This window comes from Flavobacterium sp. AED, assembly GCF_000812945.1.
GTDB lineage: Bacteria > Bacteroidota > Bacteroidia > Flavobacteriales > Flavobacteriaceae > Flavobacterium.
This window is the reverse complement of sequence record NZ_JSYM01000002.1, coordinates 173,015-288,357: the sequence shown is the minus strand read 5'-3', so window position 1 is coordinate 288,357 and position 115,343 is coordinate 173,015. Positions and strand designations below refer to the sequence as shown.

Annotated in this window: 95 protein-coding genes (2 of these 95 running past the window's edge); 59 read left to right on the top strand and 36 right to left on the bottom strand. The window is 33.2% G+C overall.

The features are described from left to right. The 10 genes from OA85_RS10455 to OA85_RS10410 all read right to left on the bottom strand — a co-directional run. Positions 1-2,900, bottom strand: the 5' portion of a protein-coding gene (locus tag OA85_RS10455; protein ID WP_197056073.1) for a TonB-dependent receptor. It extends 166 nt beyond the left edge of the window; 2,900 of the gene's 3,066 nt are visible here — the first part of the coding sequence; it begins with the start codon at positions 2,898-2,900; the stop codon falls past the left edge of the window. 207 nt (positions 2,901-3,107) lie between these two features. Then, on the bottom strand, positions 3,108-7,316 hold the full coding sequence (locus OA85_RS10450; protein WP_039109933.1) for a two-component regulator propeller domain-containing protein: 4,209 nt from the start codon (positions 7,314-7,316) through the stop codon (positions 3,108-3,110). Between the two features lie 745 nt (positions 7,317-8,061). Continuing rightward, a complete protein-coding gene (locus OA85_RS10445; RefSeq protein WP_039109700.1) occupies positions 8,062-8,517 on the bottom strand; it encodes a tellurite resistance TerB family protein in 456 nt (151 codons plus the stop codon). Positions 8,518-8,754: 237 nt separating this feature from the next. After that, entirely contained in the window at positions 8,755-9,903 is a 1,149-nt protein-coding gene (locus tag OA85_RS17040; protein ID WP_197056072.1) for a hypothetical protein, read from the bottom strand. A 562-nt stretch (positions 9,904-10,465) separates the two neighbouring features. Further along, positions 10,466-11,185, bottom strand: a complete 720-nt coding sequence (locus OA85_RS17035; protein ID WP_052257211.1) for a hypothetical protein — start codon at positions 11,183-11,185, stop codon at positions 10,466-10,468. Between the two features lie 495 nt (positions 11,186-11,680). After that, complete coding sequence (locus tag OA85_RS10430; RefSeq protein WP_039109699.1) at positions 11,681-13,564, bottom strand: M1 family metallopeptidase; 1,884 nt, start codon at positions 13,562-13,564, stop codon at positions 11,681-11,683. Positions 13,565-13,666: 102 nt separating this feature from the next. Further along, positions 13,667-14,662: a PorP/SprF family type IX secretion system membrane protein gene (locus OA85_RS10425; RefSeq protein ID WP_039109698.1), complete on the bottom strand. Its 996-nt coding sequence runs from the start codon at positions 14,660-14,662 to the stop codon at positions 13,667-13,669. Positions 14,663-14,672: 10 nt separating this feature from the next. Then, entirely contained in the window at positions 14,673-20,789 is a 6,117-nt protein-coding gene (locus tag OA85_RS17030; RefSeq protein WP_052257210.1) for a PKD domain-containing protein, read from the bottom strand. A 238-nt stretch (positions 20,790-21,027) separates the two neighbouring features. Then, positions 21,028-22,608 (bottom strand): NADP-dependent glyceraldehyde-3-phosphate dehydrogenase, encoded by a 1,581-nt coding sequence (locus OA85_RS10415; protein ID WP_039109697.1) that lies wholly within the window; start codon positions 22,606-22,608, stop codon positions 21,028-21,030. Between the two features lie 59 nt (positions 22,609-22,667). After that, entirely contained in the window at positions 22,668-22,973 is a 306-nt protein-coding gene (locus tag OA85_RS10410) for a rhodanese-like domain-containing protein (RefSeq protein ID WP_039109696.1), read from the bottom strand. A gap of 296 nt (positions 22,974-23,269) precedes the next feature. On the opposite strand from OA85_RS10410, the gene OA85_RS10405 reads away from it, so the two are divergent. Both OA85_RS10405 and OA85_RS10400 read left to right on the top strand, forming a co-directional pair. Further along, positions 23,270-23,896 carry a Crp/Fnr family transcriptional regulator gene (locus OA85_RS10405; RefSeq protein WP_029286502.1) on the top strand — a complete coding sequence of 209 codons (627 nt, stop codon included), beginning with the start codon at positions 23,270-23,272 and terminating at the stop codon, positions 23,894-23,896. Positions 23,897-23,968: 72 nt separating this feature from the next. Next, positions 23,969-24,757, top strand: coding sequence for a sulfite exporter TauE/SafE family protein (locus OA85_RS10400; RefSeq protein ID WP_039109695.1), 789 nt, complete (start codon positions 23,969-23,971; stop codon positions 24,755-24,757). 55 nt (positions 24,758-24,812) lie between these two features. Here OA85_RS10400 and cydB read toward each other — a convergent pair whose 3' ends face one another. Then, positions 24,813-25,889, bottom strand: a complete 1,077-nt coding sequence (cydB, locus tag OA85_RS10395) for a cytochrome d ubiquinol oxidase subunit II (RefSeq protein ID WP_039109694.1) — start codon at positions 25,887-25,889, stop codon at positions 24,813-24,815. Positions 25,890-25,892: 3 nt separating this feature from the next. Beyond that, the gene (locus OA85_RS10390; protein ID WP_039109693.1) at positions 25,893-27,224 is read right to left on the bottom strand and encodes a cytochrome ubiquinol oxidase subunit I; all 1,332 of its coding nucleotides are present in this window, start codon (positions 27,222-27,224) and stop codon (positions 25,893-25,895) included. Between the two features lie 225 nt (positions 27,225-27,449). On the opposite strand from OA85_RS10390, the gene OA85_RS10385 reads away from it, so the two are divergent. The 6 genes from OA85_RS10385 to OA85_RS10360 all read left to right on the top strand — a co-directional run bounded on the left by OA85_RS10385 (position 27,450) and on the right by OA85_RS10360 (position 31,213). Beyond that, complete coding sequence (locus OA85_RS10385; protein WP_039109692.1) at positions 27,450-28,865, top strand: rhodanese-like domain-containing protein; 1,416 nt, start codon at positions 27,450-27,452, stop codon at positions 28,863-28,865. A gap of 25 nt (positions 28,866-28,890) precedes the next feature. Next, positions 28,891-29,724, top strand: coding sequence for a methyltransferase domain-containing protein (locus OA85_RS10380; protein ID WP_039109691.1), 834 nt, complete (start codon positions 28,891-28,893; stop codon positions 29,722-29,724). Positions 29,725-29,751: 27 nt separating this feature from the next. After that, complete coding sequence (locus tag OA85_RS10375; protein ID WP_039109690.1) at positions 29,752-29,958, top strand: hypothetical protein; 207 nt, start codon at positions 29,752-29,754, stop codon at positions 29,956-29,958. Further along, positions 29,951-30,253: a thioredoxin gene (trxA, locus tag OA85_RS10370; RefSeq protein WP_039109689.1), complete on the top strand. Its 303-nt coding sequence runs from the start codon at positions 29,951-29,953 to the stop codon at positions 30,251-30,253. Before OA85_RS10375 ends, trxA begins: the two co-directional genes overlap by 8 nt. Further along, positions 30,250-30,438 carry a DUF6132 family protein gene (locus OA85_RS10365; protein ID WP_039109688.1) on the top strand — a complete coding sequence of 63 codons (189 nt, stop codon included), beginning with the start codon at positions 30,250-30,252 and terminating at the stop codon, positions 30,436-30,438. The genes trxA and OA85_RS10365 overlap by 4 nt, the downstream gene beginning before the upstream one ends. 160 nt (positions 30,439-30,598) lie before the next feature. Beyond that, positions 30,599-31,213 carry a TIGR00730 family Rossman fold protein gene (locus tag OA85_RS10360; protein ID WP_231557097.1) on the top strand — a complete coding sequence of 205 codons (615 nt, stop codon included), beginning with the start codon at positions 30,599-30,601 and terminating at the stop codon, positions 31,211-31,213. 61 nt (positions 31,214-31,274) lie between these two features. Here OA85_RS10360 and OA85_RS17025 read toward each other — a convergent pair whose 3' ends face one another. The 3 genes from OA85_RS17025 to OA85_RS17020 all read right to left on the bottom strand — a co-directional run bounded on the left by OA85_RS17025 (position 31,275) and on the right by OA85_RS17020 (position 43,304). Beyond that, positions 31,275-33,419, bottom strand: a complete 2,145-nt coding sequence (locus tag OA85_RS17025; protein ID WP_197056071.1) for a PAS domain-containing hybrid sensor histidine kinase/response regulator — start codon at positions 33,417-33,419, stop codon at positions 31,275-31,277. 83 nt (positions 33,420-33,502) lie between these two features. After that, a complete protein-coding gene (locus tag OA85_RS10350) occupies positions 33,503-36,823 on the bottom strand; it encodes a chemotaxis protein CheB (protein ID WP_052257208.1) in 3,321 nt (1,106 codons plus the stop codon). 439 nt (positions 36,824-37,262) lie between these two features. Beyond that, positions 37,263-43,304 carry a PAS domain S-box protein gene (locus OA85_RS17020; RefSeq protein WP_052257207.1) on the bottom strand — a complete coding sequence of 2,014 codons (6,042 nt, stop codon included), beginning with the start codon at positions 43,302-43,304 and terminating at the stop codon, positions 37,263-37,265. A gap of 505 nt (positions 43,305-43,809) precedes the next feature. Between OA85_RS17020 and OA85_RS10340 the strand changes: the two genes are divergently transcribed. The 16 genes from OA85_RS10340 (at position 43,810) to OA85_RS10265 (ending at position 57,101) form a co-directional block, all read left to right on the top strand. Beyond that, positions 43,810-44,262, top strand: coding sequence for a MarR family winged helix-turn-helix transcriptional regulator (locus OA85_RS10340; protein WP_039109686.1), 453 nt, complete (start codon positions 43,810-43,812; stop codon positions 44,260-44,262). Between the two features lie 13 nt (positions 44,263-44,275). Further along, positions 44,276-44,908, top strand: coding sequence for an NAD(P)H-dependent oxidoreductase (locus tag OA85_RS10335; RefSeq protein WP_039109685.1), 633 nt, complete (start codon positions 44,276-44,278; stop codon positions 44,906-44,908). A 45-nt stretch (positions 44,909-44,953) separates the two neighbouring features. Then, entirely contained in the window at positions 44,954-45,520 is a 567-nt protein-coding gene (locus OA85_RS10330; protein ID WP_039109683.1) for a YceI family protein, read from the top strand. 283 nt (positions 45,521-45,803) lie between these two features. Further along, the gene (locus OA85_RS10325; protein WP_039109682.1) at positions 45,804-46,370 is read left to right on the top strand and encodes a YceI family protein; all 567 of its coding nucleotides are present in this window, start codon (positions 45,804-45,806) and stop codon (positions 46,368-46,370) included. Between the two features lie 274 nt (positions 46,371-46,644). Then, the gene (locus OA85_RS10320) at positions 46,645-48,045 is read left to right on the top strand and encodes an anthranilate synthase component I family protein (protein ID WP_039109681.1); all 1,401 of its coding nucleotides are present in this window, start codon (positions 46,645-46,647) and stop codon (positions 48,043-48,045) included. A 144-nt stretch (positions 48,046-48,189) separates the two neighbouring features. Continuing rightward, complete coding sequence (locus OA85_RS10315) at positions 48,190-48,756, top strand: aminodeoxychorismate/anthranilate synthase component II (RefSeq protein ID WP_039109680.1); 567 nt, start codon at positions 48,190-48,192, stop codon at positions 48,754-48,756. 73 nt (positions 48,757-48,829) lie between these two features. Beyond that, positions 48,830-49,237, top strand: coding sequence for a GNAT family N-acetyltransferase (locus tag OA85_RS10310; protein WP_029286542.1), 408 nt, complete (start codon positions 48,830-48,832; stop codon positions 49,235-49,237). A gap of 66 nt (positions 49,238-49,303) precedes the next feature. After that, positions 49,304-50,296, top strand: coding sequence for an anthranilate phosphoribosyltransferase (gene trpD, locus OA85_RS10305; protein WP_039109678.1), 993 nt, complete (start codon positions 49,304-49,306; stop codon positions 50,294-50,296). A 56-nt stretch (positions 50,297-50,352) separates the two neighbouring features. After that, complete coding sequence (gene trpC / locus OA85_RS10300) at positions 50,353-51,132, top strand: indole-3-glycerol phosphate synthase TrpC (protein WP_039109677.1); 780 nt, start codon at positions 50,353-50,355, stop codon at positions 51,130-51,132. Positions 51,133-51,182: 50 nt separating this feature from the next. Next, entirely contained in the window at positions 51,183-51,815 is a 633-nt protein-coding gene (locus OA85_RS10295; protein ID WP_039109675.1) for a phosphoribosylanthranilate isomerase, read from the top strand. 13 nt (positions 51,816-51,828) lie between these two features. Next, positions 51,829-53,010 (top strand): tryptophan synthase subunit beta, encoded by a 1,182-nt coding sequence (gene trpB, locus OA85_RS10290; RefSeq protein WP_039109925.1) that lies wholly within the window; start codon positions 51,829-51,831, stop codon positions 53,008-53,010. A 141-nt stretch (positions 53,011-53,151) separates the two neighbouring features. Continuing rightward, positions 53,152-53,469 carry a gamma-glutamylcyclotransferase family protein gene (locus OA85_RS10285; RefSeq protein ID WP_039109674.1) on the top strand — a complete coding sequence of 106 codons (318 nt, stop codon included), beginning with the start codon at positions 53,152-53,154 and terminating at the stop codon, positions 53,467-53,469. 66 nt (positions 53,470-53,535) lie between these two features. Beyond that, positions 53,536-54,297, top strand: a complete 762-nt coding sequence (gene trpA / locus OA85_RS10280; protein WP_039109673.1) for a tryptophan synthase subunit alpha — start codon at positions 53,536-53,538, stop codon at positions 54,295-54,297. Between the two features lie 228 nt (positions 54,298-54,525). Continuing rightward, the gene (locus OA85_RS10275; RefSeq protein ID WP_039109672.1) at positions 54,526-55,413 is read left to right on the top strand and encodes a DUF4145 domain-containing protein; all 888 of its coding nucleotides are present in this window, start codon (positions 54,526-54,528) and stop codon (positions 55,411-55,413) included. Between the two features lie 302 nt (positions 55,414-55,715). Next, positions 55,716-56,315, top strand: coding sequence for a transposase (locus OA85_RS10270; RefSeq protein WP_039109671.1), 600 nt, complete (start codon positions 55,716-55,718; stop codon positions 56,313-56,315). 270 nt (positions 56,316-56,585) lie between these two features. After that, positions 56,586-57,101 carry a GNAT family N-acetyltransferase gene (locus OA85_RS10265; protein WP_039109670.1) on the top strand — a complete coding sequence of 172 codons (516 nt, stop codon included), beginning with the start codon at positions 56,586-56,588 and terminating at the stop codon, positions 57,099-57,101. Positions 57,102-57,221: 120 nt separating this feature from the next. Here the strand turns inward: OA85_RS10265 and OA85_RS10260 are convergent, their stop codons facing one another. Further along, positions 57,222-57,779 (bottom strand): DUF4494 domain-containing protein, encoded by a 558-nt coding sequence (locus OA85_RS10260; RefSeq protein ID WP_039109669.1) that lies wholly within the window; start codon positions 57,777-57,779, stop codon positions 57,222-57,224. A 263-nt stretch (positions 57,780-58,042) separates the two neighbouring features. Here OA85_RS10260 and OA85_RS10255 point away from each other — a divergent pair, with 263 nt between their 5' ends. Genes OA85_RS10255 through OA85_RS10240 form a run of 4 tightly spaced genes read left to right on the top strand, consistent with a single transcriptional unit; the run spans position 58,043 to position 62,669 of the window. After that, positions 58,043-58,675, top strand: coding sequence for a TetR/AcrR family transcriptional regulator (locus tag OA85_RS10255; protein ID WP_039109668.1), 633 nt, complete (start codon positions 58,043-58,045; stop codon positions 58,673-58,675). After that, complete coding sequence (locus tag OA85_RS10250) at positions 58,665-59,990, top strand: TolC family protein (RefSeq protein WP_039109667.1); 1,326 nt, start codon at positions 58,665-58,667, stop codon at positions 59,988-59,990. Before OA85_RS10255 ends, OA85_RS10250 begins: the two co-directional genes overlap by 11 nt. Before the next feature lie 11 nt (positions 59,991-60,001). Then, positions 60,002-61,081, top strand: coding sequence for an HlyD family secretion protein (locus OA85_RS10245; protein ID WP_039109666.1), 1,080 nt, complete (start codon positions 60,002-60,004; stop codon positions 61,079-61,081). 1 nt (position 61,082) lies between these two features. Beyond that, positions 61,083-62,669 carry a DHA2 family efflux MFS transporter permease subunit gene (locus OA85_RS10240; RefSeq protein WP_039109665.1) on the top strand — a complete coding sequence of 529 codons (1,587 nt, stop codon included), beginning with the start codon at positions 61,083-61,085 and terminating at the stop codon, positions 62,667-62,669. Positions 62,670-62,734: 65 nt separating this feature from the next. Here OA85_RS10240 and yaaA read toward each other — a convergent pair whose 3' ends face one another. After that, positions 62,735-63,493: a peroxide stress protein YaaA gene (gene yaaA / locus OA85_RS10235; protein ID WP_039109664.1), complete on the bottom strand. Its 759-nt coding sequence runs from the start codon at positions 63,491-63,493 to the stop codon at positions 62,735-62,737. A 173-nt stretch (positions 63,494-63,666) separates the two neighbouring features. Between yaaA and OA85_RS10230 the strand changes: the two genes are divergently transcribed. From OA85_RS10230 to OA85_RS10220, 3 genes are all read left to right on the top strand, one after another. Continuing rightward, on the top strand, positions 63,667-64,188 hold the full coding sequence (locus tag OA85_RS10230; RefSeq protein ID WP_039109662.1) for a GNAT family N-acetyltransferase: 522 nt from the start codon (positions 63,667-63,669) through the stop codon (positions 64,186-64,188). A gap of 176 nt (positions 64,189-64,364) precedes the next feature. After that, positions 64,365-65,615 carry an ATP-binding cassette domain-containing protein gene (locus tag OA85_RS10225; protein WP_039109661.1) on the top strand — a complete coding sequence of 417 codons (1,251 nt, stop codon included), beginning with the start codon at positions 64,365-64,367 and terminating at the stop codon, positions 65,613-65,615. Positions 65,616-65,676: 61 nt separating this feature from the next. Next, a complete protein-coding gene (locus OA85_RS10220; protein ID WP_039109660.1) occupies positions 65,677-66,057 on the top strand; it encodes an iron chaperone in 381 nt (126 codons plus the stop codon). Here OA85_RS10220 and OA85_RS10215 read toward each other — a convergent pair. Next, on the bottom strand, positions 66,054-67,586 hold the full coding sequence (locus OA85_RS10215; protein WP_039109659.1) for a SulP family inorganic anion transporter: 1,533 nt from the start codon (positions 67,584-67,586) through the stop codon (positions 66,054-66,056). The two genes, OA85_RS10220 and OA85_RS10215, sit on opposite strands and share 4 nt — an antisense overlap. 251 nt (positions 67,587-67,837) lie before the next feature. On the opposite strand from OA85_RS10215, the gene OA85_RS10210 reads away from it, so the two are divergent. The 4 genes from OA85_RS10210 (at position 67,838) to OA85_RS10195 (ending at position 72,828) form a co-directional block, all read left to right on the top strand. Next, a complete protein-coding gene (locus OA85_RS10210; protein ID WP_052257206.1) occupies positions 67,838-69,259 on the top strand; it encodes an adenosine deaminase in 1,422 nt (473 codons plus the stop codon). A 314-nt stretch (positions 69,260-69,573) separates the two neighbouring features. Next, positions 69,574-70,281: a transglutaminase-like domain-containing protein gene (locus OA85_RS10205; protein WP_052257205.1), complete on the top strand. Its 708-nt coding sequence runs from the start codon at positions 69,574-69,576 to the stop codon at positions 70,279-70,281. 156 nt (positions 70,282-70,437) lie between these two features. Then, the gene (locus tag OA85_RS10200) at positions 70,438-71,895 is read left to right on the top strand and encodes an MBOAT family protein (protein ID WP_039109658.1); all 1,458 of its coding nucleotides are present in this window, start codon (positions 70,438-70,440) and stop codon (positions 71,893-71,895) included. A 3-nt stretch (positions 71,896-71,898) separates the two neighbouring features. Beyond that, positions 71,899-72,828: a hypothetical protein gene (locus OA85_RS10195; protein ID WP_039109657.1), complete on the top strand. Its 930-nt coding sequence runs from the start codon at positions 71,899-71,901 to the stop codon at positions 72,826-72,828. A gap of 123 nt (positions 72,829-72,951) precedes the next feature. Here OA85_RS10195 and OA85_RS10190 read toward each other — a convergent pair whose 3' ends face one another. After that, positions 72,952-73,995 carry an RluA family pseudouridine synthase gene (locus tag OA85_RS10190; RefSeq protein WP_039109656.1) on the bottom strand — a complete coding sequence of 348 codons (1,044 nt, stop codon included), beginning with the start codon at positions 73,993-73,995 and terminating at the stop codon, positions 72,952-72,954. Beyond that, the gene (locus OA85_RS10185) at positions 73,985-74,608 is read right to left on the bottom strand and encodes a PASTA domain-containing protein (protein ID WP_039109655.1); all 624 of its coding nucleotides are present in this window, start codon (positions 74,606-74,608) and stop codon (positions 73,985-73,987) included. Before OA85_RS10185 ends, OA85_RS10190 begins: the two co-directional genes overlap by 11 nt. A 237-nt stretch (positions 74,609-74,845) precedes the next feature. Here OA85_RS10185 and OA85_RS10180 point away from each other — a divergent pair, with 237 nt between their 5' ends. From OA85_RS10180 to OA85_RS10165, 4 genes are all read left to right on the top strand, one after another. After that, positions 74,846-75,826, top strand: coding sequence for a D-alanine--D-alanine ligase (locus OA85_RS10180; RefSeq protein ID WP_039109654.1), 981 nt, complete (start codon positions 74,846-74,848; stop codon positions 75,824-75,826). A 3-nt stretch (positions 75,827-75,829) separates the two neighbouring features. Further along, the gene (locus OA85_RS10175; RefSeq protein ID WP_039109653.1) at positions 75,830-76,432 is read left to right on the top strand and encodes a zinc-ribbon domain-containing protein; all 603 of its coding nucleotides are present in this window, start codon (positions 75,830-75,832) and stop codon (positions 76,430-76,432) included. Beyond that, on the top strand, positions 76,433-76,888 hold the full coding sequence (gene coaD, locus OA85_RS10170) for a pantetheine-phosphate adenylyltransferase (protein WP_039109652.1): 456 nt from the start codon (positions 76,433-76,435) through the stop codon (positions 76,886-76,888). A gap of 80 nt (positions 76,889-76,968) precedes the next feature. After that, positions 76,969-77,547 carry an alkylphosphonate utilization protein gene (locus OA85_RS10165; protein WP_039109651.1) on the top strand — a complete coding sequence of 193 codons (579 nt, stop codon included), beginning with the start codon at positions 76,969-76,971 and terminating at the stop codon, positions 77,545-77,547. Between the two features lie 93 nt (positions 77,548-77,640). On the opposite strand, the gene OA85_RS10160 is transcribed toward OA85_RS10165, so the two are convergent. After that, complete coding sequence (locus OA85_RS10160; protein ID WP_039109650.1) at positions 77,641-78,987, bottom strand: DEAD/DEAH box helicase; 1,347 nt, start codon at positions 78,985-78,987, stop codon at positions 77,641-77,643. Between the two features lie 390 nt (positions 78,988-79,377). Beyond that, positions 79,378-79,983, bottom strand: a complete 606-nt coding sequence (locus OA85_RS10155) for an NUDIX hydrolase (protein WP_039109649.1) — start codon at positions 79,981-79,983, stop codon at positions 79,378-79,380. A 7-nt stretch (positions 79,984-79,990) separates the two neighbouring features. Between OA85_RS10155 and pyrE the strand changes: the two genes are divergently transcribed. Both pyrE and OA85_RS10145 read left to right on the top strand, forming a co-directional pair. Then, the gene (pyrE, locus tag OA85_RS10150) at positions 79,991-80,638 is read left to right on the top strand and encodes an orotate phosphoribosyltransferase (RefSeq protein WP_039109648.1); all 648 of its coding nucleotides are present in this window, start codon (positions 79,991-79,993) and stop codon (positions 80,636-80,638) included. A gap of 29 nt (positions 80,639-80,667) precedes the next feature. Beyond that, positions 80,668-81,060, top strand: a complete 393-nt coding sequence (locus tag OA85_RS10145; RefSeq protein ID WP_039109647.1) for an SRPBCC family protein — start codon at positions 80,668-80,670, stop codon at positions 81,058-81,060. A 97-nt stretch (positions 81,061-81,157) separates the two neighbouring features. Here the strand turns inward: OA85_RS10145 and OA85_RS10140 are convergent, their stop codons facing one another. After that, positions 81,158-81,886 carry a biotin--[acetyl-CoA-carboxylase] ligase gene (locus OA85_RS10140; protein ID WP_039109646.1) on the bottom strand — a complete coding sequence of 243 codons (729 nt, stop codon included), beginning with the start codon at positions 81,884-81,886 and terminating at the stop codon, positions 81,158-81,160. 97 nt (positions 81,887-81,983) lie between these two features. Here OA85_RS10140 and rsfS point away from each other — a divergent pair, with 97 nt between their 5' ends. From rsfS to OA85_RS10100, 8 genes are all read left to right on the top strand, one after another. Next, on the top strand, positions 81,984-82,355 hold the full coding sequence (gene rsfS / locus OA85_RS10135) for a ribosome silencing factor (RefSeq protein WP_039109645.1): 372 nt from the start codon (positions 81,984-81,986) through the stop codon (positions 82,353-82,355). 15 nt (positions 82,356-82,370) lie between these two features. Beyond that, on the top strand, positions 82,371-84,296 hold the full coding sequence (ftsH, locus tag OA85_RS10130) for an ATP-dependent zinc metalloprotease FtsH (protein WP_039109644.1): 1,926 nt from the start codon (positions 82,371-82,373) through the stop codon (positions 84,294-84,296). Between the two features lie 114 nt (positions 84,297-84,410). Then, complete coding sequence (locus tag OA85_RS10125; protein ID WP_039109643.1) at positions 84,411-85,013, top strand: lactate utilization protein B/C; 603 nt, start codon at positions 84,411-84,413, stop codon at positions 85,011-85,013. Position 85,014: 1 nt separating this feature from the next. After that, positions 85,015-85,905: a phosphatidate cytidylyltransferase gene (locus OA85_RS10120; RefSeq protein WP_039109642.1), complete on the top strand. Its 891-nt coding sequence runs from the start codon at positions 85,015-85,017 to the stop codon at positions 85,903-85,905. After that, complete coding sequence (locus OA85_RS10115) at positions 85,895-86,548, top strand: phosphatidylserine decarboxylase family protein (protein WP_039109641.1); 654 nt, start codon at positions 85,895-85,897, stop codon at positions 86,546-86,548. The genes OA85_RS10120 and OA85_RS10115 overlap by 11 nt, the downstream gene beginning before the upstream one ends. Then, the gene (locus OA85_RS10110) at positions 86,548-86,817 is read left to right on the top strand and encodes an acyl-CoA-binding protein (protein WP_039109640.1); all 270 of its coding nucleotides are present in this window, start codon (positions 86,548-86,550) and stop codon (positions 86,815-86,817) included. Before OA85_RS10115 ends, OA85_RS10110 begins: the two co-directional genes overlap by 1 nt. A gap of 8 nt (positions 86,818-86,825) precedes the next feature. Continuing rightward, entirely contained in the window at positions 86,826-87,599 is a 774-nt protein-coding gene (locus OA85_RS10105; RefSeq protein WP_039109639.1) for a superoxide dismutase, read from the top strand. Between the two features lie 210 nt (positions 87,600-87,809). Continuing rightward, positions 87,810-88,253 (top strand): hypothetical protein, encoded by a 444-nt coding sequence (locus tag OA85_RS10100; protein ID WP_039109638.1) that lies wholly within the window; start codon positions 87,810-87,812, stop codon positions 88,251-88,253. A 59-nt stretch (positions 88,254-88,312) separates the two neighbouring features. On the opposite strand, the gene OA85_RS10095 is transcribed toward OA85_RS10100, so the two are convergent. Beyond that, on the bottom strand, positions 88,313-90,181 hold the full coding sequence (locus OA85_RS10095) for an alpha-amylase family protein (RefSeq protein ID WP_039109637.1): 1,869 nt from the start codon (positions 90,179-90,181) through the stop codon (positions 88,313-88,315). 273 nt (positions 90,182-90,454) lie between these two features. On the opposite strand from OA85_RS10095, the gene OA85_RS10090 reads away from it, so the two are divergent. The 8 genes from OA85_RS10090 to hemN all read left to right on the top strand — a co-directional run bounded on the left by OA85_RS10090 (position 90,455) and on the right by hemN (position 100,655). Beyond that, positions 90,455-92,089 carry an OstA-like protein gene (locus OA85_RS10090; protein WP_039109635.1) on the top strand — a complete coding sequence of 545 codons (1,635 nt, stop codon included), beginning with the start codon at positions 90,455-90,457 and terminating at the stop codon, positions 92,087-92,089. Positions 92,090-92,153: 64 nt separating this feature from the next. Then, complete coding sequence (locus tag OA85_RS10085) at positions 92,154-93,341, top strand: aspartate aminotransferase family protein (RefSeq protein ID WP_039109634.1); 1,188 nt, start codon at positions 92,154-92,156, stop codon at positions 93,339-93,341. Positions 93,342-93,588: 247 nt separating this feature from the next. Continuing rightward, a complete protein-coding gene (locus OA85_RS10080; protein ID WP_039109633.1) occupies positions 93,589-94,983 on the top strand; it encodes a tetratricopeptide repeat protein in 1,395 nt (464 codons plus the stop codon). Continuing rightward, complete coding sequence (locus OA85_RS10075) at positions 94,983-95,732, top strand: shikimate dehydrogenase (protein ID WP_039109631.1); 750 nt, start codon at positions 94,983-94,985, stop codon at positions 95,730-95,732. The genes OA85_RS10080 and OA85_RS10075 overlap by 1 nt, the downstream gene beginning before the upstream one ends. A 325-nt stretch (positions 95,733-96,057) precedes the next feature. Further along, positions 96,058-98,079 carry a DUF349 domain-containing protein gene (locus OA85_RS10070; protein WP_039109630.1) on the top strand — a complete coding sequence of 674 codons (2,022 nt, stop codon included), beginning with the start codon at positions 96,058-96,060 and terminating at the stop codon, positions 98,077-98,079. A 143-nt stretch (positions 98,080-98,222) separates the two neighbouring features. Further along, entirely contained in the window at positions 98,223-98,570 is a 348-nt protein-coding gene (locus OA85_RS10065; RefSeq protein ID WP_039109629.1) for a hypothetical protein, read from the top strand. 113 nt (positions 98,571-98,683) lie between these two features. Beyond that, positions 98,684-99,157 (top strand): hypothetical protein, encoded by a 474-nt coding sequence (locus OA85_RS10060; protein ID WP_039109628.1) that lies wholly within the window; start codon positions 98,684-98,686, stop codon positions 99,155-99,157. Positions 99,158-99,290: 133 nt separating this feature from the next. Then, positions 99,291-100,655, top strand: coding sequence for an oxygen-independent coproporphyrinogen III oxidase (hemN, locus tag OA85_RS10055; RefSeq protein ID WP_039109922.1), 1,365 nt, complete (start codon positions 99,291-99,293; stop codon positions 100,653-100,655). Positions 100,656-100,727: 72 nt separating this feature from the next. Here hemN and OA85_RS10050 read toward each other — a convergent pair whose 3' ends face one another. The 8 genes from OA85_RS10050 to OA85_RS10020 form a co-directional block, all read right to left on the bottom strand. Further along, the gene (locus OA85_RS10050; protein WP_039109627.1) at positions 100,728-101,429 is read right to left on the bottom strand and encodes a sulfite exporter TauE/SafE family protein; all 702 of its coding nucleotides are present in this window, start codon (positions 101,427-101,429) and stop codon (positions 100,728-100,730) included. A 9-nt stretch (positions 101,430-101,438) separates the two neighbouring features. Further along, positions 101,439-101,888, bottom strand: coding sequence for a FixH family protein (locus tag OA85_RS10045; protein ID WP_039109626.1), 450 nt, complete (start codon positions 101,886-101,888; stop codon positions 101,439-101,441). A 38-nt stretch (positions 101,889-101,926) separates the two neighbouring features. After that, complete coding sequence (gene ccoG / locus OA85_RS10040; protein WP_039109625.1) at positions 101,927-103,345, bottom strand: cytochrome c oxidase accessory protein CcoG; 1,419 nt, start codon at positions 103,343-103,345, stop codon at positions 101,927-101,929. Between the two features lie 4 nt (positions 103,346-103,349). Beyond that, a complete protein-coding gene (locus tag OA85_RS10035; protein WP_039109624.1) occupies positions 103,350-104,288 on the bottom strand; it encodes a cbb3-type cytochrome c oxidase N-terminal domain-containing protein in 939 nt (312 codons plus the stop codon). A 27-nt stretch (positions 104,289-104,315) separates the two neighbouring features. Continuing rightward, positions 104,316-104,486 (bottom strand): CcoQ/FixQ family Cbb3-type cytochrome c oxidase assembly chaperone, encoded by a 171-nt coding sequence (locus tag OA85_RS17215; RefSeq protein ID WP_082014155.1) that lies wholly within the window; start codon positions 104,484-104,486, stop codon positions 104,316-104,318. 5 nt (positions 104,487-104,491) lie between these two features. Then, positions 104,492-106,681 (bottom strand): cytochrome-c oxidase, cbb3-type subunit I, encoded by a 2,190-nt coding sequence (ccoN, locus tag OA85_RS10030; RefSeq protein WP_039109623.1) that lies wholly within the window; start codon positions 106,679-106,681, stop codon positions 104,492-104,494. 67 nt (positions 106,682-106,748) lie between these two features. Beyond that, the gene (gene ccoS / locus OA85_RS10025) at positions 106,749-106,940 is read right to left on the bottom strand and encodes a cbb3-type cytochrome oxidase assembly protein CcoS (protein WP_039109622.1); all 192 of its coding nucleotides are present in this window, start codon (positions 106,938-106,940) and stop codon (positions 106,749-106,751) included. A gap of 117 nt (positions 106,941-107,057) precedes the next feature. Beyond that, on the bottom strand, positions 107,058-109,493 hold the full coding sequence (locus tag OA85_RS10020) for a heavy metal translocating P-type ATPase metal-binding domain-containing protein (RefSeq protein ID WP_039109921.1): 2,436 nt from the start codon (positions 109,491-109,493) through the stop codon (positions 107,058-107,060). Between the two features lie 110 nt (positions 109,494-109,603). Between OA85_RS10020 and OA85_RS10015 the strand changes: the two genes are divergently transcribed. Next, positions 109,604-110,284, top strand: a complete 681-nt coding sequence (locus OA85_RS10015) for a Crp/Fnr family transcriptional regulator (RefSeq protein WP_039109920.1) — start codon at positions 109,604-109,606, stop codon at positions 110,282-110,284. A 1-nt stretch (position 110,285) separates the two neighbouring features. Here OA85_RS10015 and OA85_RS10010 read toward each other — a convergent pair whose 3' ends face one another. The 4 genes from OA85_RS10010 to def all read right to left on the bottom strand — a co-directional run bounded on the left by OA85_RS10010 (position 110,286) and on the right by def (position 113,984). Beyond that, positions 110,286-111,734 carry an APC family permease gene (locus OA85_RS10010; protein ID WP_039109621.1) on the bottom strand — a complete coding sequence of 483 codons (1,449 nt, stop codon included), beginning with the start codon at positions 111,732-111,734 and terminating at the stop codon, positions 110,286-110,288. A 228-nt stretch (positions 111,735-111,962) separates the two neighbouring features. Further along, positions 111,963-112,745, bottom strand: coding sequence for a nucleoside triphosphate pyrophosphohydrolase (mazG, locus tag OA85_RS10005; protein ID WP_039109620.1), 783 nt, complete (start codon positions 112,743-112,745; stop codon positions 111,963-111,965). A gap of 81 nt (positions 112,746-112,826) precedes the next feature. Further along, positions 112,827-113,306 carry a DUF5606 domain-containing protein gene (locus OA85_RS10000; protein WP_039109619.1) on the bottom strand — a complete coding sequence of 160 codons (480 nt, stop codon included), beginning with the start codon at positions 113,304-113,306 and terminating at the stop codon, positions 112,827-112,829. Between the two features lie 90 nt (positions 113,307-113,396). Then, positions 113,397-113,984, bottom strand: a complete 588-nt coding sequence (gene def, locus OA85_RS09995) for a peptide deformylase (RefSeq protein WP_039109618.1) — start codon at positions 113,982-113,984, stop codon at positions 113,397-113,399. A gap of 196 nt (positions 113,985-114,180) precedes the next feature. Here def and OA85_RS09990 point away from each other — a divergent pair, with 196 nt between their 5' ends. Further along, a protein-coding gene (locus tag OA85_RS09990; protein ID WP_039109617.1) for an FUSC family membrane protein crosses the window boundary here: on the top strand, positions 114,181-115,343 show its 5' portion. Its footprint extends 1,048 nt past the window's final position; the window shows 1,163 of its 2,211 coding nt (coding positions 1-1,163); the start codon lies at positions 114,181-114,183; its stop codon lies off the right edge, out of view.

Here is a 115,343-nt window from a genome sequence, read left to right as displayed (position 1 = left end):
TTAAAAGTGTATCCAATTTCAAGATTTTTTAATCTCAGGTAAGAAGCATCTTCAACAAAAACACTTGATACATTTCCACCACCATTATTGTTAAAAGTTAGTCTAGGCGTTGTGTTACTTGTTCCTTCTCCATGCCAGCTATTCAATACCGCCGTTGTTGAATTGAAAGGACGGCTATCGTAGTCCAAGATTTGTTTCAAATCATTATAGCGATCCACTCCTTGTACCCCTTGTAATAAAAAGGAGAAATCAAAGTTTTTATACGAACTGGAAAAAGCAAAACCATAGGTTACTTTTGGAATTGGGTTACCAATAAAAGTTCTGTCATCAGCATTAATCTGACCATCGCCATTTAAATCTTTAAACTTGATGTCTCCAGGTTGCGTTCCATTAGCATTTGCAAATAAAGTACTGCTTACTTCCGCAGCATTTTGATAAATACCATCAAATTGGAAACCATAATAAGAACTTATTGGCTGCCCTACTTCCGTTTTTGTATGTGTAGCATCATCAGTAATGTTTTTTACAAATGTTTGAAGTTTATTTACTCTATTGGTCAAAGTAGCAATGTTCGCATTTACATTGTATTTAAATGCATGGTCATTGTTTTGAAGATTCAACCCAAATTCAAATCCTTTGTTGCTTACTTCTCCTGCATTTACAAAAGTTCTGTCTATAACCCCTACTGCTACTGCCGGTAAACCTACAGTCAATAATATATCTGAAGTTTTTTTGGTAAAATAATCGGCAGTAAAGGATAATTTATTTTTCAAAATTCCTAAATCTACCCCAAAGTTAGTTTGCGTAGTCGTTTCCCATTTTATATCTTCATTTCCGTATCTTTTTACACCAGGTGGGTCAGAAGTTACATCAACAATTGTTTGATACGCATTATTAGGTATTTCTTGATTTCCATTTTGTCCCCAACTTGCTCTCAATTTTAAATTGGATATCCAGTCCACTTTTTCCATAAAGCTCTCTTTAGAAACTACCCAACCTCCGGAAACAGATGGAAAATAACCCCATTTATTATTCGCTCCAAATCTGGAAGAAGCATCAGCTCTCATGGTGCTTGTAACAAAATATTTATTGGCATAACCATAAGTACCCGAAGCAAAGAAGGATAATAAACTCCAGTTGCTGGCAGATCCTGAACTATAAATGTTCGTTGTACTTCCATAATCAAGGTATCTGAAAGGATCTGTAGTATTATCAAAACTTTGTCTACTACCTCCAATTGCTGAAGATTTACTAGTAATATTCTCTGTTCCTAACAATAAATTAATAGTGTGTTTTTCATTAATCGTTTTTAAGTAATTCAACGTATTACTGAAAGTGAAAGTCATTGCTTCACCTCTATTTTCGTTCAGACTGTTGGGTCTGTTATTTCTTCCCATACCGTAATATGGATTTGAAGTATCGCTAATATTAGCGTCTCCAAAATTTTCCCCAAAATTCTTGTTATGCGAAAATTGAATATCAACACCTAAATTACTTCTGAATTTTAACGATTTATCACCCAAGAATGCATACTCGCCATATAAATTTCCAAAAGTTTGAAATGTATTTCTTTTGTCATCTGTAAAGTGGACAATTGCAATTGGGTTTGAACTATACTCGTAATTTTTACTCCAACCATCATTAGGTCCTGTGTAAAAAGGCAAATCAGTATAAGGATTACTTGCAGAATAGGTTGGATCATTTACATCTTTGTAAACGCCCAAAACCGGAGGACGAATTAATGCATGACGAATGATACCCGGCGCATCACCACTGGAAGATAATTTATCTTGTTTAGCATAGCTAAGTTGTAAATTAGTCCCCACTTTAAAACGATCAGAAAGATTTGCGTTTACATTTGTTCTAAAGTTAAAGCGTTGGTATTTATCATTATTCTCCACAACAATACCATCTTGTCCAAAATAACCTCCTGAAATTAAATATTGTACTTTGTCAGAACCACCACTTGCTGAAGCTTGGAAGTTTTTAGATATTCCTGTAGTAAATAATTCATCTTGCCAATTGGTGTTTGCCAAATCAGTTCTGCTTCTGTCAGCTGCATAAGGACTAATTGCCGATGCTGCATTTCCCGCTGTATTATGCCAAGCTTGATCTTTTACCGTTAAATATTGATCTGTATTCAACATTTTAGGAAGATTAGTGGCAAAGTGAATTCCAGAGTAATAATCAACATCAAAACTTGATTTCCCCGATACACCACCTTTGGTTGTAATTAAAACGACACCACCTGCTGCTCTTGAACCATAAATAGCTCCAGCCGCAGCATCCTTTAATACGGACATTGATTTCACATCCGATTGATTAAGAAAAGAGATATCACGCGTAGGAACTCCATCAACCACATACAATACGTCATTATTTCCAAGTGTACCTTCTCCACGAATACGAATTTTGATTCCATCACCAGGAGCTCCTGTATTGGCTGAAACAAAAACACCTGCTACTTGTCCTTGCAAAGCTTGACCAACATCCGCAACTCTGGTTTTTGATAAATCATCCATATTAACCGAGCTTACTGCACCTGTTATAGAAGCTTTCTTTTGACTGGTGTACCCTACAACAACAACCTCATCTAGTTTTTGTGAATCACTAGTTAATATTGCATTGATAATACTGTTTCCTTTTACCGGAATTTCTTTGGTTAAATATCCTATATAACTAAAAATTAAAACGGCATTAGAATCTACTTTATTAATGGTGAAATTTCCATCAAAATCAGAAACAGTATTTATAGCTGTTCCTTTTACTGTAATATTTACTTGTGGCAAAGGACCACTGTTATCCGAAACAACACCTTTAACGGTTTGAGCACATAGTGCGCTCCCTGACAATATTGCCCACAATAGAACTATATTATAAATGATATTTTTTCTCATCATAGGGATGTGTTAAATTGATTAATAATTCGAGTTAATTTTTTCATGTTCATAAAAATTAGGTTAATTAAATGCATTAATGGTTTTTTTTAGCTGATTTAAAAATCATTTGATAAAAGTAATTGGAGCGCACAAAAAAAGGTGTACACTATTTCTTCAAAAGTGTACACCTCTATTAAAGATGCTGATTAGTAGCTATTTAAAAAATAACTATCCCTTAGTTTTATATTTAAGCTGATAATTTTTTGGAGTGGTATTATACATTTTTTTAAACTCACGGTAGAAATAAGAACGGTTATTAAACCCCGATTGGTAACACACCTCAGAAACCGTCAATACATTCTTACGTAAAAGTTCTGCGGCAAATTTCAATCGTATGGTTCTAATTAAATCCCCCGGAGTAAAGCCAAAAATTTGTTTGACTTTTCGATACAATTGCGAATTACTGATACCTAATTCTTTCTCAATAAATAAGCTTTGAAGATTTTCATCATCAATATTTTTACGAATCAGTTCTATCACTCTTTTTACAAAATCTTTTTCCTCATTATTTATGGGAAGCGTAGAAAGATTTTCGACTAGTGTATCTTGTGTAAAGTGTTTTAATAGCAGCTCTTTTTCTTCCAGCAATTTTTGAATCCTTACTAATAAGTGATCGGGATAAAAAGGTTTCGGAATATAAGAATTCGCACCACTCTCTAAACCTTCAATTCTATGGATAACCGAATCTTTTGCGGTAAGCATAATAAACGGAATATGACAAGTTTTAATATCAGTCTTGATTTTTTTACAAAGTTCCACTCCATCCATCAAAGGCATCATGACATCGCTGATAATAATATCCGGAATTACATTTTCAAGAACTTCTATGGCTTCTACACCATTATAAGTAGCTATGATTTTATATTTCTCGCCTAATAAATCATTTAGGAACAGGTGAATCTCTTTCTCATCCTCGACTATTAATACCGTTTTACGATGGTCTTCCAGCACTTCAAGTGATGAAATTTTATTGGGAGTATCATCAGACTTGCTCGGAATTTCTTCCAAAATATTTTTAAGATGATGCGAAATCAAAACTGGACTCATTTCAATATCCAATTCTTTTTCGCTAAATCCTTCTTTACTGCAAGGCACCAGAATAGTAAAAGTTGTTTCTTCATCAGCAATACTGGAAACCAAGATTTCACCTCTTAATACAGTAACTAGTTTTTTAATGTAAGCCAGCCCGATACCCGTTCTAAACATATCGTTTTCCGTTATTGCATTGGTATCCGAAAGAAAAAAGCGATCAAACAAGGAATCTAATTTCTCTTTTGGAATTCCTTTTCCTGTGTTTACAATTGTAATGTTTAATGTTTTTGAATCCTGAATCTGAAATTTAAGCTCAATTTTCCCATTTACAGGAGTATATTTGAAAGCATTAGACATCAGGTTAAATACTATTTTCTCGATTTTATCTTTATCAAACCATCCTGGCAATGTTGATGGAATGTCAAGATTATAATCGATGTTTTTATCTAACGCCCATTCGTCAAACAATTCGGCGATTTGCTCCACCAAGTTAACCAGATCAAATTCCCTTGCCGTTACTTCTAAATAATCATATTCTGCTTTTCTGAATTCGAGTAATTGCTGTGTTAGAAATAATAGCCTTGACGAATTCCTTTGAATCATGTGTATGAACTTTTGGTTTCTTTCACTGAGATTAGTTGTTTCCGAAAGCTTTTGAATAGGTCCAACAATCAACGTCAAAGGAGTTTGAAATTCGTGGGCAACATTCGTAAAAAAGGTAAGTCGATTTTCGTGAAGTTCTTCTTCTCTTTTTCGAAAAAGTATATTTTGGCTTAACGATTGACGTTTTTTGTAATAACTGAGCACAAACAATATAAAAAGTAGAAATAGTACGGAATAGATGATAATGGCAAGATTAGACTGCCAAAATATGGGTTTAATCCGGATGTCAATAGCATGAACCGGTTTGCTCCAAACGCCATCACTATTAGACCATTTTATCCACAAAGAGTAATTCCCTTTGGGTACGTTAGTAAAGGAAATAGTTCTTCGATTACTGATGAAATTCCAATTTTTATCAAAATTCATCAATTGGTACGCATACTTGCATTTTTCACTATTGACATAGGTCAAAGCCGCTAATTCAATATCAAAAAAGTTTTGATTGTAATTTAAAACTATAGAAGGATGCGTAGTCGCATTTGGCGCTATTACTAACCCTTGATAATACGGGATCGCTTGATTTTGTCCACTAATTTTATCAATAAGAATATCTGGAACAACGGATGATTCTTTTATTTTTTGAGGTAAAAAATAATTAAATCCTTTTATCCCGCCCATAAAAATAAAATCCGATTTCAAATCTTGATAGAAAGCCCCATCCGCAAATTCATTATTTTGAAGACCTTCATTTTTGGTGTAATTGATAAATTTGGATTTATTAAGATTGAAATTTGATAAACCAAAATTCGTGCTAATCCATAAATTGGATTTTTTATCCGAAACAATTCCATGTATGGTATTATTAGGAAGTCCGTCTTTGACTGTAAAACTCTTAAATACAGCGCTTCCGTCATTTTTAATATTTTCCAGTAAATTCAAACCAAAGCTTGTCCCTATCCAAAGTCGATTTAGGTCATCCGTCTGCAAACACAATATATCATTATTGGATAGACTTTTAGGGTCATTCTTTATATTTTTATAAGTACGAAATTGTCCCGATTCTTTGTCAAATAAACTCAGCCCCCCCAAACGAGTTCCAATCCAAAGCTGATTTTCATTCTTTGGAAGTATTGAAAAAATAATATTACTGCTTAACGCATTCTTTTCGTTATCGGCAGCCAAATATTTCTTGAATTCCGTTACTTTTAATTTTTCTCCGGAACGGGTTATTTTGCAACGAATCATCCCATAACCATTAGTTCCAAGCCAAATAAATCCTTTTTTATCTTGATAAATAGTATATATTGACTTAAAATAATCCCATTTTTCACTCCCTTCAATTGCTGACCAATTGATTAATTTTGCTTTTTTTAAATCAAAAACAGTAATGCCATCGCCATCAGTTCCTATAAAAACCAAATCATCCTGTCCTTTGCTTAAAGCAAATACGGCGTTATTGATAAGGCTGTTACTTTCATTAAAAGTTGTGTATTGCAACGGTTTCTCTGGGTTTAAATAAAAATTAGAAGGAAAACGGAATAATCCTTTTCCTTTTGTACCAACCCAAAACGAATTCCCCTCCACTTCCAAAAATGCCCGAACAATACCGCCATCCAATTCTGGAATTTGTGCTTTAGAAATTAAATTAAACGACCTTTTTAGCGGGTACATTTTAAACAATCCATCACCATCAGTACCGGTCCAAAGTACGTTCTCACTTCCTTGTATTAATGTTGTTATTTTTTGGTTGTTCAAGTATTTCAACCAAGGTTTAGTGGCACTATTTCCAGCATTATCAATAATAAAATAGCCTGATTTTCCTGAAATTACAAGCCCTTCAGGAGTGTGTCCTATGATATTTTTAATTTTATCCTCAGCAAGCAGTTGATTTTTTTTATCTGCCAAAGAGTGTAAAACAGCATTTCCTGTTGTCGAAATCAAACACACTTTTTGATTTGATACGATTCCAAATGTTCGAATATTATTCGAAATCAAGGCTACTTTTGAAATTATTTTTTTGCCATTATTTGTAGTTTTAAGTGACAAAGCATAAAGATCATTGTTCTCAAACAAGACCAATAATTCTCCGGTTGGTGAGAATTCCATTTTTTTAACTGCTTTTGTCAAAAGATTTTTAGTTTCCAACACTTGAAATTCAGTTCCATCAAAGTAACCAATTCCCCAATCTTTAACCGCACAAAATACTTTTTTTGAAGCATCCAGCGCCATATTAAACTCTGATTCTGATAATGGTGGCTTGTTTTTTCTGGAAAAATAATACTGCTGAAATATACCGGTTTTCTTATCATACCGATTAATTCCATGTATAGTCAATATCCAAATTCGTCCTGTATTATCCTCATCTATTTTAAGGATTACCTGATTGCTCAGGCTATTTTCATTGTCTAATTCAGGTCGGAAAATTTTGAAATTATTTCCATCATATCGATTTAGACCATCCCAAGTGCCTATCCACAGCAAATTTTCGGAATCCTGAAAAATAGTATTTACGGAACTATTAGATAATCCTTTCGTGTTATCTAATTGCTCCAATGAATATTTTAAATCAACAGTTTTGGATGAATCTAAAAGTGGTTTATCATTATCCATATGGACACCACCTTTCGCAGTTGCTTGGAAACTTCGCGTTTCCAGTGTATCTAAAGCCCCTGTCTTTTCTTTATTGTTACAAGCGACAAGTCCCATAAAAATAAAACCAATAAATAAAATTTTAATTTTCAATTGAATAAATGTTTTTGGAGTTTTTGGATATACTGAAATCAATACTACCGTGCTGATACTATTGAATCGATTGTTTTCGTTTTTTAAGATTCTCCTAATTATTTGGAAGTTCTTGTCTTTGATACAGAAAAAGGAATAAAACGAAATCGATGTAATTATAATGTGCTCAAATATATATAAAAGTTCTCAAAATAAAATTATCAACTGTCTATTTTGCATAAAAGAGAGCGAAAACACTCTTTGCGTCGCAATCCATAGGAAGCTTCTTATAATTGATGATTTAAAGACTTTTAGAAAAAAGAAAATCGAGAAACTTTATCAATCTAAATGGTAAAACTTTTTAATCAAATAATTCAAAACGAAATAAAGCAAAGTAGCCACTATGGCAAAGGATAAAATAAAACTAACCAGATTTACAATAATATTAGGAATGAACTTCAATCTGGGATGCGTAAAGTAAGGTTCCCTATGGAGTCTTTCATGAACATGATTCTTTACTATTTTGATTTTCTTTTTGATAATACAGTGATTTTAAAGATAACAATAGATTAAACCGCTAGAATTGCTCGTTGATTCCTACTTAGAACACTCTAAATTAAGCAATTAATTTAATATAAAGATCTTATAAATTAAAAAAGAGAATGACCTCGCGGAAATCCTCTTTTGGGCTGTGATTGATTAAAAAAAATAGTGATTTTGGATTTCATCTATTTTTAAGCAAAGACTTAATCTTGTTAGCAGTTATTTATAGTTCTTTACTATTCCCTTTATTTTTCAAGAAGATAACTTCTATAATTTTGCTGGTCATTCCAGAATCTATTTTAAGTTCTTTGGATAGCACTTCAATTACGTTTTTTTCTTCTTCACCAAGTAAACCGTCCGAAAGCAATATTTCCAAAGCAATTGCAAATACCGTTTCTTTATCTTCTTCTTTAATTAGTTCGCAACAAGCCGCAATGTATTTTATTTGTCCAAAATCCATTTTTAAATGATATGATTTTGCATAAAGAGGTGCAATATCGACTCCTTCAAATTTCTCTTTCGAATATAACAATTTGGATAATGATGCGGTTTCAGAATCCTTAATTTGATTGTCCGCAGAAATGCAAGAATATAAAATTCCAACCCAAGCTTCAAGCTCTGAAGTTACGGGATTTAAGGCAGTGTTATTTTTTTCTTCAACTTTATCAGATAGACTCATATTTATTTTTTTGGCTAAAGTTACTGCGAACCTTATAACACATTGCTCCGCTTTGGGAATAAATTATCATTTGATGGGTAGTGAAACTGTGATTTAGAAGAACAATTTTAAATTAAAAATAGTGCCTAAGTCTAGTAAAATTTGTATTGAAAGTGTAATTGGTTCCGTTCAACACAGGTTTCATTGTTTATGCTGCGCACGCAACGAAACCTTAGCTGTTAGTAGCTGTTTTTCTTTTTATTTACAATATTTGGTTTCTGCATCCATTATCATTTCCACTTTGTCTCCTAAAAAAATTGCTTGTTTTAGATCATTACAAATTTTTTCTTTTTCGGTTGCAGAAATTTCTCCTTTCTTTTTTGAAGCCAATACTGTAATTTCACTATTCTTTAACAATTCCCTGTCGCCTCCAAATTCATATTTTCTTATTCTTGCAAATGCTCTGTTAGCAATCGCAAAAGTCATAAATGGTTCGATTGTTAATGCTTTATCAAAGTCGGCAATCGCTTCGTCAAATTGCATTTCATTAAGTTTTAAAGTTCCTCTCGAAAAATATGCTTCAGCATATTCGCTATCCAATTCAATCACTTTGTTACAATATTTAATTGCTGATTTTCTATCGTCATTTTGGTTGCTTTCATTACTCTTTTTCATTAATTGAGTAATTTTTTCAAGTCTTTTGTCAGGAATTATTTTACCATTTTGTCCTAATTCAACTGATGAAATTTTTCCTGTTGAATAGTAAATTGTGCTTTCTCCGTCAACTATTCCATTTTTTAAATTGGTTTTTTGTTTAACTTGTCCATTTGGGAAATAAGTTTCCCAAATTCCATCTTCTTTGCCATTAATTAATATGCCTTTTTGTTTTAAAGTTCCATCTTCATAATATTCTTTTTCAAGTCCATCTGAAATGGAATTTGTATAATATCTTTCAACAGATAAATTACCATTTTGATAATACATTTTGCGTAAACCATCAAGTTTTCCATTTTTCAGAATTCCTTCTCCTTGAATTCTTCCGCTGTAATAATAATCAATAAATTTTCCGTTATAAATTTCATTGTTATAGTACCAAATTCCGGTTTTTCTTTCCATTTGTTTTGAAGAAGGGATTTGTTTTATTTCTTCGGGTCTTTTTCTATATTCCTTTGTGTAAATATAAATTGCACCGTCAAATTTTTCAAAACCAAGAGTTTTTAAACTGTCTTTGTTTTTGATTACGTTCATATCCGCAATTTCACTTTCAACAACTTCGTTTCCTTTTTCGGGATCTTCAAGTATTGTTATTTTGTCCACAATATAAACTATGTTTTCAGACTTATTTTGTCCAAAAAATTTCATTGTTAAAAGTAAAATTCCAATTGTAAAAATTATGTTTCTTTTCATATTTCGGTGTTCTAAAATATCCCCTAACTTATTTATACCAACCATAAAATGGCTAAAATCCATCCTATTTAGGTTAGCTTTATGCCATAAATCACTCTAGTATTTATTAGCTAATATATAAACTATTTATTACAAACCATTTTATTCCTACAAATCTAAACCTTAACGTATTCATTGCTTTACGGTTTCTCGTAAACCAACTGTTTTTATTAAAATAAAATCTAATTAACAAACTAGTATCTAATAAATAGTATAGTCCCTACGGGACATTTCTATGTGTAGATTATAATTATTTTCTACCAACATATAACCCCTATGGGGTATGCTCCGTTAGGAGCTAAATATTGGTAGACGACAATTACAAAACCAAAAATTGCCCCGTAGGGACTATACAAATTTTATATCTAACAACAATTATTTTACATTCCGACATTATACAACGACCCGCAGGGACTATACAAATTTTATATCTAACAATAATAAATCAAAACCTCAACCCCATAAAAAAACCGTCTTATTCCAATGAACAAGACGGTTTCTTTATATGTTTTAAACGTATAGGCTACTCCACTATTTTATAAAAAAACATTTCCGGAGCGCCTACCACGCCGGCATCCTTCATTAGTTTTTTCTTTGCTTCGGAGTTTATGTTTTCTTTCGCTTTTTTCATATCAGTAATAGCAAATACGATAGCAACCATATTTGGATCATCTATGCTTCGAGCCAAACCCCTGTCAATGAATCCTTCTTCCATTCTTTTGGCGGTTCCCTCGGCATCATACACTTTGAGCCAGGCATCAAAATCTTTTACTTTATGGGTAATCATTAATCTATCTTTCTGCTCAATTGGTGTATCATCATTTCGTATCACCTCATAATACGAAAATTCAGGTTTACCAATCACCCCTGCTTTTTTCATTGCTTCTTTTAGGTATGGAAGTTGGCTGAAATCTTTTGCTTTTTGCAAATCGAGAAATTTAGTTGCAGTCACAATTATATTGGCATCATCTGCTCCTCTTCCTACCATATAATGTGAAATAGTATAAGCAGTTCGTATCGAATCATGAGCGTCGTATTCTTTTCTCCATTTATCATAATCAGCCACTTTGTGCTTGACCACCATCACTTTAAAGGGTTCAAATACGGCAACAGCGGTAGTCGTGTCTTTTGGCATTGCTTTTTCAGGTTCGGCTTTCTCAGTTTTATTGTTTTTACAAGATAAAAATGCAACGGTAAAAACTAATATCAAAACTGGTGTCAAAAAAATTTTAATGTTTTTCATACTATTATTTTTTAAGTTATTTTTACAACGTAAATATAATAATAAATACTGATAATGAGATGATTACGTTTTTATTTGTTAAAAAAAATGAGGCAATATAAAACTATTTTAACACTCTGTTTTTGTTATTCAAAATACTATAAAAAGAACTGTATCCTAATCAAATCGAATTTACTGAAATCCATTTTAAAGCTTAAATGAACTTATATCCACCCTATGGTAAGAAATGCAAAACATAAAAAGAATATACCTTTATATGACTATCCGTAAATAATACTAAAGAAAAATTTCGCCACGAATTAGTGTTTGATTTTTTATTTCAATATGAAAATTCGTGGCAAATTTGTGGAATTCGTGGCGAAAAAACTATAGTCCGCTTGGCGGACATTCATATAAGTTTATTTAAGAAACGGTACTATCCCAAAATTGAATCTATAAAAAAACCGCTTCGTTTATTGAAAACGAAACGGTTTTAATTTTATCAAATACTATCCCTTATTTGTTGGTCCAACTATTATCTAATGGTGTAGCATCCATAAAAAGTCCTCCATCGAGTGTTACTGATTTTATTTTTTTGGTCCCTTTCAAATTAACCGTTGTCATTTTTTGGTTGGTTGCCCAAACAGTCGGTGTTTTATGCAACGTTTCTTTAGTTCCGTCAGCATAAACAACATTCACATCAAAAGGAATCGCAAAACCACCTTCATTCTTAATGGAAATAGAATTTTTAGACGCTATCGAATTTACTTTTGCAACAGCAAGATCAATGTAATTATTACTAAAAAACCAGTTATTGAAAAACCAATTCAGGTTTTTACCGGTACTGCTGTTCACCGAATTAAAATAATCCCAAGGAATTGGATGTTTGCCATTCCAATTTTCCATATATGTGTGCAAAGCTTTTTTGAACAAATCATCCCCAAGTAAATCTTTTAAAGCCAAATAAGAAAGAGATGCTTTTCCGTATGAATTATTGCCGTAACCCGCTCCTGACAATTGGGATGACATGGAAATTATAGGCTGATCTTCTTCTGTCGAATTATCATAAATATATTTTTTTACCCTAAATTGTTTGTAGAACTTATCGGCAGCTTCCTTGCCATGTTCTGCAATTCCTATTAAATATTCGAGTGTTGTAGCCCAACCTTCGTCCATAAAAGCATAACGGGTTTCATTAATTCCCATGTAAAAAGGAAAATAGGTATGAGCAATTTCATGGTCTTGTACCAATTGCGCAAAAACATCATCCCCTGTTTGGGAATCGTTCACCATCATAGGAAATTCCATATCAGCAAAACCTTGAAAAGCAGTCATTTTAGAAAAAGGATACGGAACTCCCGGCCAATTATTGGAAAACCAAGCCAAAGCATAATTATTGTTTTTTACCGAGTTGATAAAATCAGTGCCTTTTACATCATAAGCCGCTTGTGTACTCACCCGACGATTGGTTTTATTGTCTACAACGACACTTCCGGCATCCCATACATAATGATTGCTTAAACCAAAACACACATCCGAAATTGCATTGGCTTCAAATTTCCAAGTATTCCAATCGTTCTGTAGCGTTACTTTTCCTTCTTTCATTTCCAGCTCATTCGCAATATGCATCACCGCATCTGAAGTGTACGATTTTTTTAATCGCGCCGAGAATTCAGCTTGCAAAACATCATCCGGATTACGTAAATCTCCCGTGGCATAAACCACATAATTTTTGGGCGCTTTTATCGAAAAAGTATAGTCGTTAAAATCATTATAGAATTCCTGACGGTCCGTATGAGGCAATTTGTCCCAGCCGTTATAATCATCATAAACAGAAACACGAGGATAACTATAGGCTACAAAAAAAGTAGTATTATCAATTTGACCTTCACGGCCACTTTCCTTAGATAAAGGATAATTCCAGTCAATATCTAAAGTAGCTTTTGTGTTCGGTAGTAATGGGTTTTTCAATTTAATGGTGCCAACTGTTCCCCAATTTTTAGCATTTTCATTGTACACTTCGCCATTAATTTTGAAAGAAGTTATCATCAACCCTTCTGATAAAAAATCAGCACTTACCTCACCTCCTCTTGGAGAAGTTGGTTTATGGAGGTTGTTTACAAAACGAATAACGATTGTTTTCAAGGTGTCCTTGCTATTGTTTTCGTAAACGATACTTTCGGTTCCGCTTACCATTTTTGTGTCTGGATTTACGGTAATTTCCATGTCATATTTTCCGTGGTTTTGCCAATACTTTTTTCCTGGCTTTCCGTCTTTGGAACGACTGCCTTTTGAATAGGCTTCTTTTATATTTCGGGGTGTATAAAGTTCCTGTGCGAAACTATGCTGCGCAAAAAATGCGACGACAAACAATACTAGTAAAAGTGATTTTTTTTTCATGAAGGCGTTTTTAGAAATAATATAAATACTAATGAAACATTAGTAGCAATAGATTCCTTTTTGTAACAAAAACCTTTTAGAAATAAAAAAATTAATAATTTATCAATAGTAATTGGGACAACCAAAACATTTCACTTTCAAATCAAATTGATAGGTAACGGAAAGTTCATATATTCCACCTGTCTGACCTATTCTTGAGGTACTAAAATCATGAGAATATCCAAATTTAAAATGTTCATATTGCAATCCCCCAAAGGCATTTACCGAAGTCAGGAAATGACTATTATTAGCTTTCTTACCAGGATTTGTAGCTGCACTGACCCCGAAGAAAAACTTTTTGAAAACAAGTCCGGTTCCTAAATCAAATCGGCTGTATTCCCCTTGATGCATATAATTAGACGTTAAAAGCATTTTGGTTTCATAAGGAAAATAGGTAATATCTATATAATCGCCCAGTAGGAATTCATAGCCTGCATTGGCAGAGAAAAACATTCCTAACGGCACATTTCCAGTGTTTGAAAATGAAATATTAGGTTTATTGATGTGTTTTAGAGAAAGTCCGAACCAAGCATTTTCATTATTAAGTAACATTCCTGCTGAAAAATCAAAGAAGGTTACTTTATCATTCAGCAAAAGGGGATCCACACTTGAGGTATTAATGGTTCCTTGCCCGATATTGATTTGGTCTTCTAAAACAATATTCTGAAAACCATAGGATTTGTTTCCAAAACCCATTTCGATTGCAGGTCTAAAAAACCAATCGTCATTTAATTGAACCCGATATGCATAATTAAAATTCACTTGGGTGAAATTATAATTCGTAAATTTTTCTCTGTGATTCAAAACACTTACCCCTATTCCGCTGTTGGCATTTTCTAACCATGTATTGATAAACCCAAAATCTGAATCAACTCTAAAATTCAAATCGGGCCATTGCGTTCTGTGTAATATTCCAGCATTGGTCGTTTCCAGAAAACCTGTAAATCCGGGATTCAACGTTTCAGGAACCATAAAATATTGTGTAAAAATGGGATCTTGTGCCTTAACCGTTAAAGAAAAACTGAACAAAATTATTAATGCTACTATTTTTATTTTCATTTTGCTATTCTTATTTGATTAATGTAAAAGGACCGTTTTCATTTACTATTGTCCCGTAAAAAGTAGTCGCCTTTACTTTGTAATAATAATTCCCATTTTCCGATTCCTTCTCTTTTACTCTTCCATCCCATCCGTGTAACGTCTCACCCGTTTCAGTAAATATCAATTCTCCCCAAGTATCATACACATCCAGTTGAAGTGATTTCAATCCTAAGAAAACTGGTTTGAAAGTTTCATTAATTCCGTCTCCATTGGGGGTAAAACCATTTGGAACCATTAATTTATATCCTTTATCAACCAATAAAGTCATCGTATGAATATAAATACAGCCGAAAGCATAAGTAACCGTTTGCGTCACTACATAACTTCCTTCTTTGACATAGGAATGAAGTGGGCTTTCTTCAGTAGAAACACTTCCATCACCAAAATCCCAAGCAATACTTATATAATCTGCCGTAGCCGTATTCGCAAATTGTATGGGATCACTAATTGAAAAAGTCCCAAATGTTGAGTAAGCATATGAACTTGTTGAAAAGGAAGGCGTTCCTAATTTTGGGATAGCCACATTGAAAGTATAATTTGCAGTACAACCCAAATTATCTGTAACGCCTAGAACTACAGTTCCGTTTTGATTGGTATTCATCATTTCATTATTGACTCCGCTTACCGTTCCGCTGGACCACGTCAATTGATAAGGAGGCATTCCGCCCGAAACTTGCGCCACAAAAGTTTGTTTCACATATTTAGTTTCACAGTTAAAATCGGTTTTTGTTTCCACTCCAATTACTATTGGTAGCTGTCTGTTGACAACATATTGAGCCGTTTTTGAACAGCCTCTACTGTCAGCGACTGTAACCAAATAATTTCCTGCTGGAATGTTGTTTAAACCTTCTGTTGTTGCTCCATTTGACCAAGTGTAAGCAAATGGTGGTGTTCCTCCGGCAACCATCAAATTGATTGCACCACTATTCGCATCATCACAGTCGAATGCATGGGTAACATTTGCCGAAAGTATTAGTATTTGAGGCTCTTGTATTATAAATGTTCTTATAATCGTACAGGGCTTACTATCAACAATAGTAACCGCATAAGAACCTGGACCCAGATTATTTCTAGTCAAACCGGCCGTACTTCCATCGCTCCATACGAGTGTTAGTTGAGCAATTCCTCCTACTAAATTTAGATTGATACTACCATCATTCATTCCAAAACAAGAAATTTGTTTCACTACTGGATTAATAGTAAAAATTGGCGCTTCGGGTATGTTTACATTTAGTGTATTAACACAATTATTAGCATCGGTAACAGTAACCAAATAATCTCCAGCCGAAAGGTTGTCTTGAAATAATCCGCTTGCTAAAGTACTCCATACAATTTTATAAGGTGCAATTCCACCAGTTATAGAAAGGGTTATCGAGGCATCATTTCCTCCATAACAAATAATTGGGGTTGTTGTTGCCTTTATTACGATTTCTGAAGATTGTGTTACAAGAACCGATAGCTTTTTGGTACAACCCGAATTATCTGTTACGGTTAAATTATATGCCCCTGCGAAAATAGCACTTAGCTTTTTATTGGAACTTGTAAATCCGTTTGGTCCTGTCCAAGCATAATTATAATCAAAAACGCCAGGAGAAATTTGGATTGGTGTTCCTCCTACTACATTAATATCGATAGCTCCGGTTGCAGTTCCAAAACATAAAATATTGGTCTGACTAATTAAATTTAAAACTAAAATGGGCGGTTCAGTAATTGTGAAAGTAGCTGTTACAGGCCCACAATTATTACTATCCGAAACAGAAACAGCATATACTCCCGGGCTTAGATTCGATAAGTCTTCGGTATTTACAAATGGTAAATTATCTTTAGTCCAAGTATAATTATAATTTAAAGTGCCACCAGTTATAGTAATTGCAATCGCTCCGTTGGCATCATTAAAACAGGTAATATCCTTTTCTAAATCGGTAATAATAACAAGGGCATCAGGTTCCGTTATTTTATAACTTTTTGAAAATGGACAACCTCCATTATCTAAAACCGAAAGTGTATAATCTCCCGCTGACAGATTAGAAATACTTGGTACACTCGAAGTAAATCCGTTTGGTCCCACCCATGAAACTACGTATGGTGCGCCAGTGGTAAAAGGAATTCCTCCTGTTAAATTAGTTTGTATTGAACCATTATTAACGCCAAAACAAGTACTATTTGTGATGATACTATTGGGACTTATTGATGGATTGACAGTTACAACAATTGTAAAATTAGTTCCAACGCAAGTTCCTGAAATTGGAATAACAGTATAAGTCACAGTTGCCGGATTAGTTGTTGTATTAATCAACGTTTGGCTAATATTATTTTGAGGAATCGTTCCCGCAAGAGCACCATTAACAGCATTCGAAGGATTAATTACAGGCGTTGCCCAAGTATACGTGGTTCCAACTGGCACAATATCACCGCTTAAATTGTCAGGTGCAACCGTAAAAGGGGTACCGCTGCATAATACTGCACTTTTATTTGCAATTACAGGATTTTGATTGATTTTGACCGCTGCAATTGCGGATGTTAAAACAGAACATCCTCCAGTAGACAACGTAATAATGCAATAATAATACGTTGTTCCAACTGTTATAGCGGGCGGATTGAAACTATCAGTTGTTGCTCCTGAAATTGAAGTACTTCCTATTGTAGAATTAGTTGGATTAGAATACCATTGGTATTGTGGCGTACCAACTCCATTACTGTAAGCTACTTTTAAAAGTGTTGGTGTTCCTCCTAAACATAACGCACTTGAGGAGGGTTGCAAAGTAATTGTGGGTGCAAGATTTATAATTACAGCAGCTACATTACTTTTGACATTACAGCCCAAGCCACTTTGTGAAATTTCACAGTAATAATAAATTGTTCCTATTGCTGTTGTAGGTGGCGTAAAAGTAGCATTTGTTGCTCCAATTAATAAAGTTCCTCCGCTATTTGAATTTGTCCCATTGGAAAACCATTGGTAAGATAATGCTCCAACACTAACATCTCCAGAGGCAGTCACAGATAAATCTGTTGGAGCAACATTTTGACATAAAGTTTGGGTTGGCAATGGTTGTGAAGTAACAATTGGGTCGGCAACAACTTTAACTTCTGCAGGATTACTTGCTATTGGACCGCATCCGCTTCCTGATAATGTTATGACTGCATAGAAATAATTTACTCCTGTTAATCGGAAAGCTGGTGGCGTGTAACTTGAATTAGTAGCTCCAGAAATTAGAGCTCCACCACTATTTGTATTGGTTGTGTTTGAAAACCATTGGTAACTCGGAATTCCTGTTCCACCGGAATAACTTACTGTTAATGGTGAGCCTATAGTGCTTCCAACACAAAGATTTTGCGATGCTGTTGGCTGTAACGTAATTGTTGCACCTGCAGTAATTGTAATATTTGCAATAGCAGAAGTTATACTGGAGCAGCCTCCAGAACCACCCAATGTAATAATACAATAATAATAAATTGTTCCAATTGTTGTACTTAATGGCACATAAGTAGCATTTGTTTCTCCAGATAATGGCGTTCCAGTAGTTGTATTACTGGTATTTGAATACCATTGATAAGTTGGTGTTCCCGATGAAGTATTTAAAATAACAGATAATACATTAAGTATTCCATTTTGGCAAATTGTATTTGAAGCGGGCTGGGTTGTGATATTTGGTGCTGGGTTTACTGTAACAACATAATTTACTACTGCTCCTGAACATCCATTTAATATGGGAGTAATGGCATAAGTAACAGTACCTACTGCAGTATTTGTTGTTGAAATAGTTTGCACAGGAATTGTATTCGTTGTCCCAGAAGCCATAAAACCGGTGATTCCTGAAGTTGCAGTTGCCGTCCAAGAAAAAGTAGTTCCAACAGCATCAGCCGTTAGGTTTACTAAAGTCGTTTGTGAACCGGAACAAATGGTTTCGGTTAAGGCAGTATTCGTTAAAGTTGGTGTAGCACTTACAGAAAATGTTTTGGTGGCAGTTGCAGAAACACCACATTCATTGGTTACTGTTAATGAAACCGTATAATTTCCTGCTGTAGCATAAGTAATGGTTCCCGGTATTGCCGTGGTTGCAGTTGCTGGAGTACCGCCAGGAAAACTCCAAGCATAGGTTAATACACTGGTAGCAGGTGCGCATCCTTGTACTGCAGCTGTTGGTGAAATAGTTGCTGTCCCACAAGCATTTGGAATAGTATTTATAATGGCTGTTGGAGGCTTTTTTACAGTTATTGTTTGAATAGGAGAAACTACAGAGCCGCAAGAATTTGTGATAGTTACACTGATACTATACGTTCCCGGAGTTACAAAATTGAAAGAAGGACTTGCAGACGTTGCGGTTGTTCCACCGGTGTATGCATAAGATGAAGTTATACCACAATTTTCTGCAGCATAAGTAACATTCCATTGATAAGTTGGCGGGGCACAGGAACCAACAAGATTAGTGGTATTGTTTGTAGTCACAGGAAGAGGAGTACAACCCGAAGCAGTATTAAGCGTAAATTGCGGAACTAGAGGAAGTTCAATGCAGATTTGTTGGGTTTTTGTTGCAGTTCCACATCCGTTTTGGGCATTTAGAGTAACTGTATATGTTCCTGCGTTAGAATAGATATGATTAATGTTTTGGGGAGCTGATAGCGGAGTTGTGACAATAGGCGAGCCATCTCCGAAATCCCAGGTGTAAATCGAACCTTGAACACAATTTTGACCATAGCCTGAAACTGTTGTGTTGGTAAATAGAATACTGTTATTTACGCATTCATTGGCAGGCACCGTGAAATTTGTCGTTGGTTTTGTTAATATGGATATGTTTCCTAATGATAATGGTGTCATTCCACAGGCATTGGTTATTTCTAATTTTACTTCAAAACTGGGTGCTGGACAACTACTTGTGGTGTAAGTATGTGGAATAGGATAGTTGGCAGAATTTAAGGGACTCGATGAATTATAATAAGTAGAGCTGTTTAATTGATTTTGGGTTAAAATGACTATTGGAGAACCATCATTATAATTTATTTTATAGGTTGTGTCAAGTGAATTAGCTCCCCAATTCGAGATGGAAAATTGTAGATTGGCTGTTGGAGCACATAAATTTTGAGTCGATCCGGGACTATTTAAACCTCCAAGTGGATTGGAAACATTTTTGACAATATAGGTTTTAGAATTAACGCAACCATTGGTTCCATTGGCAGTAATGGTCATGGAATATGCTCCAATAGTAGAATAAGTATGGGAAATAGGAAATGAAATATTAGCTTGTGTGCTTCCATCCCCCCAATCTATGGAAAAGGAAGAAATACAAGTGGAAGTTGAAGAGTTTCCAACCTTAATCGAGTACACGGAATTGGAGGATGCATTGGCACAGTTATTAAATGGATTGAGTGGGTCAAATGGATTATTCACATCTTCAAAATTAATATCTGGTTTTTGTTTTACGTTTATAATTTTTGTTTTGGTAACGGCACAGCCACCACCAGTTACGGTTAAAGTAACATTGAATGTTGCAGTACCACATCCTAATGAAGTAAAAAAATGATTAGGATTTTGTTGCGTTGAGGTTGTGCCATCTCCAAAATCCCACGCATAAGTATAAGTTGCTGTACCTGTTGTGGAAGAAGAAAATTGAAGTACTGTTCCCGAACAAGAATTGTCATTGGTAAATGTGAAATCCACAACAGGAGGAGAACTTACAGTAACCGTTGCAGTACCAGGACTAGATTGTTCAGAAGTAGAATTTGCAGCGTCGTGAACACTAATTAAATTATAATTGAACGTACCAACTGTACCAGTTGGAGCAGAAATGGAAACACTATTTCCAGAAGTTGTTGTAATGACTTGATTTCCAATAACACCAGTTACAGTATAAGTAAAAGTATAAGGAGCAGTTCCTCCCGAACCTGTAAACGTTATTTGAGGCGATGTTGCATTTTGACACACAGTTGTTGAACCAGAAATAGTTGCAGTTAGCAATACTAAATTATTAACCTCTCTCTCTATGATTATTTTATCTACACCAAAATGTGGGTAATTACTTTTGGCATTTAAATTATTAACTGAAATTATTAAGATAAAAAGAAAAATAATCTTGTAAAGGTTTTTCATAATTGCGTCTTAAATTAACCAACGATCACTATCATTGCAAAGTGTAAAAAGGTAATTTTCACAAATATAGCATAATGCTTTTCCATTGTATTACGGTTTTACGTAAAGCTGTGTTATTTTTGCGGTTAATAAAAAAAACATAACACATTGTTTAAATTGAGTGACAGATAAAAACAGAATTCCATAAAAAAAGCCGCCTCGCAAAAACGAAACGGCTTCAATTATAACTATTTAATACTTACAAAATATAGTCCGTATTAATGAAATTTGATTCTTTGCTGTTTAATAACTCTTGCAAAATAGCATTGTTATAGTCATTGTCTTTAGAAGCAACAAAGGTTCTGATAGAGAACGAACGCAACGCATCGTGAATACTCAAAGTACCCACTGCTGAATCTTTTCTTCCGGTAAATGGGAAAACATCCGGTCCTCTTTGGCAAGAACTATTCAAATTTACTCTACAAACAAGATTTACCAAAGTATCGATAAGCGGTGCAATGGTTTTGATGTCTTTTCCAAACAAACTTACTTGTTGTCCGTAATTAGACTCGGCCATATCATTCAATGGTTCTTGAATGTCTTTGAAAGAAATAATAGGCACAACTGGACCAAACTGCTCTTCATGATACACTCGCATTTCCTTATTTATAGGAAACAAAACTGCTGGAAATATAAAATTATCGGTTTGCTCTCCTCCTTTTGCATTAATAACTTTTGCTCCTTTAGCTGTAGCATCATCTATTAATTCCTGGATATAAGCCGGTTTTTCTTTTTCTGGTAAAGGAGTAAGAAATACTGATTTGTCCCATGGATTTCCAAATGTCAATGCATCTACTTTGGCTGCAAATCGTTTATTGAATTCGTCAGCAATAGATTCATGCACATATAATACTTTCAAAGCGGTGCAACGTTGTCCGTTGAAAGATAAAGATCCCGCTATACATTCTTGGATAGTCAAATCTAAATCGGCATCCGGAAGGATTATCGCAGGATTTTTTGCTTCTAAACCTAATACCAAACGCAATCTGTTTTTATTTGGATGTTGGTCTTGCAAAGCAATCGCTGATTTACTGTTTCCTATCAAAGCCAAAATATCAACTTTTCCAGATTTCATGATAGGTGAAGCCACTTCACGCCCTCTACCATACACAATATTAATAGCTCCTTTTGGGAAACTACTTTTGAAAGCTTCTAACAATGGAGATAGTAATAAAACACCATGTTTAGCCGGTTTAAAAATTACAGGATTCCCCATAATTAATGCCGGAATAAGCAGCGAAAAAGTTTCATTCAATGGATAATTGTATGGTCCTAGACACAATACAACACCTAGCGGTCCTCTACGAACCATGGCATTTATTCCTTGAACTTTAGAAAAATGAGCACTGCGACTGTTTAATTCTTTTAAGCTGTCAATAGTATCATAAATGTACTCTACGGTTCTGTCAAATTCTTTTTCAGAATCACCCAATGATTTTCCAATTTCCCACATCAAAAGTTTAACAACTTCTGTTCGAGTCGTTTTCATTTGAGCAACAAAATTTTCCATGCATTTAATACGATCCACAACTTTCATTGTAGGCCATAAACCTTGTCCATTATTGTAAGCCGCAGATGCCGCTTCAACAGCTTCTAAAGCCTCCACTTCTCCCATACATGGAATCGAACCCAATATAGTAGGTTCGTATTTTTCAGTAGATGAAATCGTAGAAAAAACGGGAGTTGTTTGACCAGTCCATTTTTTTAGCTCACCATTAATTAAATAAGTATCTTGATTCAGTAACGTATTAATTTGAAATTCTTCTGGTATAAAACTCATTATAGGTTGGTTATATTTAAAATTTAATAAAAGAGGCCGTCGTGTTTATAGTTTTATGGTTAAACGATATCGCCATTCCATTCTATAATCCCTCCCAGTAAGTTGTAGGTATTTTCAAAACCCAGCTCGTTCATGATTTCGCAAGCTTTAGCGCTTCTCATTCCGGAACGGCAATACACATAATAGTTTTTGCTTTTGTCCAAAGCCTCTATTTCATCTATAAAACCCTGTCCCTTGTGAATATCAATAAGTATGGCATTAGCTATAATTCCATCATTCGTTTCGTCTTCGGTTCTCACGTCTAATATTACTGCATTTTCATCAGCTTCGAATTGAGCAACCCAATCTTCTTGTGTTAAATTCATAGTATCTTTTTTTGTAAAAATACAAAGATTTTACCGAACAATAAACCCTCCATTTGTTAATTCGATAATATTCATAAGAAAACGTTTTCGCAAAACATTAACTATCAAGAAACTATAAATTAGCCCTTTATTTTTGCGAAAAATAGTCTATTAAATCCATCGGAAATGTATAAGGTAAAACATTTAATAATTCCTGCCTCAATCTGTTTTTTGAATACTATAATTGCAATAATCTTTTCCCTTTTTAGACTACTTTTACAGTATAGCTCATATAAAAAAATTAAAATAACAGCAAAATGCTTGATCCTATAAAGAAACTATTTCCTTCATTTTCTACTGAATTAGTCAAAGATGTTGATGCCAATGCTACTGTTCAATCCTTCAAAGCGGGCGATGTCATCATGCGAACTGGACAATACATAAAAAACACCGTTTTAGTTATCAGTGGCAAGATTAAGATTTACCGAGAAGATGAAAATGGCAGTGAATTTTTCATGTATTATTTACAACCCGGTCAAGCGTGCGCTATTTCTATGATTTGTGCCACCAAAAATGCAAAAAGCCAAATCATGGCCAAAGTTGTTGAAGATGTTGAATTGATACTGATTCCTTTACCCCTTATGGACAAATGGATGATGCAACACCGCAGTTGGTACGAATTTGTAATTGATACCTATCGCAGCCGATTTGAGGAAGTGCTGGAAGTTGTTGACAGTATCGCTTTTAGAGCAATGGATGAGCGCTTGGAATTTTATCTAAAACGCCATGCCGATGCTTGTGGCTGTAAGGATTTGAAACTATCCCATCAAGAAATCGCATCCGAATTGAATACATCAAGAGAAGTTATTTCCCGTTTACTAAAAAAAATGGAACAACGAGGATTGGTCAATTTGCAGCGCAATAACATTGAACTTTTGAAATAAATCTTCTCAATGTGATAAATGTTACTGTTTGTCTAAAATTTACAGACAACCTTTGCAACAAAAAATTTTAAAATGGAGTATTTAGGTTATTTCGCATCAATTATCATAGGACTTTCATTGGGTTTAATAGGCGGCGGTGGATCAATTCTAACCATTCCCATTTTGGTCTACTTATTCAAGATAGATCCTGAATTAGCTACCAGTTATTCGTTATTTATAGTGGGAATTACCGCTTTATTTGGATGTATTAGCCATTATAAAATGGGGAATCTTAAAATTAAATCCGCACTATACTTCGCCATTCCGTCGGTTTTTTCAATACTGATAATCCGGGAAGTTATTTTTCCAAAAATAGCAGCTACATTATTCTCCATTGCTTCCTACCAAGTATCAAAAAGTTTTCTGATTATGATTGTTTTTTCAGTATTGATGATGGCCGCCGCTATATCCATGATACGCAAAACAAAACCGGTAACTAACGTTCCAAAAACAAACTACACACAACTGGGAATCATTGGATTTATAGTTGGAATTGTAACTGGTTTTCTAGGCGCTGGCGGCGGATTTTTAATCATACCAGCCTTATTGTTTTTTGCTAATTTGCCAATGAAACAAGCCGTTGGCACCTCCCTACTCATTATTTTTATCAATTCTTCCATTGGTTTTGGTGGCGATTTATATATTGGCACACCTATAAATTATCCTTTTTTACTAGGGATTACCGGCGTAGCGTTTTTAGGAATGATCATAGGAACCAAACTTTCGAAAAAAATTGATGGCGCTAAACTAAAACCAATCTTTGGTTGGTTTGTATTAGTCATGGGAATTTACATCATTACTAAAGAAATTTTCTTTCATTAAAAACAAAAAAGTATCCCAAATTGAAATACTTTTTATTTTTTAATTGAATATAAAACTAATGCTCCCCATACCCGATGTCGTCCATTTTACCGCTAAAAACTTTATACTGAATTATGAAGTACACAATAACTAATGCTAAAGCGATAACAAACCAATACACGCCTACTGACAATCCATATTCACCAGCAGCAGTATTATAAATGGTTAATGAAGGATTTACTGTATTAGTTGAAGGCAAGACATTCGGAAAAATGGAAGCCGTTGTTGCGGCAAATCCTCCCACGAGAAACATACTGGAGAACACGAATCCATGTCCGTCTTTTTTAAATGTTTTTACTTTAAACAATCCAAAAATACCTATAAATGCAATCAATGGAAATATCCAAAGAAATGGGTTTTCAACAAAATTGTGAAAAGGTTTTGGTTCGATTCTGTGCCAAATTAATAATGAAATAATTACTAATCCTAATAACACAAAATTGAGTTTATATACTACCTCTTTTAATTTGGCATTCAAAGAAGAATTCGTTTTATAAATAATCCAATTGGCTCCATGAATCGTCAGCGTAACCGCACTAACCACACCTAAAAATAAGGTAAACCAATCTATAATTCCCAGTTGATCTGCTTTTGGACTAAAAGTTGGATTCCACAAAGGCAAAAAGAAAAAATGAGCTTCCTGAGTTGAAACACCATTTTCTACCATTCCCAGATTTACACCGCGAACAATATTCCCCAAAGCCACGCCAAAAAATATGGCTAATAATAAACTCGCAATCCCAAAGGCTTTATCCCAAATGACTTCCCACATGGGATGATGAATTTGACCACGCAATTCCAAACCTACAGCTCTGAAGATAAGCAACCATAAAATCATCATCAAAGGCAAATAAAACCCACTGAATGAAGAAGCATACAACGTAGGAAAAGCAAAAAACAAAACTCCACCCGCGGCAATTAACCATACTTCATTGGCATCCCAAAAAGGACCAATTGCGCTGGTTATTGCTTTTTTATCTTTCTCTGTTTTCGCAAAAAACAAATGAATAATTCCCGCTCCAAAATCATAACCATCCAGTACAATGTAAACGGCCAAAATTCCCATTAAAACTACATACCAAAAGAATTCCATAATTTATTTATTTTCTGTTTGAGGTCCTTTATTTATAATTTTACCAACCAAGAGTAAAAACAACATGCCTAATAAGAGATACAACCCTATAAATCCAAGCAAGGTAAACAACGTATTTCCCGAGGAAACTGTCGGAGAAGCCCCTTCAGCAGTGCGCAACAAATTATATACTAACCATGGCTGTCTTCCTAATTCGGCAGTGTACCATCCTGTTGTATTCGCGATGTATGGAAATGGGAGCATAAAAAGCAATGACCACAAAATCCATTTGGTTTCGAATAATTTTTTTCGAATGAGCTGAAAAACCGCAAAACCCATCAATCCGATGAAAACGGTTCCGAGCCCAACCATAATATGATACGCGTAATACAATCCTGAAATATTAGTAGGATGATTTTCTTCTTTAAATTGATCTAACCCTTTAATTTCGCTATGCCAGTTTCCGTAAGTCAAAAAACTCAGAATATTAGGTACAGCAATTTTATTGTCCAGTTTTTTATCTTTTACGTCAGGTTGACCAATCAAAACAATTTCGGACCCCTTTTTTTCACTGTGAAAAATTCCTTCCATAGCGGCAAAAGTAACGGGTTGGTATTTTACAACATTTTTGGCTAATAAATCTCCGGTGGGAACTGCAACGATAAGACTTGAAGCCAATCCAAAAATCACTCCCGTTTTCAAAAATAATTTCCCGAAAGCCACATTCTTTTTACTCAAAATATAAAAAGCACCAATCCCTGCAACAACAAAAGAACTGGTTACCATTGAAGCGGCCTGATTGTGAAAATAGGAAGGCCATAACCAAGGGTTTGTAAACAGTGCAGCAAAGTTATTCAGGACAAATTTACCATTGGCTAAAATTTCATACCCTACTGGATATTGCATCCAGGAATGCGTGGCAATGATTAAAAATCCGCTGGCCCAGGAACCTATAAAAATCAGTAATCCGGTCACAAAGTGCCATTTATGCCCTAGTAATTTTTCTCCAAATAAAAACAAACCTAAAAAAGACGATTCCAAAAAGAAAGAAAACATCCCTTCCATAGCCAAAGTTTGTCCAATGATTCCTCCCGTTAATTCAGAAAACTTGGCCCAATTCGTCCCAAATTGAAACTCCATCGGAATTCCTGTTACCACGCCCATAGCAAAATTGAGTGCAAAGATTTTCATCCAAAAATGGGTTGCCTGATTGTACTGTTCGTTTTGGGTCCGTAAAAACTTCCATTTGAAATAAATAATAATTAAGGAAAGTCCCATTGTCAATTGCGGAAACAAGTAGTGAAAGGTAATCGTAAATGCAAATTGCATTCGGTCGTAAAAAAGCATTTCTTCCATTCAAATATATTTTATCAGAGGTTTTGCAAATTTACCCATTATAAGTAACATTTCTTTTACAGAAACCAACTTTATTCTCTTGTTTTTGTTAGATTTTAAATAGTAAAGACACCAAATTTCTATTAACGACTTTTTCCTAAAATTAAAAAAACTTGTGTAACTTTAGTCACCAATTTTTCTTAAAAACAGAAGTACCTTTGTACTGTAAAATAAAAAATTGTAATCATGCAAATTGAACAAATATATACGGGTTGTTTAGCACAAGGCGCTTACTACATTACTTCAAATGGTGAAGCGGCTATAATTGATCCACTTCGTGAAATTCAACCTTACTTAGACCGACTGGAACGCGATCAGGTAAAACTGAAATACATTTTTGAAACCCATTTTCATGCTGATTTTGTCTCCGGACATGTTGATTTAAGCAGAGAAACAGGTGCCCCAATTGTTTATGGTCCAAATGCAAAATGTGAATTTGAATGTGTTTCTGCTACAGACGGTCAGGAATTCACCATTGGAAAAATCAAAATAAAAGCATTACATACGCCCGGACATACCATGGAAAGCACAACCTTTTTATTGATTGATGAAAACGGTAAAGATTATGCTATTTTCTCTGGAGACACCTTATTTATTGGTGATGTAGGAAGACCGGATTTAGCCCAAAAAGCAGCGCACATGACTCAGGAACAATTAGCTGCTATTTTATTTCATTCATTAAGAGACAAAGTGATGACTTTGGCTGACGATGTTATTGTATATCCGGCCCACGGTGCAGGAAGTGCTTGCGGTAAAAATATGAGTAAAGAAACGGTATCAACTATTGGCAACCAAAAAACAACTAATTATGCTTTAAGAGCGGATATGACTGAAGCCGAATTTGTACAAGAAGTAACCGAAGGTTTATTGCCACCTCCAGCTTATTTTGGGATGAATGTAGCCATGAATAAAAAAGGATATGAAAGTTTCGAGAATGTATTACACTTGGGAATGCGCGCTTTATCGGTAATTGAATTTGAAGCCGCTGCCGAAGAAACCGGGGCGTTAATTTTAGATACCCGAAAAAACACTGATTTTGCCAAAGGATTCATTCCTCAATCTATAAATATTGGAATTGATGGGGATTTTGCTCCCTGGGTTGGTGCTTTAGTTGCCGATGTGAAACAACCAATTCTAATTGTTTCCGAAGAAGGACAAGAAGAAGAAACCGTTACTCGCTTGAGTCGCGTGGGTTTTGATAACTTAATCGGTCATTTGGATGGTGGTTATAAGGCTTGGGCAAAAGCGGGAAAAGAAATTGACACCGTAAATAGAATTACAGCCGAACAATTTTCCAAAGAAGTAAAAATTGGCGAAAGCAAAATAATAGATATCCGTAAAGAAAGTGAATATTGTGCCGAACATGTTGAGGAAGCCTTTAGCAAGCCATTAGCATCTATCAATGATTGGATTAAAGATATTAATCCAAAAGAACATTTTTATTTGCATTGTGCCGGCGGTTATCGCAGCATGATTGCCGCTTCTATATTAGAAGCACGCGGGTTTAGAAATTTCACTGAAATTGAAGGCGGCTTCAATGCTATTGCAAAAACAAATTTGCCAAAAACAGATTTCGTTTGCCAAAGCAAAGTTTTGAAATAAAAGCAATGCTATAAAAAAACAAATTATGGAAGATATAAAATGTTGTGTAACTTCATGCGAAAAACCGCTTGACGCAGCGTATTGGGAAGCCCAGTACGAAACCAAAGCCACCGGTTGGGATTTAGGTAAAATATCCCCTCCTTTACAAACCTATATAGATACAATAGAAAATAAAAACATCGCTATTTTGATTCCCGGCTGCGGTAATAGCTATGAAGCCGAATACCTTTTGGAACAGGGTTTTACTAATATTAGCGTTATAGATATTGCGCCAACATTGGTCAATGTTTTAAAAGAGAAGTTTAAAAATAATCCTAATATCCAAATCATATTAGGTGATTTTTTTGAACATCAGGGGAAATACGATTTGATCATTGAACAGACTTTTTTCTGTGCTTTGCCTCCTACTATGCGTCAAAAATATGTTGGGAAAATGCATCAACTTTTGGCTGATGAAGGAAAATTGGCAGGATTATTATTTAATAGAACATTTGAAATAAGCCCTCCTTTTGGTGGAAGCAAAGAAGAATACGAAACACTTTTTGCAGCCGCTTTTGACTTTTTGAAAATGGATGTATGTCTCAATTCAATTGCTCCAAGAGCGAATTCGGAATTATTTTTCGAATTAAAAAAGAACAATAAAGTCAGCGTTAATCTATATGAATTTGAAGGGATTACTTGCATTGGTTGCATGAAATCTGTAACAAAAAAGTTTGCCGCAATAGACGGAATAGTGAATGTAAGTATGAGCAGTGATTTTGCAGAAGTACTAATTGTAAGTAAAAATGAAATTCCAGTCACAGCATTACAAAATGCAATTTCTTATGATGAAAAGTACCAAGTTAAAAAAATAAGCTAGTATTACAAATTAGCTTTTTTCAAAAAAATGAAAGAATTATTATTTACAAATTGGCATATTATGCGCTTAGTTCGTCTGGCGTTTGCCTTATTTTTATTTGCTCAAGCCTATATATTGCAAGAATGGATGTTTATCGCCTTTGGGTTATTTTTCTTCATTCAAGTGCTATTTAATTTAGGTTGCAGTTCTAATGGTTGTACTATTTCAAACAATAAATACAGTAAAAATGAGTAATTTCAACAGTATTATCCAATCAGAAAAGCCAGTTTTAATAGACTTTTTTGCAACATGGTGCGGACCATGCAAAATGCTTAGTCCCATTTTGAGAGAAGTAAAAGACAGTTTGGGAGACCGTGTTTCGATCATCAAAATTGATGTAGACAAAAACCAACAAATAGCGTCTCAATATCAAGTACGAGGTGTTCCTACAATGATTTTATTTCAAAACGGAAAACAATTATGGAGACAATCCGGTGTATTAACTAAAGAAGAAATAATTAAAACTATTATAGAAAAAAGTAATGCATGACTAGAAAAGCAATTCTAATTACAGGAATTGGGATAGTTATAGGAGCCATCGCCGGTTATCTGTATTATTACCATATAGGTTGTGCTTCCGGAACATGCGCTATAACTTCAAAGCCATTAAATAGTACTTTATACGGTGGGTTAATGGGTGGATTACTATTGAATATGTTTGTAAAGAATAAATAAATTCGATTCCTTTATATAACTTTAGCATATGAAGAAATTCCCTCAATATTACAGGCTTTCAAAATCCGAATCTTTATTTGTAAGGGAACCATTATCCCGATTTAAAAACTTAGTTTTCTTATTTAAAGTCCTTTATAACTTCATTAATGCATTTCGAAAAATGCATTTTATAGGACCTTGTGTAACTGTGTTTGGTTCTGCCCGTTTTGGTCCGGAAACAAACCATTATAAAGATGCAGTGAAAATTGGTGCTAAACTTGCCAAACTAGGATTTACCGTAATGACTGGCGGAGGTCCCGGAATAATGGAAGCGGCAAATAAAGGCGCTTATGAAGCCGGTGGCTACTCTGTAGGTTGTAATATTGTTCTTTCTGTAGAGCAAAAACCCAATCCTTATCTCCACAAATGGATTTACATCCCCTACTTTTTTGTTAGGAAAGTAATCCTAATAAAATACTCTTATGCGTTTGTTGTAATGCCTGGAGGAATTGGTACTTTGGATGAATTATTTGAAGCGCTAACGTTAATTCAGAATAAAATAATCAATAATTTCCCGATAGTAATTTATGATAAAAAATACCATGAAGAGCTGATTCATCATATCCAAATAATGTCCGAAAACGAAAGTATTAGCCCTGAAGATATGAAACTTTTATTTGTAACTGATTCTGTTGAAGAATTAATAGCGCACATAAAAAAACATGCAATCAAACAATTTGGTTTAAAGAAACAACCTTATAAATCCAAATGGTGGTTTGGAGAAAGAAGAAAATGATAAAAACTCTTAATTTAAATTTACACTAAAAGTCTACTCTATTTCATTCACTAGTCAATAATTATTTATCCAACCATTTGTGCAGAATTAATTCTAAATTTGATTTAACTATTGGTTTAGAAATATAATCATTCATTCCTGATTCTAAACATTTTTCTTTTTCTCCTAATAACATTCCAGCTGTTAAGGCAATTATCGGAATATTTTTTGCTTTTTTTAATTTTCTGATTTCAGCAGTTGTTTCATATCCATTTTTTATTGGCATTTGTATGTCCATTAAAATAAGATCCAGTTCCTCTTTTTTAAATAATTTTATTCCTTCAATTCCATTAGAAGCTTCAAATATTATACAATTAGGAACTATTTTTTTTAGAAGGGTTTTTATCAAAAGTAAATTAATATTATTATCCTCAACAATCAATATTTTAGTAGTCTTTAAAATTTCACTGGAAGAAATTTCATTTTCTGCTTTTAAATTATTTTCAATATCGCTTAATTCTATTTCGTGTTTTGACTTTTCAAGCTCAATGGTAAAGAAAAAATCACTTCCATGACCATAATTACTAATTAATTCTAATTTACTGTTCATTAGACCTAAAAGTTGATTTGAGATTGTTAATCCAAGACCAGTTCCCCCAAATTGACGTGTTATTGAATTATCCTCCTGCACAAAAGACTGGAATATTTTTTCTTGATTTTGATGTTTTATCCCAATTCCTGTATCTTTTACAGAAAAATTTATCGCTGCTTTATTTTTTATGGTATTGGATTTATTATAAATATTTAAGTGAATTTGGCCTGCTTTTGTGAATTTTAATGCATTGCCAATTAAATTTACTAATATCTGTTTCAATCGTACGGAATCAGCAAATACATAGTGAGGTACATTTTCATCAATATTTAAAGCTAAATCAATATTTTTCAAAGTTGCTTGATATTTAAAAAGATCTATAACTTGATGAGTCAGTTCAAAGAGATCAATTTCTTCTATATTTAATTCTAACTTTCCTGATTCAATTTTCGAAAAATCTAAAATATTGTTTACTATATCAGCTAATATTGTTGCCGACTCTTTTACCGTATTCATGTATTCTAACTGATTTTCGTCAAGGTTTGACTTCATTAACAAATCAGTAAAACCTATTATTCCGTTCAATGGTGTTCTAATTTCATGGCTCATATTCATGAGAAAATTTGACTTTGCTTTATTGGCTGCTTCAGCTTGATCTTTTGCTTTTGTCAACTCAATTTCCAATATTTTCATTTCCGTAATCTCAATAAAACTGGTAACCACTTCCGTTATTTCACCATGAAAATCAAAAACGGGAAATCCATTTAATAAAAGCCATATTGTTCTGGTATTATCAGGTCTTTTAATCCCCATGATAAAATTTTTGATTGCTTTTTTCTGGCTAATAATCTGGCTTACAGGATAATTTTCAATTGGTAAAGGATTATAATTTTCATCAATAAATCTCCATACCGGATTAATTGCCACTTTTCCCTTCATTTGATTGGTACTCAAACCTATCAATTCAGATGCCTTAGGATTAGATAAAATAATAGAAGTATCTGGAGCATGAACAATAATACCAACATCAATATTATTTAATAATCCACGATACCTCTCTTCACTGTCCTTAAGTGCTGATTCCGCTAATTTAAGTTGCGTAATATCGGCAACAGAAATAAGTGCAAGTTCCCTGTCTTCGGTCACTATACCAGTTAAATAAACATCCGTAATACAAGTACTTCCTAATAATAATTTAATTTCACAGCATTCTTTAACAGTACTATTAAATACATTCTCTAAAAAAAGATTAAAAACAGGTTTTGTATCATTAGAAACAAAAAATCCAAACTGGCTGCCTATTAATCGAGACCTATCTTTGCCTAACATTTGGGATCCCGTTAGGTTAAGTGTTGTTATTTTCCCTGTTTTTGTTAATGTAAAATAGCCCGATGGTGCAAAATCGTATAAATCTGTATATTTTTCAATAGCAACTTCTGCCTGTTCTTTAGCAAGTATCAATTCTTCATTCTGCATTTCAAGTTCAATCTGATGCACTTCAAATTCATGAATGAGTTTTAACGTATCAGCCTCAGAAAGATTTGAATCTAACTTTAAGTCTTTCTTTTTTTGCAATTCCTCCGCTTTTTCTCGAAGAATTACCATGGCTTCTGATGTATTTTCTGTTTTTCTCATAATTCCCAACATTGTTAAATATTGCCTTTTGTACTATATAGAATTAGAAAACTATTAATCGTAAACTTTTTTATTTCTCTCTTTTAGTTTAAACTTGGAATTTCGTGAATAAAACATTGAATTACCTTTTTACTTCCTACACGATAAACTGTACTGGTAAAATCAATTTTTATTTTTCTTGCATCCCCTATTTCAATTTCAATAGCATGATAATGAATAAATTCCTTTTTATTTAATTCTTTGAATTTTTCCATATTCGGAATAATATTTTTCAAAGATTCAATTTGCCAAATTTCTTTTCCAATACATTTTTCTTTTGATAAACCTAACAAATCAGTAGAATATGGGTTTATATCCGCTATCCTTCCGGTTTCAGAATCCAGAAATAAAATCCCTTCTTTTACAGATTCAAAAAGATGCCTAAACCTATTTTCTAAAGTGACTAATGCGTCTTGAACTATCACACGATCAGAAATATCACGAATAATACATTGTATCACTTTTATATTATTTACTAAGAATACATTACTTACAAACTCAACATTTATTTTTTTCCCCTTAGCCGTTTCAAGCGGTAAGTTTTCATACCGGACAAATTCCTTCTTCTGTAATTCTAAAAATTTATCTTTATTGGCCACTATATCTTTCAAAGAACCTATTTCCCAAATAGATTTTTCAATAAATTGATCATGTGTATAACCTAACATTTCAACTAAATAAGGATTAACATCCATAATCATCCCCGTTTCTGAATTAAGAATCAGAATTCCATCTTTTGCTGATTCAAAGAGACGACGGTACCGATTTTCTATTTTTAGTGATTCTTCGGCTTGTTTTGCTATTGTAATATCTGTGAAAGTAATCACAAGCCCGTCAATTCGGTCATCCAAAGTACGATAAGGCATTATCCTTACGTAATAATAACGGCCATCATTAGTTGCAACTTCTTTTTGAATAGAAGATAATGTCCTAATTACTCCTAATGCGTTACTTCCCATATCCGGGTAATTCAAATCACAAACTAAATCTGTGAAAGGTCTTCCCGTGTCCGTTGCTCTTAATTTAAATATTTTAGTTACCGGATCCGTAAATCTGCGTATATTTAATTCCTTATCCAAAAAAAGAGTAGCTATTTCAGTGCTATTGAGCAGGTTTTTCATGTCATTGTTTGCCTGTTCAAAATCAACTAATTTACTTTGAAGTTCTGCATTAACTGTTTGCAATTCTTCATTTAAACTTTGTAACTCTTCTTTGGATGTTGTTAGTTCTTCATTAGTTGATTGTAGTTCCTCATTTGTCGATTGTAATTCTTCATTAGTCGATTTCAGTTCTTCTTGTGAGGTTTGCATCTCTTCGCGAGTACTGTTCAAATCTTCTTTACAACGTATAAGCTCAGCTTCTAATTCTTTTTGTTTACCGGAAACACTTTGTTTTTTTTCTTTTAAAGCATTTACATCTGACTCCAAAATTTCAGGCACATCACTGAATACCAACATAATCATCCCTTTTAAAGCATCCGGACTTTCAATTTGTTGGAGCGTTAAATTTACAAAATATTTACTCCCGTTTTCAACTATTTTTACATTTTCGATTTTTACAGGATCAAAGCTTTGCAATGCTTTACGAAAAGCAGCAGGTAGCTCATTTCTCAATCCTTCACGAGCCATTGCATGTATATTCCAATTTGCTTTACCAGCTACAGGCTCTAAATATTTTCCCGTTCTACCCGTAATATAAATAATATCTCCTTTATCATTAACTAATATGCTTGCAGGTGAAAAACGCTGAAGCAAAATTTGATCTGCAAGGATTTGTATGTTTTCAACAACCTTAGTTTCTTTCATTATATCAGTAGTTAATCTTTTAATTTGGGAAAAAGAACTTGGAAAATTAGTAAATTCAGGAATTACCGATTTCGAAGTTCGCTTAAAAATTTTTAATTTAGAATCAATTATATCAAATCCTTTAATACTGCTTCCTATAGTCTCTGCTGTTCCCAGTACCATAATCCCTCCTGGATTCAGACTATAATTAAACAACATTATTAATTTATTTTGCAATTGTGGCTCCATATATATCAACATATTTCGGCAAGTCAATAGGTCTAATTTAGTAAAAGGAGGATCTTTTATTACATCATGAGGGGCAAATACAATCATTTCTCGAATGGAAGTATTCACACGATAACCTGATTTTTCAATATAAAAAAAATTATTAATTCGCTCTGGAGACACCTCTTTTTCTATATCAGATAAAAAGAACCCTTTTCTAGCTTTTTCTATAGCAACTATATCTAAGTCAGTGGCAAAAATCTGGAGTTTAATATTTTTATGCCTTCCTATTTTTTCTATAACTTCTTCAAAAATTATTGCCAAAGAATAGGCTTCCTCTCCTGTTGAGCAAGCTGGAACCCAAGCTCGAATAGTATAACCATTCGGTATTTCTTTCAACAAATTAGGAATAATTTCCTCTTTGAGTTTTTCCCAAACAGCCGTATCTCTAAAAAAACTGGTTACACCAATTAATAATTCTTTAAAAAGTAATTCAACCTCTTTTGGATTTTCTTGCAAAAAACGGACATACGTTTGAATAGTATCGATCTGATGAATTGCTTTTCTTCTTTCTATACGACGCATCAATGTATTTTTTTTATACATCGAAAAATCATGTCCGGATTGTTCACGTAGCAAAATGATAATTTTATCGATGCTACTTTTGCTTTTAACATATACCTCAGAATCTGTATTTATCTTTGGAAAATATTTTAATAACGCAATCAGTTTAGCAGGTAATTCTTCCGCAGGAGCAACAATATCAGGAATTACAGCTTCAATTGCGTTTCGTGGCATACTATCAAATTTTGCCGAAGCAGGTTCTTGAACAAGTACAAATCCATTATTTTCTTTAATCACTTTTAATCCATCGCTGCCATCAGATCCCATTCCAGAAAAAATGATTCCAATACTTTTTTCCTTTCGGTCCAGAGCCAAAGAGCGGAAAAAAACATCAATCGGTAATCGTAAACCTCTAGATTCAAGTGGTTCAAACAAATGCAGTTTCCCTTTTAGAATTGACAAACTTTTATTAGGTGGAATTACATAAACTGAATTTGGTTTTACTTTGAGTGTATCAGTTGCTTGTAAAACCTTCATTTGTGTCATTCTTTGAAGCAACTCAGGCATTATCCCAACATGTGTAGGATCGAGATGTTGAATGACCACAAATGCCATACCACTGTTATTTGGCATTTTTTCAAAAAATAATTCTAATGCTTCAAGACCTCCGGCAGAAGCTCCAATACCAATAATTGGAAAATCATTATTATCTGCCTCAGGCAAGATTGAATTTGATTTCAAATCTAAAACTTTGTCTTCCCTCAGACTGATTTGATTTTTGTTTATCATCACGAAATTAGAATTTTCTATAGCTTTAATTTATTGGGTCGGATTTCTTTCATCCTCAATTATCTCTTTATTTCAGAAATATTTGTGTGGCTAAATTAATATGTTATTGCTGATTTTATAGCTTTTTGCAAAAGCAAAATGATTAAAATATTAGTAGCCTCAATCAAATAAATCAGTATTATTTAACAATTGACTAACCTTTTTCAAAAAACAGATATCAATCTAACACTGAGTAAAATATTTTATCTACATTAAACTGGATTTTTCAACACTATTAATTAGACATTTAACTAAACTTAGACGTAATTAATGTTAAATTTAGTGAAAATAAACTTTTTTTACAAATAAATTAAATTCAAAATCATTAAACAAACTGAGCCTACAAACAAAAAAAGTGATTAAATTAATAACCACTTTTTTAAATTTAAAAAAAATAAAATTATTTTTTATGCAACCATTTGTGTAATATTTTTTCCAAATCAGCTTGAATAATTGGCTTTGGCAAATAATCATTCATCCCTGCCTCCAAGCATTTTTCTTTATCACCTACCATTATTCCTGCAGTTATAGCAATTATTGGAATGTGTTCAGAATTTTTTAATTTTCTGATTTCCTCAGTTGCCTCATATCCATTTTTATTAGGCATTTGAATGTCCATTAAAATAACATCCGGCTGTTCTTTTATATATTGTTCTATAGCCTCATTCCCATCCTTAGCCTCAAAAATAGTACAATTAGAGACTATCCTTTTCACTAGGGTTTTTGCCAAAAGCATATTAATTTTATTATCCTCAACTATTAAAATCTTTTTATCGCTTAAAATATCTGTGCGAATAATAGCATCATTATTAATTGTATTTGCAAGAACGGAATCTATATTTTTTTTATGAATTGCCTTTTCAAATTTAATTACAAAGAAAAAATCACTTCCATCTCCATATTTACTGATTAATTGCAATTTGCTATCCATCAGTGCCAAAAGTTGATTTGAAATAGCCAAACCTAATCCCGTACCTCCAAATTTTCGATTTGTAGAATTATCTTCTTGTACAAAAGAATTAAATATTTTTTTATTATTGTCTCCTCTTATGCCTATTCCGGTATCTTTTACTGAAAATTTTATAGTTGACCATTTTTTTTCTGGAGAAGAAACTTCATCTATGTCCAAACGTATTTCTCCAAAATTGGTAAACTTTATAGCATTACTCAATAGATTTACTATTATTTGTTTTAATCGTACTGAATCAGCTAGAATATATTGCGGGACTTTTTCATCTATATGAAGTGTAAGATCTATCTTTTTTTGATTGGCTTGATATTTAAACAAATCAATAACCTGATTTGTTAATTTGAAAAGATTAATTTCTTCTATATCCAACTCTAATTTTCCAGATTCTATTTTAGAAAAATCTAATACATCATTGACAATTTCCATTAATGAAGTTGCTGATTCATTAACTGTAGTCATATACTCTGCCTGATTTTTTTTTAGATCAGATTTCATTAACAAATGTGTAAACCCAATTATTCCATTTAATGGAGTCCTAATCTCGTGACTCATATTAGCAAGAAAATCAGTCTTGGCTTTATTAGCAGCCTCGGCCTGTTCTTTAGCTTTAACTAACTCCATTTCCATCATTTTTTGTTCAGTAACGTCAATGAAACTAATCACAATTTCAAATATTTCACCATTGGAATCAATTTCAGGAAAACCGTTAATTAAAAGCCAAACGATATCATTTGTTTCTGGTCGATTCACTCCCACTCTTAAATTTTTAATTGCTTGTTTACTAGTTATAATTTGGTTTACCGGATAATTTTCAATTGGCATAACAGAATTGTCTTCATTCAAAAATTTCCAAGCTGAATCAACAACCGTTTTCCCTTTCATTTGACTATCAGTTAATCCTAATAATTCTGATGCTTTTTGATTATTTACAATAATGGATGTATCCGGAGCATGAACCACTATTCCAGCATCAAGATTGTACATTAAACCACGGTATCTTTCTTCACTTTTTAGGAGTGCATAATCTGATTGTTTGGCACCGGTAATATCACGTGATAAACAAATAAAATGTATCTCATGATCTTCACTTTCCTGCATAGGTGCTATTGAAAGTTCAAACCAATGTAAGCCATCCGGTAATTGTAAAGAATACTGTCTCCCTGTAGAAAATCCTTTTTCGGCAGCTTCGCGTATTGCTGACAATCCCAAATTTGAAGCATCTGGCGGCAATACTTCTGAAAATGTTTTACCAAGAAAAAGCTCTGCAGGCAATGCTAATAAATCATCTCTACGGGAATGATAGTTATAAATTTTGCCTTCTATATCAACTTCAAACAGTAAATCAGGAATTGCTTCTAATACAGCCTCCAATTTTTTGTGCATTTTCTTAAACTCTTCTTCACTTTGTTTACGTTTACTTACATTTCGCACTATTGCTACAATACGTTTATCAACAAGCATTTTAGCAGTAATTTCCACAGAAATCAACGATTGATCTCGATGTAGCATATTACGCTCAATAAGAGTTTGCTGACCACCAAGCAATTCTTTGATCATTATGGGTCTCAATACAAGCTCATCAACGGTATATAAATCTGTTAATTTTTTTGTACAAAGTTCCTCTTTCGTATAACCAAGCATCATACAGGCGCTTTCATTCACTTCTAGTAAATTTCCTGAAACATCATTAATAAAAATAGCATCCGAAGCTTGTTCTATAAGGCTGCGGTATTTCTCTTCACTATTAACAAGCTGCTCTTTAATATTTCTCAATTCGGTAATTTCAGTCATAGAGCTAACAAAACGTTTTGCTATTCCAGATTGATCTCTTATGATAACAGCACGGTCATAAAAGTATCCATAAGTACCATCCCCTTTTTGAAAACGGAATTCATCAGACCATACTTCAGTAGTACCCGCATAGGCTTCTTCAAGCTTATTAATAACTCTTTCCCTGTCATCAGGGTGGAGTCTAGAGCGCCATATTTGTTTATTATCGATTGTGTTTGATTCACTATTATTACCAAAATTAAAAAGCTCTATAAATGCTTTATTATTCCAACTGTGTCCAGTCAATAAGTCTACTTCAGCTATAGCATCATTTGTCGCAATCGAAATTCTCTCAAATCGTTCATTGGCTCTTTTAATTTGTTCCTCCGCTTTTTTAACGTCAGTTAAATCTAAGCCCATTCCTAATATGCATTTTTCACCTTCATATTCTATGGCAAGTGAATTAATATAGTAAGGAATTTTATTTTTTATTTTAGTGTAAAATTCAATTTCAATTCCCGGTAATTTATTTTCAATCCGTTTTGATTTATTTTCTAATACAGTCTTTATTCTTATTCTAACCTTTTCTTTTTCCTCTTTATCAAAAAAATCAAGTGGAGTCATTTGGGCTATCTCCGCTTTATTGTAACCCGTTACATCTTCAAAATTTTTGTTCCATTTCACAAACTTACCAGATTCATCATAGAGATAAAAAACACCCGGAAGATTATTGATTATTGTTTCTGAAAGCTGTTTTTCTTTTAAAATTATATCTCCCGCAATTTTACGTTCCGTAATATCAGTAATTGTGCCTATATAACCCACAATTTCATTTTTAGCATTTCTCTCTGGAATAGCCTGTCCCATCACCCAAGAAATTGATCCGTCTGGGCGAACAAAACGATATTCTGACAAGGAGATTTCTTGATTATAAGTTGCATTTTCCCATCCATTAAATAATAATTTTTTATCATCATTATGAACAGCTGCAAGCCAACCGTTTCCTAAAGCTTGTTCAAAAGATAAACCTGAAATTTGACACCAACGGGGATTAACATAAGTTGTAAATCCATTTACATCAGTACGAAAAATCCCTACTGGGGATACTTCAGTAAGTGTATGATAGCGCTCTTGACTTTCAAAAACGGCCTCTTCAGCTCTTTTACGCAAAGCTTCTTTCTCAAAAATCTCTAACGCAAAAGCTACATCACCTGTTGCTTCTTCTAATAGCGCAATTTCCTCTGCATCAAAAAAGTTTTTCTCACCGGCATAAAAAGAAAAAACACCAATTACTTTTCCAAATTTTCTTATTGGTAATGCCATTAAAGACAAATATTCTCTATCTAATGCTTCTTCTCGCCATGGCAACATCATTAAATCGTTTTCAATATCATTACAAACTACATATCTGTCTTCTCTAATCGCTGTGCCACCAGGCCCTCTTCCTTCTGGTATATTATTATTAATTGAAATCGTTTTAGTAGTTGAAAGATACGCTCTATCTTCACCGGCTATCATTACTGGAATAATATTCTTAGTATCTTCATTGATCATTCCAATCCATGCCATTCTAAACTTTCCTAAGTCAACAGCTATAGTACAGGCCTCTTTAAAAAGAGTTTGTTCATCAGTTGTACGAACAATCATCTGGTTTATCTGACTGATGAATAAATAAAGTCGATTCGCTTTAATAAGTTTTTGTTCTGCCAGAACCCTTTCGGTGATATCAGTAATTATTCCATGACAAATCACAGTTCCTTCTGGTTCAACAACTGGCAAAGAGTTCATTTCGTGCCATACCAATCCTTTTATTGGGTGCTTGTAACGGTATTTACCTTTGAGAGGTACTAACTTAGACTTCGTTTCAATGATGCTCTGCATTACAAAATCTAAATCATCCGGATGAATCAATGAAAAAATGGTATTGGCATCATATTCAATTTCTTCATAAGTAAATCCGTAAATTTTTTCAACAGCATTACTGGCATAAGGGTAGCATAAAGACCCATCTTTATTTTGACGCATCGAATAAATTAGACCCGGGGAAGTTGCAGCAATTTTAATAAACTTATCTCTTTCTACTCTCAGTAATTCTGATGCTTTTTTAGTTTCAGTAACATCTCTTAAATTAGTTATAACACCTCTTATTTCAGGATCATGAAACATATTATTGATAACGCCTTCCATCGAGATATAATATCCTCCTTTATGCCTTACCCTCAGCGAAACAGGAAAAGGGAATCCAGGATTAGCCAAAGCTTTTTTCATTATTTGTTGGATATTTTCTACTTCATCTGGATGAATGTATTCTTTGGCAGAAATTTTCTCAAATTCTTCATGAGTCCATCCAGTAATTCGTGCTGCCGAAGAACTGCGGAAAATAGTATTTAAATTTTCATCTATTAAAGAAACAACCGCATCATTGTTTTCTAACATGGCGCGAAAACGCTTTTCATTTTGGGCAATTTTGTCTATTGCCTTTTTACTTTCAGTGATGTCTTTTGCAAAACCTAAAAACCTATTTTCTGAAAGTTTTACAGCTTCCACTGACCACCATCTAATCTCTCCCTTTTTATGAATTGCTTTAATTTCTTTTTTTGCTATTCCATTATTCAAAAGATTTCGGAATTCCTCAAAGTATTCCTTTACAGATTCTAAAGAAGATAAATCACCAAACTTCATTGTTAATAATTCCTCCTTTGAGTAACCGGTCAATAGTGTTGCTGCTGGATTTACATCTAAGTAATTTCCTTTTTCATCCAAGACAAAAACTCCATCTGGAGCATTATCAATATAATTCTTAAACTTAGCATTGCTTTCTTCTTCAATTACTTTTAGTTTGTAATCAATTTCTGCTTTTTCTTTAGCCTTACTCTCGACCTCAATTAATTTTTTCAAACTAACGTCTTGAGTATTAACCCTGATTCCAAATACATTCCCATTATCGTCTAATAACGGAAAAATAGTTTGGTCAAACCATTTTACTTTTTTGTCAAAAAAAGTAGCCTTTTGTTCTATTTCAAAATGTTTTTTGTCGATTCTTAATTGTGCTATTTTTTCTTGAAATAACGCTTTATCTTCTTTAGAGAAATTATTTAGATATTCTTGGAATAAATCTTGATTTTTCTTTTTTTTAATTTCAAAAATAGCATACAATTCATTAGACCAGAGTATTTCTTTAGTTTTAAAATTGAATTCCCAAGTGCCCATTTTAGCATTTTTTTGAGCATCGTTTAGTAAGTTTTCACTTTTAATTAATTTTTCTTGGGTATTTCTTATCTCTGAGATATCTTTTCCTATTGCATAAATATTTTCAGAAGAAATACTATTTGCAGTCCATTGAATAGTAACAAATTCACCATTCTTTTTTAGGAATCTATTCTCATAATTTATTGAAGGTATGCCTGTAGAAAGTTTTTCAATCTCTTTTAATGATCTTTCCAGATCATCAGGGTGTAAAAGATGGATTAAAGAATTACTAAGTAATTCTTCTTTTGAATATCCCAAAATTGCAACAAAAGCAGGATTTATCTCTTTGAAAAAAGCATCAACTCCAACAATGCAGACTAAATCAGTAGACTCTTCAATAAAAAACTTAAAAGTAGCTAATGATTCTGCTTTTTTTTGTAATCGATCTATCTCTATCTCCTTTTCTTTCAACTTATTGAGCAGATCGTTATATGCATCTTTCTCTTCTTTCATACCCCTAAAATTCAAATATTAATCAATACTATTACAACTCTTAAATGTAATAAAAATACCCTAACAAATTAATATATTATTTAACAACAATATATAGTAGGTCTCTTTTTATAAAAATAATTAAAATCAACCTTTTTTCTAATTTGCTTGCCGGGATTTATGAACCAAATTATCGTTTCGGATATTGCGGAATCGATTTGATGTTTGAGGACAATCAATCCAAATACTACATGGAAATGGTAAAGAAAAAAATATTAAACGGCATTGATCATAACAAGTACTTAAAAATGTAGACAAAAAAACAATTATAAACTACTTATGATAACCTTATTGCATTAAAACAACAATGATAAGCTATTGGTTTACAATATTTAATAATTTTAATTATTTGAATATTAACACTTTACAATAACTTAAAATTATTTTAACAAAAAAATAACTAACACTTGTATATACAAATATAAAAAGTGTTACATTTGTACCGACAAATGAGATACGAAAAGGCATGAAAATTGAAGATGAAATAAAAAGTACAGTAGCATTGGACATTTCAAAAAAAATTACTCTGAATATTTTATATACTCAAAATGTTATCACAGATAATTTCAATGAGATATTGAAACCGTATGAAATATCGGGAGAACAATATAATGTCCTACGAATATTAAGAGGTCAAAAAGGGAATCCGGCAAATATGTGTTTAATACAGGAACGAATGTTAGCCAGAACGAGTAACACTACTCGATTAGTCGATAAATTATTATTGAAAAATTTTGTCACTCGAAATGTTTGCCCTGAAAACAGAAGAAAAATTGAAGTTCAAATTACTCAAACAGGATTAAACATTTTAACTGAATTAGATCCTAAAGTAATAGAACACGAGCAATTATTTTCGAAAAAATTAAATTCCGAAGAATTAGAACAATTAAATTATTTATTAGAAAAATACAGAAATTAAATACATTAAAATTATGAATACTTTTTTAGAAAATCAAAATTGGAGATATGCAACAAAGAAATTTGATGCTTCCAAAAAAATAACAACAGAAGATTTAAATACTTTAAAAGAAGCCATTCGTTTGAGTTCATCTTCTTATGGATTACAACCATACAAAGTAATAATCGTTGAAAATCCAGAATTAAGAGCTAAAATTCAACCAGCCGCTTGGGGACAATCTCAAATTGTTGAAGCTTCTCACTTAATCATTTTTGCAAATGATACTAACGTTGACGATACAACTATTGATAGTTATTTGAAAAATATTAGTGAGACAAGAAGCACTCCAATTGAAGCTTTGTCTGGTTATGGTGATTTTATGAAATCTAAAATTTCTACATTAGAAACTGAACTTAAAAACATTTGGACTGCAAAACAAACCTATTTAGCCTTAGGGAATTTATTGAATGCAGCAGCTGAACTAAAAATTGATGCTACTCCTATGGAAGGTTTTGTTCCAGCTCAAGTAAACGAAATATTAGGTTTAGATAAATTAGGCCTGAATGCTACATTGATTGCAACACTTGGTTATAGACACGAAGAAGATGCTACACAGCATTACAAAAAAGTTAGAAAATCACAAGAAGACTTATTCATCACATTATAATTACTAATTCAAAATTAAATATTAATCCAAAATCAAATTAAAAAAATGAAAAATTTAAAATCAATTGCATTAGCATTAGTAGTAGTTTTATCTACAGTATCAATTTCAGCACAAACTAAAAAAGTTGATGCTACAAAAAGTACAATCCACTGGGTTGGTAAAAAAGTAACTGGACAACATGAAGGAACAGTAAACCTTAAAGATGGTAAATTAATCTTCAAAGGAAAAAAATTAGCTGGTGGTCTTTTTAATGTTGATATGACATCATTAACTTCAACTGATCTTACTGGAGAATACCTTGGAAAATTAAACGGTCACTTGAAATCAGAAGATTTCTTTGGAACTGAAAAATTCCCAACTTCAACTTTAGTTTTCAAAAAAGTAGTTGCTAAATCTGCAAATGTATATACTGTAACAGGTGATTTAACTATCAAAGGAAAAACTAATTCTATTACTTTTGATCTAGCTACAACTGCTAATTCAGCTACAACTGCATTGAAAATTGACAGAACAAAATATGATATTAAATATGGTTCAGGTAGTTTCTTTGACAATTTAGGAGACAAAGCTATTTCTGACGAATTTGAATTAACTGTTGCTTTGAAATTCTAATATTTTTTCAAAATAATATAACAAACCCCAACAAGTAATTGTTGGGGTTTCTTTTTGCAATTAAATGAATTTTTCATGATAATCAACAGTTAAACTTCAAAAAATATTGGAATGTGTGAATTCATTTATTAATAATTTTAAACACTAAAATTAACAGAATACGCAACTAATATATTGCCCATCAGTACTCTAAAATTGAAAATGATTTTTGTAACTTTGAAAGTAACTAAATTTTAAAACAATTTATTTACTCTACATTGGGTTTTAACTTAAATAAATCATTATGAAAAATCTAAAAAAAATTGGTCTCATTTTACTAGTCCTTTTTACCGTAATAAAAGCAGAAGGACAAACGAATAAAATTGATGTTTCTAAAAGCATCATTAATTGGGTAGGAAAGAAAATAACTGGTCAGCATGAAGGTACAATAAAACTAAAAGATGGGTATATTATTTTCAAAAATAATAAAGTGGTTGGAGGCGATTTTAATGCAGATATGAAATCACTATCAAATACAGATCAAACTGGGAAATCAAAAATAAAACTGGAAGGCCATTTAAAATCAGATGATTTTTTTGGAATCGACAATTATACCACTTCAAATTTAGTTTTCAAAACTATTGGAGATAAAGGCAATAACGTTTATGCAGTCACTGCAGATTTAACCATAAAAGGAGTTACTAATCCTGTAAAATTTGATTTAATTGTAAAAGGAAATACAGCAACTGCCGCTTTGAAAATAGACCGAACAAAATATGACATAAAATACGGCTCCGGCAGTTATTTTGATGATTTGGGAGACAAAACAATTTACGATGAATTTGAATTAAATGTTGATTTAGTGTTTTAGGCAAAATTTATTTAACAAAAAAGAATGAAATTTAATATTTTTTTTGGTTTTTTATTTTTGAATAATCGAAATTCATTTATATATTTGTCACAACAAAAAAATGATGAAAACAACAATAAACAATACTTGGTGGTGGAACAATTTACGTCAATCGTCGTGAACTAAGCTTCCTATAGTATTATTAAACTATAAATATGAAAGGCTTGTCATCACGACAGGCCTTTTTTTTTGTGCTCATTTTATCACTATCACACAACTCTAAAAATTATACAAATTGAAACCTTTTATACTAAATACAAATTACAAGCAAATCCTTGCAGACACTATTACTCCGGTAAGTGTGTATCTCAAAATTCGTGATAAATTCCCAAATAGTTTGCTACTGGAAAGTAGTGATTATCACGGAAATGACAACAGTTTTTCTTATATCTGTTGCAATCCGATTGCTTCCATAAAAATAGAAAATGAAATTATCTACAAGACCTTTCCTGATGGGAGTTTTGAGAAAATTAACATTGACAAAACTACCGATATTCCTCAGGTAATTCAAGAATTTTCTGGTCAGTTCAAATCGGAGAAAAATGATTTCAAATTCATCAATAATGGTTTGTTTGGGTACATTTCATACGATGCTGTTCGTTATTTCGAAAAAGTAACGATTGCCAAAAAAGACAATAGCATTTCTATTCCTGATGTTTATTATGCAGTCTATCAAAACATTATTGCTATTAATCATTTTAAAAATGAAGCTTACATTTTCTGTCACAGTTTAGACGGAAGAAACAACATTTCAGAAATCGAACAATTATTACAATCCCGAAATATTGCATCTTATAAATTCTCTAAAGAAGGAGATGGTTTTTCTAATTTGACAGACGACGAATTTAAGCATAATGTGGCTTTGGCCAAAAAGCATTGTTTCCGTGGGGATGTATTCCAATTGGTTTTATCCAGAAGATTTACCCAAGGCTTTAAAGGTGATGAATTCAATGTATACAGAGCATTGCGAAGCATCAATCCTTCACCCTATTTATTCTTTTTTGATTATGGTGATTTCAAAATATTTGGTTCTTCACCAGAAGCCCAAATTATTGTAAAAAACCGTAAAGCTGAAATTCATCCTATCGCAGGAACTTTCAAAAGAACTGGTGATGACGAAAAAGATGCTATCCTTGCCAAAGAATTATCAGTAGATAAAAAAGAAAACAGTGAGCACGTAATGTTGGTGGATTTAGCCAGAAATGATTTAAGCAGAAATGGTCATAATGTCAATGTTGAAAAATATAGAGAAGTACAGTTTTTCTCGCATGTTATTCACTTAGTTTCTAAAGTAACGGGACATTTACACCCAAGCGCAACTACGATGCAAGTCGTAGCCGATACTTTTCCGGCAGGAACATTAAGCGGAGCGCCAAAACACAGAGCGATGCAACTCATAGAAGATTACGAGAAAACGAATAGGACTTTTTATGGCGGCGCTATCGGTTTTATGGATTTTGAAGGTAATTTTAATCATGCCATTATGATTCGTACTTTCTTGAGTAAAAATCATCAATTGCATTCCCAGGCCGGAGCAGGAATTATTGCCAGCTCCGATGAAGAAAGTGAAATGGAGGAAGTATATAATAAATTGAGAGCCTTAAATGCCGCTTTGGATCTAGCGGAAACAATATAAATCCCCTCCCCGACCCTCCCCAAAGGGAAGGGAGCCAAATCTAAAAAAATTAGTAACTTATTAAGTTGCAACTAAAAATAACAATTAAAAACCCTATTTACCCCAATAGGTACTCCCCTCCTTCGGAGGGGTTGGGGGAGGAAAATGAAAAAAATACTGGTCATAGACAATTACGATAGTTTCACTTATAATTTGGTGCATTATCTCGAAGATTTAGATTGCGAAGTAACCGTTTACAGAAACGATGAATTTGATATTGATGAAATTGCAGTTTTTGATAAAATTCTTCTTTCTCCCGGACCTGGAATTCCAGATGAAGCGGGACTATTGAAAGAAGTCATTAAAAAATACGGACCAACAAAAAGTATCTTTGGTGTATGCTTAGGGCAACAAGCGATAGGCGAAGTTTACGGAGGAACGCTTTCGAATTTAGATAAAGTATATCATGGCGTAGCAACAATGGTAAAAACAGTAGTAGATGACGAACTTTTATTCGAAGGATTAGGAAACGAATTTGAAGTAGGACGTTATCATTCTTGGGTAGTGGACACCAATTTGCCAGATGTTCTGGAAGCGACTTCATTTGACGAAAATGGACAAGTGATGTCGTTGCGTCACAAAACGTACGATGTGCGTGGTGTACAATTTCATCCGGAAAGTGTGTTGACTCCAAACGGGAAAAAGATATTAGAAAATTGGATAAAATCGTAGAGACGTTGCACAGCAACGTCAGTACACAGTGCGACATCATTACACAGTTGTATTTTTCAATAAAAAAAACAAAATGACAATTATAATTTCCGAAACAAAAGATTTAAAAATTGAAGATGTAATAGCGCTTTATAAAGCAAACGAATGGAGTTCAGCTGATAAACCAGAACAATTGTTTAATGGTCTTTTAAATTCAGATACTTTAATTACAGCTTGGGAAAATAAAAAATTAGTTGGACTGGGAAATGCTATTTCTGATGGATATTTAGTGGTTTATTACCCACATCTGTTAGTTCATCCAGACTATCAAGGAAAAGGAATTGGCAAGATGATTTTTGATAAAATGCAAGAGAAATATAGTAGCTTTCACATGCAAATGCTGACCGCAGATGGAAAAGCGATCGATTTCTATAAAAAAAATGGTTTTGAACGCGCTGGACAAACAGAACCGATGTGGATTTATAAAGGAAACGAACATTAATTTTAGGGCTTCATTATCAATTTAGAAAAATAAAATCTTTGCGCCTAGCGGCAAAAAAAATATAAAATGAAAAACATATTAAACAGATTAATCAATCACGAAATCCTTTCCCAAGAAGAAGCAAAAAACGTATTGGTAAATATCTCCAACGGAAGTTATAACACTAGTCAGATTGCTTCTTTTCTTACCGTTTATATGATGCGAAGCATTAGCATAGAAGAACTTGCCGGTTTTCGTGAAGCGCTATTGGAACTGTGTATCCGTGTGGATTTATCAGCCTACAATACCATCGATTTATGTGGAACAGGTGGTGATGGAAAAGACACTTTCAATATTTCAACCTTAGCTTCATTTGTCGCTGCTGGAGCAGGAATAAAAGTGGCAAAACACGGAAATTACGGTGTTTCTTCTATTTCTGGTTCTAGTAATGTGATGGAAAAAATGGGAATCAAGTTCAGTAATGACACTGATTTTCTGGAGAAATGTATCGATAAAGCAGGGATTTGTGTTTTACACGCACCTTTATTTCACCCCGCTATGAAAAATGTGGGACCAATTCGAAAAGAATTAGCTGTAAAAACTTTTTTCAATATGTTGGGACCAATGGTTAATCCATCCTTTCCAAAAAATCAATTGGTCGGTGTTTTCAATTTAGAAATGGCCAGAATGTACGCGTATTTGTATCAAAATACGGATGTGAATTTTACAATCTTACATTCGCTGGACGGTTATGACGAAGTTTCATTGACAGGACCAACAAAAACAATCACCAATTCAATGGAAGGAATGTTAAATCCAGAAGATTTTGGTGTTCGTCTTTTATTGCAAAGCGAAATTGAAGGTGGAAAAACCATCGAAGAATCCGCTCAAATGTTTACTGATATCATTTCTGGAAAAGGAAGTGAAGCTCAAAATAATGTGGTTTGTGCCAATGCTGCCATGGCAATTGCAACCGTTACAAAATGTACTCCTTTAGAAGGATTTCAAATAGCAAAAGAAAGTTTGTTTACAGGAAAAGGACTTGTAGCTTTGAAAATATTGCAAGAATTAAGCAAATAAAAAATATAATCTTTTAACCAAATTACCGATTAAACGATTAACCAAATAAACAATAAATGAACATACTCGATAAAATTATAGTTGATAAAAAAAGAGAAGTCATTCTTAAGAAATCCATCATTCCCGTTTCGCAATTGGAAGCTTCGGTTTTCTTTGAGAAAAAGACTATTTCATTGAGCGATAATTTAAGAAACAGTACATCAGGAATTATTGCTGAACACAAACGTCGTTCGCCTTCCAAAGCAGAAATAAATTATAGCTTTACTGTTGAAGAAGTGACAAAAGGATATGAAAATGCTGGTGCTTGTGGAATTTCAGTATTGACGGATGGAAAATATTTCGGTGGTTCATTAGACGATTTACTTTTGGCAAGAGCCACAGTCAACATTCCATTATTGAGAAAAGAATTCATTGTTGATGAATACCAAATCTTGGAAGCTAAAGCACATGGAGCCGATTTAATTCTACTTATCGCAGCGGTTTTAACGAGAGACGAAATCAAATCATTATCTGAATTTGCCAAAAGTTTAGGATTGGAAGTTTTACTGGAAGTTCATAATCAGGAAGAACTGGAAAAATCAATAATGCCAACATTGGATATGATTGGTGTGAACAATAGAAACCTAAAAACATTCGAAGTAAGTTTGGATTTCAGCAAGCAATTGGCAGCACAAATTCCAAATGATTTTGTAAAAGTTTCCGAAAGCGGGATTTCATCTGTTGAAGCGATTAATGAATTAAAGCCATACGGATATAAAGGATTTTTAATTGGAGAAAACTTTATGAAAACCGATAATGCCGGTAAAGCTGCAACGGAATTTATTAACCAACTATAAAACAACCTTGTTAGGATTTTAAAGCCTAACAGGTATAAATAAAAAACAATATGAAACTCAAAATCTGCGGCATGAAATATCCCGAAAACATACTCGAAGTAGGTTCGCTCCTACCCGATTATATGGGCTTTATATTCTGGGAGAAATCAGCTCGGTATTTTGAGGATAGTATTCCAGATTTACCAAAATCGATTAAAAAAGTGGGCGTTTTTGTAAATGCCACACAAGATGAAATTCTTGAAAAAATAGCAAAATACAATTTGCAAGCCGTTCAATTACACGGACAGGAATCGGTTGAATTTTGTTTAGATTTGAAAAATAAAATGGATAATTCAATAGAAATTATAAAAGTATTCTCTGTTGATGATTCTTTTGATTTTGAGGTACTTAAACCCTTTGAGGCCGTTTGTGATTATTTTCTTTTTGATACCAAAGGAAAATTACCCGGCGGAAACGGAACCACATTCGATTGGAAAGTATTAGAAAAGTATCCGTCAAGCAAACCATTTTTCTTGAGTGGCGGAATCGGAATTAATGAAATGGACGCCGTAAATGAAATTTCGAAAACCAATTTACCCATTTATGCCATTGATGTAAACAGTAAATTTGAAATAGAACCCGGATTAAAAAACATACAATTATGTAGAAACGTTGCATTGCAATGTCTCTACCAAAAAAAATAAAAAAAATAAAATTATGTCATACAACGTTAACGAAAAAGGCTATTACGGAGAATTTGGAGGTGCCTTCATTCCTGAAATGTTATATCCAAATGTGGAAGAATTACGTCAAAATTATTTAAAAATCACAGCTGAACCAGAATTTCAGGCTGAATTTGATGCCTTACTTAAAGATTATGTAGGCCGCCCTACGCCTCTTTATTTTGCAAAACGGCTATCAGAACAATACAACACTAAAATCTACCTAAAAAGAGAAGATTTATGTCACACTGGCGCGCATAAAGTGAACAATACGATTGGACAAATTTTATTAGCCAAACGTTTGGGTAAAAAACGAATCATTGCTGAAACCGGTGCCGGTCAACACGGCGTTGCAACAGCAACTGTTTGTGCGCTAATGGGACTGGAATGCATCGTTTATATGGGAGAAATCGACATCAAACGCCAGGCACCAAATGTAGCTCGTATGAAAATGTTGGGTGCCGAAGTTCGTCCGGCACTTTCGGGTTCAAGAACCTTAAAAGATGCCACTAACGAAGCCATTCGCGACTGGATTAACAATCCCGTTGACACCTATTATATCATCGGTTCCGTAGTTGGTCCACATCCTTATCCTGATATGGTGGCGCGTTTCCAAAGCGTTATTTCTAAGGAAATCAAAGAACAATTATTAGAAAAAGAAGGTCGTGAAAACCCTGATTATGTAATTGCTTGCGTAGGTGGTGGTAGCAATGCGGCCGGAGCCTATTATCATTTTCTGGATAACGAAGACGTGAATATTATTGCGGTCGAAGCAGCAGGATTAGGAGTCGATTCAGGCGAAAGTGCCGCTACATCAGCATTAGGGAAAGTAGGCGTTATTCACGGCAGTAAAACCCTGTTGATGCAAACTCCTGATGGACAAATCACCGAGCCATATTCTATTTCGGCAGGACTGGATTATCCGGGCGTAGGTCCTATGCACGCTAATTTATTCGCAACCGGCAGAGCGCAATTCATCTCCATTACGGATGATCAAGCCATGCAATGGGGATTGAAATTATCCAAAATGGAAGGACTTATTCCTGCTATCGAAAGTGCGCACGCCTTTGCTGTTCTGGACGAAATGAAATTCAAACCAGAAGATATCGTAGTCATCAATCTTTCCGGTCGCGGTGACAAAGATTTGAATACCTATATCGATTATTTTAAATTATAACAGAAGAATAATTTGGGCGTTACCCTCCCAAAAAAAGTCGGGTCGGGCTGTACACTATATCTTTTTTGTGGTAGAAAAAACCACAAAAAAGGATGCCGTTCCCATCCCTAACGCAAATAAATAACGAGAAAAAATAGTATTATGGAACATATATTCTCTTACGGAACATTACAGTCTAAAGAAATTCAAATGCAGGTTTTTAACAAGCTATTGACTGGAACACCAGACCAACTCAAAGGCTATAAACTAAAAGATCTAAAAATAGAAGAAGAATTTGGAATGGCCGATTATTTTGTAGCAACACCAAGCGAAAATCCTTCGGATGAAATAAATGGTATTGTTTTTACTGTTTCCAGTGAAGATCTGACTAAAGCAGATCAATTCGAATCTAATGCATATAAAAGAGTTCAAATAACATTGAAATCCGGAATAGTTGCATGGATTTATCTGCAAAATTAATAATTGTAAATATAAAAACATGTACCTACAAGGTTTTGAAAACCTATTAGGACAAAAAATAAAACAATGAACAGAATAAATCAAAAATTACAAGAAGACAAAAAGATACTTTCCATTTATTTCTCCGCGGGATATCCTAACTTAAATGATACCGTACAAATCATTCAGGATTTAGAAAAAAGCGGTATTGATATGATTGAAATAGGGTTGCCGTTCAGCGATCCATTGGCTGACGGACCTACAATTCAAGCCAGTTCCACACAAGCGTTGCACAACGGAATGACAACACAAGTTTTGTTTGACCAGTTAAAGGATATCCGTAAAACGGTTTCTATTCCTTTAGTGATTATGGGGTATTTCAACCCGATGTTGCAATACGGAATAGAGAATTTCTGCCAGAAATGTGCGGAGATTGGTATCGATGGATTAATTATTCCAGATCTTCCAGTTGATGTCTATGCTGATGAATACAAAGCTACTTTCGAAAAATACGGATTGAAAAATATATTCTTGATTACGCCACAAACTTCTGACGAGCGTATCCGTTTTATTGACAGCGTGTCCGATGGATTTATTTATATGGTAAGTTCGGCAAGTGTTACAGGATCACAAACTGGTTTTGGAAGCGTTCAAGAAGATTATTTCAAACGCATTGCAGGAATGAATCTAAAAAATCCTCAAGTAATTGGATTTGGAATCAACAATGCCGAAACCTTTAATCAAGCCACTCAATTTGCCAAAGGAGCAATTATAGGAAGTGCTTTTATTACGCATTTAACCGAAAACGGAATTGGAAAAATTGAAGAGTTTGTGAAAGCGATTCGATAAACAACTTCTTTTATATAATATTAAACGGTGTTTAAATGAACTTTAAACGCCGTTTTTTTTGTGGTTTAAACAATTGTACATCTAGTCATTTTATAAGATTATTTTTATATATTAGCGTGACCAATAATACTGAAGTTAATTCGATTTATCTACCCAAATTTGGGATGATAAGTCGAATTAACTTCAAACCTTTATACTAATTGACTAAAATTTTGACGACTATAGATTATGGAAGAAAAATATTTCTGTAGGAATTGCAAAGGATTAAGAAATCACCAAGAAATATTCAAACTAAAAACAAAAGGTGATGAAGGTTATGGATCTTTTCAATGGGTTGAAGATTACTCCATAATTAAATGCATGGGATGTGAAACTGTATCTTTTCTCAAAATGTATGGTGATACATCTATGATTGAATCTGATATTCACGGCAATCCAGATTATTTTTATGAGAATATTATTTATCCGCCATATTTGGAAAAGAGTTACGAAATTGGTTATAAAAGATATCTTCCATTAAGCATTCGAAGTATATATAGCGAAACAATCTCGGCGCTAAAAGCAGATTTACTTATACTTACAGCTGGAGGTTTGCGAGCTATTATTGAAGCATTATGCAATCACTTGAAAATTAGAAAAGATAACTTAGAAGAGCGCATTGATTTACTTCATAAAAAAGGGCACCTAACTTTAAGTGAGTCGCAAAGATTACATTCAGTCAGATTTTTAGGTAACGATGCGTTACATGAAATGGAAAAACCAAAAAAAGAGCATCTTTATATTTTGCTGGATATTGTTAATCATCTATTGACAAATTTATTAATTAATGACAAGATGATTAAAGGTAAAATTGACATGATGATAGAAACGTATGATGAATTTATCAAATTAGTTCAAAATAAAGTCAATAAAGAAATGTTAGGAAAGGAATTGAGTTTGACACAAATATTAGATAAATCAAAAAGATTAATTATTAAGAAAAATTTTCCTGAATTTGAGCAAAAAATAATTGACGAAATCGGCAACGGAACTATTGATTTTATGACAGTAATTAGTGCAGATAAAGAACCTATTTATCAAATTATCAAACAACCCGAATTTACTTTTAATTGGTAAAACCTGTCAGCTCCGCAAAGTGTTCGTCTAAAAATAAATTTCTCGTCAATGCTGGGCATTTTATGATAAAAATATAAGAATACAAGTATATTTTTTTAATAATAAATACACCCGCTCCGCAAAGTGTCCCTGAAAATAAATAAATTTCTAGCAAAGGCTGCGCAAATGTCTCTGACTTTGCGCAATTTTCTGAACCTGTTATTAAAACATAACGTCATAAAGTCTCTGACTTTCATCATCTTAAATTTAAATACATAAACAAGTAATTAAAATCGTTATTTTTATATTAAAAACACGTTAAAATGAAAGAAGGCTATGTAATTAGGGACCAGACTTTACCACATTATATAACGGCAACAGTTGTAGATTGGATAGATATTTTCACTAGACAAACTTATAGAGACAGTATAATAGAGTCTTTGGATTACTGCATAAAAAACAAAGGAATGATTTTGTATGGCTATGTCATCATGAGCAATCACATTCATTTAATCATTCAATCTCATGATGGTAAATTATCAGATTTGATAAGAGATTTTAAAAAATTTACCGCAAAAAATATTTTAGATAAAATCCAAGTCGTACCAGAAAGCCGTAAAGAATGGATGCTGGAACGCTTCAAATTAGCAGCAGAAAAACATACAAGAAACAAAAACTATCAATTTTGGCAATACGGAAATCATGCAGAAGAGATTTATACCAATAAATTTATGTGGTCTAAATTAGATTACATCCATTTAAATCCCGTAAGAGCTGGTTTAGTTGAAAAGGCTTCACAATATATTTATTCCAGCGCAAACAATTACATAAATGATACTGGATTACTACAAATAGAAAAAGCAGATAATCCAATTGTTGATGTTTTAAATCTTAACGTTTTTACAAAGTATAATCAGTATTGAAATAGTATTCAAAAGTCAAAGACTTTTATGACGCAAATAATTTAAATCAGCTACTAAAAATTGCGCAAAGTCAGAGACATTTGCGCAGCATTCACAATAAACACTTCGGAAAGCAAGGACATTTGCGCAGAGTACGCAACAAACACTTCTGCCCAAAAACATGCTCTTCTAAAAAATAAATACACCCTATAATACGGATTGTCCAAAATTTAAAGTTTGTTTTGTACTTTTAAAGCACGCTCATTAACCGAAAAAACTTAAATTACAATAATGAATTATCACTTTAGAAAAGCGGAACTATCTGAAATAGCTCCAATATGGGAAATTTTACAACAAGCTATCCTACGAAGAAAAGAAGACGGCAGTACCCAATGGCAGGACGGTTATCCAAATCCAGAAGTCGTACAAAAAGATATTGAAAAAGGGGAAGGATTTGTTTTGGTTGCAGGAGAAACTATCATCGGTTATAGTGCGGTACTAATCAATGACGAACCTGCTTACGAAAAAATTGAAGGAAACTGGCTGACGAATGGTGATTTTGTAGTATTGCACCGAGTAGCCATTTCTGAAAAATATTTGGGTAAAGGCTTGGCTAAAATGATACTCAAATACATAGAAGATTTTGCGCTAAGCAACAACATCTACAGCATAAAAGCAGACACCAATTTTGACAACATCGCCATGATGAAAATTTTTGAAAATTCTGGTTACACGTACTGTGGAGAGGTATTTTTCAGAGGAAGTTCCAGAAAAGCATATGAAAAAGTCTTAGCTAAACAGGACTAATTGAAATTATGAAAATCTTAGGGTTAAAATTAAAAAACCGCAAATTCACAAATAAAAACAGTTAGCAACTGTTTCGATACTTTGCGAATTTGCAGTGAGTTTTTTTAAAAATAACTTATCTTAAACTGCAGCTTCTTCTTCAGGAGCCGTTTCAAATTCCATGTGATCAACTATTTCTACTGCTGCTTCCGGTTTAGAACCTTTAAGCGCATTGAATCGTTCTAATTGTTCCAGTTCCCCTTCTTCCCCACTGAAATAAGGAAAAACATCCATAATAGGAGATTCCGAAATTGCTGGTATGGTATAGTCACCCATGGTGCCTTTCATTACACTGGTGGTATTATCATAAGCTTCTTTTACATCGTTAGCTTGCACTAATAAATACATATTTGACTTGCGTTCTTTGCCACTTTCTTCATCATACGCCAATAATGAAACTTTGGATCTAAACCAACGATCTGCATTTTCAAAAGGATGAATCTCAGCATAATTAGCTACTTTTATATTCGTGATTTTAAATTCTTCACTGATATAAGCCGACATTTCTTCATTAATTCTGCTTTCCGCTTCTGTATAGGATAACGCATCTACCAAGTACGGTTCTGTCGTAATCTTTTGTCCTCCAGTTTCATCTGTTTTTCTATATTTTACTTTGCATTCATACCAAATTGTGCTCATCTCTTTTTTTTTAAGGATGTCAAAGATAGATTTTAGAGGTACAAAAAATCATCATTCCTAAAATAGATATTCACAATTTTGGAAGAAGAGCAATATTCATATTTTTTAATTTTTTTTAGGTTCATATTTCACTAAAATTTCTTTTTCGACGCATTTTTTAACATAAAAAAATCAATTTTATTATGTTAAAATTATGTTAAAATAAAATTAAACAACTGTTTAAATTAAACACTTGTTTAATTTTGTACAATAATTAAAATGTAATGGGATCAAATACTGATTTTAACGAGAAACAAATCAAAATTCTTCAGGTAGCGGAAATACTATTTGCTGAAAAAGGTTTTGATGGTACGTCAATCAGGAACATCTCAAAAGAAGCAAAAATAAATATAGCGATGGTTTCCTATTATTTTGGATCCAAAGAGCGTTTACTGGAATCCTTAATTTTATATAGAACTTCCGATTTAAAAACCCAATTAGATACCCTAATACAAGAAAAACTTGAGCCTATTGAGAAAATCAATAAGTTAATCGAGCTGTATATTAATAGAATCAATTGCAATAAAGGAATTTATAGAATATTACATTTTGAATTTGCCACTAATAAACGAGATTTGAATTTTCAATCTTTTACTGAATTAAAAAAAGGAAATCTAAAATCCCTTGAAGCTATAATCGTAGAAGGTCAAACGAAAGGCGTTTTTAGAAAAGACATTATCATTCCGCTGATAACTCCAACAATTCTTGGTACTTTTTTTCATTTTCACATGAACAAACCGTTCTTTGAAAATTTACTAAATTTGAAAACCGAAGACTTATACAATAATTACATAAAAACCAATTTGACAAAGCACATCCAACAAACTATAAAAGCCCTTCTAATATATGAAAGTTAGTCAATTAATGCTCTTTGGGATTTTCTTTATAGGAATTTCTTCAGTAGAAGCTCAAGAAAAAACGAGTTTTACCCTCGATGAAGCCATTCATATGGCTTGGTTAAAAAGTAATGAAATTAGTTTAGCCAATACCAAAGTGGCTACTAAAAAATACGAATTACAATCGGTAAAGAACAGTCAATATCCTGATTTAAAAGTTTCAGGACAATATCAAAGATTGGCAAAAGCTTCTATAAACCTAAAAGTTAATAAAAGTAGCAGCGCTGAGCCGATGCCAGTTGTAGATCAATTGATGATTGGTCAGGTAAATGCCAACGTACCGGTTTTTGCAGGTTTTAAAATCCAAAACAGTATAAAGGTTTCTGAGAATTTGTATCAGGCTGAAAATGCAACGGCTTCGCAAACAAAGGAAGAAATTGCTATGAAAGTAATCAATAGCTACGCTAATCTATACAAATCGCAAAAAACCATTGAACTGCTCAAAGAAAATCAAAAAAGTGCACAACAACGTGTCGTTGATTTTAGCGATTTGGAAAAAAACGGCGTAATTCCAAGAAATGATTTACTAAAATCACAATTACAAGTTTCAAAAATTCAATTGTCAATAGACGAAGAAAATAACAATTTGAATATTGTAAATTTTTATTTGGTTACACTTCTAAAATTACCGGTTGAAACTAAATTAGAAATTAGAGAGAGTGATTTTGCTAATTTTCAAATGGACAATATCCCTACTAATGATGAGCCCGCATTACAAAATCGTAAAGATTTAGAAGCTATTCGGTTTCAGGAAAAAGCAAGCAAGGCTAATATAAAAATGGCGAAAAGCGCCTATTATCCTGCTATTTCCCTTATTGGCGGTTATACGGCATTAGACTTAAAAAATGTAGTGACAGTTCAAAACGCAATGAATTTTGGTGTTGGAATTTCCTATGATATCAGCTCTATCCTTAAAAACGGAACTATGGTAAAACTAGCCGAGAGCAAATCATTAGAAGTACAAAATTCGCAAGCCGTACTTACTGATTATATCAAAATGCAAGTTCAAAAAGCGATAGAAGACTACGAATTGGCATTAAAACAAAATGAAGTTTATGTTCAAGCTGTAGAACAATCTACAGAAAATTACAGAATCATAAAAGACAAGTACGACAACGGACTTTCGGATACTAATGATTTACTTGAGGCCGATGTTGAACAATTAGGATCAAAAATTAATAAAGCATTAGCTAAAGCAAATATTATACAGAAATACTACGAATTACTTTCTGTTACCGGACAATTATCTCAATCTTTCAATCTTTCAAAAATATAATCAGCAATCACATGGAAAAGAAAAAAACAAATAAAAAATTTATTATTATCCTAGTGGCTTTGATCGTATTAGGCGGAACTTATGGAACTTATAAATACATGCACTCGTTATCACATGAGCAAACTGATGATGCTCAAATCGAGAAAAACATGAATCCAATTATCCCTAAAGTTTCTGGATATGTAGATAAAGTATACATTAAAGACAATGATTTTGTAAAAAAAGGAGATACACTTTTTACGATCGACAAGAGAGATTATCAATTGAAAATTGACGAAGCAAGTGCTGCATTACTGGCTGCAGAAGGAAATTTTGAAGTTTCAAAAGCAGATATTGGAAGTGCTTTGGCAAACATTTCTGTTTCTGATGCTAATGTACAATCAGCAGGAGGAAATATTGAAACTGCAAAAATTAGATTAGGCAGAATCACTAGTGATTACAATCGTTATGAAAATTTATATAAAAACCATTCGATTACTAAACAACAATATGAGCAAGCTTTAGCAGCAAAACAAGAAGCGGAAAGTCAAATTCGTATTTTGCAACAGCAGGAAAAAGCGAGTTCGTATCAAAAATCAGTTATTGTAGCTAAATCAAAAGTTTCCGATAAACAAACTGAAGTGGCTGCTGCCAATATCAAAAGAGCAAAAGCGATGCTAGATGCTGCAAATCTGAATTTATCTTATACAGTAATAACTGCTGCTATAGATGGTCAGGTTTCAAAAATTGATATTCAACCGGGACAATTGGTTCAACCGGGACAATCCTTGTTTTATATTATCAATAATTCTAATGCTTGGGTAATTGCTAATTTCAAAGAAACACAATTGAACAAAATGATTATTGGACAAAAAGTAACTATCAAAGTAGATGCGTATCCCGATTATGATTTTGAAGGTACATTAACTTCATTTTCTCCTGCAACCGGTTCTCGTTTTTCTATACTCCCTCCGGATAATGCTACTGGTAACTTTGTAAAAACCATTCAAAGATTACCTGTTAAAATCAGTTTGAACACCTCTAATGATGTTGAAAAAATAAAATTATTACGACCAGGAATGAATGTTGATGTTGACGTACATGTAAACTAAAATGGCACAAGCAAGAGTAGAAGATGATTTAGTAGAATATGGTTACAGGCGAGTTCTGATTACGATTACAGCAGTACTATGTGCACTGCTTGAAATTGTAGACACCACAATTGTCAATGTAGCATTAACGAACATGAGAGGTAGTCTTGGAGCAACATTAAATGATGTTGCTTGGGTAATTACTGCTTATGCTATCGCAAATGTTATTGTAATACCAATGACGAGCTGGCTTTCCCAGCAATTTGGAAGACGAAATTACTTTGTGGTTTCTATTATTATTTTTACAGTTTCCTCCTTTTTGTGTGGTAATGCCAATAATATATGGGAACTTATCATTTTTAGGTTTATTCAAGGACTTGGTGGTGGTGCATTATTAGTTACAGCACAAACTATTATAACCGAGAGTTATCCAGTTGCAAAACGTGGAATGGCTCAGGCAATTTATGGAATGGGCGTAATTGTAGGTCCTACTTTGGGGCCGCCATTAGGAGGTTATCTTGTTGATAATTTTTCTTGGCCTTATATATTTTACATCAATATTCCACTTGGTATAATTGCTACTATTCTAGCATTGAGCTTTGTAAGAAGCCCTAAATTTGGTGAAAAATTAAAAGCCAAACAGGTCGATTGGTTGGGAATTTTCCTTTTGACTGCTTTCATTGGTTCATTACAATTTGTTTTAGAACATGGACAACAAGATGACTGGTTCAATGATAAGGTAATTACATTTTTGAGTGTTGTATCCGTTTTTGGCTTGATTTTGTTTATATGGAGAGAGTTAACCTATAAGCATCCAATAGTAAACCTGAGTGTTTTAAAAGACGGAAACCTACGAATTGGAACCTTAATGTGTTTTATACTAGGATTTGGACTTTATGGTTCTACTCTAATCATCCCCATTTATACACAATCCATTTTAGGATGGACTGCTACTGATGCTGGTTTATTACTTATTCCGGGTTCCATCACAACCGCTATTATGATGCCAATTATTGGTAAATTAATTCAAAGAGGAGTTCCCCAAGGTTATATGGTAGGTATTGGTTTTTTGATTTTCTTTTTCTTTACACTGATGATGCACAATAATATGACTCCTAATACAGGTGTTGAGCATTTATATTGGTCTTTAATTTTAAGAGGAATTGGATTAGGATTGCTTTTTGTACCTATAACCACTTTATCGCTTTCAACTTTAAAAGGGAAAAATATTGGTGAAGGAGCTGCTTTTACCGGAATGATGCGACAATTAGGAGGTTCTTTTGGTATAGCTATAATCACTACTTTTATCACTAGATTCAGTCAAGAACATCGGGTGAATTTGGTTTCACATTTAGACGGAAGCAGATTAGAAGTACAACAACGCGTAATGATGTTGCAGAAAGGTTTTATGTCAAAAGGATTTACTGCTAACGAATCTTTGAAAAAAGCGTATCAAGTCATTGATTATTCAGTTATGAAACAAAGTACTGTGCTGTCATACATGGATATTTTTCTTTACCTCGGAATCATGTTTTTATGCTGTATTCCGATAATCTTTCTAATTAAAAAAGGGAAGAACAAAATTAATCCTGCAGATGCAATGCATTAATAGTAAATAATAAAAAATGCCTATTTCATTAATGAAATAGGCATTTTTTATTTTATCGAGGTAATTTATCGGGTAAATACCAAATGATTTCCTTTTGATAAATTAGCATCAAATTGATACCCTTCATAATTGAATCCTTTTAAATCATCAATTGTTTTTGCATTGGTATCAATGATATAACGCACCATCATCCCCCTCGCCTTCTTGGCAAAAAAACTGATGATTTTTAGTTTACCATTTTTATAATCTTTGAATTCCGGAGTAATTACAGGAACTTTCAAGGCTTTGACATCGATCACTGAAAAATATTCAGTACTGGCTAAATTGATAAACAATTCTCCTTTTTTAAGTTCTTTATTTAATGCTTTTGTAACCGTTGTTTTCCAAAATTCATATAGGTTTTTGCTTTCGCCAATGGGTAATTTTGTTCCCATTTCTAATCGATAGGCTTGCATCAAATCCAATGGTTTCAACAAGCCATACAAACCGGATAATATTCTCAAACGATCTTGTAATGTCTCTAATTTTTCTATTGGAATCGAATAGGCATCTAATCCAGTATATACATCTCCGTCAAAAGTAAAAACTGCTTGGCGAGCATTTTCTGTGGTGAAAGGTGTTCTCCATTCTTGATTCCGTTTCCAATTTAAATCAGCAAGTTTATCCGAAATACTCATTAAATCAGACAACTGGGCTGGCTTTTTTTCTTTTAAAACTTTATGAACTTGTCGCGATTCTTTTAAAAAATGGGATTCCGTGTGAAGTGGAGTGGGCAACTCTTTTTCAAAATTTAAGGATTTAGCAGGCGATATAACAATTTTCATACACTATACTCTTTCAAGTTCTTTTATTAATTGTTTCAAAAGTACAAATTGAAAACAACAAAGTAAGAATCTATGAATTGATTTCTTGAATAGTATAATAGAAAATGAAAATTGTTACCAAAATTATTTGTTATTTTTGAGTTTTAAAAGAACACAAAAGACCATTTACTATTATGAATACAATAAAAATTAGAAAGGCCACACTATCCGATCTTGAAGCAATACAAAACATAAGTACTCAAACTTTTATAGAAACTTTTGCCGCTCTAAACACTCCTGAAAACATTGCTAATTATATAAAGGATAGTTTTAATTCTGAACAATTAACTGCTGAATTAAACAATGCAAATTCCCAGTTTTATCTGGCAAGTTCAGACAACGAAATCCTTGGTTATTTGAAAATAAATTTTGGCGATGCCCAAACTGAAACGATAAATAAAAATGCTTTGGAAGTGCATCGCATTTATGTTTCACAAGCTTTTCACGGAAAAAATGTAGGCCAATTATTGATTGACAAAGTAAAAGAAATTGCACAACAAACGGATGTAGATTACATTTGGCTTGGAGTCTGGGAAGAAAATCACAGAGCGCTTAGATTCTATACTAAAAATGGGTTTGTTGAATTTGACAAACATGTTTTCACATTAGGAAATGAAAAACAAACCGACTTATTGATGCAATTTGTAATAAATTAAAGAATAGTAATGAGCCGTAATTTCGTTTTTAGTTCTTGGAAAATTAAAAGAAACCTTCTATATAGATTTGAATTATGCTAAACTCGTGTTATATAAAAGCTGTAAAACTTGTGTTTAAAAAAGTATACGTTTAATTTTGCCAATGCACATTAGCACATCAATTTACATATTTTAAAATGCTTAAAAACACACATTGGGATATTCTTTTATCCAATCAGGTAAACAAAAAAGACTTTATTGAAACCTTGATTTCAGGAGAAGCCAAGGGAGAATTAACTGCTTTTAATGAACTGAAAGGAATGCTTTTTTCTGATATTGCTATTGAAAAATTCATCGAAAAAGAATACCAATACGATACTGTTGAAGCAGCTCCAGAATCAAACCGAAAATTACGTACTTTTTCATCTGGCGAACAAAAAAAGGAATTTTTACGCTATTGCATCAATCAAAATCCAGATTATATCATTTTTGATAATCCCTTTGATCATTTAGACCAATCCTCACGAGTAACCTTACTCGATTCACTCGAAAAATTATCAGCTTCGGTTCGCATCATACAATTGGTTAATCGTACTGCTGATTTGCTTCCTTTTATTCAAAATAAAGCTCAGATAATTGATAATTCTTTTGTTTTAAACAACATTAACACCACTGAAGCCGATCAAAAAAAAGCCGCAACTACTTTAATTCCAAAACCTTTAGAATCTTTTGATTACAAAGAAAGTGTCTTGATAAAAATGAATGGGGTTTCCGTAAGTTATGACGAAAGAAAAATTGTAGACACTATTTCATGGACCATCAAACAAGGCGAATTTTGGCAACTTATTGGTCCAAACGGTTCTGGAAAAAGTACGCTCTTATCCATGATTACAGGAGATAATCCAAAAGGATACGGACAAGAATTATACCTTTTTGGAAGAAAAAAAGGAAGTGGCGAAAGTATTTGGGAAATCAAGAAACAAATTGGTATTTTCTCAACGGCAATGACAAATTTATTCAAAAAGAATCATAGTTTAGAGCAAATGATTCTATCGGGATTTTTTGATTCTATCGGATTGTATACTGAACCAACTACATTACAAAAACAAATTGTAGCCCAATGGCTTGAAGTAATACAGATGAGTCATCTAAAAAAGAAAACGTTCCACCAACTTTCTATTGGTCAGCAAAGAGTAGCAATGATTGTTCGTGCTGTTCTCAAACACCCGCCATTAGTCATTCTAGATGAACCTGTGGAAGGTTTAGATGATGAAAATGTAGCTTTGGTAATACAACTCATCAATGTCTTAATGCAAGAAACTAAAATGACTATTATATATGTTTCCCATCGAATAGAACCGATGCTTGCTCCTACCTCTATTTTCGAATTAATCCCAACGGCAACAGGATCTATTGGCAAAATAAAATTTCATTCAGAACCCAATTAAAACAGCACATACTAATTTTCACGCCAAGTGATTTTTTCTTTAATTTAATGATAAAAATCGTATGAGTAAATCTACTGATTCTAACAGCATTGCTATTGACAAATACCTGGAATCACTTCCCGAGCAGCAGAGAATTGCGCTTGAAAAACTAAGGCAAACCATAAAAGAAATTGTTCCAGAAGCCCAAGAAGTAATTAGTTACCAAATGCCTGCATACAAATACCACGGAATGTTAGTGGGTTTTGCCGCTTTTAAAAATCATTGCAGTTTTTTTCCTTGGAACTCAAAAACGGTTGAACAATTCAAAGAAGAATTAAAAGATTTTAGTCTATCAAAAGGAACCATCCGTTTTACCCCTGAAAAACCAATACCTGAAGCTCTTTTAAAGAAAATTATTGAAGCCCGAATGAATGACAATTTGAGCAAATCCAAAAACTCTTAGTCAATTGCTACTTTATACGTTGGATCTTCCAGAATATTGACATCTATAACCTTATCCGCATTTTTTAGCAATGTTCTACAATCAGCACTTAAATGTTGTAAATGAACAGTTTTATTGAGTTTGGCATACCGTTCAGTGATTTTATTTACGGCATCAATTGCACTCATATCCGTAATTTTGCTTTCTTTAAAATCAATGATTATTTCTTTTGGGTCATTTGAAATATCGAATTTTTCAGCAAATGCTGTTGTTGATCCAAAAAATAAAGGCCCATATATTTCATAATGCTTCACTCCTTTTTCGTCAATATATTTCTTGGCACGAATTCTTTTGGCACTTTCCCAAGCAAAAACCAAAGCAGAAATAATGACTCCAATTAAAACGGCCAAAGCCAAATTGTGTAGTAAAATGGTAATTAACGCAACTACCACACCAACAAAAATATCATGTTTTGGCATTTTATTAATAATTCGGAAACTAGCCCATTCAAACGTTCCAATAGCGACCATAATCATGACACCAACCAAAGCTGCCATGGGCAATTGCTCAATTATTGGAGCTCCAAATAAAATAATCATCAGTATTGTCAACGCCGCAATGATACCAGATAAACGGGCTCTGGAACCTGCCGAAAGGTTCACTAACGTTTGCGCAATCATAGGACAACCACCCATTCCAAAGAAAAAACCATTTAAGATATTGGCACTTCCTTGTGCGATGCATTCCCGATTTCCGTTTCCTTTTGTTTCCGTGATTTCATCAACTAAATTCAACGTCAATAAACCTTCTGTTAATCCAACGGAAGCCATAATTAAAGCATACGGAAATATAATTTGCAACGTTTCTAAATTCACTGGGATTTTTGGAATGTGAAATGGTGGAAAACCGCCACTTACTGAAGCAATATCTTTAACTGTTTTAGTTTCGATACCAAAGAAAAAAACCAAAGCAAAAACAACTATAATCGCTATTAATGAAGCAGGAACAGCTTTAGTAACTTTAGGAAAAAACATTACAATTGCAATTGTCAAAGCAACCAAACCCAGCATAATAAACATGGGACTACCAGAAAGCCAAACACTTTGTCCATTGACAATGGTTTTGAATTGTTCCATTTGTGACATAAAAATGACTACCGCCAATCCATTGACAAAACCAAACATAACTGGTTGTGGCACCAAACGGATAAATTTACCCAGTTTAAAAACACCAACTAAAATTTGTAAAATCCCTGCCAAAGCAACTGCTGCAAAAACGTATTCTAAGCCATTTGATTTCATCAAGGCAATTAAAACAATCACCGTTGCACCTGCTCCTCCAGAAACCATTCCAGGTCTTCCTCCAAATACCGCAGTAATCAAACCCATAATAAAAGCAGCATACAAACCTGTCAAAGGCGGAAAACCGGCCAATATAGCAAAAGAAAGTGATTCAGGAATCATGGTCATGGCCACGGTTAATCCTGCTAAAATTTCTGTTTTATAATTGACTTTTTGTGTGAAATCGAAAAAATTAAAATACTGTTTCATTTTTTTTATGTAGCTATTTGAAAAATAACATCGACTCGAAAGAGTAAAATTTCGAAAAGAAGTCAATAAAACAATACTCAATTGGAAAAATTAAAATTTAAAAATAATAGAAAAAGAGGCAATAATACCCTTTTTAATAAGAGCAGTAAAAGTAAAACTTTTTAGGCGTTGCACAAAACAGAAAATGGAATTGCTTAAATTTGGCAAAAAAACACTTAAAACCTGTTTTTATTTCGATAAAAAATTACACTATGAAATTATTCTTTACTTTTCTTTTTTCAATACTATTGAATGTTGGTTACTCGCAATCAACCAATGAATATTTAGAAAAAATTAGAAATAATGAAGCTGAATTAACCGCTTTTTTTTCTCAAATGCCAAAAGGAGGTGATTTACACCACCACTATTCTGGATCAATTTACGCGGAACCTTTATTGGAACATGCTATTTCCGAAGATTTTTATCTGAATACAGAAACCATGCAAGTGCAGAAAGAAAAACCTTCTACTGGGAACTGGGAACAATTTTCAACGTTAAAAAACCGTGGAGAATTAGATGTATACAAGCAAAAAATCATGCAAAAATGGTCCGTAAAAGATTATAATCATGTTGATTATCCATCGGACAAGTTGTTTTTTGAATCGTTTATGAAGTTTGAACCAGCAATCAGAGGTAATTTTGGACAAGGAATATTGGAACTAAAAAACAGAGCCATTACTGAGAATGTCAGTTATATTGAAACGCAATTATCTACGATTCCTTGTACTATGAACACGGATGATTTGACCCAATTCAATACTCGATTGAGACAATTAGCAAAAGTAAAAGATGAAAAAGCAATTATAAAATCGTTGGATTCTGTTTACAATACTTTACTGCAAAAAGATGCTACATCTTACGCCACTGATTTCAATACAAATTTTGTAGCCAAACTTCATAATGACCTTAAAATTGATGATGCCCGTTTCACAATGCGCTATCAAAATTTTGTATTGCGCTTCATGGAACCCGTTGATTTATTCAAAAATCTGGTAATTGCTTTTATCTCAGCTGATAGCAGTCCACTTATGGCTGGCGTAAACATTGTTTCTCCTGAAGATGGCGAAACATCCATGAAAGATTATTGGTTACACATGGTCATGTTTAAATATTGCCATTCCCGTTATCCAAATGTAAAATACACGCTACATGCCGGTGAACTTACTCTAGGATTAGTGCAACCCGAAGACCTGACTTGGCATATTAATGCTGCTGTATATATTGCAGGAGCAAATCGTATTGGTCATGGAGTGGACATGGCCTATGAGCAAAATTCTTATGATTTATTGCGCTATATGGCTAAAAAAACAATTCCTATCGAAATAAATTTAGCTAGTAACGAATTCATCTTGAAAGTCAAAGAAAACCGCCATCCGTTGCCATTGTATAAGGAATTTGGTGTCCCAATTGTCATCAGTACGGACGATGCAGGAATATTAAGAACCAATATGACAGAGCAATATGTCCTTTTAGCCAAAAGATACAAAGACATAACTTATGCTGATATTAAACAGTTTGTTTACAACAGTATCAATTATAGTTTTATAAAAGACACTTCCGTAAAAAAACAATTGCTTAAAAATCTAGATTCTCGATTCAAAACTTTCGAAGCAAATTATCCTCTAAAAAAATAACTATTCGAACACGTTCAAAATATTTTTTAAAATAAATTAATAAAAAAGCCCCACTTGGGGCTTTTTTATTGCAGTTTAACGGTTTTTCAAAAATAATAAAACTTCTAATTTTTAATTTTAATATATTTGATACTACCTACCTAATTACTATATAGTTACGCCCTTAAAAATCATTTATACATTAGCATTTCTTGATTTAAATTGTTTATTAACAGGATAAATTATTGCACATGAATAAATCTTTAATTTGGTATTTAAGGAGACACCCTATACTATATAAAATCCGATTTAGATTGCTATCTAAAAACGCCTCTATGAATCGGATTGAAAATTTTTGTTACAATCATATCAATAAATTTGCCGATATTCCTCAAATCTATTTTGAGTTAAACCCATTTATTTTTGAAAAAACAAAAGTCGCATTAAGTGATCTTGATAAAGCAAAACAAATAGCTATTTGGCTTAGAAATAATTGTAAAGGCGGACCAGGATTAGGAAAATCATCCACATTGGTGTTAAGAAAAATGATTGGTGGCGAAGGGGGTGTTTGCAGTGATTTTTCGCAAGTATTCAATAATTTTTGTGTCATAAACGATTTAAAAGTTAAAGAGTGGGGATTGAAGATACAATCAAATGACCCTTGCATCAAAGGTGGACATGCCTTTAATGAAATTTATTCCAAAGAATTTCAAAAATGGATCTTAATAGATGTCGCTAAATCTATACTTTTTCATCCTATAAATCCAACAGTTCCATTATCTGTTTTTGATTTAATTCAATCAAAAAAGGAAAATAAGGAAATCTATTTTTCGAGTTTTAATGCAAAAAATACGCTTGACTGTAAAAGAATAACTGCCTTATATTTAACTTCAGATTCTTCTCCTTTTGTAATCACTAATTATTGCAACAAAACGTATGACTCTTGTTTAGACACATTAAAATTTCTTCCGGAGCCTATTATTCATGGATTACTGTTCCTAATTGGGAAAAGCTATGTTTTTGAGTTTCCAAAATATAAATAAATTTCCAAAACATAAATTTGGCTATATTTAGGAATACGAATGATTTTCCAAATTACTATAATGGCTATAGTTTTTGTTTAGAATAATTATTTGACTTCATTAGTTTTGTGTAACTCAAATAAAAACCTAATATTACACAACAAATAGAAATACAGAATGCTTTTTAATTCCTTAAATTTTGCGATATTTTTACCAATAGTTTTTATACTCTATTGGTTCGTCACGAATAAAAATCTAAAGTTACAAAACATCTTACTTTTAGCTTCAAGCTACTTCTTCTATGCTTGTTGGGATTGGAGGTTTTTGTTTCTACTTATTTTCTCCACATTATTAGATTATTATACTGGAATTAAAATGTTAGACGCAAAGAATCAAAATATTAAAAAATTTTGGTTTTGGCTTAGTATATCCGTTAATCTTGGATTTCTAGGTGTTTTTAAATACTATAATTTTTTTACGGAATCTTTTGCGGAAGCAATCTCACATATTGGTTTACAGGTAAATCCATGGACATTGAAAGTAATTTTACCTGTAGGTATTTCATTTTACACTTTCCACGGATTGTCGTATGTAATTGACATCTATAAAGACAGAATAAAAGCGGAAAAAAAATTTATTGACTATGCCGTTTTTGTTAGTTTCTTCCCTTTGTTAGTAGCTGGACCGATTGAACGTGCTACACACCTATTACCTCAAATCCAAAAAAAAAGAGAATTTAATTATGCAAATGCCATAGATGGTCTACGCCAAATATTATGGGGTTTGTTTAAGAAAATTGTCATTGCAGATAACTGCGCACAATTTGCAAATACTATTTTCGACCATTCTGCCGATTATTCAGGAAGTACACTTGTATTGGGCGCAATCTTTTTTGCTTTTCAGATTTATGGTGACTTCTCAGGATACTCAGATATAGCGATAGGAACGGCACGAATATTTGGAATAGATTTATTGCGGAATTTTGCGTTTCCTTATTTCTCAAGAGATATTGCCGAGTTTTGGAGACGCTGGCATATTTCACTTTCTACTTGGTTTAGAGATTATCTATACATTCCATTAGGAGGTAGTAAAGGTGGAACTTGGATGAAAATTAGAAATACATTTATAATTTTTCTTGTAAGTGGTTTTTGGCATGGAGCGAATTGGACATTCATTATTTGGGGATTTCTCAATGCGCTATATATCATGCCCTCCATAATTTTTAAAACAAATAGAAATAATCTTGACATTGTGGCTAAAGGAAAAACTTTACCTTCATTGAAAGATTTATTTTCAATGGGAATTACTTTTAGTTTAACCGTTTTTGCCTGGATTTTCTTTAGGTCGAAAAGTATAGCAGAGGCTTTTAATTATATTTCTGGCATATTTTCAAAATCAATAATAAAAATGCCTTATTTTCCAGGAATTGGAATATCTGTACCAACTTTTGTGTTTCTTTCATTATTTCTAATTGTTGAATGGATTGGCAGGGAACAGCAATATGCAATACAATCACTAGGATACAAATGGACAAAAACCTATAGATGGGCTTTTTATGGTAGTTTAATTTTAGTGATTTTTTATTTCTTTATTTCTTCAGATACTAATCAACAATTCATATACTTTCAATTTTAAAAGATGAAGACATTTATAAAAAACACAATCGCATTTACCCTTTTTGTAGCCTTCATTGCAGTTTTATTACAAATTATAATTTCTTTAAAAATAAGGAATGAAAGCTTAAATTCAATTGATAATCTCGATCAAACATCTAATCTAAATGCAGATTTAATTTTTTTAGGAAGTTCAAGATGCTGGGTACATTTCGACCCCATATTTTTTGATAAAACTTTTAAAATCAGAAGTGTCAATATTGGAGTAAATGGTCATACTGAAATAGCAATTACAATTTTACGGTTAAAAAATTATTTGTCTAAAAATAACCCACCCAAATTTGCCATTTTAAGCTTCGATCCTTTGGTAAATGCGGGTAGTGAAATAGATAATTCTAACTTTTGTGATAAAGATATCTATGCTAGATATTCTTTTTTTCCAAGTAGGAAAAACTTAAATTTTGTCAATTATTTTAAATTCAATTTATCTGAAAAATACATCCCTTTATATTCAATTTTTAAATACAAAATGTTAGACGATTGCTTATCTATAACCCAAAAATACAATATGAATTGTAATCACATTGTGGATAAAGAGTGGGACACTATTCATAATCCAATAACTAATACATTAAAAAAAAGTTACTCGAATAAATTTCAAATTACAACAGTTAATGCATTAGACGAACTAAATAATTTGTGTAAAAAAAACAATATAAAATTACTTTGTGTTCAAACTCCCGTTTATAAATCAATTTACGATGACTTAGCTTTTAAAAACACAGCAATAATTTGCAAAACTCTTAATATTCCTTTTATTGATATTAACAAAGAAACGCTTAGAAACAATATAAAATATTTTTACAGCCCTTCTCATCTAAATAAAAAAGGAGTTCAAGAAATGAACCAACTATTAAAAAAAGATTCAACATTGATTTCATTTTTTAAACATTAACCGACCAACTCCAAAAAATATTTCTTTCATACACTGTTAAATATCTCTGACTTTGCACACACAACAATAAGTAACAAACATAAACCCACAAAAAAAGCCCCAAATCTGGGGCTTTTTTTGTTTTTAGTTTTCTTCTTCTTCCGTGCTATGGGATTTTGAATAACCTCTCCATTTTTCAATACAATCCTGAAAATCCTGTGGGAGTTCCGTATCAAAACGCATCATCACTCCAGTTACAGGATGCACAAAGCCCAAAGTTTTGGCATGTAAAGCCTGTCTTGGCAACGCTTTGAAACAGTTTTCTATAAATTGCTTGTATTTGGTAAACGTAGTTCCTTTTAGAATCAAATGACCGCCATAACGCTCATCATTAAAAAGTGGATGTCCTATGTGTTTTAAATGCGCTCTAATTTGGTGTGTTCTTCCTGTTTCCAGTTGGCACGAAATCAACGTTACATAACCAAAACGCTCCAACACTTTATAATGTGTCACAGCAGGTTTCCCTATTTCTGGATCAGCAAAAACCGCCATTTGCATGCGATCTTTCAAGTGACGCGCTAAGTTTCCTTCAATTGTTCCTTGCTCTTCAACTACATTTCCCCAAACTAAAGCAATATATTCTCTTTCAGAAGTTTTGGCTTCAAATTGTTTGGCTAGATGTGTCATAGCCGCTTCGGTTTTGGCAATAACCAATAAACCCGAAGTGTCTTTGTCAATTCTATGCACCAATCCTGGACGTTCGCTGCTGTTCATTGGCAAATTATCAAAATGATACGCCAATGCATGCACCAAAGTTCCCGTGTAATTCCCATGACCGGGATGTACCACCATTCCTGGCAATTTGTTTATCAATAACAAAGCATCATCTTCGTAAACAATATCAAGCGGAATATTCTCCGCAATAATATGGTTTTCATAAGGCGGATGCGTAAGCATAACGCGAACAACATCATTGGCTTTCACTTTGTAATTCGACTTCACTGTGGCGTCGTTTACAAAAATATTCCCTTCGGTTGCGGCAGTTTGTATTTTATTCCGAGTTGCATTTTGAATTAAGCCCATCAAATATTTATCAATTCGCAAAGGCGCTTGCCCTTTAGGAACTTCAAATCTAAAATGTTCGAATAACTCTTCTTCTAAATCTATTGTATCTATATTATTGTTCATTTGCTGGTGTTGCTGCTTCTGGTGTCGCTAAACTATCTACTACTGTGCTCTCATCTACATAACTCGCTTTTCCGTCTCCCAGAACCAAATCAATTTTGGATGATTTCAATACTCTGTCCCCTACTTTCAGGTTTCTTCCTTTGTAACGCATTTCCAGAACCATATCTTTTCCAAGATTAGGAATATAAGTAACCGTTCCTTCTTCAAGTCCTAAAGCTTTCAATGTAGGTACCGCTTCACGATATGTTTTTTCAATTAAATCAGGAATTTTTACGGATGAAAACCCCGAGGCATTAATTTTAATATATACTTTTCTACCTACTTTTACTTTCGTACCAGGCAATGGATCTTGCTCCACCACACTAAATTTTGGATAATCCCCTCTAAAATCTACACTGTCCAAAAGCACATAATCTAAATCCAACTCATCCAGTTTATCTTCCACCTGCTCCTCTGTCAGCTTGCGCAAGTCCGGCACTGAAATTTCATGACCATGGTCAGTTGTAAAGGTCAACCAATGCATAAATAAATAGCCCAAAACGGCAATAATGGCAAGAGCAGATAATACTTGTAGAAAAAAGACACGGCTAGTAAGATACTTACGTAAACTCATAAATTTATTTTTATATGTGGCAAAGATAAAGCTATTTCGTTTCAAAAAAAATGATAATTTTGTTTAATCGTTTTTAGGATTAATCCTGATGAATTTCAGGAGCTATTTCCCGCTATTCGTTGCAATCTTTTTATTTTTAAAGAAAAAATAAAAAGGATTTCCACTGCTATCGGGGCTAGAGATTAGTACTAAAAACAACTTTATTAATTTGAACAACTAAGACCAAAATAGGATAAAATGAAAAACATTGCCATCATCATGGGCGGATATTCCAGCGAATACAAGATCTCACTTATCAGCGGAAACGTCGTATATCAATTTCTTGATAAAACTAAATTCAACGGATTCCGAATCCATATTTTCAAAGAAAAATGGGTTTATGTTGATGCTAATGATGCCGAATTTCCCATCGATAAAAATGATTTTTCAGTAACAGTAAACAGAACCAAAATCACTTTCGATTGTGTTTTCAATGCCATTCATGGAACTCCGGGCGAAGATGGATTAATGCAAGCCTATTTTGAATTGTTGCAAATTCCACAAACATCTTGTGATTATTACCAAGCAGCTTTAACGTTCAACAAACGTGATTTATTGTCGGTTTTAAAACCATACGGAATAAAAACGGCCATTTCCTATTACTTAAACAAAGGGGATATTATAAATACCGAAGAAATTGTAACTAAAGTAGGTTTGCCTTGTTTTGTAAAACCCAATAAAGCGGGTTCCAGTTTTGGAATTTCCAAAGTAAAAACTGCCGCCGAATTGCCAATCGCAATCGAAATGGCGTACAAAGAAGACAACGAAATCATCATAGAAAGTTTCCTTGATGGAACTGAAGTTTCTGTAGGAGTCATCAATTACAAAGGGAAAGTAATTGTTTTACCAATAACTGAAATCGTTTCTGATAATGATTTCTTCGATTATGAAGCCAAATATTTGGGTAAATCCCAAGAAATTACGCCGGCAAGAATCTCAGACGAAATGACTCAAAAAGTAAACGAAATAGCCAAGCGTGCTTACGAAGTCTTAAAAATGAAAGGCTTCTCCCGTAGTGAATTTATTATTGTAAACGGAGAACCACACATGCTGGAAATGAACACGATTCCAGGTCTAACCACCGAAAGTTTGATTCCACAACAAGCCAAAGCCGCCGGAATTTCATTGGAAGATTTGTTTACTAATGCGATAGAATTGGCTTTAGAAAATAAGCAATAATTTATGATGGTTTTAGTTGGAACTCGGGATTCAAATATAAAAAATGGAACAATTTTAAATGAAAAATGTCCTAAATGTGAAACCGAAAGCACTTTATATTTTAGCATTTATAGAAGATATACCCATATTACTTTAATTCCCCTATTTCCAATTGGAAAATCTGTTTATATCAAATGTAGTCATTGCAAAGAAAACTTTAACTATGAAGATTTACCTGAAAACATTCAACTAAAACTAAGAAATGTAAAATTAGACCGTTCAATTTGGATGTTTTTAGGTTCAATTATTTTAGCATTATTTATTATTTTGATAATAAATAATTATTTTGATAAAAAAGATGAAACTAGTGTTTTAATAAAAAGTCCGATTGAAGGAGATATCTATAATTTAAAATTGTCAAACGGTTATTATTCAACTATGAGAATAGACAAAGTAACTAGTGATAGCATATATACTACTCACAATGATTACGATACTTATATGCCATACGAAGTTGATGAAATCGACAAACCTGAAAATTACACCGCAAGAAAAGTAAATTATTCAAAAAAAAATTTGTTAGATCTTCATCAAAAAGATGAAATCTTCTCAATAATAAGAAAATAAATGAGAAAAGCTATATTCCCGGGTTCATTCGATCCCATCACATTAGGTCATGAAGACATCATCAAAAGAAGCATTTCTTTATTTGATGAAATCGTAATTGCTATTGGCGTCAATGCCGAAAAGAAGTACATGTTTTCACTCGAAGAAAGAAAACGATTTATCGAAGAAACATTCAAAAACGAACCTAAAGTTTCGGTGATTACCTATGAAGGTTTAACGATTGATTTGTGTCATAAAATAAAAGCCGACTTTATACTTCGTGGCTTGCGTAATCCCGCTGATTTCGAATTTGAAAAAGCTATTGCTCACACCAATCGCCGCTTATCAAAAATAGAAACCGTATTTTTATTAACTGCAGCACGAACTTCGTACATCAGTTCCAGTATTGTGAGAGATGTAATCCGCAATGGAGGTCAATATGAAATGCTTGTACCTGATGCAGTTCGAGTTAAATAGTTAGGTACTGAAGTAAAAAATATAAATTTGTGAAAAGCGCTATTTAGCCGTATTTTTGCCAAAAATAAAAGCCATTAGACATGAGTATAGAAAGAGAATTAAATAAACGCAGCGGATCGAAATGTGAACTTTGTGGTGCAACAGAAAACCTAAAAGTATATCAAGTATTACCTACCAAAAAAGGTGGAATTGATGAAAGTATTTTAGCTTGTAGTACCTGTATTGATCAAATTGAAAATCCAGATAATGTAGATTTAAACCATTGGAGATGCTTAAATGACAGTATGTGGAGTGAGCATATTCCAGTACAAGTTGTAGCATGGAGAATGTTAAGTCGTCTTCGTTCGGCAGGTTGGCCTCAAGAATTATTGGACCAAATGTATTTAGACGAGGATACTTTAGCTTGGGCTCAAGCAACAGGTGAAGGTGAAGATGATGAAAATAAAGTGATTCACCGTGATAGTAATGGAGTAATCCTGGAACATGGAGATTCAGTAGTTTTAATCAAAGATTTGAAAGTAAAAGGTTCAAGCATGGTTGCTAAACAAGGAACAGCAGTTCGCAACATTAGACTGGACCACGAAAATGCAGAATATATTGAAGGAAAAGTGGATGGTCAGCAGATTGTAATCATTACACAATACGTGAAGAAGATATAGTTTGCAGTTTGCAGAAAAACAAAAACGTCCTGAGAAATCAAGACGTTTTTGTTTTATAATTTAGGGAGATGTTTAACATTCTTAATCTGAAATCTACTCCTCTTCTTTCTTAATCACTTTTCTGGCAACTTCAATTTTAAATTTCTTGCCTTTCATTTTTTCGTCTTTAATGGCGTGCAGTAAATCTTTTACTTTATTGAATTTCACAGCCGCAAAAGAGATAAAATCTTTCACTTCAATCAATCCTAAATCGCCTTTTTCTAATTTCCCTTTTTGAGAAAAGAAACCTACGATGTCAATTTTATTTAATTTATTTTTCTTTCCGCCACTGATGTAAATAGTTTGGAATTCTGGTGGTTTTGGCAATGAAGTCGAATTTTCGATTTTCAAAGCTTCCATACCATAATCGATGTAATCCATTTTTTTCTCACTTTCATGAGCAATGATATACGCCGTTCCAGAAGCCAACATACGTGCTGTACGACCGTTTCTATGGGTGAATTCATCTTCTTTGGATGGCAAATGATAATGAATTACGTGATTCATTTCGGGGATATCAAGTCCACGAGCGGCTAAATCAGTTGTGATTAAATAGCTTACACTTCCGTTTCTAAACTGGATTAAAGCGCGTTCTCTTTCATCCTGATCCATTCCGCCATGATAATACGTGGCGTAGATTCCTTTTTCGTTCAACGTATCGCTAATGCGTTCTGCAGCATCACGATGGTTACAAAAAACAATTGCCGATTGGGATTTCAACGAACAAATCAAATTAAACAAACTGCCTATTTTGTCTTTTTCTTTAGAAATAACCATTTTCATGGAAAGATTCGTTTCTTCTACGTTTTCTGGAATAAAGTCCAAAATTGTTGGGTTTACAACTCTTGTATATCTTGGAATCTCAATATCTGAAGTTGCAGAAACCAAAACACGTTTATTCAATTTGGTTAGTTTTCCTATGATAAATGACATTTGCTCATGGAAACCCAATTGCAATGATTTGTCAAATTCATCCAGAATCAACGTTTGGATTTTATCCACACGAAAAGTTCCTCTGTCGATATGGTCAGCAATTCTTCCTGGCGTTCCTATTAAAACTGCTGGTGGATTGCTTAAATTCTTAATTTCGGTATCAATGGAATGTCCGCCGTAGCACACATTTACTTTATAATCAGTTCCCATTTTTTTCCAAACTTGTTCAATTTGCAAACCTAATTCACGAGATGGAACCAGAATTAAACATTGAACCGATTGAATTTCGGGTTGTAACATTTCTAAAACAGGCAACAAAAAAGCCAGGGTTTTACCAGAACCTGTTGGAGAAAGCAATAAAACATTATTATCATTCAGGATAGCATCTTGCGCTACTTCCTGCATTTCATTCAGGCTTTCGATGCCTAAATTCAAAAGTATATTGTTGGAATGGTGTTTCTTATTCATTTTGCAAAGGTAATTAAAAAATGAAGGGACAGTTCGCGAACTGTCCATACTAAAGTAAAAAATATTTAGTTTTTAGTATTCAGTTGTTTGTGAACAGTTTGGCAGAAGAGAATCCCAGAGTTTCAGAAGCGGTTTTATGAACTAATTTGATAAAGAAGTAAAACAAAAAAACAAAATTTATAACATAAAGTACTTTGTAGATTACAGCTACAAACTGATCCCGAAGCGTCGGGACTGAAAACTGTCATCAGAACACTGCTCCCGCGTGAAGGATAGCAGCTAAGCACCATGTGCTGCGGATAGCCTGGCAGCAGTAAAAAAAGGGGCTAATCAGCATTACGATGATTAGCCCCTTTTTATTACTGGTGGCACGCCCAAAATGGCATTAATTTATGAATGAAGACTTTTTTCTTCTTCAAACAATAACTTAATATTCTCATAGGAATTTTTTAAAGCCTCCTTAATTTGTTCTGGATTCATCCAAGCCACTTTTTCGATTCCTTCTTCTAATTGTCCTTGAGGAGTGCCTTCAAAATCAGATTGCATTTCGAACCAATGCGTGATTTTCAATTTATACTTTCCATTTCTTTTAAAAACGTGGTAGGTTTTTTGAAGTTTGTGAGATATTGTTAGACCGTTTACGCCAGTCTCCTCCTCTACTTCTCGCATGGCTGTGGCTTCAATTTCTTCTCCTTTTTCGATTCCCCCTTTAGGTAAATCCCATTTTCCGTTTCTGAAAATGAATAAAACTTCGCCTTTTTTATTGTATACTAAGCCTCCTCCCGCTTTATTTACAGGGATTTTTGCTTTCAAAGTCTTCATAATCTCCTTTTCATCAGGATGATATAAGTAGGCTTTTTGAATTTTATTTTGAAATATTTTTACTATAAGTTGCTCTATGTCAATACTTTCTAATAAAAAAAGTTGAAAATCAGTCTCCTTAGAGATGTGATTTGTCAAAAAAAGTGGTTTGTCGTTAACAAAAACTTTATACATTTGTACTATGATTTTTAATAAAGATACAGCCGAAAAAACAGCCGAATTGCTTTTGCAAATAAATGCAATTAAATTGAATCCAGGAAATCCTTTTACATGGGCTTCCGGATGGAAATCTCCTATTTACTGTGATAACCGATTAATACTCTCATTTCCAGCCATAAGAAATTATGTTCGGGATGAGTTTGCCAAAAATATTGAAAAACAATTTGGCAAACCAGATGTTATTGCCGGAGTTGCCACAGGAGCTATAGGAATTGGAATGCTCGTTGCCGAAAGTTTAGGGTTACCATTTGTATATGTTCGCCCAGAAGCAAAAAAACACGGAAGATTAAACCAAGTGGAAGGTTTTTTACAAAAAGGACAAAATGTTGTCGTTGTAGAAGATTTGATCAGTACTGGAAACAGTAGTTTACTTGCCGTTGAAGCTTTGCGTGCAGCAGGAGCTAACATAAAAGGTATGGCAGCCATTTTCACCTATGGTTTTGATGTTGCTGACCAGAATTTCAAAGATGCAAATATTGATTTGTTTACCCTTAGTAATTATACGAATTTATTAAATTTGGCTGTTGCCAAAAAATATATTACCGAGGAAGAAGAGCAAACCTTGAGAGAGTGGAACGTGAGTCCATCAACTTGGAATATTGAAGTTTAAAAAATTTAAAAAACACAATCCGCTAAACTATGAACTTACAAAGTCCAAAAGTTACTGTTCCTAAATCTGCTCAAGAATTATTTGATTTATTGAGCGATGTAAAAAATTTCGAAAAATTAATGCCGGAAACTATTGCTAAATTTGAAGTTATTGGTGACGATGCATTCATTTTTGGATTGAAAGGGATGCCGGAAATAAAATTGAAAATGAAAGAAAAAGTAGCACCAAATAAAATTGTATTGGGTGCTGCCAGTGATAAACTTCCATTTACTTTAATAGCTAATATTGGTTCTGTTTCTGATAATTCAAGTGATGTACAACTTGATTTTGAAGGAGATTTTAATCCCATGATGGCTATGATGATAAAAGGTCCTATTGGAAAATTTATCGAAACATTAGCTACCAATATGGCAAAATTATAAAAACCTAATTTCAAAATATACAAGAACCTTTTAGTGCAAACTGAAAGGTTTTTTTGTTTAATTCTTCAAGATCTATCGTATTTAGTGCTGTCAAAAATTAATACAGCATTTGAATTTCTTTGATGTCAAATTCTGAAATACGGTCATCTTCCAAAAGAACCTCAAGTTTTCCAAAAGAAGAAACTCCTTGAATAATCCCCATGAAATTTTGATTATTCTGATCTGAAAAAGGCATAGGAACGCCTTTTTTAAATAATTTATTGGTATAATCTGACCATAATATTTCAGAGTGTTGTTCCCATGATTTTACATTATATTCTATTTTATCCATAATAGAAAAAAGCAATTCCTCCTTATCAAATTGTTTATTACAAATAACCGCTAATGATGATGCTTTAGGCAAAGTTTCAAAATCAGTTTGATTTACATTTAAACCTAAACCTATTATAGAAATAATCGTTCCGTCACTTTTGATGCTGTTTTCTATCAAAATGCCACCTATTTTTTTATTGTATGACATTATGTCGTTTGGCCATTTTATACTAAGATCGGGAATCTTATAGGATTCTAAAACGGAAATAACAGCAAGAGAAACTGCAATATTTAGGTTGTATATCTGACAAATATCCGATAAAAAACCCTTAACTAAAACACTCATTATTAAGTTTTTACTAGGCTCAGAAGTCCAAACAGCTCCCATTTGCCCCTTACCTTTGGTTTGGCTTTCAGCAGTAACAACGGTAAAGTTTTCCTGTTCCTGTTTGTTCGATAACCCTTTGAGGAATTCATTTGTAGAATCTATGGCATCGAGTTTGATTACTTTCATATACGTTTTTTTGTGAAACAGAATTTAATATTATGTTAAGGTTCAAAAATAATCACAAAAAATGGTAACTTTACAAACTTATATATAAAAATAATTCATGGCGAAAAAGACTATAAATAATGACGTGCTATTAGCGAACATCATTAAAGGAATAGAAGAAGTAAAAGGAAATGATATCGATATTCTTGATTTAAGAGAAATAGACACTGCAGTTTGTGACTATTTTATCATCTGCAATGGAAATTCAAACACACAAGTTAACGCCATAGTCAACTCAATCCAAAAAACAGTTTCAAAAGAATTAAAAGACAAGCCTTGGCATGTTGAAGGAACTGATAATGCAGAATGGGTTCTTATGGATTATGTAAATATTGTTGTGCATGTTTTCCAAAAACACATCCGAGAATATTACAACATTGAGAGTCTTTGGGGTGATGCAAAAATCACTACAATTGAAAACAAATACTAAAGAAACACACTTCTAATGGCTAAAGATAATAATCCAAATTCGAATAAATTTAAAATAAGTCCTTGGTTAATTTACACAGCAATCCTTTTAATTTTCTTGTTTATAAGTTTCATAACCGGAGGTTCAAGTCTTAATGAACCAGCACAATTAACTTCTTCTAAATTTAATAATTATTTAGAGAAAGGTCAAATTGAAAAAGTTATCGTTTACAATAAAACGGAGGCTGAAGTATATCTTAACGCAGCAGCTTTGAAAGATCCTGCAAATAAAAAAGTTGCCAAAGATGTTTTTGACAGACCTAACAAAGGTCCTCATTATTCATTCGATATTGGTAATGATCAAATATTTCAAACTAAACTTGAAAAAGCGGTTGTTGAAGGAAAATTGAAAGATTTTAATTTCTTGCCAAAAAACAATTGGTCGGATATTTTAATCAGTTTATTGCCAATCATCATCATTATAGGGGTTTGGATTTTTATCATGAGAAAAATGTCAGGTGGCGGCGGTGGCGGCGGTGGACAAATTTTCAATATTGGAAAATCAAAAGCAAAACTTTTTGACGAAAAAACAGATATAAAAACGACATTCAAGGATGTTGCTGGTCTTGAAGGAGCAAAAGAAGAAATACAAGAAATTGTAGAATTCTTGAAAAACCCTGAAAAGTACACCAATCTTGGAGGTAAAATCCCTAAAGGAGCTTTACTGGTAGGGCCTCCCGGAACAGGAAAAACATTGTTAGCAAAAGCCGTTGCAGGTGAAGCTCAAGTTCCATTTTTCTCTTTATCAGGTTCTGATTTTGTGGAAATGTTTGTAGGTGTAGGTGCTTCACGTGTACGTGATTTATTCAAACAAGCCAAAGAAAAATCTCCGGCAATCATTTTTATTGATGAGATTGATGCTGTAGGTAGAGCAAGAGGAAAAAGCAATATGTCCGGTGGTAATGACGAACGTGAAAACACGCTGAATCAATTACTAACTGAAATGGATGGTTTTGGAACCAATTCGAATGTAATTGTATTGGCTGCAACAAATAGAGCTGATGTTCTAGACAAAGCATTGATGCGTGCAGGCCGTTTTGACAGACAAATTTTTGTAGACTTACCAGATATTCGTGAGCGTGCTGAGATTTTCAAAGTACACTTAGCCCCTTTAAAAAAGATAGAAGGATTAGATACTGACTTTTTAGCAAAACAAACTCCTGGTTTTTCAGGTGCAGATATTGCTAATGTTTGTAATGAAGCTGCATTAATTGCTGCAAGAAATAACAAAACTGCAGTTGACAAGCAAGATTTTCTAGATGCCGTTGATAGAATTGTAGGTGGTCTTGAGAAGAAAAATAAGATTGTAACTCCAGAAGAAAAGAAAGCAATTGCTATTCATGAAGCAGGTCACGCTACAGTAAGTTGGATGCTGGAACACGCAGCACCGTTAATTAAAGTAACTATTGTACCTAGAGGACAAAGTTTAGGTGCGGCATGGTATTTACCAGAAGAGCGACTAATTGTTCGTCCAGACCAAATGCTTGACGAAATGTGCGCAACTATGGGTGGTAGAGCAGCTGAAAAAGTAACTTTTAACAGAATTTCTACTGGTGCATTAAGCGATTTAGAAAAAGTAACTAAACAAGCTCGTGCCATGGTCACTATTTATGGCTTGAATGAAAAAATTGGTAATGTTACCTATTATGATTCAACTGGACAAAGTGAGTATAGTTTTTCAAAACCGTATTCTGAGGAAACGGCTAGAGTTATTGATGAAGAAATTTCATTACTAATTGAAAGCCAATACCAAAGAGCGATAGAAATACTAGAAGAAAATAAAGATAAATTGAATCAGCTTGCAGATATTCTAATTGAAAAAGAAGTAATATTCAAAGATGATTTAGAAGCTATTTTTGGAAAAAGAACTTTTGACAAGAATCTTGATGAAGTAGTATCATAAAAAACACATATTATTTAATTATTTTTAAAATCTTAATTCAAAAGCCTCTTTTGAATTAAGATTTTTTTATCTTTGGACGTTTTCAAATAATAAATAAAAGTAGATTAAAAGAATATGAGTCTTTTTAGAAAATTTTTTGGTGCTAACAATCCGGCTTCTGAGGAAGATAAAGAAAGTGAATTTAATAAATCCTTTGCTGATAATGCTACCTCTATAGATGAAAAATTTATCTATAATTTCAAAAAAAATGGTGGTAAATTTTTATACTGCGAAAACTCCGAAGAAGTAAAAGAACAATTTGAAAACATACTGGAAGAAAATGACTGGTTTGAAAGTGAAGTTTTATGCTATGAGCCTAATCTTTTTGGGATATTAGATGACAATAAACTTACTTATGACAAACCTAAAAACCCTAAATTTCTTCTCGCAACTTGCGAAAATTTAATTGCCGAAGAAGGATCTGTTTTATTCTCATCGAAACAAATTAAACAAAATAAGCCTAACGAATTGCCTGCTAATATTATTATTTTAGCAAACACAAGTCAGATTCTTGCTGCAAAAAGTGATGGGCTTAGCGCCATAAAGAAGAAATACGAAAGAGACTATCCTACCAATATAACGACCATAAAATATTTCGAAAAAGCAAAAGAGGAAGATTTTACACAATACGGAAGTTCTGCAAAAAATCTATATTTATTGCTTTTAGAAGACCTTTAAAATGAATGAAACTCTAAAACGAGGTATATCAGGAGCTATTTATATTATATTATTACTCGCTTCTATTTTATATTCAACGGAAAGCTTTTTCATTCTATTTGGAATCTTTCTTATAATTGCAATTTATGAATTTTGCAATTTAATTCAAATAAATAAAGTATTTCCAATTCTTTTCGGAACCCTTTTATACACTACAGTAACTTTAGTAAGTCATTACAATAAAACTACTACAGATACTATCAATCAGGTATTCAATACTGGTTTAGAAATTTCAATAAACATACAACAATTAGATATTGTTTTATTGGTTATAGCATTGGTTGTATCCATAAAATGCATCCTTTTCTTATTTTATGACAATATTCAAAAAATAAGCACTTCATCAAAATACTTGTATTTATTAGGGTATATTATACTGCCATTTGTATTTATTACTAAAATTTCATTTGGAATAAATGACTATAATCCTAAAATTATAATTGGATTATTTATTTTAATATGGACTAACGATACCTTTGCCTATATTGTTGGAAAATCTATAGGCCGAACCAAATTATTCGAAAAAATATCCCCTAAAAAAACTATAGAAGGATTCTTAGGCGGAATCGTTTTTGCAGTTTTAGCGGGTTATTTAATATCAAAATACTACATCAAGGCCAATCCTCAATTTAGTGAAAGATCCATCTTAATCTGGACTTCAATTGCTGTTATTGTTGGAATTGTTGGTACTATAGGAGATTTAATTGAATCTAAATTCAAACGCATCGCTGGCGTAAAAGATAGCGGAAGTATCATGCCTGGTCATGGAGGCATACTAGATCGACTAGATAGTGTTATATTTGTAGCACCAATTATATTTTTATTTTACCAAATCTTAAACTATGTTTCATAAAGAAGGAACCCCGTCAATTTTATTAGGCACGTTTTTTACAGCCGTTGTCGTTTTATTGTCCGATAAATTTATTGACACCAATTGGCTTAAAATGCTAATTCAATTAAGTGCTCTTTTGCTTTTAATTATCATTTTACAGTTCTTCAGAAATCCAAAAAGAACCGCAATACTCAATGAAAATGTAATACTGGCTCCAGTTGATGGAAAAGTGGTTGTTATTGAAGAAGTCTATGAAGGAGAATATTTCAAAGACAAACGTTTACAAATTTCAATTTTCATGTCACCAATAAACGTACATGTTACGCGCTATGGACTAAGTGGAATTGTAAAATTCAGCAAATACCATCCTGGAAAATTTTTAGTAGCTTGGCATCCAAAAGCAAGCGAAGAAAACGAAAGAACTACTGTAGTAATCGAAAATAAAACATTCGGTGCCATTTTATACCGTCAAATTGCAGGTGCATTAGCCCGACGAATTGTAAATTATGCCGAAGAAGGAATGCAGGTTGTTCAGGGGACTGATGCAGGTTTTATCAAATTTGGTTCAAGAGTGGATATATTTTTACCTTTAGGAACACCTATCAATGTAGTTCTTAATCAAAAAGCAATTGGAGGGAAAACAATTATTGCTACAAAAGGATAATGATTGAAAAAGATTTAGATACACGATTTAAAGAAGCCGTTGAAATAGCGTCTGAAATGACTCAAGCATCTTTACCGCAAGATGTCCAGTTAAGGCTATATGCTTATTATAAGCAGGCTACAATAGGAACTTTGGATTTAAAGCAAACATCAAATTACCATTTAAGGGATGCTTTCAAAACAAACGCCTGGATGCAAATCAGTAACATAACTGCTGATGAAGCTAAAGAACAGTATATCGAAATCATAAATTCAATTTTGAAAAAATAATGTTACTCATGAAAAAAAATCTCTTTTTAATTTCTAGTTCTTTGTTTCTTACATTATTATTTTCCTGTAATAACAAAAAACTCACTGAAGTTGTAGAAGTTCCTTTACCAACTGCCCAAGAAAAAATTACTGTTGGAGTTCCTGATGATGTTAAGGCAATTGAAGGCTCTTTTCAATTAGAAAAATTACCGTATTCCTACGATGCATTAGCACCAAATATTTCGGCAGTAGCGCTAGAAATGCATTATTCAAAGCATTATCTTACGTATACCAATAATTTAAACAAAGCGGTAGCTGGAACACCATTAGAAAACCTAACAATTGAAGAGGTATTAGCAAAGTTAGACTTGAATGATGCTAATACCAGAAACAATGCTGGTGGTTATTACAATCATACTTTATATTGGCAAATTATGGCTCCTAAGGCTGGTGGAAAACCATCAGATGTTTTAGCCGAAGCAATTACAACCGATTTTGGTTCATTTGAAAATTTTGTAACTTTATTCAAAGATGAAGCTACAAAACAATTTGGTTCCGGTTGGGTATGGCTTGTGGTTGACAGATCCGGAAAGCTCCAAGTGACCAGTACTCAAAATCAAGACAATCCTTTGATGAAAAATGCACTTATTCCAGGAACACCGATTTTAGCTTTAGATGTTTGGGAACACGCTTATTATTTGGATTACCAATACAAAAGAAAAAATTATATTGATGCTTTTTTTAATGTAATCAATTGGAAAAAAGTGGCTGAAAATTATGATTCAGCGATAAATAAGAAGTAACAAACTATAACTTTTTTATTGTTAGACATAATAAATCTATCCCTTTTATCTCATCATTTTTTATAAAAAAGTTTTGAATCTGTAACCAATAATTTAGTTTAAAAAAAACACCTGTGAATTTCATAACTTATTTATGAATTTGTATAAGAACTACCGTCATAAAAGAATCAACTTTGTACGAATAGTTTTAACAAACAAATTTCAAATAAAATGAAAACAATACAATCCAATTTCTTTTCAAAAAAAATATTATTAAGTATTTTTTTAGTTTTTCTATCCCTTTCATTTACCTCATGCGCCAAAAAAATTACTTTTCAAAGCTCATCTATAGTTCCTGCGGCGCGTGGACAGGTTAGCATTAAAAAAGATAACAACAAGAATTATCTAATTAAGGTTAAAATAGATAATTTAGCCGAGGTAAAAAGACTGGAGTCTTCAAAAAATGCTTATGTCGTTTGGATTGAAACTGATGAATCAATTGTAAAAAATGTTGGGCAAATAAAAAGCGACACTAAGTTTATGTCATCAAAACTGAAAGCATCATTTGAAACCGTTACCGCATTTAAGCCTTCAAAAATATTTATTACTGCAGAGGATAATGCAGATGCCCAATATCCTGGGTCAGAAGTCATCTTAGAAACAAAAAAATTCTAAAAAAATAAGAATAAAAAAAGGGTAAAATATTAATTTATTTTACCCTTTTTCATGTCTATTTATAATTGATAAATAAACGACTCGGATGGAGCGATTGTAATATGAGCTTTTCCTTCCCCATTTATAACCTGCAATTGAATGGCACTTTTATTATACAACTGATCCGTTACCGTATAATTTCCGTCTTTCAAATTCCATTTTTGAATAATATCCGAAGGAATTTTTAATTCGAAATTACTTGTGGTAAGCCAAGAAAAATTAGTGATTACTATTAATTTTTGAGTGTCTGACCAACGGGCAAAAGCATAAATCCCTGAATCGTACCCCTGGGTTTCATGGCGATTAACTGTTTGAATTTCTTGGTATTTCCCCATCAGAGCAGTACTTTTATGAGAAAAATTCAGCAATCTTTTGTAAAAATCACGCAAGTCTTTTTCGCTTTGTGATAATTGACCTCCGTCAAATTTCCCTGCGTTCATCCAGCGCTGATGATTTGGAACACCTACATAATCAAAGATTGAAGTTCTGGAATGCGTACCAAACCCCCCGTTTTCATTTCCGGCCTCTCCTACTTCCTGACCAAAATAAATCATAGTTGGTGAAGTACTTATTGTGGTTGAAACTACCATTAAGGGTTTTCCTTTTTCTGGCGTTCCCGCAAATTCTGGACTTGCTAAACGTTGTTCATCATGATTATCTAGAAAATGCAACATATGATGCTCAATATCAGCCATACCGTTTTGTATGTCCGATAATCCATCTGGCAATGACTTGCCTCGAATTACATCTTTTAATTTATCATATATTTCTACCTTGTCGTATAAATAGTCCATTTTACCCAAACGAATGTAGTTTCTGTACTCATTCGGATTATAGACTTCTGCCAATAAAAAAGCATCTGGATTTTTTGTCTTTATCGCTGAATTCATATAGCTCCAGAACTCATAAGGCACCATTTCAGCCATATCGTATCGAAAACCATCAACCCCTTTCGCAGTCCAATACAAGGCAATATCCCTGAATTTTTTCCAAGAATCCGGAACATCCTTTCCTTTCCAAAAATCAAAATGCTCTTTGTATGATTTTGTATCAAAACCAGCAGGAAGTTCTGGAAAATCTTTCGAACCGTCAGGACGAATTCCGTAATTTACTTTTACCGTTTCATACCAATCATTACGATCTGGTTTTGCGAGACGAGATCCATTTCCAGTCCATTTTGCAGGATATTCTTCAAATTTACCGTCAATAAGAGGATTCTTTTCACCGTTTAATGGTTTATCTGTATCGGGTACTTCAAAGTGTTTATTTGGAATATAATAAAAGTTATTATCTCTTTTATATTCGACTGTTACATCATCATCAGCACCAAAATCTCTCACCCCTTTAGGATTGTTCCTCCCTTCGTATTTTCTCGCAATATGATTGGGAACTATATCAATAATCACTTTTAATCCCGCTTTGTGGGTTCTTGCAATCAAAGCCTCAAATTCTTGTAATCGATTAGCTGGATTAACTGCCAAATCTGGATTTACATTGTAATAATCTTTTACCGCATAAGGAGAACCTGCTCTTCCTTTTACAACTTCAGGATCATCATTAGAAATTCCGATTGCAGTGTAATCGTGTATCAAGGCATGATGCGGGACTCCGGTGTACCAAATATATGTAACTCCTAAATCTTTTATCTCCTGTAATGCGGTATCTGTAAAATCGTTAAACTTTCCTACTCCATTTTCTTCAATAGTTCCCCAAGGTTTATTATTGGTATTTTTGTTACCAAACAATCGTGTAAAAACTTGATATACAACTTCTTTTTTATCTGAGACGGTCTCTTTCTGTACTGTGTTCATGTTTAAATCTTTCGTTTTACAAGCCGTTGTCAAAAACACTAAACTTATTCCTGCAACAATAGTTATTTTTTTCATCATACAAAATTATTTATGCTGATTTCATTCTTTTTTTACAATTTATAAATCAATTTTTAAATTTAATATATTTTAGAGTAAAGAAGCCGCTATCGTTTGAAATTAAAAAAAATCGTTTTTGAAAACGGATACTACAACGAAAGAGTACCACTATTTGTTGATAACTTTAAAAATAAGCAGCAATAGTTTTATGCCTGATTTTATGTAATTATAAATAAATCCTAATATGGATTAGGATTGTCTCCTTTTTCATAAATTTGACAAAAAATAAATCCATTGAAGAAACCGCTATTTTTCATTCGTTGTTGTTTACTCTTACTTTGTACTAATTTGGTTTTGGCACAAGCACCCAAAAAAATTGTTGTAGAACATTCTGATTATTTTGATGTTAATCAAGTTGAAATACCTGATGCTGTTTTACTAACCGGAAATGTTCGTGTAAACCATGATGGAGTAGTTTTAACCTGTAATAAAGCCTATTACTTTCAAAATGAAAATTACATTAAAGCTTTTGGAAATGTACAATTAGTTCAAGGAGACACATTATTTTTAAACAGTAAATATGCTGAATACAATGGAAATGTAAAAAAAGCATTTGCCACTGGAAGTGCAGTGATGAGTTCTCCGGATGCGACATTGGCTACAGACACCATCAACTTTGACAGAAACACACAGGAAGTTTTTTACAATTCCCCGGGAACAATAGTAAATAAGGATAATACTTTAAAAAGCAAATCAGGAAAATACTATGTCGCTGAAAAAAAATTCCAATTTCTAACGGCAGTAACCATCACCAATCCAAAGTATGTGATAAAAACAAATCATTTGGATTATTTCAGCAATTCAGGGCATTCCTATCTTTTAGGACCTTCCACAATTACCAGTAAAGCCAATTATATTTATACCGAAAAAGGATTTTATGACACCAAAAAAAATCTAGCTCATTTTCTCAATAAATCCTATATAAGATACGATGATCGGGTTATAAAAGGAGACAGTTTGTATTATGACCGAAACAGGGAATTTGCATCGGCAACACGTAATGTCAAAATAACGGATTCCATCAATCGCGGAATTGTTAAAGGAAATTACGCCGAAATATATAAAAATCAGGATTCTATGTTTGTCACCAAAAGAGCCGTGGCCGTAAACTTTGTCGAAAATGACTCCGTTTACATTCATGGAAAAAGACTAATGGTTACCGGTAAAGAAGGGAACCGAATTATTAGAGCTTTCAACAATGTTCGCTTTTATAAAACGGATATGAGTGGTAAATGTGATTCGATACATTCGAGTTCAAAAACTGCCTTGACAAAACTGATAGGGAATCCTATACTTTGGAATGGTGAAAACCAGATTACAGGTGATATCATGCATCTTATTGGAAATAATAACACCAAAGCGCTCGATTCACTCAAAGTCCTCAATAATACTTTTCTGGTCTCGAAAGATACGCTGGGAACAGGCTATAATCAGGTAAAAGGACAAAATCTCTTTGGGAAATTTGAGGAAGGAAAATTGCATGATGTGGATATCATAAAAAATACCGAAGTCATTTATTACATGCGGAACGACGCCAAAAAACTCATTGGAATTAACAAAAATGTGAGTAGCAAAATCAATATCATTTTTGATAAAAAAACGATAGAAACTATCACCTTTTTTAAGCAAGTGGATGGCGATATTTATCCCGAAAAAGATTTGCCTGAAAACGCACGAAAACTTCGGGGTTTAATCTGGCGTGGCGATGAAAGAATAAAATCCAAAGACGATATTTTTCCACCTGAAGAAAATGAAGATAACGCTAAAATAGCCAAAGCAACTAAAACCGAAGAGGAAAAGAAAAATGTTCCAATGAAAATCCGAAAGGAAACATTGAACTATGATAAAAAGAAAGGGAAAAGTAAGTAATCAGTGGTCCGTTTTTAGATTACAGTTCTCTCGAATAAACAATTAAACGATTAAACAAAATCCAGTGAATACCGATTTCCTAAAATACCAAGCACAAACTTCCCCTTATCCATTGGGTATGGAAGTATCGCATGCAGTAGGTTCATACATTTACGATTCCAATACTAAAAAATACTTGGATTTTGTGGCCGGAGTTTCCGCTTGCCCATTGGGGCATCAACACCCAAGAGTCAATCAAGCCATCAAAGATCAGTTAGACAAATATTCGCACGTGATGGTCTATGGGGAATATTCCCAAAGTCCGGCAGTTCAGTATTGCAAACTATTAGCTTCGCTCCTGCCCGCTCCTTTAGACAAAACCTATTTGGTGAATTCAGGAACAGAAGCCATTGAAGGCGCCTTAAAACTCGCCAGAAGAACTACAGGAAGAAGCCAATTGATTTCGTGCCACAATGCCTATCACGGAAATACTATGGGTTCTATGAGCGTAATGGGATTTGAAGAACGCAAAAGAATTTTTCGCCCGTTGATTCCAGATGTTGATTTTATAACGTTCAATAACGAAGAAGATTTACAAAAAATAACGACCAAAACTGCAGGAATAATTCTGGAAACCATTCAAGGTGGCGCCGGATTTATTCAGCCACACAATGATTTCCTTAAAAAAGTGCGCCAACGCTGTACTGAAGTGGGTGCCATTATGATTCTCGACGAAATCCAACCTGGTTTTGGAAGAACGGGAAAACTTTTCGGGTTCCAAAATTACGATGTCGTTCCTGATATTGTTGTTATGGGAAAAGGAATGGGTGGCGGTATGCCAGTGGGCGCTTTTACGGCTTCATCTGCCATGATGGATTTGTTGAGCGATAATCCTAAACTGGGTCACATCACGACTTTTGGAGGCCACCCTGTCATTGCGTCAGCCTGTTTAGCGACTTTGCAGGAAATTACTGAGACCAATCTCATGGCCGAAGCAATGGAGAAAGAAAAGCTATTCAGAACACTTTTGGTACATCCTTTGATAGTAGAAATAAGAGGAAAAGGATTAATGCTGGCCGCAATGACAGAAAGTGCCGATATAACAAACGAAGTGATTCTTAAATGTCAAGACAAAGGGCTCATTTTATTTTGGTTATTATTTGAAGGATGCGCCATTAGAATAACACCTCCTCTAACCATTTCTGAAGAAGAAATACGAGAAGGTTGCAGCATCATACTTGAAGTAATGGATGAAATTTTGAACAATAAATAATATTAAAAATATCGCAATTGGGAGCTATTTCCTGCTATCCGTTGCAATCTTTCCTGACCTGAACGAGTTTCAGGAACCTGAAAACAAGTTCAGGTCAGGAAAGGATTTCCACTTCTATCAGGGCTATGGCATCCGTTTAAACCAAAACTTTTTTTGTTAATTAAATTGTTCACAACAATTCTAACTTCCTCTCACAGTACAAGCACGATTCCCTAAATTTATTTAGGCCAAATTAAAAACACACAGTATGCAATTAAGCAACGAAGAAGAAGACTATAACTTATCATTGTCTAAATTTGAGTCCATGTTGAAAACCAACAAAGTTCTCTTTTTTGACTCCGAAGAATTTGAAGAAATTATTCTTCATTATCTCGATATGGGTAAGGCCGCTTTGGCAAAAAAAGCACTCAAACTGGCATTGGAACAACATCCAAAATCTACCGGACTAAAATTAGTTCAAGTGGAAATGCTTGTGTATGATGATAAACTCGAATTAGCCGAAAAGCTATTAAATGAGTTGTACGCCATTGAACCAACCAATGAAGAAATTTACATTCAAAAAGCCAATATCTGCTCTAAAAGAGACCAGCATGAGAAGGCCGTAGAAATGCTGAAAATAGCACTACAATATACTGATGATTATGCCGATGTCTATAATTTAATAGGCATGGAGTATCTTTTTATGGACAATCTGGAAATGGCCAAAGAAAGCTTTATCAAGTGTCTGGAAGAAGATCTAGAAGACCAATCAGCGTTATACAACGTTGTGTATTGTTTTGAATTTTTAGATCAAAATCAAGAGGCTATCGCCTATTTGAATAAATACATTGACAAAAACCCGTACAGCGAAATCGCTTGGCATCAGCTAGGACGTTTGCATTATGGGGTAAAAGAATATGAAAGTGCGATTCGCGCCTTTGATTATGCGACTTTAATCGATGATGAATTCCTTGGTGCTTTCATGGAGAAAGCCAAAGCTTACGAACGTTTAAAAAAATATGCTGAAGCCATAGAAAGCTACAGCAGAACTATCGAATTAGATGACGCCACTTCGTATGCTTTACTCCGTATGGGAAAATGTTATGAAAAACTAGGAAACAAAGTTTTAGCATTAAAATATTTCAATCAAACCGTGCATGAAGATCCTCTTTTAGACAAAGGATGGATTGCCATAACTGACTTTTACGTACGTCAAAAAAATTATCAAAAAGCGTTATTTTTTGTCAACAAAGCATTAGCCATTGACAATCAAAATCGTTTGTACTGGAAACGATATGCAACTATTAACAAACAAATGAACTTCTTTGAAGAAGCTGAGTTTGGATATAGAAAAGCAGTAGAATTTGGTGATTACGGATTAGACACCTGGTTATTCTGGGTAGATATTCTACAATTTTTAGGCGAATTTGAAAGCGCTATTCAAACTTTATTACAAGCTTCTGAATATTTCCCGGAAGAAAACGAAGTAGAATATCGCTTAGCAGGATTGTATTTTATGATTGAACAAAACACTAAAGCAAAATTTCATTTGAGCAATGCTTTGCGATTAAATTTTGACAACTATATTCTTTTAGAAGATTTATTTCCTGTTGTTTGGACAAAGAAAATGGTACAAAATTACATAGCAAAACATAAAAAATAATGGTTGACATAGTTAGAAAACGCTTTGGTCTATTAGGACGTAACATTAATTATTCATTTTCAAAAGGATATTTTACCGATAAATTTAATAACGAAAACTTCACAGGTTGTACCTATGAAAATTTTGACATTCCAGAAATATCCTCTTTTCCGGAGATAATTAAAAACACTTCGGATTTAAAAGGATTGAATGTAACGATTCCGTACAAGGAAACGGTTATTCCATTTCTTGATAAATTATCAAAAAACGCAGCACAAATTGGTGCGGTAAATACCATTAAAATCACCAAAAAAGGAAAATTGAAAGGCTACAATACAGACTATTATGGTTTCAAAAAATCATTAGAGCCTTTATTGCAACCACACCATAAAAAAGCATTGATTTTAGGAACAGGAGGCGCTTCTAAAGGAGTGGCTTTTGCTTTGGATGAACTAGGCATTCTATATACTTTTGTTTCCAGAGAAGCCAAGGAAGACACTATTGATTATGACCTAATCAACGCAACGACATTCGATAATTACCAAATCATAATTAACTCTACTCCGGTAGGAACGAGCCCTAATGTAGATGCATTTCCATTGATTCCGTATGAGTTTTTCACGGATAAGCATATTGCTTATGATTTGATTTACAATCCCGCTGAAACTCAATTCCTTAAAAGAGCCGCAGCAAAAGGAGCTCAAATAAAAAATGGTTTAGACATGCTTATTTTTCAAGCAGAGAAAGCATGGAAAATTTGGAATAAATAATAGAAAAACCTCATTTTTCGTACACACACTTATGTAAGTAAAAAAGCCACTTAAAAAAAGTGGCTTTTTGTTTAAAATATTGAACAATAGTAAATAAAAAAATCCTGATTAATTCCCAAAACCCTAGCCCTGATGGCAGCGGCATCCTTTTTTATCCGCTTTTTCGGCGGATAAAAAAGATACAGCGAATAGCAGGAAATTGCTTCAAAAAAAACATTTTTTTAACATAAAACGACTCTAAATAAAGGATTTATTTTGTAATTTCATGCTCCTTCACTATCTTTCGTGTTCGATACAAAAAATAAAAACCTTACACATTGAAAAAATGTTAGAAGAAAAGAATGATAACCTGCTGGAAGCAGATGGAAGTTTAGAGAATAATTCACTTGAATTAAATCAATCAGATACTATTATGGAAACTGAAACAATCGACGAAAGTAACGATAGCGTAGCTGTTCATTCTATTGACGAAAATGTTGTAACCCTAACAGGGGATGAGTTAGCACATGATGAACCTACCATAGAAACTGAAAACCAATCGGTATTAAACGCAATTACGGAGGCAAATGCTGAAGAAAGCGAAGATGACACGTTGAAAGAACGTCATGATATTCCGATGCAGGATTACGATACATTATCTCTTGAAGAATTGGTAGAAGAACTGAAAAATTTAGTTACCAATGAAAAAGTGATGTCTGTAAAGGATCATATCGAAGAAATTAAAAAAGCATTCTTAGCTAAATACAACCATCTTCTTGAAGAGAAAAAAGAAGAATTTCTTGCTGAAAATCAAGATCCAAATGAAGAATTTCAATACCATTCTCCATTAAAAACCCAATTTGACAAATATTATTCTCTTTTCAGAGATACTAAAAATACACATTTCAAGAGTTTACAAACGAATCTAAAAACCAATTTAGAAAATCGTTTGGCTATTGTTGAGGAATTGAAAGAATTAATCAATCCACAGGAAAACATCAAAGACACCTTAAAGCATTTTAATGATTTAAGAGAGCGATGGAAAAATGCGGGACCAATTCCGAAAGATAAATACAATCATGTTTGGAATAATTTCCATTTTCATGTGGAGAATTTCTATGACTATTTGCATCTTGACAGAGAGGCGAGAGACTTGGATTTCAAACATAATTTAGAGCAAAAACAAAAAATTGTAGCGCGTGTTGAAGAATTGGTAAAAGAAGCCGATGTCAATAAAGCGTTCCGAGAATTACAGGATTTACATAGAATCTGGAAAGAAGATATTGGACCCGTTTCTAGAGAACATCGTGATGAAATCTGGAACAAGTTTAGTGATTTGACTAAGCAAATGCATGATAAACGCGAAGTTTTGTTTGAAAATCAAAGAGGAACGGAACTTGAAAATTTAGAAAAGAAAAAAGAAATTATCGCTAAAATTGAAGTCTTAGCTACTGAGAAAGTAAATGCGCATTCACAATGGCTGGCACAAATAGAAAAAGTAGAAGCTTTAAGAGCTGCTTTCTTTTCAGCAGGAAAAGTACCATCAGATGTAAATGAGGAAACTTGGGCCAGTTTTAAAACTGCTGTTAGAAATTTTAATTCTTTCAAAAATTCATTTTACAAAGACATTAAGAAAGATCAAAACGATAATTTAAGCAAGAAAACAGCGCTTGTTGCTAAAGCCAAAGAACTACAAGAAAGTACTGATTTTGCTGCGACTACCCCTATCATGAAGCAAATTCAGGATGAGTGGAAACAAATAGGTCACGTACCAAGAAAATATTCGGATAAAATCTGGAAAGAGTTTAAAGATGCCTGTAATCATTATTTTGACAAATTAAAAGAGCAAAAAAATGAAGAAAACGGCGAAGAAGTAGAAGCTTTTGATAATAAAAAAGCCTATTTAGAAACGTTAAGAGAATACCAATTGACTGGTGATCACAAAACTGATTTAGATGCTATAAAATTACACATTGAAACTTGGAAAAACTTTGGAAAAGTGCCTTTCCCAAGAAGACATATTGAAGGAAAATTTAATAAAATTTTGGATGCACTTTTTGAAAAATTGAGTTTGAGTAAAAAAGACACTGATATGATCCGTTTTTCCAATAGAATGGACAATTTATCAGAAAGTAACGATACGCGCAAACTGGATAACGAAAAGATATTCCTGATGCGTAAAATTGAGGAAGTTCAGAATGAAATTTTCCAACTGGAGAATAACATTCAGTTTTTCACCAATACCAGAAATGCAAAAAAAGAAAATTCCATTGTATTAGAAGTTCGTAAAAATATCGCCATTCACAAAGAAAGCCTTGATGTTTGGAAAGAAAAACTAAAACAATTGAGAAATTTGAAAATAGAATAATTTTCAGCAATTTTTAAAATCACAAACCTCGTTCTTAAATAGTGCGAGGTTTTTTTATGCAAAAGAGTTTCTGATTTAAAATTTTAACTTTCATTTATCAGAAAAAACTACCTACTGTCAGCTGTTAATTTTAAATTTGCAAAATGAATTGGATTAAGAAAACAGTTGTTTTTATTGGACTTTCAATAGTTTTATTATTTGCTTTTAGTGCAAATCAATCTCCTATTGAAAAAATTAAAACAGAAAAAACCAGTTCTTCCTTTTCTCCTGACAGCATTCATACATCGGTTTTTATTCAACCACACGCGAACAATATAATTGGATTCCATTATAAAACTACCGATTATACAATTGCAAAACATCTTGAAAATTTTCAAGTTGCAATTCCGGATTTTAAAGTCCTAAAATTCTTTTCTCGTCATGCAAAACAAGACATCAATCGATGTGAAATGGTTTCGCTGCTACTCTTTCCTTTCCATTATTTTTGGTGATTTAAGCCCTGATTCCGTAATTAGAAGATACACTTATCTTTCTTTTTCGAATGAATTCCAATTGGTTTTCAATCGAATTTAACATGCTTTACAAATAACTCAAAAATAAAAAAATGGATACATCCGTAACTATAATAGGCCTTATAATAACAATTTTAATAGGCATTCCGCTATTCTTTGTATTTCGCTCTAATGTCATTAACAAAAATAAAATCAAGGAGATAAAGAAGAAATACAGTCAAAATAATCATTCCGATTTTGAATTAACTGAAACCCAAAACAAAAAAGTATTGGCGTTGGACGAAAAAAACAAAGGCTTCCTTTTAATGGATTTTAACGCTCCGGAAGAAGTAGTCACTTTTGTTAATTTAAATGATATTGCTTCTTGCAAACTGGTTGCTACAACGGAGAACAATTCGGCTAAAATCATAAAAATCGAATTTGAATTTGGATACAAAGAAGCCCATAAAAAAGAATTAGTTCAATTTTACACTATTGAAAACGAAATAATTGACCAGGAATGTTTGTACGAAGACCATGTATTGGCACAAAAATGGACAAAAATTATTGCAGATTGTATTTCCTAAACTATTAATTCACTAAAAGAGATTGTTCCAAAAAGACAGTCTCTTTTTTTATAAATGCTATTTTTAATATGATAATTATCATTTTAAATTTTTAAGAGTAATGCTACTTTTGGTTATGCAAAATGCCTTTACAATGAAAAATTCTCTAATTCAAAAATACAATGTTCCTGGTCCCAGATATACTAGTTATCCAACGGTTCCTTACTGGGATGAAACTGATTTTTCGGATGAAATTTGGGTAAAAACTTTAAAAAAATCATTTATATCGAGTAATTCTTCTGAGGGAATCAGTTTGTATATCCATTTGCCTTTTTGCGAAAGCTTATGTACTTTTTGTGGCTGCAATAAGCGTATTACAAAAAATCATGCGGTTGAAAATCCATATATAGATGCCGTTTTGAAAGAATGGACTTTATATTGTAAAATTCTTGGAGAAAAACCAACTATAAAAGAAATTCATTTAGGTGGAGGAACTCCTACCTTTTTCTCAACAAAAAATCTGGAGGATTTAATAAACGGAATCTTCTCGCATGCTAACAAAGCAATAGGCTATGAATTTAGCTTTGAAGGACACCCAAACAATACTTCACATGAACATTTACAAAAACTTTACGATTTAGGTTTTCGTAGAGTAAGTTTTGGTGTTCAGGATTATTCTGAAAAAGTTCAAAAAGCAATTCATAGAGAACAACCTTTTCACAATGTAGCAAAAGTTACTTTTTGGGCAAGAGAAATTGGTTATACCTCCATAGGTCATGATATCATTTTTGGATTGCCATTTCAGGAAATTGAAGATGTTATCGATACTATTGAGAAAACAAAATCATTACAACCCGATCGATTGGCTTTTTATAGTTATGCTCATGTTCCCTGGATTAAGGGAAATGGACAACGCGGTTTCAATGATGAAGATATTCCAAAAGATGATAAAAAAAGAATGTTGTACGAAACAGGCAAAAAATTATTGTACGCAAATGGATATCATGAAATAGGAATGGATCATTTTGCTTTGAAAACGGACAGTTTACATGACGCTTTCCAAAACGGGAAATTGCATCGCAATTTCATGGGATATAGCTCCTCAAAAACCCAATTAATGATTGGATTGGGTGTTTCCTCTATTAGTGACAGTTGGTATAGTTTTGCTCAAAATGTAAAGAATCTGGAAGATTATTATCAAATATTAGAATGGGACAAATTACCTGTTTTCAGAGGCCATTTATTGACTGATGAAGACCTCATCATCCGAAAACACATCTTGAATTTAATGTGTCAATTTGAAACTTCCTGGCAAAAAAACGAAGGTTATTTTGATGAAATTCCTGAAGTCTTAGTTCAGTTAAAGGAAATGGAACAAGATGGATTAGTAATTATAAATGAAAATACCATTCAGGTTACCGAAAAAGGAAAACCTTATGTTCGCAATATTTGTATGGCATTTGACTTGCGTTTAAAAAGGAAAGCTCCTGAAACCGAATTATTTTCGATGACAATTTAGTGATTGTTACTGTTTAAAAATATAAAAGCACGCTTAATGGCGTGCTTTTATTTATATGCTATGAATTAAAAATTAATGACAATTAGGGTTGGCCTGTACAAACAAGCTCATATTAGATGGCGAAACATAAGGAATTCCCAATCCCAATCCTCTCAAGATAAACAATACGCCAATGATTACGGCAACATAAGGAATTGCTTTTTGGATGCTGTTTCGAATAGGAACGGTCAAAAATGAATTAATATAGACTACACTACTCATCATAGGAACAGTTCCTAATCCAAATAGGATCATATACAAAACTCCAAGACTTTCACTTTGCATGGCAATGGCACCAAATAAAGCAACATAAACCATTCCACAAGGTAAAAACCCGTTGAGTAAACCAATAGTAAATAGTGATTTGTAACTCTTGTTTTTAAACTGACTTCCTAAAGCCGTTTTAATTTTAGAGATTATTTTGAAAACTGGTTTTGAAAAATTATATCTAGCAAATAATTTATCAGGAGTTAAAACGATAACAATCATGGAAACACCGATGAATATCGATAATTTCTGTTGTAAACCAGCCATAAAAAAACCTTTTCCAACCAAACCAAAAATAAACCCAATGGTGGCATACGCCGTCAATCTTCCTAAATGATATGTAATAATTTGGATGACTTTTTTAGCCTGATTCGCTCTATCTACGGGTAACATCATAGCAATTGGCCCACACATTCCTATGCAGTGAAAACTACTTATTAAACCGAAAATGAAAGCCGTGTAAAGCATTGTTTAAGTCTAATTGATGTATATCGTTTCTTTGGTCAAATAGGATTTACCTTCATATTGCCATTCCATATTAATGTCCCAACGACCGCCTGCCAAACTTTTTTTAGGTATGAGCAAAGTAGGATTAGATAGCGAAATTGGAATTTCAAAATCTAATTTTTTAGTAGACGGTCTGTAAAGGGACACTTTTCCTTTAATGTTTTTTGGAACAAATACATCCGGGAATACTATTGTAACCCCATCTGAAGTAGTAGTTATTATTGGTCTTTGAGCCAAATCATGTGCGTTTTGAATTCGTATCATCTCATCCCCAAAATGAACATCATGTTTATAATATTCTTCTACAACCAACTCATTATCATATTTTGAATCCGATTGTACTTTGAAAACAAAATATAAAATGAAGGTCATAAACAGACCAAATGCAATGACGATTCCTGTTCCCCAATTAAATTTCATGATATTTTATTTATATATTTTAATCCTAAACTAATTCCCTAATCAAAACTTCGCGGACTTAAAAAACTAGTTGTGCTTGTTTCAATTTTTTCAGTTCCGTTATAGACATCAATTTTTAATTTTGTTTTATCGCTGTCTAATAAATTTTGATTGATTTCCACAAATAGAGTTCCCCCATTCATACCCTGTTTAGGAATTTTGAAATCTTGTTTTCCTACTACTTTTAAGGTTCCCCTTATTCCAACTAATTTGAAATGAATATCATTAAAATCATTGTTGGTTTTATTGATGATCTTAAAAGTATAGATGTTACTGATATTATCTCCTTTATGCTGAAACAATTGTCCAGGCAATCTCAAAATACTAGCCTCGACATCTGTCCGTAAAAACAATAATCCTATTAAAATTCCTGTCAAAATAAACAATACAGCAGAATAGCCTTTCATTCTTGGAGTGAATTTGAACTTGATTTTTTTCTCAATTTCATCTTCTGATGCATAACGAATTAAGCCTTTTGGCAATCCAACACTTTCCATAATAGTATCGCATTCATCAATACAAGCAGTGCAATTGATACATTCCAATTGAACCCCATTTCGGATATCAATTCCGGTTGGACAAACATTCACACATTGTTTGCAATCAATACAATCCCCTTTTCCAGTGACTGCTCTATCTTCTTGTTTGTTGAACTTAGCTCTTCCTAATTCTTTTTCACCACGAACAAAATCATACGCTACATTTATCGATTTATCATCTAACAAAACACCTTGTAATCTTCCGTAAGGACAGGCTATAATACAAACTTGTTCTCTAAACCAAGCAAAAACAAAGTAGAATACACCAGTAAAAATCAACAGTGAAACCAAAGTACTTACATGATTTTCAGGACCTTCTTCAATCATTAAAAACAAGGTATCACTACTGATAAGATACGCCAGAAAGACATTGGCAATAAAAAAGGAGATGATTAAAAACAGAGTCCATTTAAGTCCTTTTTTTCTGATTTTTTCTGCGTTCCACTCTTGTTTTTTCAAACGAATTTGGGCACCACGATCCCCTTCAATCCAATATTCAATTCTGCGGAAAACCATTTCTAAAAAAATAGTCTGCGGACAAATCCATCCGCAAAATATTCGTCCAAAAATCACCGTAAAAAGAATCACGAATACGACTCCAACAATCATAAAAAGAACGAAAAGATAAAAATCTTGTGGCCAAAATGGAAATCCAAAAATATTGAATCTTCTTTCCAACACATTAAACATCATGAACTGATTGCCATTAATCTTTATAAAGGGATTGGCAACTAGAACAATCAGTAAAAAGTAACTGACCCACTTTCTATAATCATAAAATTTACCGGAAGGTTTTTTAGGGAAAATAAATTTTCGATTTCCTTCTTCATCAATCGTTCCGATGGTATCTCTAAAAGCTTCGTCTGGTAATTTTGACATTTTTTTATTTTTTAATTGGAGTACTATCTGTTTTTAAAGTAACAGTAGCATCGATTTTGGGAGCATTCTCATCAACCCAAATTTCACCATCCGGTGCTTTTGGATCTTTTGGATTGCTTCCTTGTAAAGACAATACATAACTGGCAACATGCTGAATATCTTTTGGTTTCAAAGTACCTTTCCAGGCAATCATCCCTTTTCCATCGCGGCCTCCATTTGTAATAGTGTGAAACAAATTCTTGATTCCTCCACCCAAAATCCAACGGTTATCCGTTAAGTTTGGCCCAATTTGTCCTCCAGCATCAGCTCTGTGACAAGGAATACAATTTGCAGAAAAAATTGTTTTACCAGCCGCTAAATCCGCAGGCTCCGTCAATAAAACAACTGTTTTTTCATCCATCAAATCTGGAGCAGTTTTCATGTATTCAGCAATATCAATTTTGGCTTGGGCTACTTCTTTTTTAAGCTCCATTTCTTGATTATCGGCTCCTAAAACTTCATATCGAACCATGTAAACAACCCCAAAAAGAATACAAGCGTAGAATAAATAAACCCACCAAGGCGGCAAATTGTTATCTAATTCCTTTATGCCATCGTAATCATGCTCCAGTAACAATTGATTTTCATTTTCTAATGGTACTGATTTAGTTAAACTTTTCATCAGGTTTTTGAACCATGCTTTTTCTTTAAAACTAATAGAAGTAACATTTTCCAATTTTTGTTTCTGTTCTTCTGTCATCAATTGATAGGTAATATTATCGACTGCGCTCATTGTAATTTCTATCGCTATCAAAAGGAATAGAAACACAAATAAAAAGACAGCAACCATTGGGAATTTTATAAAAGCTGGTCTGTCACCTGAATCAATAAAATACTCCATTGCTCCAAATACAGCAAAGAAAACAACCGGTACTCTTACATATGCTGGAATTAATTTTTTCATTTTCTAAATTTTAAAAAATTATACTATTTAATTGTCGTTCAAAGGGATTTGGCTTAATTCAGTAATCTTGTCTTTTTTATAAGAGAAAACCCAAATTCCAAGTCCAATGAAAAAGACGAAGAAGATTAATAACGATAAGATTGGATATATCGCAACTCCCTCGATAGTTTCCATATTGTGTTTAATTTGTTCGAACATGACTTTTATTTTTTAGCTATATCTTTTACTTTAATATCCGTTCCAAGTCTTTGTATGTAAGCAATCATTGCTACGATTTCTCTTTCATTCATTGGAATAAATTTTTCTCCTCTTGCTTCTGCTTTTTTCTTGCTATCATTATAGCTTTTTACAAAGTCAGGATCGTTTTTCAAGCTTTCTTCAATTTTAATGGCTTGCGCTCTTAAATCATTCAACCCATTTGCAACTTGAGCATCAGTATAAGGAACACCAAGTGTAACCATGGCTTTCATCTTGCTTTGAGTTAGAGAAATATCCATCGGTTTATTATCAAAAAGCCATTTATAACCTGGCATAATTGAACCTGCAGATATACTTTGAGGACTCCAAAAGTGGTTGAAATGCCAGTTATCATTGTATTTTCCACCTACTCTCAATAAATCAGGACCTGTACGTTTTGACCCCCAAAGGAATGGATGATCGTATACAAATTCCCCTGCTTTAGATTGTGGTCCATAACGTTCCACTTCACTACGGAAAGGACGAACAGATTGAGAGTGACACCCTACACAACCTTCACGAATGTATAAATCACGCCCTTCCAATTCTAAAGGTGAATAGGGTTTTACACTGGCAATCGTTGGGATATTTGATTTCACCATAATCGTAGGTACAATTTGAATAACACCACCAATTAAAATAGCAATAGTTGCTAAGATTGTCAATTGAATAGGTTTTCTTTCTAACCAAGGATGAAATTTCTCTCCTTTAACTCTTCCAGAACTTATTTTTATTAATTCAGGTGCTTCAGCTAATTCGTCTTCTATTTTAGAACCTAATCTAACGGTTTGGATAATATTATACACTAAAGAAAACATCCCAATTAAATAAAGAGTTCCACCAATAGCTCTCATCCAATACATTGGCATAATTTGAGTTACAGTTTCAAGGAAGTTACCATAAGTTAACGTTCCATCTGGATTAAACTGTTTCCACATAGAAGCTTGTAAAAACCCAGCAACATACATTGGAATTGTATATAAAATGATCCCTAAAGTACCTATCCAAAAGTGAAAATTAGCTAATTTAAGAGAATACAAAGTGCTTTTAGTCATTCTGGGAATCAACCAATATATCATACCAAAAGCCATAAATCCATTCCAGGCTAACGCCCCTACATGAACGTGAGCAATAATCCAATCCGTGTAATGCGCAATCGCATTTACATTTTTCAACGATAACATTGGCCCTTCAAAAGTTGCCATTCCGTAACCAGTGATGGCCACAACAAAGAATTTTAAAACTGGATCTACTCGCACTTTATCCCAAACACCTCTCAAAGTTAAAAGCCCGTTTATCATTCCACCCCAAGATGGTGCAATCAACATGATAGAAAAAGCTACTCCTAAATTTTGTGCCCAGTTAGGCAACGCTGAATATAACAAGTGGTGAGGACCAGCCCAGATATAAATAAAAATCAATGACCAGAAGTGAACAATAGATAGTCTATAAGAATACACGGGACGATTCGCCGCTTTTGGAACGTAATAATACATTAATCCTAAGAAAGGTGTTGTCAAGAAAAACGCAACCGCATTATGTCCGTACCACCATTGCACTAATGCATCTTGAACTCCTGCATAAACAGAATAACTTTTCATGGGTGAAACCGGCAATTCTAAACTATTGAAAATATGTAAAACAGCTACAGTAACAAAAGTTGCCAAGTAAAACCAAATCGCAACATACAAATGGCGCTCTCTACGTTTTAAAATGGTTCCAATCATATTGATACCAAAAACAACCCAAATCACTGCAATTGCTATATCAATTGGCCATTCTAATTCGGCATATTCTTTTGAAGAACTATACCCAAGAGGCAATGATATGGCAGCAGCAACAATAATCAATTGCCATCCCCAAAAATGAAGATTACTCAAAAAATCATTGAACATCCTGGCTTTCAACAATCGTTGCAAAGAGTAATAAATCCCTGCAAACATTGCATTTCCCACAAAAGCAAAGATAACTGCATTCGTGTGTAAAGGTCTTAATCGACCGTAACTCAACCACGAAATTCCATCGGTTACATTTGGAAAAAGGAACATAAAGGCTAATGTAAGCCCCACTAACATCCCTACGACTCCAAAGACGATGGTTGCGTAAATGAATTTTTTTACAATTTTGTTGTCATAATAAAACTGCTGCATTTCCATAATTAAATCTGTTTTAATTTAAAAGTTTACTATTTAAGGCTAAAAGTTATTGAGTTTTCAGATTCAATTACTTCTCATCTTGTTTTTCGGGTCGCTCTTCTTTTTGGGTTGATTTCAAAAGCTCATCGTCAAAAAGCATTCTGACTGACGGTGTATAATCATCATCATATTGACCGGTTTTTACCGCTCTTATAAAAGCAATAAAAAACCCTATCGCGACTATTATACTGATGGAGATTAATAAATAAATGACACTCATACCTTAATTTGTGTTAACAAAGTTACTTTTACGTTTTGTAGTAAAATATGACATTTGTCATACTTCTTGTTTTATGTTAAAAACATGTGAAAGCGCAGTTCAAAAACTTATATAATTCTATTTTTTATTTGCGTAATAGCTGCTCATCACAGTCACAAAACTTACAATAGTTATTGTGCTCAAAGGCATAATGATAGCCGCTACCAAAGGCAATAAATTTCCTGTAATCGCAAATGACAATCCAACCACATTGTATAAAAGTGAAAGCGTAAAACTCATCTTTATGGTTGTTATCGCATTTTTAGAAAGCCTCAAGAAATAGCTTAATTTTTGAAATTGACTAGCATCCAGAATAGCATCACAAGCCGGTGAAAAAACATTCACATTTTCAGAAATTGAAATTCCTACATTGCTTTGCGCCAAAGCTCCGGCATCATTCAATCCATCACCCACCATCATCACATTTTTGCCTTCTTCTTGTAATTTTTTAATGAAATCTAATTTTTCTTCCGGTTTTTGATTGAAGATTAATTCCGTGCCTTTGGGCAAAAGGTTTTCTAATGTTGCTCTTTCCCCTTCATTATCGCCAGATAAAACCTTAATTTGATACTTACTGCTTAGATTTTTGAAAAGTTCTTCTAACCCTTCTCTATATTGATTGTTGAAAATAAATTTTCCATAATAAATACCGTTAATTTTTATATGGACAGAGGTATTCCCCTCCCCAACCCTCCCCGAAGGGGAGGGAGACGAGACAGATAAAGGAGGTACGCAAAATTCTGCCGAACCAATTTGAATTATATTCCCTTCTATTTTTACTTTAATTCCTTTCCCTGTAATCTCTTCAAAATCATCTATTTTTAATCTTTTCATTTCAGGTAAAAAGTCATACAGCATTCTACTCAATGGATGGTTTGATCCACGAAGTGCGTTTTTTATCAATATTAAATTTGTATCTGTCTCTACTTTTTTTTGCTCCCCTCCTTCGGAGGGGTTGGGGGAGGATTCATAGGAAATATTCGATTTTTTATTAGTTGTAATAGTTCCCGTTTTATCAAAAACTATAGTGTCAACTTTAGCTAATTGTTCAATAACTAAAGCGTTTTTGAGGTAGAATTTCTGTTTTCCTAAAATTCGCAATACGTTTCCAAAAGTAAATGGGGCCGTCAATGCCAATGCACATGGGCAAGCAACAATCAATACCGCTGTAAACACATTAAAAGCAACATTAGCGTCAATAGAAATCCAATATCCAAATCCAACAAACGCAATTAATAAAAGTATGGGCGTAAAATAGCGGCTAATTCGATCCGTAATGGTTTTGTGTTTTTGTTCTACATTTTTTTGGAACACATCATTACTCCACAACTGTGTCAAATAGCTTTGTGAAACCGAATGTAAAACCTCCATTTCTATTACTTTACCTATTTGTTTTCCTCCTGCAAATACTTTATCACCTGATTGTTTGGTAATAGGAACCGCTTCTCCAGTAACAAAGCTATAATCGATTTCTGCTTTTTCAGAAATTAAAATCCCATCAACAGGAATTAATTCTTGGTTTCTAATGAGTAATCGGTCGCCTTTTTGAACTTCATAAATCGCTACACTTTCTTCAGTAGTATCGGTATTAATCTTGGTAATTGCTATTGGAAAATAAGATTTAAAATCTCTTTCGAAACTCAAAAAACTATAGGTTTTGATTTGGAACATTTTACCCAAAAGCATAAAGAAAATCAATCCTGTTAAGCTATCGAAGAATCCAGATCCGTAATTCATAAAGATGTCAAACGTACTTCGCACAAACATCACAATAATTCCCAAAGCAATAGGAATATCGATATTGAGCATTTTAGATTTAATACTTTTATACGCCGAAACATAATAGCCACTGGCTGAATAGAAAAAACTGGGTAATGATAATATAAAAATGGCTCCTCTAAAAAAATCTCGGTATTGGTCTAGCCAAAATTCTTTAACTTCAAAATATTCTGGAAATGAAAGCAACATTATATTTCCAAAACAAAAGAAGGCAACACCTAATTTATACGTTAAACTTCTATCGACATTATTAGTTCCCGTTTCATAGTTTTCAAGACTTATGTAAGGTTCATAACCAATAGAACTCAATAAATAAACAATAGCTTTAATAGAAACAACTTCGGGATTGAAAGTGATTCGGACTCTTTTTTCAGGAAAATTAACTTGAGAAGTGTTTATTCCTTTTTGAAGACGCTGTAGATTTTCCAAAATCCAAATACACGAGCTACAATGTATATGAGGAATACTAAGTGAAATAATAGCGGTTGAATTTTCTTCAAATTCCAAAAGTTTGGATACAATACTCTCATTATCTAAAAAATCATATTTACCATTAATTTCTTGCGGGGTTGCTCCAGGGGATTTTTCAAAATCATAATAACATGTCAAATCATTGAGGCTAAAAATCTCGTACACGGTTTTGCATCCGTTGCAACAAAAATTTTTGGCATCAAAAATAATTTCATCTTCTTTTATAATATCTAATCCACAATGGAAACAGTTTTGTGTGTCCATAAATTTGCTCATTTTACCTGAAACAAAGGTGACAAATTGAATGAGTTAAAAATATGATATATGTCATATAAATGTCTAAATTTGTAATAGATTTAAAATACCTTCCAATTATGAGCAAATGCGAACAATGTATCGTTAGAGAATTTAGCTCTTTAAAAGCACTTACTAAAAACGAATTACTACAACTTTCTGACTGCAAAACATCTCACACTATTAAAAAAGGGGAAGTGATTTTTGAAGAAGGTGAAAACGTCAATGGTATCTATTGTGTTAAGGATGGTATTTGCAAGCTCACAAAACTGAGTCCAAATGGTAAGGATCATATTGTAAAATTGGTAACTAAAGGAGAATTATTAGGTCAACGTTCCATGATTAGTGACGAACCTGTAAATCTAAGTGCTGTTGCTCTTGAAGACATGGAGGTTTGTTTTATTCCAAAGTCGGAAGTAATGGGATACTTTGATAAGAACAATCAGTTTTCAATGAATGTAATGAAAACCATTTGTGGAGATTTAAAAGAAGCAGATGATCACATGGTCAATTTAGCCCAAAAAACTGTCAAAGAAAGATTAGCGGAAACGCTTCTTTATTTACATGACACCTTTGGGAAAAATGAAGATAATTCTTTAAAAATCCAACTTTCAAGAGATGAATTAGCCAGTATGATTGGTACTGCCACAGAAAGCTGTATTCGATTATTATCTGATTTTAATAAACTAGGACTGATTGAATTGACTGGTAAAAAGATAGTTTTGAAAGAAATCAACAAACTAAAAAAACTGGCTGAATAACTTAATCCTTTTTGTTCATTACAAAATAATAAACTGGAATTCCCAAAGCCACAATACACAATCCCAATCCCGTATTGAACGTATCATAAATCAATAAGGTAAGACAAATCGCCATAGTGACCACAATATAAAGTGCCGGTACAAATGGATAACCAAACGCTTTATAAGGTCTATCTGCATTTGGTTCTTTTTTTCTAAGGATAAAAACACCTAAAATTGTCAATATATAAAACAATAACGACGCAAAAGTCGCATACGTTAATAAGTCCCCAAATTTTCCCGAAATACAAAGCACACAAGCCCAAATACATTGTACCCATAATGCTTTGGCAGGAACTTGGTTTTTATTTAATTCCGTTGCTTGCTTAAAAAATAATCCGTCTTTTGCCATTGCAAAAAACAATCTTCCTCCCGAAAGAATCAAGCCGCTATTACACCCAAAAGTAGATACCATGATTAACGCAGCCATCACAAAAACACTAACATTTCCCATAATCATACTTGCTGCAGCTGCCCCAACTCTATCATTACTGGCAAACATGATTCCGTTACTGGCAATATCAGTTGCATTTGGTGTTCCGTGCATCGGTAACAAAGCTAAATAAGCCAGATTTGCCAAAACATAAATAACGGTAACAATCAAGGTCCCAAGAAACAAACTTCGTGGAATATTCTTTTTGGGTTCTTTGATTTCTCCTGCAATAAAAGTCACATTATTCCAAGCATCACTAGAAAATAACGAATTGATTATTGTGGCTCCTGCAGCGCCTAAAAGTGCCATTCCCGCTAATTTTGTGACCGTAATTGTTCCGTCAGGATTCACAACTGTTTTGCTGGCTTCCCACATGTTTGTGAAATTATTGGATAAAACATCTGTTTGTAAACCAACATACAATCCCAAAATAATCAATGCAAATAGCGCTATTAATTTAGCCGAAGTAAGAACCAATTGAACCGTTTTTCCACTTTCTACTCCTTTCGTATTAATATACGTAAGCAATAGTATACTCGAAATCGCCAATACTTTTTGGTACGAAAAAATAAAACTAGCGCCTATTTTAAAAAGTGTATGGTCTAAAACAGGAAAAAAAATAGCCGCATAATTAGCAAAAGTAACTGCAATGGCTGCAATAACTCCCGTTTGAATTACCGTAAAAACTGTCCAGCCATAGAGAAAGGAAACTAATCTTCCATAGGCGCGTTGAATATAAACAAATTGTCCGCCCGCATTAGGCATCATTCCTGCTAATTCACCATAACTCAATGCTGCAGCAACTGTTATAATACCAGTAACTAACCATATAACTAATAACCAAGCAGCAGAACCAATATCTCTTGCCATTGCCGATGTAACAATAAAAATCCCTGAGCCTATCATGGAACCGGCAACTAAACTGGTGGCATCTATTAATCCTAAAGAACGTTTTAACTCGGTTTTATTTTCTGGCATTGGGTAATTTTAATTATTTAATACTGAACGTTATAATTTTTTTGCTTCTTCCCAAAATTGAGTTATTTGGAAATCATAGATTTCCAATTCCTATTTATTAGGAAGACGCTTCACTTCTTCCCAAAATTGAGTTATTTGGAAATCATAGATTTCCAATTCCTATTTATTAGGAAGACGCTTCGCTTCTTCCCAAAATTGAGTTATTTGGAAATCATAGATTTCCAATTCCTATTTATTAGGAAGACGCTTCGCTTCTTCCCAAAAAACATCCATTTCAGCAAGGGTCATATCCATTAATGGTTTCCCCAATTCTCCCGCTTTACTTTCTAAATATTGAAAGCGTTTAATGAATTTTTTATTGGTGCGTTCCAAAGCATCTTCGGGATTTACGTTAAGAAATCGGGCATAATTGATCATCGAAAATAAAACATCTCCAAATTCGGCTTCAATTTTATCCTGATCTCCAGCTTCAACCTCAACTTGCAATTCCTCCAATTCCTCTTGAACTTTGTCCCAAACCTGATGGGATTCTTCCCAATCAAACCCTACTCCTTTAACTTTATCTTGAATTCGACTTGCTTTTACTAATGCAGGTAAACTTTTTGGAACACCTTCAAGAACGGACTTTTTACCTTCTTTCAGTTTTAGTTTTTCCCAGTTTTGCTTTACTTCTTCTTCATCCTTCACCACTACATCACTATAAATATGAGGATGACGATGAATTAACTTTTCGCAAATTTCATTGCAAACATCGGCCATGTCAAAATCGTTTGTTTCGCTTCCTATTTTGGCATAAAAAACAATATGCAATAACAAATCACCTAACTCCTTTTTGACTTCGTTTAAATCATTATCTAAAATAGCATCTCCTAATTCGTAAGTCTCTTCAATAGTAAGATGACGTAAAGTTTGCATAGTTTGCTTTTTGTCCCAAGGACATTTTTCTCGCAAATCATCCATAATATCTAATAATCTTTCGAAAGCTTGCAACTGGTCTTTTCTTGAATTCATATTGAAATGGTTTTTTGTAAAAATAAAAAAATCCTGTCCAGAAAATGACTGAACAGGATTAAATATTATTTAAAATTGAAATTACTCTTTTTTAGCTTTTGCTTTTTTTGCAGGAGCTTCAACTGCTGGTGTTTCTTCTGTAACCTCAACTTCTTCTGCAACTGCAGCAGCCGATGTTTCGTCAGTAACTAACCCTTTTGCTTGAAGCATATTATACCAATTCAAGATTTTCTTTACATCAGAAGGATATACTCTTTCTTCATCATAATCTGGCAAAATTTCTTTAAAATAAGCTAATAAAACCGCATTATCTTCTTTATGTGAAATTGCTTGGCCTTTGTTCTCTTTATCAGCAATTTTTTGCATGATTTCAGCTAACGGTTTTTCGCCTTCATACGTATAAATAGAAATCTCAGACAATAAACTCACATTACTTTTTAAATTAACTGTAATTTTTTTTCCGTCCAATAATGATTCCGCAACAAACCCAGTACGCGTTTGTACTCTTAATACGTATAAGCCCGGTTTCCCAGAAATGGCTAATATTTTTTCTAAATTCATGTTTTTTTTGTAATTATTTATTAAGAATTTGACTTATTTTTTTTCATTTAAAACCAAAAATCATACCAAGATAAGGCTATAAATGGGAATTTACCTTCCTTTTTTACCAAAAAATTTCATTCGATACTCTTGGAAAGTTTTACCTTCTAAGATGTTTTTAAGCTTCTTCTGGATCAAACGTTTTTTCAAAGATGAAATTTTATCTGTAAACAAAATCCCTTCAATGTGATCGTATTCATGTTGGATTACTCTGGCGATTAATCCGTCGAAAACTTCTGTTTTCATTACAAAATCCTCTTCACAATACTCAATAGTTATAGTTGGATTACGATACACATCTTCACGAACATCAGGAATACTTAAACATCCTTCATTAAAGCTCCATTCTGTACCTTCTTCTTTTATCATTTTTGCATTGATAAAAGTTTTTTTGAATCCTTTCAATTCCTGTTGTTTAGCATCTTCTAAATCTTCATCATCACTAAAAGGAGTCGTATCGATTACAAATAAGCGAACTGCCAATCCTACTTGCGGTGCAGCAAGTCCCACACCATAGGCGTTATACATCGTCTCGTACATATTGGCAATCGTTTCTTTCAAGTTTGGATGTTCCGGTGTAAGAACTTCTCCTACTTTTCTTAAAACAGGATCACCATATCCTATAATTGGTAAAATCATTATTGTTGTATTAAGTATTATCTACTGTAAATCTGAATATGTCTCCATTTAATTCAGTCTGCAAAAATAGTAAAAAAATAGACAATGAATAATCCTCCATTGATAATTAGTGTTTTTTTACAATTAAGTTCAAAACACATCTCTTTATCCTTTGAATAATTCGTACAATTCTTACCTTTGTTAGTAATCCAATTATATGATTTACAGAATCCGAAAATTTACAGACAGCACTTATTTCAATAATGCCTTAAAGGTAACAATAGCGGCAGTCATTCCTGTTTTATTGTTTTCTTTTCTTGGTAATTTTGAAATGGGATTTACTATTGCACTGGGAGCTTTTTTTACCTATCCAAGTGATATTCCAAGTAGTTTAAAACATAAAATCAATGGTGTTCTGGTTACTGCTTTTCTAGTTGCCGGTCTCAATTTGTTAGTGAATATTATGCATCCCTATTCTTGGGTTTTTTATCCATTTTTAGCGCTATTGATTTTCTTGATATCCATGCTTTCTGTATATGAAAAAAGAGCTACGGCAGTTTCTTTCTCCGCGTTACTTGCCGTTTCATTGGCGTTTGCACATTTGCATACCGGTTTGGAAATGATTGAATATTCAGGATTAATTCTCGTAGGTGGTTTATTTTACCTTCTAATTTCACTTATTTTCCATTATTTGAGCCCTCATCGTTATATCGAATTAGAAATTGCTGAATGCATCAAACTAACGGCTAAGTATTTAAAACTAAGAGGGGATTTATGGACCATTAATGCTGATAAAAAAGCAATTATTGAAAAACAATTACACCTTCAGGTAGAACTAAATACCATTCGACAAAACATTAGAGAAGTGCTAATCAGTAGTCATACTACCTCCGGTTCTTCTAATCAAAACCGCAAGATGCTTATTGTTTTTATTTCATTGATAGAAATTTTAGAACTTGCCTTATCCACTTCTTTCGACCATGATAAGCTACATCAAAAATTTGACGATCATCCAAAGGTATTATTAACCTATCAAAGCTTAGCATACAATCTTGCAGCAAGTTTAAAACAAGTATATAAAAGTGTACAAAACCGAACTAAATATGTTTCTAAACATAATTTACTTGGAGATTTAAATGCTTTACAAATTGCAATCACAGAATACGAAAATGATTTAGGAAAAATTGCCGCTTCCGAAGGTGTTTTTATGCTCACAACTATGCTTCAATACGGCGAAAAACAAGTTGAAAAAATAAAAATTGTAGAACGCGCATTCACCTTAGCTATCAATTCATTGGATTTTAAAGGAAAGGACAAAGACTTAGAAAAATTTCTAACACCGCAGTATTATCCTTTGAGCACTCTGATTGAAAATCTTAG

Coding starts and splice junctions, on each gene's coding strand:
- OA85_RS10425 (WP_039109698.1), bottom strand. CDS start 14,662: ATGAAAATAAAAATAGTAGCATTAATAATTTTGTTCAGTTTTTCTTTA.
- trpD (WP_039109678.1), top strand. CDS start 49,304: ATGAAAAACATATTAAACAGATTAATCAATCACGAAATCCTTTCCCAA.
- OA85_RS10285 (WP_039109674.1), top strand. CDS start 53,152: ATGGAACATATATTCTCTTACGGAACATTACAGTCTAAAGAAATTCAA.
- OA85_RS10405 (WP_029286502.1), top strand. CDS start 23,270: ATGCTTGATCCTATAAAGAAACTATTTCCTTCATTTTCTACTGAATTA.
- OA85_RS10070 (WP_039109630.1), top strand. CDS start 96,058: ATGTTAGAAGAAAAGAATGATAACCTGCTGGAAGCAGATGGAAGTTTA.
- coaD (WP_039109652.1), top strand. CDS start 76,433: ATGAGAAAAGCTATATTCCCGGGTTCATTCGATCCCATCACATTAGGT.
- OA85_RS10215 (WP_039109659.1), bottom strand. CDS start 67,586: ATGAAACAGTATTTTAATTTTTTCGATTTCACACAAAAAGTCAATTAT.
- OA85_RS10020 (WP_039109921.1), bottom strand. CDS start 109,493: ATGGACACACAAAACTGTTTCCATTGTGGATTAGATATTATAAAAGAA.
- OA85_RS10385 (WP_039109692.1), top strand. CDS start 27,450: ATGCAAATTGAACAAATATATACGGGTTGTTTAGCACAAGGCGCTTAC.
- OA85_RS10400 (WP_039109695.1), top strand. CDS start 23,969: ATGGAGTATTTAGGTTATTTCGCATCAATTATCATAGGACTTTCATTG.
- OA85_RS10430 (WP_039109699.1), bottom strand. CDS start 13,564: ATGAAAAAAAAATCACTTTTACTAGTATTGTTTGTCGTCGCATTTTTT.
- OA85_RS10120 (WP_039109642.1), top strand. CDS start 85,015: ATGAATGAAACTCTAAAACGAGGTATATCAGGAGCTATTTATATTATA.
- OA85_RS10360 (WP_231557097.1), top strand. CDS start 30,599: ATGCATTTTATAGGACCTTGTGTAACTGTGTTTGGTTCTGCCCGTTTT.
- OA85_RS10340 (WP_039109686.1), top strand. CDS start 43,810: ATGAAAATTGAAGATGAAATAAAAAGTACAGTAGCATTGGACATTTCA.
- ftsH (WP_039109644.1), top strand. CDS start 82,371: ATGGCTAAAGATAATAATCCAAATTCGAATAAATTTAAAATAAGTCCT.
- OA85_RS10270 (WP_039109671.1), top strand. CDS start 55,716: ATGAAAGAAGGCTATGTAATTAGGGACCAGACTTTACCACATTATATA.
- OA85_RS10220 (WP_039109660.1), top strand. CDS start 65,677: ATGAGTAAATCTACTGATTCTAACAGCATTGCTATTGACAAATACCTG.
- OA85_RS17020 (WP_052257207.1), bottom strand. CDS start 43,304: ATGAAAGAAGAGAAAGATGCATATAACGATCTGCTCAATAAGTTGAAA.
- trxA (WP_039109689.1), top strand. CDS start 29,951: ATGAGTAATTTCAACAGTATTATCCAATCAGAAAAGCCAGTTTTAATA.
- yaaA (WP_039109664.1), bottom strand. CDS start 63,493: ATGAAAATTGTTATATCGCCTGCTAAATCCTTAAATTTTGAAAAAGAG.
- OA85_RS10250 (WP_039109667.1), top strand. CDS start 58,665: ATGAAAGTTAGTCAATTAATGCTCTTTGGGATTTTCTTTATAGGAATT.
- OA85_RS10175 (WP_039109653.1), top strand. CDS start 75,830: ATGATGGTTTTAGTTGGAACTCGGGATTCAAATATAAAAAATGGAACA.
- OA85_RS10325 (WP_039109682.1), top strand. CDS start 45,804: ATGAAAAATCTAAAAAAAATTGGTCTCATTTTACTAGTCCTTTTTACC.
- OA85_RS10255 (WP_039109668.1), top strand. CDS start 58,043: ATGGGATCAAATACTGATTTTAACGAGAAACAAATCAAAATTCTTCAG.
- ccoS (WP_039109622.1), bottom strand. CDS start 106,940: ATGAGTGTCATTTATTTATTAATCTCCATCAGTATAATAGTCGCGATA.
- OA85_RS10315 (WP_039109680.1), top strand. CDS start 48,190: ATGAAAAAAATACTGGTCATAGACAATTACGATAGTTTCACTTATAAT.
- mazG (WP_039109620.1), bottom strand. CDS start 112,745: ATGAATTCAAGAAAAGACCAGTTGCAAGCTTTCGAAAGATTATTAGAT.
- OA85_RS10310 (WP_029286542.1), top strand. CDS start 48,830: ATGACAATTATAATTTCCGAAACAAAAGATTTAAAAATTGAAGATGTA.
- OA85_RS10095 (WP_039109637.1), bottom strand. CDS start 90,181: ATGATGAAAAAAATAACTATTGTTGCAGGAATAAGTTTAGTGTTTTTG.
- OA85_RS10125 (WP_039109643.1), top strand. CDS start 84,411: ATGAGTCTTTTTAGAAAATTTTTTGGTGCTAACAATCCGGCTTCTGAG.
- OA85_RS10365 (WP_039109688.1), top strand. CDS start 30,250: ATGACTAGAAAAGCAATTCTAATTACAGGAATTGGGATAGTTATAGGA.
- ccoG (WP_039109625.1), bottom strand. CDS start 103,345: ATGTCAAAATTACCAGACGAAGCTTTTAGAGATACCATCGGAACGATT.
- OA85_RS10330 (WP_039109683.1), top strand. CDS start 44,954: ATGAAAAATTTAAAATCAATTGCATTAGCATTAGTAGTAGTTTTATCT.
- OA85_RS10375 (WP_039109690.1), top strand. CDS start 29,752: ATGAAAGAATTATTATTTACAAATTGGCATATTATGCGCTTAGTTCGT.
- OA85_RS10160 (WP_039109650.1), bottom strand. CDS start 78,987: ATGAATAAGAAACACCATTCCAACAATATACTTTTGAATTTAGGCATC.
- OA85_RS10110 (WP_039109640.1), top strand. CDS start 86,548: ATGATTGAAAAAGATTTAGATACACGATTTAAAGAAGCCGTTGAAATA.
- OA85_RS10195 (WP_039109657.1), top strand. CDS start 71,899: ATGAAGACATTTATAAAAAACACAATCGCATTTACCCTTTTTGTAGCC.
- OA85_RS17215 (WP_082014155.1), bottom strand. CDS start 104,486: ATGTTCGAACAAATTAAACACAATATGGAAACTATCGAGGGAGTTGCG.
- OA85_RS10045 (WP_039109626.1), bottom strand. CDS start 101,888: ATGAAATTTAATTGGGGAACAGGAATCGTCATTGCATTTGGTCTGTTT.
- OA85_RS10380 (WP_039109691.1), top strand. CDS start 28,891: ATGGAAGATATAAAATGTTGTGTAACTTCATGCGAAAAACCGCTTGAC.
- def (WP_039109618.1), bottom strand. CDS start 113,984: ATGATTTTACCAATTATAGGATATGGTGATCCTGTTTTAAGAAAAGTA.
- OA85_RS17030 (WP_052257210.1), bottom strand. CDS start 20,789: ATGAAAAACCTTTACAAGATTATTTTTCTTTTTATCTTAATAATTTCA.
- OA85_RS10010 (WP_039109621.1), bottom strand. CDS start 111,734: ATGCCAGAAAATAAAACCGAGTTAAAACGTTCTTTAGGATTAATAGAT.
- ccoN (WP_039109623.1), bottom strand. CDS start 106,681: ATGGAAATGCAGCAGTTTTATTATGACAACAAAATTGTAAAAAAATTC.
- cydB (WP_039109694.1), bottom strand. CDS start 25,889: ATGGAATTCTTTTGGTATGTAGTTTTAATGGGAATTTTGGCCGTTTAC.
- OA85_RS17040 (WP_197056072.1), bottom strand. CDS start 9,903: ATGAAAAGAAACATAATTTTTACAATTGGAATTTTACTTTTAACAATG.
- OA85_RS10000 (WP_039109619.1), bottom strand. CDS start 113,306: ATGAATTTAGAAAAAATATTAGCCATTTCTGGGAAACCGGGCTTATAC.
- OA85_RS10140 (WP_039109646.1), bottom strand. CDS start 81,886: ATGAAAGTAATCAAACTCGATGCCATAGATTCTACAAATGAATTCCTC.
- OA85_RS10050 (WP_039109627.1), bottom strand. CDS start 101,429: ATGCTTTACACGGCTTTCATTTTCGGTTTAATAAGTAGTTTTCACTGC.
- OA85_RS10015 (WP_039109920.1), top strand. CDS start 109,604: ATGAGCAAATGCGAACAATGTATCGTTAGAGAATTTAGCTCTTTAAAA.
- OA85_RS10295 (WP_039109675.1), top strand. CDS start 51,183: ATGAAACTCAAAATCTGCGGCATGAAATATCCCGAAAACATACTCGAA.
- OA85_RS10165 (WP_039109651.1), top strand. CDS start 76,969: ATGAGTATAGAAAGAGAATTAAATAAACGCAGCGGATCGAAATGTGAA.
- OA85_RS10260 (WP_039109669.1), bottom strand. CDS start 57,779: ATGAGCACAATTTGGTATGAATGCAAAGTAAAATATAGAAAAACAGAT.
- OA85_RS10080 (WP_039109633.1), top strand. CDS start 93,589: ATGCAATTAAGCAACGAAGAAGAAGACTATAACTTATCATTGTCTAAA.
- OA85_RS10240 (WP_039109665.1), top strand. CDS start 61,083: ATGGCACAAGCAAGAGTAGAAGATGATTTAGTAGAATATGGTTACAGG.
- OA85_RS10200 (WP_039109658.1), top strand. CDS start 70,438: ATGCTTTTTAATTCCTTAAATTTTGCGATATTTTTACCAATAGTTTTT.
- OA85_RS10415 (WP_039109697.1), bottom strand. CDS start 22,608: ATGAGTTTTATACCAGAAGAATTTCAAATTAATACGTTACTGAATCAA.
- OA85_RS10210 (WP_052257206.1), top strand. CDS start 67,838: ATGAAATTATTCTTTACTTTTCTTTTTTCAATACTATTGAATGTTGGT.
- trpB (WP_039109925.1), top strand. CDS start 51,829: ATGTCATACAACGTTAACGAAAAAGGCTATTACGGAGAATTTGGAGGT.
- trpC (WP_039109677.1), top strand. CDS start 50,353: ATGAACATACTCGATAAAATTATAGTTGATAAAAAAAGAGAAGTCATT.
- OA85_RS10245 (WP_039109666.1), top strand. CDS start 60,002: ATGGAAAAGAAAAAAACAAATAAAAAATTTATTATTATCCTAGTGGCT.
- OA85_RS10100 (WP_039109638.1), top strand. CDS start 87,810: ATGAAAACAATACAATCCAATTTCTTTTCAAAAAAAATATTATTAAGT.
- trpA (WP_039109673.1), top strand. CDS start 53,536: ATGAACAGAATAAATCAAAAATTACAAGAAGACAAAAAGATACTTTCC.
- pyrE (WP_039109648.1), top strand. CDS start 79,991: ATGATTTTTAATAAAGATACAGCCGAAAAAACAGCCGAATTGCTTTTG.
- hemN (WP_039109922.1), top strand. CDS start 99,291: ATGAAAAATTCTCTAATTCAAAAATACAATGTTCCTGGTCCCAGATAT.
- OA85_RS10265 (WP_039109670.1), top strand. CDS start 56,586: ATGAATTATCACTTTAGAAAAGCGGAACTATCTGAAATAGCTCCAATA.
- OA85_RS10075 (WP_039109631.1), top strand. CDS start 94,983: ATGGTTGACATAGTTAGAAAACGCTTTGGTCTATTAGGACGTAACATT.
- OA85_RS10410 (WP_039109696.1), bottom strand. CDS start 22,973: ATGAATTTAACACAAGAAGATTGGGTTGCTCAATTCGAAGCTGATGAA.
- OA85_RS10145 (WP_039109647.1), top strand. CDS start 80,668: ATGAACTTACAAAGTCCAAAAGTTACTGTTCCTAAATCTGCTCAAGAA.
- OA85_RS10350 (WP_052257208.1), bottom strand. CDS start 36,823: ATGATAAACAAAAATCAAATCAGTCTGAGGGAAGACAAAGTTTTAGAT.
- OA85_RS17035 (WP_052257211.1), bottom strand. CDS start 11,185: ATGAAAAACATTAAAATTTTTTTGACACCAGTTTTGATATTAGTTTTT.
- OA85_RS10155 (WP_039109649.1), bottom strand. CDS start 79,983: ATGTATAAAGTTTTTGTTAACGACAAACCACTTTTTTTGACAAATCAC.
- OA85_RS10060 (WP_039109628.1), top strand. CDS start 98,684: ATGGATACATCCGTAACTATAATAGGCCTTATAATAACAATTTTAATA.
- OA85_RS10185 (WP_039109655.1), bottom strand. CDS start 74,608: ATGAGTTTACGTAAGTATCTTACTAGCCGTGTCTTTTTTCTACAAGTA.
- OA85_RS10190 (WP_039109656.1), bottom strand. CDS start 73,995: ATGAACAATAATATAGATACAATAGATTTAGAAGAAGAGTTATTCGAA.
- OA85_RS10035 (WP_039109624.1), bottom strand. CDS start 104,288: ATGAAAAAATTAATTCCAGCATATGTAAGAGTACCGGTTGTTTTCTTT.
- OA85_RS10115 (WP_039109641.1), top strand. CDS start 85,895: ATGTTTCATAAAGAAGGAACCCCGTCAATTTTATTAGGCACGTTTTTT.
- OA85_RS10335 (WP_039109685.1), top strand. CDS start 44,276: ATGAATACTTTTTTAGAAAATCAAAATTGGAGATATGCAACAAAGAAA.
- OA85_RS10230 (WP_039109662.1), top strand. CDS start 63,667: ATGAATACAATAAAAATTAGAAAGGCCACACTATCCGATCTTGAAGCA.
- OA85_RS10065 (WP_039109629.1), top strand. CDS start 98,223: ATGAATTGGATTAAGAAAACAGTTGTTTTTATTGGACTTTCAATAGTT.
- OA85_RS10390 (WP_039109693.1), bottom strand. CDS start 27,224: ATGGAAGAAATGCTTTTTTACGACCGAATGCAATTTGCATTTACGATT.
- OA85_RS10445 (WP_039109700.1), bottom strand. CDS start 8,517: ATGAGTCTATCTGATAAAGTTGAAGAAAAAAATAACACTGCCTTAAAT.
- OA85_RS10205 (WP_052257205.1), top strand. CDS start 69,574: ATGAATCGGATTGAAAATTTTTGTTACAATCATATCAATAAATTTGCC.
- OA85_RS17025 (WP_197056071.1), bottom strand. CDS start 33,419: ATGAGAAAAACAGAAAATACATCAGAAGCCATGGTAATTCTTCGAGAA.
- OA85_RS10180 (WP_039109654.1), top strand. CDS start 74,846: ATGAAAAACATTGCCATCATCATGGGCGGATATTCCAGCGAATACAAG.
- OA85_RS10105 (WP_039109639.1), top strand. CDS start 86,826: ATGAAAAAAAATCTCTTTTTAATTTCTAGTTCTTTGTTTCTTACATTA.
- OA85_RS10225 (WP_039109661.1), top strand. CDS start 64,365: ATGCTTAAAAACACACATTGGGATATTCTTTTATCCAATCAGGTAAAC.
- OA85_RS10275 (WP_039109672.1), top strand. CDS start 54,526: ATGGAAGAAAAATATTTCTGTAGGAATTGCAAAGGATTAAGAAATCAC.
- rsfS (WP_039109645.1), top strand. CDS start 81,984: ATGGCGAAAAAGACTATAAATAATGACGTGCTATTAGCGAACATCATT.